General features: G+C 72.2%; 100 protein-coding genes, 2 tRNA genes, 1 pseudogene and 1 riboswitch (1 of these 104 running past the window's edge). Of the genes and pseudogenes, 40 read left to right on the top strand and 63 right to left on the bottom strand.

The features are described 5' to 3' along the window. Positions 1-630, top strand: the 3' portion of a protein-coding gene (nagB, locus tag ACZ619_RS17240; RefSeq protein ID WP_469599407.1) for a glucosamine-6-phosphate deaminase. Its footprint begins 156 nt before the window's first position; only the last 630 of its 786 coding nucleotides appear in the window; its start codon lies off the left edge, out of view; its stop codon occupies positions 628-630. A gap of 9 nt (positions 631-639) precedes the next feature. Here the strand turns inward: nagB and ACZ619_RS17235 are convergent, their stop codons facing one another. The 4 genes from ACZ619_RS17235 to ACZ619_RS17220 form a co-directional block, all read right to left on the bottom strand. Continuing rightward, positions 640-2,133, bottom strand: a complete 1,494-nt coding sequence (locus ACZ619_RS17235; RefSeq protein ID WP_469599405.1) for a glycoside hydrolase family 3 protein — start codon at positions 2,131-2,133, stop codon at positions 640-642. A gap of 9 nt (positions 2,134-2,142) precedes the next feature. Then, positions 2,143-2,982, bottom strand: coding sequence for a carbohydrate ABC transporter permease (locus ACZ619_RS17230; protein WP_469599403.1), 840 nt, complete (start codon positions 2,980-2,982; stop codon positions 2,143-2,145). Then, positions 2,979-3,953: a carbohydrate ABC transporter permease gene (locus tag ACZ619_RS17225; RefSeq protein WP_469599401.1), complete on the bottom strand. Its 975-nt coding sequence runs from the start codon at positions 3,951-3,953 to the stop codon at positions 2,979-2,981. The genes ACZ619_RS17230 and ACZ619_RS17225 overlap by 4 nt, the downstream gene beginning before the upstream one ends. Positions 3,954-4,134: 181 nt before the next feature. Beyond that, a complete protein-coding gene (locus ACZ619_RS17220; protein ID WP_469599399.1) occupies positions 4,135-5,424 on the bottom strand; it encodes an extracellular solute-binding protein in 1,290 nt (429 codons plus the stop codon). A 310-nt stretch (positions 5,425-5,734) separates the two neighbouring features. Between ACZ619_RS17220 and ACZ619_RS17215 the strand changes: the two genes are divergently transcribed. From ACZ619_RS17215 to ACZ619_RS17190, 6 genes and pseudogenes are all read left to right on the top strand, one after another. After that, positions 5,735-6,499 carry a GntR family transcriptional regulator gene (locus tag ACZ619_RS17215; protein ID WP_469599397.1) on the top strand — a complete coding sequence of 255 codons (765 nt, stop codon included), beginning with the start codon at positions 5,735-5,737 and terminating at the stop codon, positions 6,497-6,499. 123 nt (positions 6,500-6,622) lie between these two features. Beyond that, positions 6,623-6,892, top strand: a complete 270-nt coding sequence (locus tag ACZ619_RS17210; RefSeq protein WP_469599395.1) for a DUF3311 domain-containing protein — start codon at positions 6,623-6,625, stop codon at positions 6,890-6,892. Then, positions 6,889-8,511 carry a monocarboxylate uptake permease MctP gene (mctP, locus tag ACZ619_RS17205; protein WP_469599394.1) on the top strand — a complete coding sequence of 541 codons (1,623 nt, stop codon included), beginning with the start codon at positions 6,889-6,891 and terminating at the stop codon, positions 8,509-8,511. Before ACZ619_RS17210 ends, mctP begins: the two co-directional genes overlap by 4 nt. A 92-nt stretch (positions 8,512-8,603) precedes the next feature. After that, a pseudogene (locus ACZ619_RS17200) lies at positions 8,604-8,840 on the top strand (hypothetical protein); the annotation flags it as partial. Between the two features lie 4 nt (positions 8,841-8,844). Further along, positions 8,845-8,969, top strand: a riboswitch (cobalamin riboswitch). A gap of 126 nt (positions 8,970-9,095) precedes the next feature. Next, positions 9,096-11,465, top strand: coding sequence for a ribonucleoside-diphosphate reductase subunit alpha (locus ACZ619_RS17195; protein WP_469599392.1), 2,370 nt, complete (start codon positions 9,096-9,098; stop codon positions 11,463-11,465). Continuing rightward, complete coding sequence (locus ACZ619_RS17190; protein WP_469599390.1) at positions 11,465-12,472, top strand: ribonucleotide-diphosphate reductase subunit beta; 1,008 nt, start codon at positions 11,465-11,467, stop codon at positions 12,470-12,472. Before ACZ619_RS17195 ends, ACZ619_RS17190 begins: the two co-directional genes overlap by 1 nt. Here the strand turns inward: ACZ619_RS17190 and ACZ619_RS17185 are convergent. Beyond that, complete coding sequence (locus tag ACZ619_RS17185) at positions 12,385-12,651, bottom strand: hypothetical protein (RefSeq protein ID WP_469599388.1); 267 nt, start codon at positions 12,649-12,651, stop codon at positions 12,385-12,387. The genes ACZ619_RS17190 and ACZ619_RS17185 overlap by 88 nt on opposite strands. Before the next feature lie 93 nt (positions 12,652-12,744). Between ACZ619_RS17185 and ACZ619_RS17180 the strand changes: the two genes are divergently transcribed. After that, a complete protein-coding gene (locus ACZ619_RS17180; protein ID WP_469599387.1) occupies positions 12,745-13,710 on the top strand; it encodes a helix-turn-helix domain-containing protein in 966 nt (321 codons plus the stop codon). 39 nt (positions 13,711-13,749) lie between these two features. On the opposite strand, the gene ACZ619_RS17175 is transcribed toward ACZ619_RS17180, so the two are convergent. The 10 genes from ACZ619_RS17175 to ACZ619_RS17130 all read right to left on the bottom strand — a co-directional run bounded on the left by ACZ619_RS17175 (position 13,750) and on the right by ACZ619_RS17130 (position 23,789). Next, the gene (locus tag ACZ619_RS17175) at positions 13,750-15,123 is read right to left on the bottom strand and encodes a bifunctional albaflavenone monooxygenase/terpene synthase (protein WP_469599385.1); all 1,374 of its coding nucleotides are present in this window, start codon (positions 15,121-15,123) and stop codon (positions 13,750-13,752) included. Further along, the gene (gene cyc1 / locus ACZ619_RS17170; protein WP_469599692.1) at positions 15,120-16,205 is read right to left on the bottom strand and encodes an epi-isozizaene synthase; all 1,086 of its coding nucleotides are present in this window, start codon (positions 16,203-16,205) and stop codon (positions 15,120-15,122) included. Before cyc1 ends, ACZ619_RS17175 begins: the two co-directional genes overlap by 4 nt. Positions 16,206-16,497: 292 nt before the next feature. Continuing rightward, positions 16,498-17,148: a peptide deformylase gene (gene def, locus ACZ619_RS17165; protein WP_469599383.1), complete on the bottom strand. Its 651-nt coding sequence runs from the start codon at positions 17,146-17,148 to the stop codon at positions 16,498-16,500. A gap of 73 nt (positions 17,149-17,221) precedes the next feature. Further along, on the bottom strand, positions 17,222-18,202 hold the full coding sequence (locus ACZ619_RS17160; protein ID WP_469599690.1) for a hypothetical protein: 981 nt from the start codon (positions 18,200-18,202) through the stop codon (positions 17,222-17,224). A 114-nt stretch (positions 18,203-18,316) separates the two neighbouring features. Continuing rightward, positions 18,317-19,534 carry an HD-GYP domain-containing protein gene (locus ACZ619_RS17155; RefSeq protein WP_469599688.1) on the bottom strand — a complete coding sequence of 406 codons (1,218 nt, stop codon included), beginning with the start codon at positions 19,532-19,534 and terminating at the stop codon, positions 18,317-18,319. Positions 19,535-19,644: 110 nt separating this feature from the next. Beyond that, positions 19,645-20,961: an HD-GYP domain-containing protein gene (locus tag ACZ619_RS17150; protein WP_469599382.1), complete on the bottom strand. Its 1,317-nt coding sequence runs from the start codon at positions 20,959-20,961 to the stop codon at positions 19,645-19,647. A 122-nt stretch (positions 20,962-21,083) separates the two neighbouring features. Then, a complete protein-coding gene (gene rsrA, locus ACZ619_RS17145; RefSeq protein WP_469599380.1) occupies positions 21,084-21,395 on the bottom strand; it encodes a mycothiol system anti-sigma-R factor in 312 nt (103 codons plus the stop codon). Then, positions 21,392-22,075: an RNA polymerase sigma factor SigR gene (gene sigR, locus ACZ619_RS17140; protein WP_469599378.1), complete on the bottom strand. Its 684-nt coding sequence runs from the start codon at positions 22,073-22,075 to the stop codon at positions 21,392-21,394. The genes rsrA and sigR overlap by 4 nt, the downstream gene beginning before the upstream one ends. A gap of 256 nt (positions 22,076-22,331) precedes the next feature. Next, positions 22,332-22,964: an alpha/beta hydrolase family protein gene (locus tag ACZ619_RS17135; RefSeq protein ID WP_469599376.1), complete on the bottom strand. Its 633-nt coding sequence runs from the start codon at positions 22,962-22,964 to the stop codon at positions 22,332-22,334. Positions 22,965-22,973: 9 nt separating this feature from the next. Next, positions 22,974-23,789: an SOS response-associated peptidase gene (locus tag ACZ619_RS17130; RefSeq protein WP_469599374.1), complete on the bottom strand. Its 816-nt coding sequence runs from the start codon at positions 23,787-23,789 to the stop codon at positions 22,974-22,976. Between the two features lie 50 nt (positions 23,790-23,839). On the opposite strand from ACZ619_RS17130, the gene ACZ619_RS17125 reads away from it, so the two are divergent. From ACZ619_RS17125 to ACZ619_RS17110, 4 genes are all read left to right on the top strand, one after another. Next, positions 23,840-24,562: a M50 family metallopeptidase gene (locus ACZ619_RS17125; protein WP_469599372.1), complete on the top strand. Its 723-nt coding sequence runs from the start codon at positions 23,840-23,842 to the stop codon at positions 24,560-24,562. A gap of 111 nt (positions 24,563-24,673) precedes the next feature. Next, positions 24,674-26,026 carry a 3-phosphoshikimate 1-carboxyvinyltransferase gene (aroA, locus tag ACZ619_RS17120; RefSeq protein ID WP_469599370.1) on the top strand — a complete coding sequence of 451 codons (1,353 nt, stop codon included), beginning with the start codon at positions 24,674-24,676 and terminating at the stop codon, positions 26,024-26,026. 12 nt (positions 26,027-26,038) lie between these two features. After that, positions 26,039-27,049: a ribosome small subunit-dependent GTPase A gene (gene rsgA / locus ACZ619_RS17115; protein ID WP_469599368.1), complete on the top strand. Its 1,011-nt coding sequence runs from the start codon at positions 26,039-26,041 to the stop codon at positions 27,047-27,049. 76 nt (positions 27,050-27,125) lie between these two features. Beyond that, positions 27,126-27,449, top strand: a complete 324-nt coding sequence (locus ACZ619_RS17110; protein WP_469599366.1) for a DMT family transporter — start codon at positions 27,126-27,128, stop codon at positions 27,447-27,449. Positions 27,450-27,536: 87 nt separating this feature from the next. On the opposite strand, the gene ACZ619_RS17105 is transcribed toward ACZ619_RS17110, so the two are convergent. After that, complete coding sequence (locus ACZ619_RS17105) at positions 27,537-28,190, bottom strand: TetR/AcrR family transcriptional regulator (RefSeq protein WP_469599364.1); 654 nt, start codon at positions 28,188-28,190, stop codon at positions 27,537-27,539. Positions 28,191-28,409: 219 nt separating this feature from the next. Between ACZ619_RS17105 and hisN the strand changes: the two genes are divergently transcribed. Both hisN and ACZ619_RS17095 read left to right on the top strand, forming a co-directional pair. Further along, a complete protein-coding gene (gene hisN, locus ACZ619_RS17100) occupies positions 28,410-29,210 on the top strand; it encodes a histidinol-phosphatase (RefSeq protein ID WP_469599362.1) in 801 nt (266 codons plus the stop codon). A gap of 183 nt (positions 29,211-29,393) precedes the next feature. After that, on the top strand, positions 29,394-29,786 hold the full coding sequence (locus ACZ619_RS17095) for a CBS domain-containing protein (RefSeq protein WP_469599360.1): 393 nt from the start codon (positions 29,394-29,396) through the stop codon (positions 29,784-29,786). A 32-nt stretch (positions 29,787-29,818) separates the two neighbouring features. Here ACZ619_RS17095 and ACZ619_RS17090 read toward each other — a convergent pair whose 3' ends face one another. Next, the gene (locus tag ACZ619_RS17090; RefSeq protein ID WP_469599358.1) at positions 29,819-31,291 is read right to left on the bottom strand and encodes a catalase; all 1,473 of its coding nucleotides are present in this window, start codon (positions 31,289-31,291) and stop codon (positions 29,819-29,821) included. 125 nt (positions 31,292-31,416) lie between these two features. On the opposite strand from ACZ619_RS17090, the gene ACZ619_RS17085 reads away from it, so the two are divergent. The 4 genes from ACZ619_RS17085 to ACZ619_RS17070 all read left to right on the top strand — a co-directional run bounded on the left by ACZ619_RS17085 (position 31,417) and on the right by ACZ619_RS17070 (position 34,913). Further along, positions 31,417-31,836 carry a Fur family transcriptional regulator gene (locus ACZ619_RS17085; RefSeq protein WP_469599356.1) on the top strand — a complete coding sequence of 140 codons (420 nt, stop codon included), beginning with the start codon at positions 31,417-31,419 and terminating at the stop codon, positions 31,834-31,836. Positions 31,837-32,068: 232 nt separating this feature from the next. Further along, a complete protein-coding gene (locus ACZ619_RS17080; RefSeq protein ID WP_469599686.1) occupies positions 32,069-32,800 on the top strand; it encodes an ABC transporter ATP-binding protein in 732 nt (243 codons plus the stop codon). Further along, positions 32,797-33,660, top strand: a complete 864-nt coding sequence (locus tag ACZ619_RS17075; protein WP_469599354.1) for an ABC transporter permease — start codon at positions 32,797-32,799, stop codon at positions 33,658-33,660. The genes ACZ619_RS17080 and ACZ619_RS17075 overlap by 4 nt, the downstream gene beginning before the upstream one ends. Positions 33,661-33,812: 152 nt before the next feature. Further along, a complete protein-coding gene (locus ACZ619_RS17070) occupies positions 33,813-34,913 on the top strand; it encodes an ABC transporter substrate-binding protein (protein WP_469599684.1) in 1,101 nt (366 codons plus the stop codon). 50 nt (positions 34,914-34,963) lie between these two features. On the opposite strand, the gene ACZ619_RS17065 is transcribed toward ACZ619_RS17070, so the two are convergent. From ACZ619_RS17065 to ACZ619_RS17050, 4 genes are all read right to left on the bottom strand, one after another. After that, positions 34,964-35,037: transfer RNA gene (locus tag ACZ619_RS17065), tRNA-Met, on the bottom strand. A 108-nt stretch (positions 35,038-35,145) separates the two neighbouring features. Then, positions 35,146-37,023 (bottom strand): tetratricopeptide repeat protein, encoded by a 1,878-nt coding sequence (locus ACZ619_RS17060; RefSeq protein ID WP_469599352.1) that lies wholly within the window; start codon positions 37,021-37,023, stop codon positions 35,146-35,148. A 239-nt stretch (positions 37,024-37,262) separates the two neighbouring features. Next, positions 37,263-37,336, bottom strand: a tRNA-Met gene (locus ACZ619_RS17055). 58 nt (positions 37,337-37,394) lie between these two features. Continuing rightward, complete coding sequence (locus ACZ619_RS17050) at positions 37,395-40,355, bottom strand: UPF0182 family membrane protein (protein ID WP_469599682.1); 2,961 nt, start codon at positions 40,353-40,355, stop codon at positions 37,395-37,397. A gap of 175 nt (positions 40,356-40,530) precedes the next feature. Here ACZ619_RS17050 and ACZ619_RS17045 point away from each other — a divergent pair, with 175 nt between their 5' ends. Next, entirely contained in the window at positions 40,531-41,073 is a 543-nt protein-coding gene (locus ACZ619_RS17045; protein ID WP_469599350.1) for a PPA1309 family protein, read from the top strand. Between the two features lie 151 nt (positions 41,074-41,224). Here the strand turns inward: ACZ619_RS17045 and ACZ619_RS17040 are convergent, their stop codons facing one another. The 4 genes from ACZ619_RS17040 to ACZ619_RS17025 form a co-directional block, all read right to left on the bottom strand. Continuing rightward, positions 41,225-42,322 carry a YlbL family protein gene (locus ACZ619_RS17040; protein WP_469599348.1) on the bottom strand — a complete coding sequence of 366 codons (1,098 nt, stop codon included), beginning with the start codon at positions 42,320-42,322 and terminating at the stop codon, positions 41,225-41,227. A gap of 60 nt (positions 42,323-42,382) precedes the next feature. Beyond that, a complete protein-coding gene (locus tag ACZ619_RS17035; protein ID WP_469599715.1) occupies positions 42,383-42,514 on the bottom strand; it encodes a hypothetical protein in 132 nt (43 codons plus the stop codon). Positions 42,515-42,665: 151 nt separating this feature from the next. Next, positions 42,666-43,127, bottom strand: coding sequence for a molybdenum cofactor biosynthesis protein MoaE (locus tag ACZ619_RS17030; RefSeq protein ID WP_469599347.1), 462 nt, complete (start codon positions 43,125-43,127; stop codon positions 42,666-42,668). 151 nt (positions 43,128-43,278) lie between these two features. Further along, positions 43,279-44,391, bottom strand: coding sequence for an SDR family oxidoreductase (locus ACZ619_RS17025; protein ID WP_469599345.1), 1,113 nt, complete (start codon positions 44,389-44,391; stop codon positions 43,279-43,281). A 192-nt stretch (positions 44,392-44,583) separates the two neighbouring features. Here ACZ619_RS17025 and ACZ619_RS17020 point away from each other — a divergent pair, with 192 nt between their 5' ends. Continuing rightward, entirely contained in the window at positions 44,584-46,002 is a 1,419-nt protein-coding gene (locus ACZ619_RS17020; RefSeq protein ID WP_469599344.1) for a zinc-dependent metalloprotease, read from the top strand. Continuing rightward, positions 45,999-46,520: an NUDIX hydrolase gene (locus tag ACZ619_RS17015; RefSeq protein ID WP_469599343.1), complete on the top strand. Its 522-nt coding sequence runs from the start codon at positions 45,999-46,001 to the stop codon at positions 46,518-46,520. The genes ACZ619_RS17020 and ACZ619_RS17015 overlap by 4 nt, the downstream gene beginning before the upstream one ends. A 74-nt stretch (positions 46,521-46,594) precedes the next feature. Here ACZ619_RS17015 and ACZ619_RS17010 read toward each other — a convergent pair whose 3' ends face one another. The 4 genes from ACZ619_RS17010 to ACZ619_RS16995 form a co-directional block, all read right to left on the bottom strand. Then, positions 46,595-47,350: an AIM24 family protein gene (locus ACZ619_RS17010; protein ID WP_469599341.1), complete on the bottom strand. Its 756-nt coding sequence runs from the start codon at positions 47,348-47,350 to the stop codon at positions 46,595-46,597. A 16-nt stretch (positions 47,351-47,366) separates the two neighbouring features. Continuing rightward, positions 47,367-48,047, bottom strand: a complete 681-nt coding sequence (locus ACZ619_RS17005) for an AIM24 family protein (RefSeq protein ID WP_469599339.1) — start codon at positions 48,045-48,047, stop codon at positions 47,367-47,369. 11 nt (positions 48,048-48,058) lie between these two features. Further along, positions 48,059-49,720, bottom strand: coding sequence for a TerD family protein (locus ACZ619_RS17000; protein WP_469599337.1), 1,662 nt, complete (start codon positions 49,718-49,720; stop codon positions 48,059-48,061). A gap of 138 nt (positions 49,721-49,858) precedes the next feature. Then, positions 49,859-50,455, bottom strand: coding sequence for a M48 metallopeptidase family protein (locus ACZ619_RS16995; protein WP_469599335.1), 597 nt, complete (start codon positions 50,453-50,455; stop codon positions 49,859-49,861). A 226-nt stretch (positions 50,456-50,681) separates the two neighbouring features. On the opposite strand from ACZ619_RS16995, the gene ACZ619_RS16990 reads away from it, so the two are divergent. After that, a complete protein-coding gene (locus tag ACZ619_RS16990; RefSeq protein WP_469599333.1) occupies positions 50,682-51,887 on the top strand; it encodes a TOMM precursor leader peptide-binding protein in 1,206 nt (401 codons plus the stop codon). Further along, the gene (locus ACZ619_RS16985) at positions 51,880-53,286 is read left to right on the top strand and encodes an ABC1 kinase family protein (protein WP_469599331.1); all 1,407 of its coding nucleotides are present in this window, start codon (positions 51,880-51,882) and stop codon (positions 53,284-53,286) included. The genes ACZ619_RS16990 and ACZ619_RS16985 overlap by 8 nt, the downstream gene beginning before the upstream one ends. Before the next feature lie 259 nt (positions 53,287-53,545). On the opposite strand, the gene ACZ619_RS16980 is transcribed toward ACZ619_RS16985, so the two are convergent. The 4 genes from ACZ619_RS16980 to ACZ619_RS16965 form a co-directional block, all read right to left on the bottom strand. Continuing rightward, positions 53,546-53,872 (bottom strand): hypothetical protein, encoded by a 327-nt coding sequence (locus tag ACZ619_RS16980; RefSeq protein WP_469599329.1) that lies wholly within the window; start codon positions 53,870-53,872, stop codon positions 53,546-53,548. After that, positions 53,869-54,237, bottom strand: a complete 369-nt coding sequence (locus ACZ619_RS16975; protein WP_153288737.1) for a WhiB family transcriptional regulator — start codon at positions 54,235-54,237, stop codon at positions 53,869-53,871. The genes ACZ619_RS16980 and ACZ619_RS16975 overlap by 4 nt, the downstream gene beginning before the upstream one ends. A 172-nt stretch (positions 54,238-54,409) precedes the next feature. Continuing rightward, positions 54,410-54,727, bottom strand: a complete 318-nt coding sequence (locus tag ACZ619_RS16970) for a hypothetical protein (protein WP_469599328.1) — start codon at positions 54,725-54,727, stop codon at positions 54,410-54,412. A 164-nt stretch (positions 54,728-54,891) separates the two neighbouring features. Continuing rightward, a complete protein-coding gene (locus ACZ619_RS16965; RefSeq protein ID WP_469599326.1) occupies positions 54,892-57,087 on the bottom strand; it encodes an ATP-dependent DNA helicase UvrD2 in 2,196 nt (731 codons plus the stop codon). 167 nt (positions 57,088-57,254) lie between these two features. Between ACZ619_RS16965 and ACZ619_RS16960 the strand changes: the two genes are divergently transcribed. After that, positions 57,255-57,512 (top strand): mycoredoxin, encoded by a 258-nt coding sequence (locus tag ACZ619_RS16960; RefSeq protein ID WP_469599324.1) that lies wholly within the window; start codon positions 57,255-57,257, stop codon positions 57,510-57,512. 511 nt (positions 57,513-58,023) lie between these two features. Here ACZ619_RS16960 and ACZ619_RS16955 read toward each other — a convergent pair. The 8 genes from ACZ619_RS16955 to ACZ619_RS16920 form a co-directional block, all read right to left on the bottom strand. After that, positions 58,024-58,563, bottom strand: coding sequence for a hypothetical protein (locus ACZ619_RS16955; RefSeq protein ID WP_469599322.1), 540 nt, complete (start codon positions 58,561-58,563; stop codon positions 58,024-58,026). Between the two features lie 391 nt (positions 58,564-58,954). After that, positions 58,955-59,605: a recombinase family protein gene (locus tag ACZ619_RS16950; RefSeq protein WP_469599321.1), complete on the bottom strand. Its 651-nt coding sequence runs from the start codon at positions 59,603-59,605 to the stop codon at positions 58,955-58,957. A gap of 110 nt (positions 59,606-59,715) precedes the next feature. Continuing rightward, positions 59,716-60,384 (bottom strand): class I SAM-dependent methyltransferase, encoded by a 669-nt coding sequence (locus tag ACZ619_RS16945; RefSeq protein ID WP_469599319.1) that lies wholly within the window; start codon positions 60,382-60,384, stop codon positions 59,716-59,718. Further along, on the bottom strand, positions 60,345-61,289 hold the full coding sequence (gene nudC, locus ACZ619_RS16940; protein WP_469599317.1) for an NAD(+) diphosphatase: 945 nt from the start codon (positions 61,287-61,289) through the stop codon (positions 60,345-60,347). The genes ACZ619_RS16945 and nudC overlap by 40 nt, the downstream gene beginning before the upstream one ends. 154 nt (positions 61,290-61,443) lie before the next feature. Then, the gene (locus ACZ619_RS16935) at positions 61,444-62,847 is read right to left on the bottom strand and encodes a dipeptidase (protein WP_469599315.1); all 1,404 of its coding nucleotides are present in this window, start codon (positions 62,845-62,847) and stop codon (positions 61,444-61,446) included. Between the two features lie 10 nt (positions 62,848-62,857). Beyond that, on the bottom strand, positions 62,858-66,520 hold the full coding sequence (locus ACZ619_RS16930; RefSeq protein WP_469599313.1) for a UvrD-helicase domain-containing protein: 3,663 nt from the start codon (positions 66,518-66,520) through the stop codon (positions 62,858-62,860). Between the two features lie 93 nt (positions 66,521-66,613). Next, a complete protein-coding gene (locus ACZ619_RS16925; RefSeq protein WP_469599311.1) occupies positions 66,614-69,910 on the bottom strand; it encodes an ATP-dependent helicase in 3,297 nt (1,098 codons plus the stop codon). A gap of 266 nt (positions 69,911-70,176) precedes the next feature. Next, positions 70,177-70,563, bottom strand: a complete 387-nt coding sequence (locus tag ACZ619_RS16920) for an MGMT family protein (protein WP_469599309.1) — start codon at positions 70,561-70,563, stop codon at positions 70,177-70,179. Positions 70,564-70,724: 161 nt separating this feature from the next. On the opposite strand from ACZ619_RS16920, the gene ACZ619_RS16915 reads away from it, so the two are divergent. From ACZ619_RS16915 to ACZ619_RS16905, 3 genes are all read left to right on the top strand, one after another. Beyond that, positions 70,725-73,457: a lysylphosphatidylglycerol synthase domain-containing protein gene (locus ACZ619_RS16915; RefSeq protein WP_469599307.1), complete on the top strand. Its 2,733-nt coding sequence runs from the start codon at positions 70,725-70,727 to the stop codon at positions 73,455-73,457. A 107-nt stretch (positions 73,458-73,564) separates the two neighbouring features. Beyond that, complete coding sequence (locus ACZ619_RS16910; RefSeq protein WP_469599305.1) at positions 73,565-75,106, top strand: alpha/beta hydrolase; 1,542 nt, start codon at positions 73,565-73,567, stop codon at positions 75,104-75,106. A 129-nt stretch (positions 75,107-75,235) separates the two neighbouring features. Further along, positions 75,236-76,792, top strand: coding sequence for an alpha/beta fold hydrolase (locus ACZ619_RS16905; protein WP_469599303.1), 1,557 nt, complete (start codon positions 75,236-75,238; stop codon positions 76,790-76,792). Between the two features lie 63 nt (positions 76,793-76,855). Here the strand turns inward: ACZ619_RS16905 and moeZ are convergent, their stop codons facing one another. From moeZ to ACZ619_RS16845, 12 genes are all read right to left on the bottom strand, one after another. Next, positions 76,856-78,034: an adenylyltransferase/sulfurtransferase MoeZ gene (gene moeZ, locus ACZ619_RS16900; RefSeq protein ID WP_469599301.1), complete on the bottom strand. Its 1,179-nt coding sequence runs from the start codon at positions 78,032-78,034 to the stop codon at positions 76,856-76,858. A gap of 63 nt (positions 78,035-78,097) precedes the next feature. Continuing rightward, complete coding sequence (locus tag ACZ619_RS16895; protein ID WP_469599299.1) at positions 78,098-78,847, bottom strand: spherulation-specific family 4 protein; 750 nt, start codon at positions 78,845-78,847, stop codon at positions 78,098-78,100. Further along, entirely contained in the window at positions 78,835-79,794 is a 960-nt protein-coding gene (locus tag ACZ619_RS16890; RefSeq protein WP_469599298.1) for an NAD-dependent epimerase/dehydratase family protein, read from the bottom strand. The genes ACZ619_RS16895 and ACZ619_RS16890 overlap by 13 nt, the downstream gene beginning before the upstream one ends. A 180-nt stretch (positions 79,795-79,974) precedes the next feature. After that, positions 79,975-81,291, bottom strand: a complete 1,317-nt coding sequence (locus tag ACZ619_RS16885) for a hypothetical protein (RefSeq protein WP_469599296.1) — start codon at positions 81,289-81,291, stop codon at positions 79,975-79,977. Continuing rightward, positions 81,288-83,027 (bottom strand): DUF3492 domain-containing protein, encoded by a 1,740-nt coding sequence (locus ACZ619_RS16880; protein WP_469599294.1) that lies wholly within the window; start codon positions 83,025-83,027, stop codon positions 81,288-81,290. Before ACZ619_RS16880 ends, ACZ619_RS16885 begins: the two co-directional genes overlap by 4 nt. A gap of 227 nt (positions 83,028-83,254) precedes the next feature. Further along, positions 83,255-84,865 carry a dipeptide ABC transporter ATP-binding protein gene (locus ACZ619_RS16875; protein WP_469599292.1) on the bottom strand — a complete coding sequence of 537 codons (1,611 nt, stop codon included), beginning with the start codon at positions 84,863-84,865 and terminating at the stop codon, positions 83,255-83,257. Next, complete coding sequence (locus ACZ619_RS16870; RefSeq protein ID WP_469599290.1) at positions 84,862-85,860, bottom strand: ABC transporter permease; 999 nt, start codon at positions 85,858-85,860, stop codon at positions 84,862-84,864. Before ACZ619_RS16870 ends, ACZ619_RS16875 begins: the two co-directional genes overlap by 4 nt. Continuing rightward, positions 85,857-86,945 carry an ABC transporter permease gene (locus tag ACZ619_RS16865; RefSeq protein WP_469599288.1) on the bottom strand — a complete coding sequence of 363 codons (1,089 nt, stop codon included), beginning with the start codon at positions 86,943-86,945 and terminating at the stop codon, positions 85,857-85,859. The genes ACZ619_RS16870 and ACZ619_RS16865 overlap by 4 nt, the downstream gene beginning before the upstream one ends. A gap of 4 nt (positions 86,946-86,949) precedes the next feature. Then, positions 86,950-88,668: an ABC transporter substrate-binding protein gene (locus ACZ619_RS16860; RefSeq protein WP_469599287.1), complete on the bottom strand. Its 1,719-nt coding sequence runs from the start codon at positions 88,666-88,668 to the stop codon at positions 86,950-86,952. A gap of 177 nt (positions 88,669-88,845) precedes the next feature. Beyond that, the gene (locus ACZ619_RS16855; RefSeq protein WP_469599285.1) at positions 88,846-88,938 is read right to left on the bottom strand and encodes an Ms4533A family Cys-rich leader peptide; all 93 of its coding nucleotides are present in this window, start codon (positions 88,936-88,938) and stop codon (positions 88,846-88,848) included. Positions 88,939-88,994: 56 nt separating this feature from the next. Then, positions 88,995-90,569 (bottom strand): DUF3152 domain-containing protein, encoded by a 1,575-nt coding sequence (locus tag ACZ619_RS16850; RefSeq protein ID WP_469599283.1) that lies wholly within the window; start codon positions 90,567-90,569, stop codon positions 88,995-88,997. A 7-nt stretch (positions 90,570-90,576) separates the two neighbouring features. After that, positions 90,577-91,557, bottom strand: a complete 981-nt coding sequence (locus ACZ619_RS16845; RefSeq protein WP_469599281.1) for an alpha/beta fold hydrolase — start codon at positions 91,555-91,557, stop codon at positions 90,577-90,579. 239 nt (positions 91,558-91,796) lie between these two features. On the opposite strand from ACZ619_RS16845, the gene ACZ619_RS16840 reads away from it, so the two are divergent. The 4 genes from ACZ619_RS16840 to ACZ619_RS16825 all read left to right on the top strand — a co-directional run bounded on the left by ACZ619_RS16840 (position 91,797) and on the right by ACZ619_RS16825 (position 93,678). Beyond that, a complete protein-coding gene (locus ACZ619_RS16840) occupies positions 91,797-92,027 on the top strand; it encodes a hypothetical protein (RefSeq protein ID WP_469599279.1) in 231 nt (76 codons plus the stop codon). Positions 92,028-92,195: 168 nt separating this feature from the next. Then, positions 92,196-92,840, top strand: a complete 645-nt coding sequence (locus tag ACZ619_RS16835; protein WP_469599278.1) for a TetR/AcrR family transcriptional regulator — start codon at positions 92,196-92,198, stop codon at positions 92,838-92,840. A gap of 162 nt (positions 92,841-93,002) precedes the next feature. After that, the gene (locus ACZ619_RS16830) at positions 93,003-93,230 is read left to right on the top strand and encodes a DUF3107 domain-containing protein (RefSeq protein WP_469599276.1); all 228 of its coding nucleotides are present in this window, start codon (positions 93,003-93,005) and stop codon (positions 93,228-93,230) included. Between the two features lie 175 nt (positions 93,231-93,405). Next, entirely contained in the window at positions 93,406-93,678 is a 273-nt protein-coding gene (locus ACZ619_RS16825) for a hypothetical protein (RefSeq protein WP_469599274.1), read from the top strand. A 128-nt stretch (positions 93,679-93,806) separates the two neighbouring features. Here ACZ619_RS16825 and ACZ619_RS16820 read toward each other — a convergent pair whose 3' ends face one another. Continuing rightward, the gene (locus tag ACZ619_RS16820; RefSeq protein WP_469599272.1) at positions 93,807-94,553 is read right to left on the bottom strand and encodes a ferritin-like fold-containing protein; all 747 of its coding nucleotides are present in this window, start codon (positions 94,551-94,553) and stop codon (positions 93,807-93,809) included. A gap of 509 nt (positions 94,554-95,062) precedes the next feature. Between ACZ619_RS16820 and ACZ619_RS16815 the strand changes: the two genes are divergently transcribed. Both ACZ619_RS16815 and ACZ619_RS16810 read left to right on the top strand, forming a co-directional pair. Next, positions 95,063-97,726, top strand: coding sequence for a DEAD/DEAH box helicase (locus ACZ619_RS16815; protein WP_469599270.1), 2,664 nt, complete (start codon positions 95,063-95,065; stop codon positions 97,724-97,726). A gap of 117 nt (positions 97,727-97,843) precedes the next feature. Next, on the top strand, positions 97,844-98,749 hold the full coding sequence (locus tag ACZ619_RS16810) for an alpha/beta fold hydrolase (RefSeq protein ID WP_469599268.1): 906 nt from the start codon (positions 97,844-97,846) through the stop codon (positions 98,747-98,749). 40 nt (positions 98,750-98,789) lie between these two features. Here ACZ619_RS16810 and ACZ619_RS16805 read toward each other — a convergent pair whose 3' ends face one another. Then, positions 98,790-99,683, bottom strand: coding sequence for an NYN domain-containing protein (locus tag ACZ619_RS16805; RefSeq protein WP_469599267.1), 894 nt, complete (start codon positions 99,681-99,683; stop codon positions 98,790-98,792). A 170-nt stretch (positions 99,684-99,853) separates the two neighbouring features. On the opposite strand from ACZ619_RS16805, the gene ACZ619_RS16800 reads away from it, so the two are divergent. Then, positions 99,854-100,006 carry a hypothetical protein gene (locus tag ACZ619_RS16800; protein ID WP_365706238.1) on the top strand — a complete coding sequence of 51 codons (153 nt, stop codon included), beginning with the start codon at positions 99,854-99,856 and terminating at the stop codon, positions 100,004-100,006. Between the two features lie 95 nt (positions 100,007-100,101). Here the strand turns inward: ACZ619_RS16800 and ACZ619_RS16795 are convergent, their stop codons facing one another. From ACZ619_RS16795 to ACZ619_RS16785, 3 genes are all read right to left on the bottom strand, one after another. Continuing rightward, the gene (locus tag ACZ619_RS16795) at positions 100,102-100,707 is read right to left on the bottom strand and encodes a MarC family protein (RefSeq protein ID WP_469599265.1); all 606 of its coding nucleotides are present in this window, start codon (positions 100,705-100,707) and stop codon (positions 100,102-100,104) included. Between the two features lie 56 nt (positions 100,708-100,763). After that, positions 100,764-101,621, bottom strand: coding sequence for a PHP domain-containing protein (locus ACZ619_RS16790; protein WP_469599264.1), 858 nt, complete (start codon positions 101,619-101,621; stop codon positions 100,764-100,766). A gap of 203 nt (positions 101,622-101,824) precedes the next feature. Beyond that, positions 101,825-102,466, bottom strand: coding sequence for a DUF6758 family protein (locus ACZ619_RS16785; protein ID WP_469599263.1), 642 nt, complete (start codon positions 102,464-102,466; stop codon positions 101,825-101,827). A 157-nt stretch (positions 102,467-102,623) separates the two neighbouring features. On the opposite strand from ACZ619_RS16785, the gene ACZ619_RS16780 reads away from it, so the two are divergent. Then, positions 102,624-103,850: an MFS transporter gene (locus tag ACZ619_RS16780; RefSeq protein ID WP_469599262.1), complete on the top strand. Its 1,227-nt coding sequence runs from the start codon at positions 102,624-102,626 to the stop codon at positions 103,848-103,850. Between the two features lie 54 nt (positions 103,851-103,904). Here the strand turns inward: ACZ619_RS16780 and ACZ619_RS16775 are convergent, their stop codons facing one another. Beyond that, positions 103,905-104,501: a suppressor of fused domain protein gene (locus ACZ619_RS16775; RefSeq protein WP_469599260.1), complete on the bottom strand. Its 597-nt coding sequence runs from the start codon at positions 104,499-104,501 to the stop codon at positions 103,905-103,907. Between the two features lie 483 nt (positions 104,502-104,984). Between ACZ619_RS16775 and ACZ619_RS16770 the strand changes: the two genes are divergently transcribed. Together ACZ619_RS16770 and ACZ619_RS16765 are read left to right on the top strand one after the other, a co-directional pair. Continuing rightward, the gene (locus ACZ619_RS16770; RefSeq protein WP_469599258.1) at positions 104,985-106,115 is read left to right on the top strand and encodes a magnesium and cobalt transport protein CorA; all 1,131 of its coding nucleotides are present in this window, start codon (positions 104,985-104,987) and stop codon (positions 106,113-106,115) included. 23 nt (positions 106,116-106,138) lie between these two features. Then, a complete protein-coding gene (locus tag ACZ619_RS16765; RefSeq protein ID WP_469599256.1) occupies positions 106,139-106,651 on the top strand; it encodes a hypothetical protein in 513 nt (170 codons plus the stop codon). Between the two features lie 207 nt (positions 106,652-106,858). On the opposite strand, the gene ACZ619_RS16760 is transcribed toward ACZ619_RS16765, so the two are convergent. Further along, a complete protein-coding gene (locus ACZ619_RS16760) occupies positions 106,859-107,584 on the bottom strand; it encodes a hypothetical protein (protein WP_469599254.1) in 726 nt (241 codons plus the stop codon). Between the two features lie 199 nt (positions 107,585-107,783). On the opposite strand from ACZ619_RS16760, the gene ACZ619_RS16755 reads away from it, so the two are divergent. From ACZ619_RS16755 to ACZ619_RS16745, 3 genes are read left to right on the top strand one after another with little or no spacing between them, the layout of a single operon-like run. After that, complete coding sequence (locus tag ACZ619_RS16755; RefSeq protein ID WP_469599252.1) at positions 107,784-109,085, top strand: magnesium transporter MgtE N-terminal domain-containing protein; 1,302 nt, start codon at positions 107,784-107,786, stop codon at positions 109,083-109,085. Beyond that, positions 109,075-109,662 (top strand): DUF1003 domain-containing protein, encoded by a 588-nt coding sequence (locus tag ACZ619_RS16750; protein ID WP_469599250.1) that lies wholly within the window; start codon positions 109,075-109,077, stop codon positions 109,660-109,662. The genes ACZ619_RS16755 and ACZ619_RS16750 overlap by 11 nt, the downstream gene beginning before the upstream one ends. A 43-nt stretch (positions 109,663-109,705) precedes the next feature. Beyond that, positions 109,706-110,839 (top strand): Mrp/NBP35 family ATP-binding protein, encoded by a 1,134-nt coding sequence (locus ACZ619_RS16745; protein WP_469599248.1) that lies wholly within the window; start codon positions 109,706-109,708, stop codon positions 110,837-110,839. Positions 110,840-110,962: 123 nt separating this feature from the next. On the opposite strand, the gene ACZ619_RS16740 is transcribed toward ACZ619_RS16745, so the two are convergent. The 3 genes from ACZ619_RS16740 to ACZ619_RS16730 all read right to left on the bottom strand — a co-directional run bounded on the left by ACZ619_RS16740 (position 110,963) and on the right by ACZ619_RS16730 (position 113,916). Then, complete coding sequence (locus ACZ619_RS16740) at positions 110,963-111,634, bottom strand: hypothetical protein (RefSeq protein WP_469599246.1); 672 nt, start codon at positions 111,632-111,634, stop codon at positions 110,963-110,965. 254 nt (positions 111,635-111,888) lie between these two features. Next, positions 111,889-112,341, bottom strand: a complete 453-nt coding sequence (locus ACZ619_RS16735) for a sec-independent translocase (RefSeq protein ID WP_469599244.1) — start codon at positions 112,339-112,341, stop codon at positions 111,889-111,891. 201 nt (positions 112,342-112,542) lie between these two features. Continuing rightward, complete coding sequence (locus ACZ619_RS16730) at positions 112,543-113,916, bottom strand: S1C family serine protease (protein WP_469599242.1); 1,374 nt, start codon at positions 113,914-113,916, stop codon at positions 112,543-112,545. Between the last annotated feature and the right edge of the window lie 266 nt (positions 113,917-114,182).

Below are 114,182 nucleotides of genomic sequence, written 5' to 3'. Positions count from 1 at the left end.
GCCGGTGACGTGGACACCTCCCGGGCACGCATAGCCCAGCTCGACGAGTACGTGGGGCTGCCGGCCGAGCATCCGGAGTCGTACCGCTCGGTGCTGCGGCGCGAGGTGCTGGAGCCGCTCGGGATCGGCATGGAGGCGTTCCTCGGACCGGACGGCACGGCCGAGGACGTCCGGGCGGCCTGCGCCGCGTACGACGCGGCGCTGACACGGGCCGGCGGTGTGGACCTGCAACTGCTCGGGATCGGCACCGACGGGCACATCGGGTTCAACGAGCCGTGCTCCTCGCTGGCCTCGCGGACGCGGATCAAGACGCTGACGGAGCAGACGCGGGTCGACAACGCGCGGTTCTTCGACGGCGACATCGCGCAGGTGCCGCACCACGTGATCACCCAGGGGATCGGGACGATCCTGGAGGCGCGGCACCTGGTGCTGCTGGCGACGGGCGAGGGCAAGGCCGACGCGGTCGCGGCGACGGTGGAAGGGCCGGTCGCCGCGGTGTGCCCCGCGTCGGCGCTCCAGCTGCACCCGCACGCGACGGTGGTGGTCGACGAGGGCGCGGCCGCCAAGCTGAAGTACGCGGACTACTTCCGGTACACGTTCGTCAACAAGCCGGAGTGGCAGGGGATCTAGGGGTCCCGCTCAGGCCCACGGCGCCGCGATGGCCTCCGCCGCCGCCGTGCCGCACACCCTGGCCGCACCGTGGGTGGCCAGGTGGAGGGCGCCGCGGGGCGGGGCCTGGGGGACGCCCATCTCCACCACGACGGTGTCGGGGCGGGCCCCGAGGAGGGTGTCCAGGGCCCGGCCCATCCACGCGTGGCGGTGCTCGTCGCGCACCACCGCGACGACACGGCGCTCCCCCGCCGCCGCCAGGGCCTCCTCGCCCGCGCGCTCGCCGGAGAAGCTGCCGGTCTCGGTGCCGGGCAGGACGCGGGCCAGTTCGGCGGCCACCCCCCAGGGCGTCTCCGCCCCCACCGCGATGTTGGCCACCGGGGTGAGCGCGGCGACGAAGGGGGCCTCGGCCGGGGGCGTGTAGGGGTCGACGCGCGTCACACGCAGCGCGCGGCGGGCGGCGGTCAGGCCGATGTCCGCGGCGGCCGGGTCCGGCGCGGCGGCCGCCTCCGCCGTCGTCGTCCAGCGGGCCAGCGCCCGTACCCGTTCCGCCGCCTGGGCCAGGCGTTCCTCCGGCAGTTCACCGGAGCGGACCGCGGCGACCAGGGCGTCGCGCAGCCGGCGCACCGTCTCGTCGTCCGCGAGGCCGCCGCCCACGCAGATCGCGTCCGCTCCGGCGGCGAGGGCGAGCACGCTGCCGTGTTCGATGCCGTAGGTGGCGGAGATGGCCTGCATCTCCATGCCGTCGGTGACGATCAGGCCGTCGTAGCCGAGTTCGGTGCGCAGCAGGTCGGTGAGGATGCGGCGGGACAGCGTCGCCGGGCGGGCCGGGTCCAGGGCGGGGACCAGGATGTGCGCGCTCATCACGGCCCGGGTGCCGGCGGCGATGGCCGCGCGGAAGGGTGCCAGTTCGCGGGCGTGCAGGACCTCGGCCGTGGCGTCGATGCGGGGCAGCGCGAGGTGGGAGTCGACGGCGGTGTCGCCGTGGCCCGGGAAGTGCTTGGTGCAGGCCGCCACCCCGGCCGCCTGGAGGCCGGTGACGTAGGCCGCCGTGTGGCGGGCGACCAGGTCGTGGTCGGCGCCGAAGGAGCGGACGCCGATGACCGGGTTGGCGGGGTCGGAGTTGACGTCCGCGGACGGCGCCCAGTTGAAGTTCACCCCGCAGGCGGCCAGGCGGCGGCCCATCTCCTGGGCGACCTGCCGGGTCAGCTCCACGTCGTCGACGGCGCCGAGGGCGTGGTTGCCGGGGAAGGAGGAGCCGGTGTGCACCTCCAGCCGGGTGACGTCACCGCCCTCCTCGTCGATCGCCACCAGGACGTCGTCCCGCTCGGCCCGCAACTGGGCGGTGAGGGAGGCGAGTTGTTCCGGGGAGGTGATGTTGCGGCCGAACAGGCCCACGGAGGCGAGTCCCTCGCCGAGCCGGCGCAGCAGCCAGTCGGGGGCGGTGGTCCCGGTGAAGCCGGGTTGCAGCACCGTCAGCGCGTCGCGCGTGAGGGTGTCCGTACCGCTCGCGAATGTCGTCATCGGATGGGGTCATCCCTTCACGGCGCCGGCGGTCAGACCCGCGGCCATCTTGCGCTGGACGAGGAGGAACAGGGCGACGATCGGCACGGCCATCATGGTGGCGCCGGCCATCATCGGGGCGTATTCGGTGCCGTGCTTGGTGGTGAAGTTGGCGAGCCAGACGGTGGCGGTCTGGTGGTCCTGGCTGAGCAGCATCAGGGCGTACAGGTACTCGTTCCAGGCCTGGATGAAGGCGTAGACCGAGGTGGCGACCATGCCGGGGGCGAGCAGCGGGAAGACCACGCGGACGAAGGCGCCGGTGCGGGAGCAGCCGTCGACCATGGCGGCCTCCTCCAGCTCCTTGGGGATGTTGACGATGAAGCCGCGCAGGGTCCACACCGTGAACGGCAGGATGAAGGTCAGGTAGGTGATGATCAGGCCGCTGAGCTTGTCGTACTGGTCCAGGTCGTTGAGGAGCAGGAAGACCGGGATGATCATGGCGACCAGCGGGATCATCTGGACGGCGAGGATGCCGACGATCACGACCTTGCGGCCGCGGAAGGCGAACCGGGAGATGGCGAGGGCGGCGAGCAGGCCGATGACCATGCCGACGGCGACCACGGAGAGGGAGACGACCAGGCTGCGGCCGACCGGTCCCCAGAAGTCGGCGATGGCGAGGGCGCGGCGGAAGTTGGACAGGGTCAGGCCGGTCGGCAGCAGGCTCGGGTCCGGGTCGATGGCGTCCTTGGCCGGTTTGAACGCCGTGTTCAGCATCCAGTAGACGGGGAAGCCGACCGTGACGAAGACGAGCAGGCCGAGCAGGTTCCAGCCCCGGCGTGAGCCTTTGCGGGCGGTGGCGGCGGTGCTCATTCGACCTCTCCGATCTTCAGCATCTGGCGCATGTACACGGCGACGACACCGAGCAGGATGAGCACGGTGAGCAGGGCGATCGCGGAGCCCTGTCCGTAGTCGTTGACCACGAAGGCGCGGTCGTAGGAGTAGGTGGTCAGCAGCTGGAACTCGGGCTCGGGGTGGCCGCCGCGCATCACGAAGACCTGTGGGAAGACACCCATGTCCCAGATGACCGAGAGGGTCGTGAGCATCACGACGACCGGCTTGAGGATGGGGAGCGTGACGTACCGGAAGACGCCCCAGGCTCCGGCGCCGTCGAGGCGGGCGGCCTCCTCCAGTTCCTTGGGGACCTGGGTGAGTCCGGCGCCGAGCGTGATGACCACGAAGGGCACGGCGCCCCAGACCACCAGGAGCATGATCACGGCCAGGCCCTGCGGCCCGCTGGCGAACCAGTTGTGGCCGATCATCTCGACCCCGGGCACCTTGCTGAGCAGGGCGTTGAGGATGCCGTAGTCGGAGTCGAACAGCCACTTGAAGAGCGTGGTGGCGACGATGACCGGCATGCCCCAGCTGGCCACCAGCACGATGTTGACCAGGGTCTTCACCCAGCCGGAGACCCGCTGGAGCAGCAGCGCTACGAGCATGCCGACGACCATGGTGAAGACCACGCAGCCGACGGCGAAGACGATCGTGCGCAGGACGACCTGCCAGAACTCGTCGTCCTCCAGCACCTGCGAGAAGTTCCCGAGGCCGACCCAGTCGGCCGGCTTGAACCCCCACAGCTGGGACTGCCCGAACTCCTGGAAGGAGAGGGTCACCAGCCGGTAGAGCGGATAGCCGAGGACGAGCCCGAGTATCCCCAGACAGGGCGCGAGCAGCAGCCAGGGCACGGCGGGCCCGCCCGAACGCCGGTCCGCACGTGGTCGGCGCGGCGGCTCCGGTGGAGGTGCCGGCACCTTGGCAGGTGTGGTCGTGTCTACGGCACTCATCGCGCGCTCCTCAGACAGATCGAGTCGGGCCCGCAGCGGCGCGCCCCCGAAGGGGCGCGGGGAACTGCGCGGCCGGCCTCGACGAACCGGCGGCGGCCCACCGGCCCGTCGAGGCGCTTTCCGGAATCACCCGCGGCCGGGCCCGGCCCCCCGTGGCCCGGGCCCGGCCGCGGGCCGGCCGTCACGGGTTGTTGATGACCTTGTCGATCGCGGCGTCGGCGGCCTTGGCGGCGGCCTGCACCGACTGCTTGCCGGTGCCGATGTTCTGCAGCATGGTCTGCAGCACCTGCGCCTTCTCGACCTGGCCCCAGCCCGGTGCCATCGGCACGAACCAGTTGGACTCGGCCGCCTCGGCCGGGACCGCGGTCGCCGGGTCGCTCTTGAGCGTCGCGAGGTCGGTCTTGTTGTTGGGCAGGTTGCCCTTGGCCATCAGGCCCTTCTGGCCGGACGGGCCGGTGAACGCGTTGATCCACTCGGCGGCGACGCCCTGCGCCTTGGACTTCACCGGGATGGCGAGGTCGGAGCCGCCGAGGAAGACCGGCATGTTCTTGCCGGACGGGCCGGGCATCACGAAGTTGACGAGGTTGTCCTTCAGCTTGCCGCCGGTCTTGTCGTTCTTCGGGTCGGCCGCGGTCGCGCCCTCCCAGGCCGCGCCGAAGATCATCGACGACTTGCCCTGGCCGTAGACGATGTAGCGGTCGGACTCGTCCTTGGTCTTGTCACCGTGCATGTACTTGTCGATGACGGACTTGAACTCGGTGAGCCCCTTGACGGACTCGGGCGAGGAGAGGTTGCCCTTCCACTGGCCGCCGGACTCGACGGCGATGGAGCCGCCGGCGTCGTAGACGAAGGACATGGCCGCGTACCAGTCGCGGGTCGGCTGGTACCAGGCGCTGAACTTGTCCCCCTCCTTCTTCTGGATCTTGTCCAGGTCGGCGGTGAGCTCGCTGTAGGTCTTCGGCGTGGTCTTGACGCCGGCCGAGGCGGCGACGTCCTTGCGCCAGTTGGCGACGCGGCCGCCGGCGTAGTACGGGACGCCGTAGGTCTTGCCGTCGTAGGTCACCGAGGCCTTGAGGCCGTCGAGCCACTGGTCGGAGCCGGTGAACTGGGAGGCGTCGACGGGGGCGAAGGCGCCCTTCACCATGTAGCCGAGCATCTCGGTGTTGCCCATCTCGACCACGTCGGGGGCCTTGTCCGTGGCGAGGACGGCGTCCAGCTTGGTGTTCTTGTCGGGCCAGCCGTAGTACTCGTGCTTGATCTTGATGCCCGGGTGCTTCTTCTGCACGGCCGCGTCGGCGGCCTTGACCAGGTTCGGCCAGTTGTTCTGCGCGTCCACGGTGAGCCAGACGGTCAGCTCCTTGGCGTCCGTGCCCTTGCCGGTGTCCCCGCCGTCCTTCTTGTCACTGCCACACGCCGCGATGGAGACGACCATGCCCGCGATACCGATCGCGGCTATCAGCCTGCGCTTCACGCCACCCTCCTCAGGATGCCCACACACCCCCCGGGCCATGAGGCCGGGAATCTGGACCAATGGTGTAGACCAGTACCGGGAGCTTGGACCAGACCACGAAGCCTGTCAAGAGACCCAGAAACACCCCTGACCAGCTGTTATGCGACCTACATATGCAGGAACCTTTAAGTAAGAAGCCAGCGAAAAGAGCGGTGGCGGAGTACTCTCGTCCGCTAGACCAGTCGGCCTTGTGGACTAGACCAAAAGAGGCGGCGACGGTATACAGAAGGGATCACGACGTGACCCACACCCGGAGCCGGGAAGGCGGAGCATGAGCACCGACGTCAGCAGTGCGGAGAACGAGAGCGGGACAGCCGTCCGTACCGCGCGCGTGCCCAAGTACTACCGCCTGAAGAAGCACCTCCTGGAGATCACGGAGACCCAGGCCCCCGGCACCCCGGTCCCGCCCGAGCGCACCCTGGCCGCCGAGTTCGACACCTCCCGCACCACCGTCCGCCAGGCCCTCCAGGAACTGGTCGTCGAGGGCCGGCTGGAGCGCATCCAGGGCAAGGGCACCTTCGTCGCCAAGCCGAAGGTCTCCCAGGCGCTGCAACTCACCTCCTACACCGAGGACATGCGCGCCCAGGGCCTGGAGCCGACCTCGCAGCTGCTCGACATCGGCTACATCACCGCCGACGACCGGCTGGCCGGCCTGCTCGACATCGGCGCGGGCGGCCGCGTGCTGCGCATCGAGCGGCTGCGGATGGCCAACGGCGAGCCCATGGCCATCGAGACCACGCACCTGAGCGCGAAGCGCTTCCCCGCGCTGCGCCGCTCCCTCGTCAAGTACACGTCCCTCTACACAGCCCTCGCAGAGGTGTACGACGTCCGTCTCGCGGAGGCCGAGGAGACCATCGAGACCTCGCTCGCGACGCCGCGCGAGGCGGGCCTGCTCGGGACCGACGTGGGCCTGCCGATGCTGATGCTCTCCCGGCACTCCCTGGACCTGGAGGGCCGGCCCGTGGAGTGGGTGCGGTCCGTCTACCGCGGGGACCGCTACAAGTTCGTCGCCCGCCTCAAGCGGCCGCAGGACTGACCGCCGGCACCCTTCACGGAATCGGCATACGGAGACGCGAACTGCATCTTCCGCTGCACGGACGCCGTGACCTAGATTGCCTGCGCGTTACACAGGCGAACGGTCAGGGGACGGAGCCGCGGAATGTCGGATTTACCTGAAGTGAGACACCCGGTGGTGACACCGGTGCGCGTGATCATCGCCGTCTGCCTCGCCGCGCCCTTCGTGGCGATGCTGTGGGTGGGCTCGTACGCCAGGACGGATCCCGCGTTCATCGGGATCCCGTTCTTCTACTGGTACCAGATGCTGTGGGTGCTGCTCTCCACCGCGCTCACCGGCACCGCCTACCGGCTGTGGCAGCGCGACCAGCGCACCCGCAGGGCCGCGGGCGCGGACGGGGGTGTGCCGCGGTGAAGGACGGTGTGAACGGCGTCGCGCTCGGCGTCTTCGTCTTCTTCTTCCTGGCCGTCACGGTCATCGGCTTCCTGGCCGCGCGCTGGCGCCGGGCCGAGAACGAGCACTCCCTGGACGAATGGGGCCTGGGCGGGCGGTCGTTCGGGACCTGGATCACCTGGTTCCTGCTCGGCGGCGACCTCTACACGGCGTACACCTTCGTCGCCGTGCCGGCGGCGGTCTACGCGGCGGGCGCGGCCGGCTTCTTCGCGGTGCCGTACACGATCCTCGTCTATCCGCTGATCTTCACGTTCCTGCCGCGGCTGTGGTCGGTCTCCCACAAGCACGGCTACGTGACCACCTCGGACTTCGTGCGCGGCCGCTTCGGCTCCAAGGGCCTCTCGCTCGCCGTCGCCCTGACCGGCATCCTGGCGACGATGCCCTACATCGCGCTGCAACTCGTGGGCATCCAGGCGGTGCTGGACGTGATGGGCGTCGGCGGCGGCGACGGCACCAACTGGTTCGTGAAGGACCTGCCGCTGCTCATCGCCTTCGGTGTGCTGGCGGCCTACACCTACTCCTCCGGCCTCCGCGCACCCGCCCTGATCGCGTTCGTGAAGGACGGCCTGATCTACCTCGTCATCGCGGTGGCGATCATCTACATCCCGATCAAACTGGGCGGCTTCGACGACATCTTCGCCAAGGCGGGCCACGCGTTCGCCCAGACCAACCCGGCGACCGGCAAGCCGCGCGGCGCGCTGACCCCGCCGGAGGCGGGTCAGTGGACGTACGCCACGCTGGCGCTGGGCTCCGCGCTCGCGCTCTTCATGTACCCGCACTCGATCACCGCGACGCTCTCCTCCAGGAGCCGTGACGTGATCCGCCGCAACACCACGATCCTGCCGCTGTACTCGCTGATGCTCGGCCTGCTCGCGCTGCTGGGCTTCATGGCCATCGCGGCCGGGGTCAAGGTCACCAACGGCCAGCTGGCGATCCCGCAGCTGTTCGAGGACATGTTCCCGGACTGGTTCGCGGGCGTGGCCTTCGCGGCGATCGGCATCGGCGCCCTGGTCCCCGCGGCCATCATGTCCATCGCGGCCGCGAACCTCTTCACCCGCAACATCTACCGGGACTTCATCAAGCCCGACGCCACACCGAAGCAGGAGGCCCAGGTCTCCAAGATCGTGTCGCTGCTGGTGAAGGTCGGCGCCCTCGTGTTCGTGCTCACCATGGACAAGACGGTCGCCATCAACTTCCAGCTCCTCGGCGGCATCTGGATCCTCCAGACCTTCCCGGCCCTGGTCGGCGGTCTCTTCACCCGCTGGTTCCACCGCTGGGCCCTGCTGACGGGCTGGGCGGTCGGCATGGTCTACGGCACGGTCGCGGCCTACGGCGTGGCCTCCCCCACCCAGGCGCACTTCGGGGGCAGCTCCAAGGAGATCCCGGGCATCGGCCAGATCGGCTACATCGGCCTCACCGCCTTCGTCCTGAACCTGGCGGTGGCGGCGGTCCTGACCTTCGCCCTGAAGGCCCTCAAGGCCCCCGAGGGCCTCGACGAGACCGACCCGCGGGACTACACGGCCGACGCGGGCGACCCGGACGTGGAGGTGGAACTGCCGCCGGCCGTGGCGCCCCTCTAGCGGCGCGGGGAACCGCGCGAGCAAGCCACCCCGCCCGCAGCGGGCCGCCGGGAACCAAGCGCGACGGCGGCCCGCCGTCGTACACACCCACCCGCAGGGACATCGACCGCGCACGGGCCGTCCCGGGGTGCACGGGCGTCGTGCTGTCGACCCGGCGGACCCTGCGCGGCGCCCACCGGATCTACGAACGCCTGGGCTTCGTCCGCACACCAGACCGGGACCGGAATCCCCTGCCGGAGCTGCCGGAGATCACCCTCCTCACCTACGAGCTGACGCTCCGACACCACCGCGACACAACATCTGGGGGTGACACCGCAGCCCGGCACTAGATGTATGCTCATGCTCGCTGTCGCCGCAGGGGAATCCGGTGTGAATCCGGAACTGTCCCGCAACGGTGTACTTGCGCACATCTGTGCGCAGGAGTCAGTCCGAGGACCTGCCGACAGCACGCCCGGCCGTCCGGCCCGGGTGTTCTGACGTCCGGGCCTCGTGGAGTGGGCCGGGGACGCGACACGCGTGTGCTCGCTCGTGTGCTGCTCCCTGCCCTCCGCCAGGCCCCGTGCCGAGCGAGGGAGAGCCCCCACGTGACCATCGCGCCAGCCGACCCGGCTTCAGCGACCATCTCCGTGGCATCCGTGGAAGAGGACGGTCCCGGTACCGCGCTGCTGCGGACCCTGACCGAGCTGACCGCCGACCTCCCCGACGCCGACCCCGGCCGGGTCGCCGCCGCCGCGTTGCGCGGCCGGTCCGCGCGGGCCGACGAGTCGGAGTTGCGCGAGCTGGCCACCGAGGCCGCCGCCGGGCTCATCTCCGAGGACCCCGTCTACTCCCGGCTCGCCGCCCGGCTGCTGACGGTCTCCGTCCGCGCCGAGGCCGCTTCCCAGGGGGTGACCTCCTTCACCGGGTCCGTCGCCGTGGGCCACCGCGAGGGCCTCGTCGCCGACCGGACCGCCGAGTTCGTACGGCTGCACGCGGACCGCCTCGACGCCCTGGTCGACCCGGCCGCCGACGACCGCTTCGGCTACTTCGGCCTGCGCACCCTGCACAGCCGCTACCTGCTGCGCCACCCGATCACCCGGCACGTGATCGAGACGCCCCAGTACTTCATGCTCCGGGTCGCCGCCGGCCTCGCCGAGGACGACACCGCGCGTTCCGTGGACGAGGTCGCCTCGCTCTACGGCCTGATGAGCCGCCTCGACTACCTCCCCTCCTCCCCCACCCTCTTCAACTCCGGCACCCGGCACCCCCAGATGTCGTCCTGCTACCTCCTCGACTCCCCGCTGGACGAGCTGGACTCCATCTACGACCGCTACCACCAGGTCGCCCGGCTCTCGAAGCACGCCGGCGGCATCGGGCTGTCGTACAGCCGGATCCGCTCCCGCGGGTCGCTCATCCGCGGGACCAACGGGCACTCCAACGGCATCGTGCCGTTCCTGAAGACGCTGGACGCCTCGGTCGCCGCGGTGAACCAGGGCGGCCGGCGCAAGGGCGCGGCCGCGGTCTACCTGGAGACCTGGCACTCCGACCTCGAGGAGTTCCTGGAGCTGCGCGACAACACCGGCGAGGACGCCCGGCGTACGCACAACCTGAACCTCGCGCACTGGGTGCCGGACGAGTTCATGCGCCGGGTCAACGCCGACGAGCCGTGGTCGCTGTTCTCCCCGGCCGACGTGCCGGAGCTGGTGGACCTGTGGGGCGCGGAGTTCGACGCGGCCTACCGCAAGGCCGAGGCCGACGGGCTCGCGCGCAAGACCATCCCGGCCCGCGACCTGTACGGCCGGATGATGCGCACCCTCGCCCAGACCGGCAACGGCTGGATGACCTTCAAGGACGCGGCCAACCGCACGGCCAACCAGACGGCCGTGCCCGGCCATGTCGTCCACTCCTCCAACCTCTGCACGGAGATCCTGGAGGTCACGAACGACGGCGAGACGGCGGTCTGCAACCTGGGCTCGGTCAACCTCGGCGCGTTCGTGGCCGGCGGGGACATCGACTGGGACCGTCTGGACGAGACCGTCCGCACCGCCGTGACCTTCCTCGACCGGGTCGTCGACATCAACTTCTACCCGACCGAGCAGGCGGGCCGCTCCAACGCCAAGTGGCGTCCGGTCGGCCTCGGCGCGATGGGCCTCCAGGACGTCTTCTTCAAGCTCCGGCTGCCCTTCGACTCCCCCGAGGCCAAGGCGCTCTCCACCCGGATCGCCGAGCGGATCATGCTCGCCGCGTACGAGGCGTCCGCCGACCTCGCCGAGCGCGGCGGCCCGCTGCCGGCCTGGGAGAAGACCCGTACCGCGCAGGGCGTGCTGCACCCCGACCACTACGGCGTCGAGTTCACCTGGCCCGAGCGCTGGGCCGCGCTGCGCGCGCGGATCGCGACGACCGGCCTGCGCAACAGCCTGCTCCTCGCCATCGCGCCGACCGCCACCATCGCGTCCATCGCGGGCGTGTACGAGTGCATCGAGCCGCAGGTCTCCAACCTCTTCAAGCGCGAGACGCTCTCCGGGGAGTTCCTCCAGGTCAACTCGTACCTGGTGCAGGACCTCAAGGACCTCGGCGTCTGGGACGCCCGCACCCGTGAGGCGCTGCGCGAGGCGAACGGCTCGGTGCAGGACTTCATGTGGATCCCGGAGGACGTACGGCGGCTGTACCGCACGGCGTGGGAGATCCCGCAGCGCGGTCTGATCGACATGGCCGCGGCCCGCACCCCGTACCTGGACCAGGCCCAGTCCCTGAACCTCTTCCTGGAGACGCCGACCATCGGCAAGCTCTCCTCGATGTACGCGTACGCCTGGAAGTCGGGGCTGAAGACGACGTACTACCTGCGCTCGCGCCCGGCGACCCGCATCGCCCGCGCCGCCCAGGCCCAAGCCACCGTGCCCGTGCAGCAGACGGCTCCCGAGGACGCCGTCGCCTGCTCCCTGGAAAACCCCGAGTCCTGCGAGGCCTGCCAGTGATGTCCAGCAAGAACCTTCTCGACCCCGGCTTCGAGCTCACGCTCCGTCCGATGCGCTACCCGGACTTCTACGAGCGCTACCGGGACGCCATCAAGAACACCTGGACCGTGGAGGAGGTCGACCTCCACTCGGACGTCGCCGACCTCGCGAAGCTCAGCCCCTCGGAGCAGCACCTCATCGGCCGGCTGGTCGCCTTCTTCGCGACCGGTGACTCGATCGTGGCGAACAACCTGGTGCTGACGCTCTACAAGCACATCAACTCCCCGGAGGCGCGTCTGTACCTGTCGCGCCAGCTCTTCGAGGAGGCCGTGCACGTCCAGTTCTACCTGACCCTGCTGGACACCTACCTCCCCGACCCGGAGGACCGCAACGCGGCCTTCGCCGCGGTCGAGAACATCCCCTCCATCCGGGAGAAGGCGGAGTTCTGCTTCCGGTGGATGGACTCGGTGGAGAACCTGGACCGCCTGGAGTCCAAGGCCGACCGCCGCCGCTTCCTGCTCAACCTGATCTGCTTCGCCGCGTGCATCGAGGGCCTGTTCTTCTACGGCGCGTTCGCGTACGTCTACTGGTTCCGCAGCCGGGGTCTGCTGCACGGTCTCGCCACGGGCACCAACTGGGTGTTCCGCGACGAGACGATGCACATGAGCTTCGCGTTCGACGTGGTGGACACGGTCCGCAAGGAGGAGCCGGAGCTCTTCGACGACGAACTCCGCGAGCAGGTCACCGACATGCTGCGGGAGGCCGTCGAGGCGGAGCTGCAGTTCGCCCGGGACCTGTGCGGTGACGGCCTGCCGGGCATGAACACCGACTCGATGCGCCAGTATCTGGAGTGCGTCGCCGACCAGCGGCTCGGCCGCCTCGGCTTCGCCCCGGTGTACGGCTCGGAGAACCCGTTCTCCTTCATGGAGCTGCAGGGCGTTCAGGAGCTGACGAACTTCTTCGAGCGCCGTCCGTCCGCGTACCAGGTGGCGGTGGAGGGCACCGTCGACCTGGACGAGGACTTCTGAGCCTGCCGCTCGCGGGCCTCCCGGTCCTCGCGGGCCTCCCGGTCCTCGTGGGCCTCCCTGATCTGCCGGTCGATGCGCCTGTCGCGCAGCACGCCGAGCACGGACGGGAGGGCCATGAGGACCAGGATGCCGAGGACCAGCACCATTCCGACGAGACCTTCGATCTGGTTTGTGTTCATGGACACCACTGTCCCGCCGGACAGTCCTTACCGTGAGTGGCAGCACTGCCATACAGCCTCGAATTACTGCCATCGGCGAGGCACACTGGGGTCATGCTGAACAACGTGGCGGCGGTGCTCCTGGACGGCGTGCACCCCTTCGAGCTCGGGGTGGTCTGCGAGGTCTTCGGCCTGGACCGCTCCGACGAGGGGCTGCCGGTGTACGACTTCGCCGTGGTCTCGGCCGAGGGCCCGGCCCTCGGCACCCACGTCCCCGGCCTCACCATCAGCACGCCGTACGGTCTGGACCGGCTGGAGGAGGCCGATCTGATCGCGGTCCCGGCCGCCGGCTCCACTGTCGCCCGGGTCTACCCGCCCGAGCTGCTCGACGCGCTGCGCCGGGCGGTGGACCGGGGTGCCCGGGTGCTCAGCGTGTGCTCCGGGGTCTTCGTGCTCGGCGCCGCCGGGCTGCTGGACGGGCGCCGGTGCGCCGTGCACTGGCGCCACGCGGAGCTGCTGGCCCGCCGCTACCCGCGCACCCGGGTCGAACCGGACGTGCTGTACGTCGACGAGGACCCGGTGATCACGTCGGCGGGCACCTCGGCCGGCATCGACGCCTGTCTGCACCTCGTCCGCAAGGAGCAGGGCCCCGAGGTCGCCACGAAGATCGCCCGGCGGATGGTGGTGCCCCCGCACCGGGACGGCGGCCAGGCCCAGTACATCGAACGCCCGCTGCCGGAGCGCCCCTGCGACACGGTCGGCGGGGTGCTGGCCTGGATGACGGAGCATCTCGACGAGGAGGTCACCGTCGAGCAGCTGGCCGCCCGCGCCCTGATGGCGCCGCGCACCTTCGCCCGCCGCTTCCAGCAGGAGACCGGCACCACGCCGTACCGCTGGATCCTGCGCCAGCGGGTGCTGCTGGCGCAGGAGCTGCTGGAGGGCACGGACGAGACGATGGACGCCATCGCGGGCCGCACCGGCTTCGGGACGGCCGCCGCGCTGCGGTACCAGTTCGTGAGGTCGCTGGGCACCACCCCGAACGCCTACCGGCGCGCGTTCCGGGGCCCGGAGGCCGCCTGAGCGCGCGCCGGTGTCAGAGGCCGGCCCGGGACCGGCGGTTCACCAGGGCACGGGCGTCAGCAGCAGGCGCTGCGGACGCAGGGTGATGCCCACCCGGGTGCTGTCGTCCGACCCCGGGGCCTGCTCGAAGCGGTACCTGGCGCACAGGGCCGCCGTGATCAGGCTCAGCTGGGTCATGGAGAAGTGGTCGCTGGGGCACTTGCGGTTGCCGACGCTGAACGGGCTCATGGCGTACTTGGGCACGTCCCCGGCCCGCTCCGGCAGCCAGCGGTCCGGGTCGAAGTCGAGGTGCCCGGTGTAGGAGTGCGGGTCGCGCTGGACGGCGTACGGGCTGTAGACGATGTCGGCCCCGGCCGGAATGCGATAGCCGCCGAGCTCGGTGTCGTTCTTGGCGCGGCGCGTCAATATCCATACGGCGGGGCGCAAACGCAGGGCCTCGACGACGACATTGTTGGTGTGCGCAAGTCGCCGGACGTGCTCGAAACCGACCGGTTGACCGCCCGTCACGGATTCGACCTCGGCCCGTACCTTCTCGGCGTGTTCCGGATGTCCGGCGAGCACCTGGAGCAGCCACATGATCGTGGACGCGACTGTTTCGCTGCCGGGGGTGAGTATCGCGACCACCTGGTCGTGGATCTCCTGTTCCCCGATGGGGTCGCCATTCTCGTCCCTCGCCGCCAGCAATGCGGTCAGCAAATCGTCCGGCTTTTGACCGGATGCCCGCCGCTCGGCGACGATCTCGTCGACGAGGAGATGCAAATCGGCCAGCGCCCGGTTGAATTCGCGGTTGGCCGGCAGGGGCAGTCGGTACAGCGGACCGAGTGGTACGACCATCCGGCGGTACATACCGCGGAAGACGCTCGCGAGATCGACGCTGAGCCGCTCGGCGCGCTCGTCCATGTACTCGCCGCGCAGCAGGCAGCGGGCGGCGATCCGGACGGCGACCCGGAAGGACTCGGAGGTGCAGTCGACGGTGTCGCCGGGCCGCCAGCGCTCGGTCAGCGCGTGCGCCTCCTCCTCCATGACCGGCCCGTAGCCGGGGATGGCGGAGAGGTTGAACGCGGGCTGGACGGTGCGCCGCTGGCGCCGGTGCCGGGGGCCGTTGGCGGTGGCCACGCCCTCCTTGCCGAGCAGTCCCTCCAGGGACTCCCAGAGCGGGCCGGCGATGAGGAAGTCGGGGTTCAGGGCGAGGGCGCCGGTGAGCGCCGGGGTGGTGACGGCGTACACCTCCTTGGGGCCGAGCCGGAGGCGGACCATGTCGCCGTGGGCGCGCAGCCCGGACATGAAGGCCAGCGGGTCGCGGACCAGCTTCAGGCCGTGGCCGAGGAGCGGCAGGCCGCCGCCGGCCAGGGGCGGATCCCGTAGTTCGGCGTGGGCCCCGGGGGTGGCGGGCCGGGCGGAGTCGACGGTCATTTCTCACCTGCCGCTTCGTTGTTGACGTACGGGGGCGTGGACCGGTCCTCCCAGCTGTCGACCATGTAACGGCCGGATTCGTGGTGGAACCAGTAGACGGAACTGAACCAGTTGCGCATATTGCCGACGCAGGCCTGCACGGCGACGGCTGTTTCCTTTCCGCGTACGGTGCCGTCGTCGATCCGTTCGGCGAACCGCAGCGCGTCCCGTTCGGCGACCAGGAATTCACTGATGCATTCCTCGACGCGTCGCCTGACTTCCTCGACCGCCTGTTCCAGGCTCATTCCCTCATGGGTGACGAGACTGATTCCGAGATTGTGCACCTCGGCGCCCGCGATTTCCTTCGGCAGCGAGCAGAGGTCGTTGTACCAGGCGGCGAATTCCTGACTGAGCAGGGCCGCACGCCGGTACGCCGGGTTTTTCCGCACGGTGTCCGGGAGTTCGGTCCCGGCACTCGGCTCCAGCAGGTCCGTCCAGATCCAGTGGGCGAAGGTGAGGCGCCGCAGGGCGAGGTATTCCTCGACCTCGGGCACATATCCCGTGGTGCGGTTGCGGAACTCCCGGTCGTACGCGTCGATCACCTGGTGGAAATGGCGGGCGAACCGCCGGTTCCAGGTCGGCGGCAGGAACGCGTAGAGCCGCGCCACGCTGTCCGCGAACCCCGCGACCAGGGTGTCGGGGTGGTGCAGATGGTGCAGCGGTGCGTCGAGGGCCGTATGCAGCCGGAACCGCAGCCGCCGCCAGTCCCCGGACCGGCCGTGCACGACGTCGCGGTCGTGCCGGTCGTCCCAGACGAAGAACCACGCGCTGTAGTCGCAGATGGCCTGGAGGACGTCCTCGGACGCACCCAGGTAGTACCCCGCCATGAGGTCGGTGTAGCAAAGTCCGTCGGCATATTCCCGCACCTTGTCGGCCGGCATCAGGCGCTTTTCCAGCAGCCAGAGGCGGGTCTTCTCCTGAAGTCGTGGCCAATACGGGTGCAGTTGCCGTGGAAACCCGTCCTCGATCACCGGGAGGGCGAGTTGTGGTGGAACCGCGACCGCCGTCGGCGCCGATGTGGTGCTGTGTGAGAAAGCATGCACGAACAAACCCCTCTCAGCCGCCAGGAGCGCACGCCCCTCCCGCTGTGCCGGGCGTGCGCCGTTGCGTATCCCCGCACTTCCATTCAGCACCACAACTGACCGGTCTGGGAACGGATTTGCTTCACTCACTACCCCGCAGTGCCGAGAATCTCCCCTTGTGTGACTGATTAAGGATCGCTAGGGGCGCACAAAGGATCGAATGTGCGACAGACAAGCGATCGAGTGTGACCGAACACGACGAACGCCTGGTCGAGGCGTTCTCGACCAGGCGTCACAACGGCGCTTGTCCGTCTCAGTCGTTGGCGACCACCGGGTAGCGTGGCTCGTTCTCGGCCATCTGCCGCAGCGCGTCCTTGCGCTCGCGCTTGGAGAGCCGGTCGATGTACAGGTAGCCGTACAGGTGGTCGGTCTCGTGCTGCAAACACCGAGCGAAGTAGCCGGTGCCGCGCACCTTGACCGGGTTGCCCTTCTCGTCCTGCCCGGTGACCTCGGCGTAGTCGGGGCGTGCGAGCGGGGCGTACGCGGTGGGCACCGACAGGCAGCCCTCGTTGCTGTCGTCCAGCCGCCGCTTCTCCGCGGGCAGGTCGACCAGCTTCGGGTTGCACACCACGCCCACGTGCCGGGCGCCCTCGTCGTCCTGGCAGTCGTAGACGAAGACCTTCAGGTCGACACCGATCTGGTTGGCGGCGAGCCCGACGCCCTCCGCCGTCCGCTGGCTCGCGAACATGTCGGCGACCAGCTGGTCCAGCTCCGCCCCGAACTCGGTGACGTCCTTGCACTCCTTGTGCAGCACCGGGTTCCCGACGACGGTGATGGGCCGCGAGGTCCCCCGCTCACGCCAGGCGTTCTCGCGCTCCTCGGTCCCCTCGGTGTCGACGACGAACCCCTCGTCGTCCACGGGGAGCACGCCCACGTGCTGCTGATCGGTGTCCTGCTGCGCCATGACCGACGTAAGCCTTCCTACAAGCCTGGAACGTTCTGGAGGTACAGCCTAAAGGCGGCCGGTCACCGGCTGCTCAGCAAACCTCTTCCAAATCCCGCCAGTCCCGGGAATCGGGGCTGTCCGCGACCCACCCGTCCAGCAGCCCCCTGACCAGCGAGGCCGGCGCGGCCACCCCGCACTCGCGCTCCGGCACCCACAGCTGCCCGTCCGTCCGGTGCCCGAGCGGCCCCGGGTGCCCCGGCTCGCTGTGGTCGTGGGGATCGAGGTGCACCCCGTCCCCCTCGTCCGACGGCATCCGCGACTCGGAGCACATCCGGCACAGCAGCCGCACGGAGGACGACCAGTCCTCCGCCGCGAACCCGGCGTCCCCGGCCAGCTGCTCCAGCGCGTCCCGGTCGGCCTCGGTCGCCGCCTCCAGGAGCACCACCCACGTCGGCACCGGCGACGGCGCCCACAGCTCGATCTCGTCGAAGACGGGGTACGCGTGCCCGGTCGCCGTGGTCCGCTCGCCGTGCGGCACCCCGTCGTGCAGCACGACCTCACCCCAGCGCCGCCCGGACGACGGCAGCGGGATCGACTGCACCTCGATGCGCGCGGGGTCGAGCCGCCGCCCCCACACCACCTCGGCCTCGCCCTCCGGGGACAGCCGTACGGCGGCGCTGCCGAGGTCCATCCCGGTCGGCTCGCCGGACGCGGTCGCCCCGCCGGGGACCCGCAGCCCGTACGCCTGCCAGGCCCTGCGGGCCAGCGGCCAGTCCTGGAGCGCGGTGGCCGCGATGCCCACGTTCCACCAGTCCGGCGCCCCGGTCTCCCGGTCCAGCAGGGCCACGGCCCGCAGTCCGGCCGCCCGCGCCTGCTCCCAGTCGTGCCGGAACTTGTGCAGCAGGGCGAGGTTGAACCAGGACTCCGACAGCCAGGGTTCCAGGTCGGCGGCGCGCGTCAGCAGCTCGCCCGCGTCCTCGTACCGGCCGTCGCCGATCAGCGTGAACGCGCGGTCGGTGGCCTGCCGCCAGGAGGCGGAGGGCCGGTGCCGTCCCTTGCCGAAGATCCTCACGATTCCCGCCTGCCAGTTCCAGTTCCGCACAGTGGGCTGGCTTGTGCCCCCGGACATCACCCTCTCCCTCGCATCCAACCACGTACGGCGGGAGGGCCGCTCATTACCCATGGGTTACCCAGCCGCGCGCAAGGTCAGACAGTCTCTGGAGAGCACGCGGGCCAGGGACTCCACGACCTCGGGAGCGTAGTCCCCCGCGGTCCCCAGGCGCAGTTCCTCCAGCGCGGTCAGCGGCCCGCCGGGCCCGGAATCCCGGGCCTTCTCCTCGTACGCGTTGACGGCCCGCACGATCCGCGCGGCCACCGGCTGCTCCCGGTAGGGGTCGGCCTGCCGCTCCACGACCACGGCGACCGCCGAGTCCACGCCGGTCTGCCGTACGACGGCTCCGCCGAGCAGGGCTATCCGCCGCTGCTCGTCCGCCGGCAGCCCGGCGGTGGCGCCGGCCGGGACCGGGTCGACGAAGCTGAGCTGGCCGATGTCGTGCATCAGCGCCGCGTACTCCAGCACGGTGAGCTCCGCTCCGGTCAGTCCCAGGTCCCGTCCGACGGCCTGGCTCAGGGTGGCGACCCGGCGGGCGTGCCCGGCCGGGGTGCAGCCCGCTATCTCGGTGGCGCGGGCCAGGGAGGCGATGGTCTGCCGGTAGGTGGCCCGGACGGCCGCGTACCGGCGCAGGGAGAGCTGGGTGAGCAGCAGGGGTACGCAGAACACCGGCAGCGCCCAGAAGCCGGCGACGGCGACGGCCAGCGCCATCACCGCGCCGGTGGCGCACACGGCGGACCCGATGCCGAGCAGGCCCCGCAGCTCCTCCCGGAGCAGCGGCCCGAACGGCCAGCCGGTCCGGGAGTGGGCCTGCGCGGCGGCCAGCACGGCGTCGCACAGCGCGGTGAGCACGAGCAGCGCGACGAGCAGCAGCGCGTACGCGGGTCCGCCCCACCTCTCCGCCACGCCCCGGCTGTAGAGGGGGTGGAAGCAGACGGCGGCGAAGCCGACGGTGAGCACGCGGCGGGCGAGGTGGTCGCGGGTGGAGCGGCCGCCGGCGATGTGCGGGACGTTCCCGAGCAGCGAGGCCGAGCCGACGACGGCGACGACCTGGCACGCCCCGTCGTGGGTGGCCACCCCCGCGTCGGCCCCCAGCAGCGCGTACGCCATCCCGCCGGCGGCGCCGAGCGGCGCGGCCTCCCGTACGTCGGCCCCGGTCCACCGGGCCCACTCCCCGACGGCGACGAGCGCCCCGAAGGCGAGGGCGATCCGGCGGTCGTCCAGGCCTTGCCAGAGCGTGCCGGCGAGGCAGCCGAGGGCGAGCAGCGACGCGGCCGCCCGGACCAGCCGCAGGGCGGCGCCGGGCCGGAACCGGAGGGCGGGGGCCGGACCGGCGGCGCCGGGCCCGGACGGCGAACCGGCGGGGGCGGGCCCCGTGTCCACGAGGGCCGGTCCTTCGGCGCTCACGGGGCACCCCGGCCGACGCTCTCGCGGTCACCGCCGGGCCGGCCGGGCAGGGCCGGGCCGGAGGGGCCGTCCGCGGTGACCGCCGGGTGCCAGCCCTCCCTGGCCAGCGCCCGGACCAGCGCTTCCACGGCCCGCTCGTCGAACTGGCGGCCGGCGCAGCGCCGCAGCTCCGCCAGTGCCGCGGCCACCGGGCGGGCCCGGCTGTAGGAGCGGGTGGAGGTCATCGCGTCGAAGGCGTCGGCGACGGCCACCACCCGCGCGGACTCCGGGATCTGACCGCCCGCCAGGCCGTAGGGGTAGCCGCTGCCGTCGATGCGTTCGTGGTGGTGGAGGATGGCCGCCCGGGCCTCCCCGAGGAAGGAGATCCCGCGCACCATCTCGTGGCCGTACTCGGGGTGCAGTTCGATGATCCGGCGTTCCTCGGGGGTCAGCGGCCCGTCCTTGCGGAGCAGACGGGTGGGGACGCCCAGCTTGCCGACGTCGTGCAGGATGCCGGCGAAGCGGAGGACCTCCACCCGTTCGTCGTCCATGCCCAGCTCGCGGGCGATCATCACGGAGGCCCGGCCGACCCGCTCGCTGTGTCCCCGGGTGTAGCCGTCCTTGATGTCGACGGCCTGGACGAGCGCGCGGATGGTCGCCTGGTGGGCGGCCCGTTCCCGGTGGTACTGGGCGAACACCCACCAGGACACGCACATCGGGAGCAGCACGAGGAGGGCCGCGACCGGGCCGTAGGGGCTGCGCCAGAGCACCGCCATCATCAGCCCGGCGAGCCCGTGCACCCCGACCGGGGCGAGCGAGCGCGACAGCGAGCCGTGCCAGGCCCGCCGTACCGGAACGTACTCGCCCACCGCCAGGATGCCGCCGTCGAGGACGGCGAGGACGAGGCAGAACGCGAGGACGGCCGCGGCGCACGGCACCAGCGCGTACGGGAAGTCGCAGGCCGCCACCGCGTCCCGGCCGCCCAGCGCCCGGTGCACGGAACCGGCGCCCGCGACGGCGAGCGACGCCTCGGCGGCCCGCCAGATCCGGCGCAGCGCCCGCGGGCGCTGCCCGACCGGCGAGAGCAGCGCGCCCGGCACCGGTACCAGCGCGGCGGCGGGGGGCGACAGCAGGAAGGCGGCGGCGAGCAGGACGGGGTGGGAGGTGCCGCCGAGGCGTCTGCGGACGACACGCTCGCAGGCCGCGTACAGCGTGGCGAGGAGTGCCACCGCCCACCACGGGGTGTCGGTGCCGGGCGGGTGCGGGAGGCAGAGCAGGGCGCCCAGGGCGGCACAGGCCACGTACACCCGCAGCCGCGCCGGAACCGCCTCCATCACGCCCCTCCCCCGACCGTGCCTGTCTTGGCTCCGGAGCCTAGGGCGGGAGCCGGAGGGTCCGGGGGCTTATGACCGGAGGATTAGCACATTCGGGTGAAGGCGGAACGGAACGGAGGCGTTCAGCTCTCCTGCGAGGTGACCGGAGTGGCGGTCACGTCGTGCTCGGGCACGGCCTGCCCCGAGCGGATCAGGTCGAGCCGCCCGAGCACCTTGGACCGCAGGTCGCTCGGTACGTCGTCATGGCCGCAGCATCGCTTGACCAGCTTCTTCACGGCCTGCTCCAGCCCGTACTTCTCCAGGCAGGGGGAGCACTCGTCGAAGTGCTCCTTGAACTTGACGCGATCGACGTCCGGCATCTCACTGTCGAGGAACTCGTAGAGATGATCGAGTACCTCACTGCAGTCCGTCTCGTGCGGCTCTCCGCAGCTCATGAGCCCGAGCCTTTCGCTTCGTTCGACTCTCCGGCGCCGGCCGGGACGAGCCCGCGCTCACGCGCGTAGTCCTCCAGCATGCCGCGCAGTTGACGGCGGCCCCGGTGCAGCCGGGACATGACCGTACCGATGGGTGTCCCCATGATGTCGGCGATCTCCTTGTACGCAAAGCCCTCTACGTCGGCGAGGTAGACGGCGATGCGGAACTCCTCGGGGATCGCCTGCAGCGCTTCCTTGACGTCCGAGTCGGGCAGGTGGTCGAGCGCCTGCGACTCCGCGGAGCGCAGACCCGTCGACATGTGCGACTCGGCGCGGGCGAGCTGCCAGTCCTCGATCTCCTCGGCCGCGGAGCGCTGGGGTTCGCGCTGCTTCTTGCGGTACGAGTTGATGAAGGTGTTCGTGAGAATGCGGTAGAGCCACGCCTTGAGGTTGGTCCCCTCACGGAACTGGTGGAAGGACGCGTACGCCTTGGCGTAGGTCTCCTGCACCAGGTCCTCGGCGTCGGCCGGGTTGCGCGTCATGCGCAGCGCGGCCGAGTACATCTGGTCGAGGAATTCCAGCGCGTCCCGCTCGAAGCGCGCGCTGCGCTCCGAGGTCGACTCCGCGCTCGCGCCCTGGCCCTCGGGCAGCTCCGCCTGGCCGTTGTCGGTCCCTGCGTCGGTACCGGTGACCGGACCCACCTCCTCAAGATCCCGGGCAGGACCGAAACCGATCCCACTCGACTCGGAGGATAGAACACGACCCGTGCCTGCCGCCGCTCGAATAGGAGCGGTCTTGGCCGCGTGCAGCACCGTCCAGTCCAGGTCAGAGCTGCTGCTGCGGCTCGGGCAGATGGTCGAACCCATGCGGCGGACTTCCTCTCCTACGACGTCGATGCCGGTGCACCAGCACTTCTGTCCGGCTCAACAGCGGTCCGCCGTTCGGCATTCCCAGCCGTTACACGAGTGACGTGGCCCACTCCACGACCGCGTCCGTGATGATCGCCACTGCCCGCTCCTGGCCGATCTCCGCCCGTTTGGGTACCGCGAAGCCGTGATCGGCGTACGGCACCTCGACGAGTGCGTAGGCGCCCTCGGGGAACTCGGCCGGCTTCCCGAACGGGTCGTTGCCGCCCTGTACGACGAGCGTGGGCACCCCGGCCGCCAGCAGTTCGCCGGCCCGCGACCGCTCCGGCCTGCCGGGCGGGTGCAGCGGGAAGCCGAGGGCGAGGACGGCGGCGGCGCCCAGCTCGGCGGCGGTGCGGCAGGCGACCCTGGCTCCCGCGCTGCGCCCGCCGGACACCACCGGCAGGCCGGGCGCGGCGAGCTCGGGCCACACGCCCCGCCAGCCGGTGTCCAGCGTCCGGGGAGCGGGCGCGAGCTTCTTCCCGGCGACCCGCCAGGGCTGCTCCACCAGGGCGACCGTCACCCCGTGCGCCGGCAGCACGGCGGCGATCGCCCGCAGGTCCCGCGCCTCGACGCCCCCGCCCGCGCCATGGCCCAGGGCGAGCACCAGCCGCGCCCCGCGCGCCTCGTGCCAGGTGACACGGGCGTTGCCCGCCTCGGTAGCGACGATCTTCGACGTAGTCACGGGAGAAGGCTAGAAGAGCGTGCCCTCCTCCGGCCCCTCCAGCTCCTTCAGCAGCTCCGGGGCGTTGTTGCGGACGTTGCTGACGGCCACGGAGACCGGGTAGGCGCGCATCAGGCCCTCCGGCGGCGGGGCGAGCAGCGGGCGCAGCTCCTCGACGTCCGTCCGGGCCGGGTCGAGCCAGGCGTCCCAGCGGTCGGGGGTCAGCATCAGCGGCATCCGGGGGTGGATGTCGGCGAGCGTGCGCGGCCCCTCGGCGGGCGCCACCGCCAGCGGGGCGGTCTCCGCCTCCGTGGTGATCACCGAGCACGTCGCCCACCAGGCCAGCGGGTGCTCGTCGGGCAGCGTGCGGTCCCGCCAGAACTCGTAGAGCCCGGCCATGGCGAACACCGACCCGTCGGCGGGGAGCACGAAGTACGGCTGCTTGCGCGGCCGCTTCTTCCGGCCCTCGACCTCCAGCTCCCGCTCCTCCCGGGCGGTGACCCACTCGTAGTACCCGTCGGCGGGCAGGATGCAGCGGCGGGTGGCGAAGGCGCGGCGGTACGACGGCTTCTCGTGCACCGTCTCGGCCCGCGCGTTGATCATCCGGGCGGCGCCCTCGGGCGTCTTGGCCCAGGACGGCACGAGCCCCCACTTCAGCCTGCGCAGCTGCCGAACCGGACGGCGGTCGTCGGCGTCTTTCAACGGACGGTCGAGGACGGCGTAGACCTCCTTGGTCGGCGCCACGTTGTAGTCGGGCTCCAGGGTCTCCTCGGGCTCCCACTTCTCGATCTCAAAGACTCCTGCGAGATCCTCGGGCCCACGACTGGCTGCATACCGTCCGCACATACGTGCAACACTGCCAGACCGCATACGACCAGAGGGAGCAACCGCCGCACATGGAGAGCATCGCCGCCGTCGCGCTGCCCGACCTCTGGGACCGGCTGACGGGCAGCCAGCCCGACCCCGACCTGTGGGTGGTGCTGGCCACACTGGGCGCCGCCGCCGCGGTGGTCGTCCCGCACAACCTGTGGCGGATATCCCGCAACGCCATCACGATCGCCCACGAGGGCGGCCACGGCCTGATCGCGCTGGTCACGGGCCGGCAGCTGACCGGTATCCGGCTGCACTCCGACACCAGCGGCCTCACCGTCAGCCGGGGCAAGCCACACGGCATCGGCATGATCCTCACGGCGGCGGCCGGTTACACCGCGCCCCCGCTGCTGGGCCTGGGCGGCGCGTCCCTCCTGGGCGCCGGCCGCATCACCCTGCTGCTGTGGGCGGCCACCGCCCTCCTCCTCGTGATGCTGGTGATGATCCGCAACGCCTACGGCGTCCTCACCGTGTTCCTGACGGGCGGCGCGTTCCTGCTGGTGTCCTGGCTGGCCGGCCCCCAGGTGCAGGCCGCGTTCGCGTACGCGGTGGTGTGGTTCCTGCTGCTGGGCGGCGTGCGCCCGGCCTTCGAGCTCCAGGCGAAGCGGTCCCGGGGCGGGGCCGGGGACTCCGACGCGGACCAGCTGGCCCGGCTCACCCATCTCCCGGCGGCCGTATGGCTGTTCCTCTTCCACACCGTGTCCCTGTGCTCGCTGATCGGCGGGGGCCGCTGGCTGCTCGGTCTGTGACGCCCGCCGCGCAGGGCGGCGTCACAGGGGCGCGGGGAACCGCGCCACCAGCCCCGACGGCGCCGCACCCGCCCACCGGCCGATACCTCCCCTTGCCACTAAAGTGACCCCATGGCCGCAAACCCCACCGCACCAACCGCCCTCTGGCCCGCCCCCCACGCGCGCGGAGCCGTCGACGCGACGGTCCACGTGCCGGGGTCCAAGTCGGTCACCAACCGCGCCCTCGTGCTGGCCGCCCTCGCCTCCGAACCGGGCTGGCTACGCCGCCCGCTGCGCTCCCGCGACACCCTGCTGATGGCGGGCGCCCTGCGCGCGATGGGCGTCGGCATCGAGGAGACGGTGTCCTCCAGCTCCTCCGTCGCGGGCGGCCCCGACGGCACCGGCGAGGCCTGGCGTGTGATCCCCGCGGGGCTCCGCGGCCCCGTCACCGTCGACGTCGGCAACGCCGGCACGGTGATGCGCTTCCTGCCGCCCGTCGCCACCCTCGCCGCCGGCGACATCCGCTTCGACGGCGACCCCCGTTCCTACGAGCGCCCCCTGCACGGGGTGATCGACGCCCTGCGCGCGCTCGGCGCCCGCATCGACGACGACGGCCGGGGCGCGCTCCCGCTGACCGTGCACGGCGGCGGCGCGCTGGACGGCGGCCCGGTGTCGGTCGACGCCTCCTCGTCCTCCCAGTTCGTGTCGGCGCTGCTGCTCTCCGGCCCGCGCTTCAACCAGGGCGTGGAGGTCCGCCACACCGGCACGAGCCTGCCCTCGCTCCCCCACATCCGGATGACCGTCGACATGCTGCGCGCGGTCGGCGCCCAGGTGGACACCCCGGAGTCGGGCGGCGAGCCGAACGTCTGGCGGGTCACCCCGGGCGCGCTGCTCGGCCGCGACCTGACCGTCGAGCCGGACCTCTCCAACGCCCAGCCGTTCCTGGCCGCGGCCCTGGTGACGGGCGGCAGGGTGCTGATCCCGGACTGGCCGTCCCGGACGACCCAGCCGGGTGACCGGCTGCGCGAGATCTTCACCGAGATGGGTGGTTCCTGCGAACTCACCGAGTACGGCCTGGAGTTCGCCGGCTCCGGCCGCATCCACGGCATCGACGTCGACCTCGGCGACGTGGGCGAGCTGACCCCCGGCATCGCCGCGGTCGCCGCCCTCGCCGACTCCCCCTCCACCCTGCGGGGCGTCGCCCACCTGCGGCTGCACGAGACGGACCGGCTGGCCGCGCTCACCAAGGAGATCAACGAGCTGGGCGGCGACGTCACCGAGACCGCCGACGGCCTGCACATCCGCCCGCGCGCGCTGCACGGCGGTGTCTTCCACACCTACGAGGACCACCGCATGGCCACTGCCGGCGCGATCATCGGCCTGGCCGTGGACGGCGTGCGGATCGAGAACGTGGCGACGACCGCGAAGACCCTGCCGGACTTCCCCGACCTGTGGACCGGGATGCTCGGGAGCGGCGGGGCGTAGGGGCGTACGACCATGCGCCGCTACGGCAAGCACACCGACGAGGACGACATCCGCACCCGTCCCAACCGCAAGGGCAACCGGCCGCGGACGAACATCCGCCCGAAGCACGAGGACGCGGCCGAGGGCATGGTCCTCACCGTCGACCGGGGCCGGCTGACCATCCTGGTCGAGGACCGGACGGTCCTCGCGATGAAGGCCCGCGAGCTGGGCCGCAAGGCGGCGGTGGTCGGCGACCGGGTCGCCCTGGTCGGTGACCTGTCCGGCACGAAGGACACCCTCGCCCGCATCGTCCGCATCGAGGACCGCAGCTCGCTGCTCCGCCGCACCGCCGATGACGACGACCCCTTCGAGCGGGTGGTCGTCGCCAACGCCGACCAGCTGGCGATCGTCACCGCCCTGGCCGACCCCGAGCCCCGGCCCCGGCTGATCGACCGCTGCCTGGTCGCGGCCTACGACGGCGGTCTCACCCCCCTCCTCGTCCTGACCAAGTCGGACCTGGCCCCGCCGGACAAGCTCCTGGAGCTGTACGGCGACCTGGAGATCCCCTACGTGGTGACGAGCCGCGGGGAGCTGGAGACGGGGGACGCGGCCCAGCGGGTCAGGGAGCATCTCGACGGCCGGATCACGGCGTTCGTCGGCCACTCCGGCGTGGGCAAGACGACCCTGGTGAACGCGCTGGTCCCGGAGGACCGGCGGCGTACGACGGGTCGTGTGAACGCGGTCACCGGCCGGGGCCGGCACACCACCACCTCCGCGCTGGCCCTTCCGCTCTCCGACGACGGGGGCTGGGTCATCGACACCCCGGGCGTCCGCTCGTTCGGCCTGGCGCACATCGACCCGTCCCGGGTGATCCACGCCTTCCCCGACCTGGAGTCCGGCACCGTGGACTGCCCGCGCGCGTGCAGCCACGACGAGCCGGACTGCGCGCTGGACGCGTGGGTCGCCGAGGGCCACGCGGACCCGGCCCGGCTCTACTCGCTGCGCCGGCTGCTGTCGACGCGCGAGCGCACGGAAGGCGACTGACCACCGCGTTGTTTGTCCTGACCGAAGTTCGGTAAGTGCATAATCGCACCGAGCTGGACATACGGGAGGACAGCACATGGCGTGGCTGCTGGTGATCGTCGCCGGGATCCTGGAAACGGGCTTCGCCGTCTGCCTCAAGCTCTCCCACGGCTTCACCCGGCTGTGGCCGACGATCGCCTTCGCGTCCTTCGCCCTGGGCAGCTTCGGCCTGCTCACCCTCTCCCTGAAGAAGCTGGACGTGGGCCCGGCCTACGCGGTCTGGACGGGCATCGGCGCGGCCGGCACGGCGATCTACGGCATGGTCTTCCTCGGCGACCTGGTCTCCACCCTGAAGATCGTCTCGATCAGCCTGGTGATCGCGGGAGTGATCGGCCTCCAGCTCTCCGGCTCCGGCCACTGAGCGGCCGGCTCCAGGGCCCGCATCTGAGCGGCCGACATCAGGGACCGCGCCTGAGCGACCGGCGCCAGGGCCCGCGCCGCGTCTTCCTCACACCGGCTGCCGGTGGAGCGCCCCGCGCACCAGCTCCGCCACCCCGCCCTCCCCCGGCGGCGCCGCGACGCAGGACAGCGCCAGCCGCACGACCAGCTCGCACGACCGGGCCAGCTCGCCGTTCCCGCTCCCGAGCACGCTCCCGATCCCGTTCGCGGCCCCGATCCCGTTCGCGGCCCCGATCCCGGCCCCCGGCCCGGAGAGGACCGCCACCGCCCGGTCCCTGACGATCCGCACGAAGTCCCCGGGCGAGGGCAACGGGCCGTCCGCCCGCCGCTGCGCCGGGACCGCCGAGGAGGACGGCACCGCCGCCGTCGGCACGGGCAGCCGTTCGCTCCAGCACCCGGTGAGCATCGCCCGCACCAGCACGTTGTCCCGGGCCGCCGCGGCCGTCCACTCGGCCGTCGCGGTGAGCCGCTCCCGTGTCCCGGCATGGCTGCCCAGCGCCCGTTCCACACCTGCGAGGTACCCGTCGGCCTCTCTGCGCACCAGCGCCCTCGCCAGGCCCTCCTTGCTGCCGAACTCGTTGTAAAGCGTCTGCCGGGACACTCCGGCCGCGGCGGCCACGTCGACCATCCGCACGGCGGCCCACGGCCGGCGCGCGAGCGCCGCGTACGCGGCGTCCAGCAGGGATTCCCGGGCTGCAGGCATCATCGCCTCCTGGGGCGAGCGACTCTGCGCCCAGGTTTGACGGGCACGGATCCACTGTCAAGGGTTCGCGAAGGCATCGGGGGGCGCCCTTCGGCCAACACGCGCGGACGCACCGGCACCACCGGACGGTCACCGGCCGGTCACTCCCCGGTACCCGCACGGCATCCCCCCGCGTTCCCGTGTAGCCCCGCCCCCGCCCCGGCGGATACGGTTCGTCACATGCCGGACTACCTCGATGACCTGCGCCTCGCCCATGTGCTCGCGGACGCGGCCGACGCCGCGACCATGGACCGCTTCAAGGCCCTCGACCTCAAGGTCGAGACCAAGCCGGACATGACCCCGGTGAGCGAGGCGGACAAGGCCGCCGAGGAACTGATCCGCGGGCAGTTGCAGCGGGCCCGGCCGCGGGACGCGGTCCTCGGCGAGGAGTACGGCATCGAGGGCACCGGTCCGCGCCGCTGGGTGATCGACCCGATCGACGGCACCAAGAACTACGTCCGCGGCGTCCCGGTCTGGGCGACGCTGATCTCCCTGACGGAGGCGGCCGAAGGCGGCTACCAGCCGGTCGTCGGCCTGGTCTCCGCGCCCGCGCTGGGCCGCCGCTGGTGGGCCGCGAAGGGCCACGGCGCCTTCACCGGCCGCAGCCTGTCCTCGGCCTCCCGCCTGCACGTCTCGAAGGTCTCGAAGCTGGCCGACGCCTCCTTCGCGTACTCCTCGCTGGGCGGCTGGGAGGAGCGGGGGCAGCTGAACGGCTTCCTGGACCTGACCCGCGACGTGTGGCGCACGCGCGCGTACGGCGACTTCTGGCCGTACATGATGGTCGCCGAGGGCTCCCTGGACATCTGCGCCGAGCCGGAGCTGTCCCTGTGGGACATGGCGGCCAACGCGATCGTGGTGACGGAGGCCGGCGGCACCTTCACCGGCCTGGACGGGCGCCCGGGCCCGCACAGCGGCAACGCGGCCGCGTCCAACGGCCTGCTCCACGACGAGCTGCTGTCGTACCTGGGCAAGCGTTACTGAGACGGCCTCCCCGGGGCGCACCCGGGCGATTCCGTCGGGCACATATGAGCGCGTGCGCCCTCAGTTGGATGCGCACACCCCCTTGTTGACCCGTGCTTTACCTGCCACTCTGTGAGAACCCCCACTTTGTGCGTTTGTGAATCGCCGCACAACTCCGCGATTCCCCAGGAGGTGGCACCTTTCATGCTCGTCCGTGACGCCATGAGCACGGTGGTTCTCACCGTCGGCCCCACCCACACCCTCCGCCAGGCCGCCGCCCTGATGTCCGCGCGTCGCGTGGGCGCGGCGATCGTCCACGACCCGGACGCCGACGGCATAGGCATTCTGACCGAGCGCGACATCCTCGTCTCCGTCGGCCTGGGCCAGAACCCGGACACGGAGCCCATCCACGCCCACACCACCAACGACGTCGTGTTCGCCACCCCGACCTGGACCCTGGAGGAGGCGGCCCGCGCGATGGCCCACGGCGGCTTCCGCCATCTGATCGTCCTCGACGGCGGCGAGCCGGCCGGGATCGTCTCGGTCCGCGACGTCATCCGCTGCTGGGTCCCGGCCCGTGCGCCGGAACCCGTGTAGAGCCGCGCGGGGCCGCATCCGGCACCGAAGGGTCAGCCGCGCAGGGCCGCCACCGCGGCCTCCAGCCGCTTGCCGAACTCCTCGTCCGCGCGGCGGAAGTTGCCGATCGCCCGTTCGGCGATGTCGTCGCGCGAGACCTTGGCGATGAAGCCGGCCAGGTTCCCGACGAGGCGTTCCCGCTCGTCCTCGGACATCAGCCGGTAGAGGTCGCCCGCCTGCACGAAGTCGTCGTCCTCGGCGTGCACGGGCGCGGGATGGTTGCCCGTGCCGCCGGCCGGGACGTCGTACGGCTGCCACAGCGGGCGGCCGGTCCCGGCCGGGCCGCCGAAGCTGTTCGGCTCGTAGTTGCGGGCGCCGCCGTGCCGGCCGTCGTACAGGAGGCCGTCACGGGAGTTGGTGCGTGCCTCGGTGGCGTGCGGGCGGTTGACCGGCAGGTGGTCGGCGTTGACGCCGACGCGGTAGCGGTGCGCGTCGCCGTAGGCGAACAGGCGGCCCTGGAGCATCTTGTCCGGCGAGGGGCCGATGCCCGGCACGAAGTGCGCGGGACTGAAGATCGACTGCTCGACCTCGGCGAAGACGTTGCGCGGGTTGCGGTTCAGCTCCAGCCTGCCGATCTCGATCGGCGGGTAGTCCGCGTGCGGCCACACCTTGGTGAGGTCGAACGGGTTGAAGCGGTAGGTCGCCGCGTCCGCCGCCGGCATGATCTGCACCTGGACGGTCCAGGTCGGGAAGTCCCCGCGCTCGATGGACTCGCGCAGGTCGCGCTGGTGCGAGTCCGGGTCCCGACCGGCGAGCCGGTCGGCCTCCGCCTGGGTGAGGTTCCTGATCCCCTGGTCGGTCTTGAAGTGGTACTTGACCCAGAAGACCTCGCCGGCCTCGTTGTTCCACTGGTAGGTGTGCGAGCCGTAGCCGTTCATGTGGCGGTACGACGCCGGGATGCCCCGGTCGCCGAACAGCCAGGTCACCTGGTGGGTGGACTCGGGGCTGAGCCCCCAGAAGTCCCAGACGTTGTCCGCCTCCTGGCTGCCGGTGTACGGGTCGCGCTTCTGGGTGTGGATGAAGTCGGGGAACTTGATGGCGTCCCTGACGAAGAACACCGGGGTGTTGTTGCCGACGAGGTCGTAGTTGCCCTCCTCGGTGTAGAACTTCAGCGCCCAGCCGCGCGGGTCGCGCACGGCGTCGGCGGCACCCAGGCTGCCGGCCACGGTCGAGAAGCGCAGGAAGGTCTCGGTCCGCTTGCCCACCCCGGAGAGGAAGGCGGCACGCGTGTACGGCGTGACGTCCGCGGTCACCGTGAAGGAGCCGTAGGCGCCCGCACCGCGCGCGTGCACCACGCGCTCCGGGATGCGCTCGCGGTTGAAGTGGGCGAGCTTCTCCAGCAGGAGCTGGTCCTGGAGCAGGACCGGGCCGCCGACGCCCGCGGTCTCGCTGTTCTGGTTGTCGGCCACCGGCGCACCGGCCTCGGTGGTCAGCGGACCCTGCGCCGCACCCGCCTTCTGTGTCATTTCACACCATTCCTGTTACTTTGTTGAACCGAATTCGATCCTATATTGGACTTAGTCCAAGTCAAGCTTGGCTCCAAAGTCACACCTATTCGGAAAGTGGTCCGAGTGCTGTTAGGCTGGATGCCATGAGTGACCTTCTGGAACGGCTGCGTGGACGCGGATGGCGGATGACCGCGCAGCGACGCGTCGTGGCCGAGGTCCTCGACGGCGAACACGTCCACCTGACGGCCGACGAGGTGCACGCCAGGGCCGTCGTCAGGCTGCCCGAGATCTCCCGCGCGACCGTCTACAACACGCTGGGCGAGCTGGTCTCGCTCGGCGAGGTCCTGGAGGTCGCGACGGACAAGCGCGCCAAGCGCTACGACCCGAACGCGCACCGCCCGCACCACCACCTGGTCTGCGCCCACTGCGGCGCGATCCGCGACGTACACCCGACCGGCAACCCGCTGGCCGACCTCCCCTCCTCGGAGCGGTACGGCTTCACGGTCTCCGACGTCGAGGTGACGTACCGCGGCCTGTGCCCGAACTGCGCGGCGGCCGTCTGACGGACGCTCCCGGAAGGCCCCCGGCGCCCCTGTGGCGCCGGGGGCCTTCGCGTCGTGGCCGCACACGGGGTTCCCGAATCTGACGGTCCGTCATATCGTCGTCGGGTCCGCACTCTTGCGAGGAGCCCCCGTGGGAGAGCCGTATCCGCCGCCGCCTTCACCCTCGTCCTCACCGCCGCCTTCACCGCCGTCTTCGCCCCAGCCGCCGTTCCCCAAGCTCCGCGCCCGTGCCCTGACCCGCGTCTTCGGCCGGGGCCCGCACACGGTCGACGCCCTCGGCCCGCTCGACCTCGCCGTCGCGCCGGGCGAGTTCGTCTGCCTCGTCGGCCCCTCGGGCTGCGGCAAGTCCACCCTGCTGCGCATCGCGGCGGGCCTGCTGCGCCCCAGCGCCGGCCGCCTGGAGATCCGCACCGACAGCCCCCGCCCGGCCGCGATGATCTTCCAGGACTACGGCATCTACGACTGGAAGACGGTCCTCGCCAACGTCCGCTTCGGCCTCGACGTCCAGCGTGTCCCGCGCCGCCGGGCGAACGCCCGGGCCGCCGACTGGCTGGCCCGGCTGGGCCTCGCGGAGTTCGCCGACGCCTACCCGGCGACCCTGTCCGGGGGCATGCGGCAGCGCGTCGCCATCGCCCGCGCCCTCGCCGTGGAGCCCGAACTCCTCCTCATGGACGAACCGTTCGCCGCCCTGGACGCACAGCTGCGGGTGATCCTCCAGGACGAGCTGCTGGAGCTGACCCAGGCGCTGCGCACCACCACCCTCTTCATCACGCACAGCCTGGAGGAGGCGCTGGTCCTCGGCGACCGCGTACTGGTGATGTCCGCCCGGCCGGGCCGGATCATCGCCGAGCACCGTCCGCCGTTCCCGCGCCCGCGCACCGGCGGCATCCGTGACACCCCCGAGTTCACGGCGCTCAAGAGCGAACTGTGGGAGCTGCTGCGCAAGGAGGCCGCACCGGCATGACGACCCTCACCCCCGGCCACCGGCCCGACGTCCTGGTCCGCGCCCCGGGCCCCGCCGAACTCCACCCGGCCCGCACCCACCGGCGCCGCCGTGCCCTGGAGGTGGCCCTGGCGACGGCGGTCCCCGTCCTCCTGGTCCTGCTGTGGCAGCTGGCCGCCGACCGGGCCTGGATCGACGACCGCGTCTACCCGGCCCCGTCCACGATCCTCTCCGACGGCTGGCACCGGGCGACGGCCGGCGCCCTGTGGCCCGACGTCCGGGCGACGACCCGGCGGGTGCTCGCGGGCTACGCGGTCGGGACGGCGGCCGGGTACGCGCTGGGGTTGCTGATGGGGTCGCTCCCGCTGGTCAGGGCGGCCCTGGAACCCCTGCTGGACGCCCTGTACGTCGTGCCGAAGCTGGCCCTGCTCCCCGTCTTCCTGAACATGTTCGGGCTGGGCGAGGGGCCCCAGGTGGCCCTGGTGGCGGTGACCGTCTTCTTCTTCGTCTGGATCTCCACGATGTCGGCGGTGATCGCGGTCCCGTCCGGCCACCGCGACGCGGGCCGGGTCTTCGGCGCCTCGCCGTGGCAGATGTTCCGCCATGTCCTGCTCCCGGCCTCGCTGCCGTCGGTCCTGGTCGGGGCGCGGATAGCCGCGGGAGTGGCCGTCCTCGTGATCGTCGCCTCGGAGCAGATCGCGGCCACGGACGGCCTCGGCCACCTGATCTTCGACTCGCGCGCGCTGTTCCAGAACGACGTGATGTTCGTGGGGATCGTCTGCGTCGCCGTACTGGGCGTGGTGTTCTCCGAGTTGATACGGCTCGCCGGCCGCCTGCTCACCCCGTGGGCACCGCGCGACCGGGGACGGGGGCGGTCATGAGGTCCTTGCACGGCAAGTCGTTGCGCGGCACGTCGTTGCGCGGCACGTCGTTGCGCGGCACGTCCCGGCGCGGGACGGCCCCTTACGGGAAGGCCCGGCGCGGGAAACCGCCGGGCGGGCGGTTCGCCGTCGCGCTGGCCGGGCTGGCCTCGATGGCCCTGCTGGCGACGGCCTGCTCGGCGCGGCACCCCGGGGACGGGGACGGGGGAACGGCCACGGCACCGCGCACGGTCCGCCCGGTGGCGGGCTGCGGCAAGGCGTCCTGGACCGATCCCGCGGACCTCTCCGCGGCCCGCTCGCCCGCCCGCTGCTCACCGGGGAGTCCGGCGGCCGTTCCGCTCGCCGCGCACCGCAAGATCACCATCGCGACCGGCACGCTGAGCGCGGAGTACGTGGCCCCGCTGGAAGTCGCCCTCGAAAAGGGCGAGTTCGCGGCGGAGGGCCTGGACGTCACACTCAAGGTGCTGCCCACCCCGGACGCGCTGCCGCTGCTCGCCAAGGGGGACATCGACGCGATGTGGGCGGCTCCCGAGGCGGCCGTGATGAACGGCGTCCGCGGCGGCTTCGACATCAAGTGGGTCGCGGGCAACTTCTCGCCCGGCCCCGGGTCGCAGAGCGGCCTGTGGGTGCGGCTGAAGAACGGCGAGAGCGCGTCCGGGGTGCGGATGGCGGGGCGGACGCTGGGCACGATGATCGGCAAGGGGTCGGTGATCGCGTACCCCATGCAGAAGGCGCTGGCGAGCCACGGCGGCGGCCTGGACCGGATCCGCTACCAGCAGCTGGGCTCGGCCGACGTGCTCACGGCACTGCGCAACGGCGGGGTCGACTCGGCCTGGCTGCTCGACCCGGTGTGGCGGCAGGTCGCGGGCGAGCGGGGCTACGCCTTCCTCGGCGGCCAGCCGCAGGGCGAGCCGCTGGGCGGCATGCTCTACGGTCCCGCTCTGCTGGACGACGACGTGGACGCGGGGGTGGCGCTGCTCAGGGCGTACATCCGCACGGTCGACACGTACTTCACCGCCGACTACAAGTCCGACGCGAGCTTCGTCACGTACCTCGCGAAGCTCCTGAAGACCGACGCCTCGATCCTGCGCTCGACCCCGGCCCTGCGCATGGACTGGGAGATCCGCGCCGGCACGACGAACCGCCTCCAGGCCGCGTACCGGGCCCAGGGCGTTGAGACGGGCAAGGCCCTGCCGGAGTCCCGGACGGTGGACCGCGCCCTGTACGAGGAAGCGGTGGGCCACACGCCGTAGAAACACCGAGGGCCGGAATCCGTTTCCGGATTCCGGCCCTCGGCCTTCAGTAGCGGGGACAGGATTTGAACCTGCGACCTCTGGGTTATGAGCCCAGCGAGCTACCGAGCTGCTCCACCCCGCGTCGTTGAACTGAACATTACGCGAGGGACGCGAGCAGAAGCAAATCCATTCCGTCCACAGCTCCTGACCTGCGGAAATTCCACTCGGGCGGACAGCTCGGGCGGACGGCTCACGCCGACAGCTCCTCGCGCAGCGCGTCCCGCAGGCGGCCCGCGCGCTCGGACACCTCCGCCGGTCCGAGCACCACCGCCCGGTCGGCCCACTGCTGCCCCACCGCCAGCTCACCCCGACGCGCGTAGACCAGGGCGAGCCGCAACGCCGCCCGTCCGTGCCCCGCGTCGGCGGCCCGTTCCCACCACACGGCGGCCTCCGGCTCGCTGCCCTCGCGGGCCAGCAGCAGCCCCAGGTTGAACGCCCCGTTGCGCGATCCCGCCTCGGCCGCGGCCCGGTACCATTGCGCCGCCTCGACGACGTCCCCGCGTGCCGCGGCCAGCATCCCGACCCGCACCTGGGCGCGCCGGTGGCCCTGCGAGGCGGCCCGCTCGTACCACTCCTCGCACTCGGTCTTGGCGTGCAGCGAGGACTCCCCCAGTTCGTGCTCGGAGACGGTCGGCCGGCGCGCGTCGAGGACGGCGGCGAGCCGGTACGCGGCCTCCGCGCTGCCCCCGCCCGCCGCGCACCGCAGATGCCGCTCGGCGGCGGCCTCGTCGCCCTCCCGCAGCCGGGCCATGCCGACCTGGAGCGCGGCCTCGGTGTGCCCGGCCGCGGCCGCCCGCTCGTAGCAGCGCAGCGCGAGCGCGTCGTCGCCCCGGCCCGCGTACAGGATCCCGAGGTTGAACGCGGCGTCCACGCTGCCGGCCTCGGCGGCCTTGGAGAACCAGGGCTCGGCGCCGCTGGTGTCGCCGACCTGGAGCAGCAGGATGGCCAGCGCGTTCGCGGCCTCGCGGTGCCCGGCGTAGGCCGCGCGCCGGTACCACTGCTCGGCCTGCGCGGTGCGGCCCTGCTCGGCGCAGAGCAGCCCGAGGTTGTACGCCCCGTTGTCGTCGCCCGCGGTCATCGCCGCCCGGTACCAGCGCTCGGCGGTCTGCGTCTCGCCGCGCTCGGCGTGCAGCGCGCCGAGCGCGTTCGCCGCGTTGCCGTCGCCGTCCTGGGCGGCCCGCAGCCACCAGATGGCGGCGTTCTCGGTGTCGCCGGCGTCGCGCAGCAGGAAGCCGAGCGCGCAGGCGGCCCGGGCCTCGCCGTCCTTGGCGGAGGTCAGGTACCAGCGGCCGGCCTCCTTGAGCGCGCCGCGCTTCTCCAGGATGGCGCCGAGGTGCAGCGCGGCCCGCCGGTGGCCGCGGGCGGCGGCCTGCCGGTACCACTGCTCGGCCTCCTCCAGAGCGGCGGCGGTCCGGCCGGTCGGGTCGGCCGCCACGAGCACGTCCGCCCGGGCGCCGGGACCGCCGTCGGGGCCGGCGGTGTCGTCCTCGTCCTCGGTGCCGGTGATCCGGCGGTCGATGGCGCGCGCCAGCCGGTAGGCGGCCTCGCGGTGCCCGCGTTCGGCGGCGGCCCGCATCCAGTGGCCGGCCTTCGCGTCGCCCCGGTGTTCCAGCAGGTCGGCCAGGGCGTAGGCGCCGAGCGCGTGGCCCTGTTCGGCGGACTGGCGCAGCCAGTACTCGGCGGCGGGCTCGTCCCCGCGCTCCCGGTGGTAGCGGCCGAGCGCGTGGGCGGCGGCCGCGGAGCCGGCGACGGCGGCGATCCGCCACCATCCGGCGGCCTCCTCGGGGTAGCCGCGCTGATGCAGCAGGACGCCCAGGTTGTTGGCGGCGGCACGGTCACCGGCCGCGGTGGCGGCACGCAGCTGGGGTTCGGCTCCGTCGAGGTCGCCACGGCGCAGCAGCATGGCGCCGAGGACGCTCATCGCCTCGACCTCACCGGCAGCGGCCTGGAGCCGACAGCGCGCCTCGTCGGCGGCCTCGGCGGCCTCGTCGCGGGTCGGCTCCTCGCCCGAAGGCTGCACAAAACGCCCTGTCTCGAACAGAGTTGCCTTGTCCCCCATAACGTTCATCGTCGCACCACCTGCAACCTGGATACACCCGGTATACCGCAACCCGAGAGGTCACTTCAGCGTTTTGTCGACATGCCCACAGAACGACAAGTCAAACACATCTCCCTCAACTCCCCACACCGGCGCGGCACTCCGCGCACCGGTACATGCGTTCGCCGCTCGTCCGTACATCACGAACGGGCGGCGGCGCACACCACGAAGGCCCGGATCCCAATGAGGATCCGGGCCTTCGACTTCAGTAGCGGGGACAGGATTTGAACCTGCGACCTCTGGGTTATGAGCCCAGCGAGCTACCGAGCTGCTCCACCCCGCGCCGTTGTTGCAACGAAACCGTATCACGGCGCGGGGGGTGCTTGATCAACCCGTCCCGGTCACCCGCTCGGTCCGGAACTCGCGCTCGGACCGGGACTGGCGCTCGCGGCGGCGCTCGGACTCGCGCTGCTGCCCGGAGTCGGGGAACCGCTCGTCCGGTCGGCCTTGGACTGCGCCGCCTCGGCCCGCTTCAGCGCGTCCTGCAACTCGTCCTGGGCCTTGCCGTACGCGGTCCAGTCGCCCTTCTTCAGTGCCTCCTGTCCGGCGTCGAAGGCCTTCTGGGCGTCGTCCAGCGCCGCCTGGACCGTGGGGTCGCCGGACGTGGGCGGTGTGGTCGTCCCGGTGCCGGTGTCCGACGACCCGGTGTCCGAACCCTCGGTCCCGAACACCTTGTCCAGCGCCTCGTCGAGGGTGTCCTCGAAGGCGGTCCTGCCCTCGTAGGTGACCAGCACCTTGCGCAGAAGCGGGTACTTGACGCCGGCACCGCGGACGTAGACCGGTTCCGCGTAGAGCAGACCCCCGTCCAGCGGCACGGTCAGCAGATTGCCGTACTCGACCTCCGAGTCGCCGCCCTTGAGGAGCTTGATGGCGGCCGCGATGTCCTGTTCGGAGTTGAACTGGCTCTGGACCTGTTTGGGTCCGTCGACGGTCGTGCTGGTCGGCAGTTTCAGGATTCTGATCTTGCCGTAGTCCTTCGAACCGGCCTCGGAGTCGACCGACATGAACGCGCTGAGGTTGTCTCTGCCGTTGGGCGTGAACGTCGTCGACAGCGAGAACGTCTGCTGGCTCTGGTCGGGCATCTTCATGCTCAGGTAGTACGGCGGCACCGCGTCGCCCGACTTGTTGGTCGGGTCGTCGGGCACCTGCCACACCTCGCTGCCGGTGAGGAACGTCTGGGCGTCCGTCACGTGGTAGCGGGTGAGCAGCTCCCGCTGGACCTTGAACAGGTCCTGCGGGTAACGGAGATGGGCCATCAGGGACTTCGAGATGGCGCTGCGCGGCTCCACCGTGCCGGGGAAGGCCTTCATCCAGGTCTTCAGGACGGGGTCCTGGGTGTCCCACTGGTAGAGCTTGACGGCGCCGGTGTACGCGTCGACGGTCGCCTTCACCGAGTTGCGGATGTAGTTGACCTGGTTCTGCTGGGCGACCACCGCACGGGAGTTGTTGGTCGCGGTCAGCGAGTCGGCCGTGGTGTCGCCGAGGGTCGTGCGGGAGGCGTAGGGATAGCCGTTCGTCGTCGTGTAGGCGTCGACGATCCACTGGATACGGCCGTCCACCACCGCCGGGTAGGCGTCGCCGTCGATGGTCAGCCAGGGGGCGACCGCCTCGACACGCTCCTTGGGCGTGCGGTTGTACAGGATCCGCGAGCCCTCGCCGATCGCACCGGAGTAGAGGATCTGCGGCTCGTTGAACGCCACCGCGTACGCGGCCCGGTTGACCGGGCTGGAGAGGCTGACCCCGCTCTTGCCCTCGTAGCTGGTGGTCTTCTCACCGTTGTCGTCGGAGTAGTCGATCTCCTTCTGGGGACCGCCGACGATCGAGTACGTGGTCGTCTTCTCGCCGTAGTAGATCCGCTGCTGGTACGCGCCCAGGTCGCCCGTGGACGGCAGGTCGGACTCGGTGAAGACCGGCTGCCCCTGGGAGTCGGCCTCGGTGCCCTTGGCGGCGACCACGCCGTAGCCGTGGGTGTAGCGGAAGTGGTCGTTGATCCAGTTGTTCTTCGGGATGCCGGCGAGGTTCAGCTCGCGCAGGCCGATGACGGTGTCCTGGACCTTGCCGTCCTTGGTGTAGCGGTCCACGTCCAGGTTGGTCGGGAACGCGTAGTAGTTCCGCATCTGCTGGAGCTGCTGGAACGTCGGCGAGACGATGTTCGGGTCCATGATCCGGATGCTCGCCGTGTCCTCGACGTCGTTCCGGAGCTTGGTCTTGTCCGTGGTCGTGCTCTTGCCCGTGTACTCGCTGACCTTGGTGTCGTCGATGCCGTACGCCTCGCGGGTCGCCTTGAGGTTCTTCTGGACGTACGGGGCTTCCTTGGCCTGCTCGTTCGGCTGGACCTGGAACTTCTGCACGATCGCCGGGTAGAGGCCGCCGATCAGGATCGCCGAGAGGACCATCAGGCCGAAGCCGATGACGGGCAGCTGCCAGGTACGCCGCCACAGGGTGGCGAAGAACAGCAGCGCGCAGATGACGGCGATGCAGAACAGGATCGTCTTGGCCGGCAGGTACGCGTTCGCGTCGACGTACCTCAGGCCCGTCCAGTTCCCGGTGGCCTTGAAGTCGCTCGACTTGACCGCCAGTCCGTAGCGGTCGAGCCAGTAGGCGACCGCCTTGAGGGCGACGAAGAGGCCGAGCAGCACCGAGAGGTGGCCGGTCGCGGCGCCGGTGGCGCGGGCGCCGGGGCTGGTGACGCGCAGCCCGCCGTACAGGTAGTGGGTGAGCGCGGCCGCGATCAGGGAGAGGATCGCGGTGGCGAAGCCGAAGCCCAGCAGGAACCGGTACCAGGGCAGGTCGAAGGCGTAGAAGGAGACGTCCAGGTGGAACTGCGGTTCCTTCTGGTCGAAGGGCACGCCGTTGACCCACATCAGCCAGGTGCGCCACTGGCCGGCCGCGGACGCGCCGGCGATCAGCCCGACCAGCGCGGTGACCGCGAGCAGCAGCCACCGCTTGTAGGGCGCGATGCCCATCCGGTAGCGGTCGAGGCTCTGCTGCTCCATGGACATGGCGCTCAGCGGGGGCCGCAGCCGGTGGGCGAGCCAGACGTTGAAACCGACGGCGACCGCCATCAGCAGACCGAAGACGGAGAACAGTCCGATCTTGGTCCACAGGGTGGTGGTGAACACCGAGGAGTAGTGCACCGACCGGTACCAGAGCCAGTTCGTCCAGAAACCCGCGAACATGCTGAACGCCATGCCGAGCACGGCGAAGACGCCCAGTGTCATGAGCAGGGTCCGGACGCGCCGGGACGGACGTCCCGCCGCTCTCATCCGTGGCCCCGTCGGGCCTCCGCCGCGGTCCGGCATCTGGAAAGCCAAGGTGCGCACCTCGAAGTCGCTGTTGAATCCGCTTCTGTACCGTCAGGCCCCCGCGTTCGGGGGCCCTCCGTGGCCCCCCGTGATCGTGGGGCCACACCTATGCAACTTACTCACGGCTTACTCGGTTCCCGATTCCGGCCATGAACGAGGCAGGATTGTGACCATGTCCAACACTCCCATGGCAGCGAATCCGCTCACCCGGGCCGTACTCGAGATCGACGAGTACGCCTCCGGCCTCGGCTGGGACCAGCCCGCTCGCCTCTTCGCCCTCGTCGACACCGTACGGCTGCGCACCCAGGAACCGGCTCTCGCCGCCCAGCTCGGTCTGGAGGACGAGTCCGCGACCACCGGTCTCACCCCGATCGAGCAGGACGAAGTGCCAACGGACAAGGCGCTGGACGAGTTCCTGGGCACCATCGCCTGGCCGGACGCGGTGGTCGGCTGCGCGCTCACGGTGGAGCGCCTGATGCTGCCGCCGTCCGCCGAGTCCCAGGTCCCGGAGGGGCTGAGCGGGGCCAAGCTGACCAAGTGGGTCGCGAGCCACCCCGACCGCCAGGAGGTCCGGATGACCGTCGCCGTGCTGCGCGACGGCACCCGCGACTCCGCGGTGCGCCTGCGCGAGAAGGACTCCCCCACGGAGGTCCTCACCGGCCCCGACCTGGTGCCCGGCCTGGCCGAGGCGCTGAAGTCGACGTTCGAGGACTGAGCTCCGCCGTCACCGCCCACGGCCACGCCGGCCCCGTCCGGGAACGGCACCGGGGGCGCCCCTCGTCAGGAGGGGCGCCCCCGGTCTTTGCGTCTCCGGCTGCGTCTCGGCCGTGCCTGCCGCCGTACCTGCCGCCGTTTCTTTCGTGGTCTCAGCCCTTGGTGGTGCACTTCGGCAGGGCGCCGGTGTCGCCGCTGCGGATGTCCTTGAGGGCGTCGAGGGCGTCGCCGATGTTCTTGACCTTGACCAGGGTGAGCCCGCTCGGGGTGTCCTTGGCGGCCTCGGCGCAGTTGTCGGCCGGGGTCAGGAAGTACTGGGCGCCCTTGCTGCGCGCGCCGATGGTCTTCAGCGAGATGCCGCCGATCGGCCCGACCGTGCCGCTGTCGTCGATGGTGCCGGTGCCCGCGACGAACTTGCCGCCGGTGAGGTCACCCGGGGTGAGCTTGTCGTAGATCCCGAGCGAGAACATCAGCCCGGCGCTCGGCCCGCCGACGTCGGCGAGCTTGATGTCGATGGAGAACGGGAACGTGTGATCGGTCCCGGCGGAGATCCCGACGATGGCCCGCTTCTCGCCGGTGTCGTCCGAGGTGGCCGTGGTGACGGTGACCTTCTCGGTCTTGGTGGCCGTCTTGTTCGCCTTCTCGGCGGCGGCCTGCTCCTTGGCCGGCACGACGGTGAAGACGACGTCCTCGCCGGGCTTGTGCTTGGTGACCAGGGTGGCGACGTCGGCCGGCTGCTTGACCGCCGTACCGTCGACGGCCTTGATCACGTCACCGGCGTGCAGCTTGCCCTCGGAGGGCGAGCCCTTGACGACGGTGGAGACGATCACCCAGGACTTCACCGGGATGCCCAGCTCCTTCAGGGCGGCGACCTTGGCGCTCTCCTGGGACTGGCTGAACTCCTCGGCGTTCTCCTGGGTGGACTGCTGCTCGGTCTTGCCGTCCGGGTAGAGCGTGTCGTGCGGCACGACCTTGTTGTCGTGCGAGAGCCATCCGTAGACGGCCTCGACGAGGTTCATCCGGTAGTCGGCGCTGGTGACCCGGACGGTCGTCATGTTCAGGTGCCCGGAGGTCGCGTACGTCTTGTGGCCGTCGATCTGCAGCACCGGCTCGCCGTCGTGGTCCCCGAGCGTGTTCACGGTCGGGCCGGGGGACATCTCCGAGTACGGCACGTTGATGAGCACTCCGGCGCACAGGAGCGCGATCAGCATCAGGGTGGAGGCGAGCATCGTCGCGGTGCGGCGTGGCATGACATGACAGTACGGGACGCGCCTGTCAGCGCACCGTCAGGGCCACCCGTCACACGCGTCTCAGCTGCCGGAGTGGGACCGTTCCATGGCCTCGCAGAACCGCGCGTACCCGTCCAGCTCGGGGCCGTCGCTGCGTGCTCTCCTGGTCCGGTTGGCCCAGCTGCCCCACACACCGGCGCCGACCGCAGCCACAAGCGGAATCAGCAACCAGACGAGCGCCGCCATGCCGACCTCCCAACCCCATGAGCGTCCCGCGACTGACTGATCAGCAGATTAGCCATCCGCACTGACAACGCTCACGCGAGGGGTACGGTTACGCAACCGGAGGCCGAACGTGGCTTCTTCAGCAGGCCCCGACCCATTCCTCGGTGCCGTCCGAGAACTTCTGGTGCTTCCAGATGGGCACCTCGTGCTTGAGGTCGTCGATCAGCTTCCGGCAGGCCTCGAAGGCGTCGGCCCGGTGCGGACACGACACGCCGACGACGACGGCGATGTCCCCCACCCGCAGGTCACCCACCCGGTGCACGGCGGCCAGCGCCCGCACGGGGTGGTCGGCGACGACCTTCTCGGCGATCCGCCGCATCTCGCTCTCGGCGCTGGGATGGCACGAGTACCCGAGCGCGTCCACGTCGGCGCCCCCGTCGTGGTTGCGCACCGTCCCCACGAACAGCGCGACCCCTCCGGCCGCGTCGTCCCCGACGGCCGCGAAGACCTCGTCCACGGAGAGCGCGGTCTCCCGGATCCCGATCAGCCTGATCGGATCGTCAGCGCCCCGCTCACCGGGATGATCGTACGTAGCAGCCATACCCCCATCGTGCCGCAAGCCCGGGACCTCGCGGAATACCGCTGTCACCAGGCACGCGCGCGTACGTCTTCGGAGACTCCTGCGAGTGCCCGGGCCGCGCCGGCGGAGGCGGGGGCCTGGCGGCGGGTGCGAGGGCGGGTGCGGGTGCGGCTCAGATCCGGCGCCGTGCCTTCCGGGCCCGCCGCACCACGGCCGCCGCGCCCAGCAGCGCGACCGTCGCGCCCGCGGCGCCCGCGGCCGTCGCGTCCTTGCGCCCCAGCCGCCGCCCGGCCACCGTGTGCCGTCCGGCCACCTCCTCCAGCAGCTCGGCCAGCACCTCCTCGTTCGTCCACCCCGGCCGCCACCCGGCGTCGTGCAGCCGGCTCCCGCTCACCACCCACGGATACATCGTGTAGGCGAGGTCCCCGGCCGGCGACGGTGTGAGCCCGATCCGGTGCAGGCGGGCCGCCGCGCCCAGCGCGACCGCCGACGGCAGCTCCATCCGCCGGATCCCGCTCAGCTCCTCGACCTCCTCCTGCTCCAGCCACCCGTCGCAGCCGACCGCGAGCTCCCCCTCGACCCTCTCCAGGACGGCGTACTCGAGCGCGCCGCACAGGTCCTCGACGTGGCAGAACTGCCAGGCGGGCCGCGACCCGGCGACGACCAGCAGCCGGGGCGACTCGAAATACCGGGTCAGCGCGGTGTCCGTGCCTCCGACGAGCACCGCGGGGCGCACGACGGTGACGTTGAGCCCGGGGTGCGCGCGGGGCGCCCGGCGCGCGAGGCGCTCGATCTCCAGCAGGTCCCCCACGCCCGTGGCCTCGGCGGTCGCGCGCAGCTCCGCGTCCTCCGACAGCGGCAGCTCGTTGTCCGGCAGCGCGCCGTAGACCATGGCGGAGGTGCACAGCACCACGCGGTGCACACCGGCGGCGGCCGCCGCGGTCAGCACGGTCTGCGTCCCGCGCACGTTGTAGGCCGTACGCGCCGCGGCGTCCGTCTCCAGATCCAGGTCGAGCGCCAGATGCACCACCACGTCGGCCCCGCGGAGCTTGTCGGCGATGGCCGGATCCCGTACGTCGAGGATGTGCCACCGGGCGTCCGCACACTCCCCGCGCCGCTCGTCGATCGCGATGACCTGCTTGATCTCCTCGGAAGCGGCCAGCCGCTCGGTGAGCAGCGCGCCGACCCCGGTCGCGGCGCCGGTCACGGCGACGACGGGCCCGCGCACTGCGGGAGGGGTTGAGTGGTTTCGCGCTGCGCGAACCTGCGGATCTGGGGAACTCACCGGGCGTCTCCAGCGGTTGTCTTCAGTACGAGCGTGAGTGACGCGTACGTACCAGGTGGCATCCATCCTGCCGCAGGCCGACTGTCGGCGAAGCACCGAGGCCCGATCGGGTCGGGGTGTCTACGCTGGGTGGTGTTGTCGGGCAGCCGCGCCGCCGGAGAGAACCGGTGGCCTTACCAGCCGAGGATTCCCGTGAGTGACACCCCATTCGGTTTCGGCCTTCCGCCGGAGGAGCCGGAAGACGGCGACGAGGGCAAGAAGAAGGACCAGCAGAGCGGTGGTGGGCAGGGACCGGCCAACCCGTTCGGCTTCGGCACCCCCGGGGCCGGCGGCTTCGGCGGCGACAATCCGTTCGCTGCCATGTTCGGGTCGCTGAACCCCACCGACCTGGGCGCCGCCTTCCAGCAGCTGGGCCAGATGCTCTCGTACGAGGGCGGCCCGGTGAACTGGGACATGGCCAAGCAGATCGCCCGCCAGACGGTCGCGCAGGGCACGTCGGACGGCGTCAAGGACGCGAGCGTCGGCCCCGCCGAGCACACGGCGGTCGAGGAGGCCGTGCGGCTGGCGGACCTGTGGCTGGACGACGCGACGTCGCTGCCGTCCGGTTCCGGTTCGGCCGTGGCCTGGTCTCGCGCGGAGTGGGTCGAGGCGACGCTGCCGGCGTGGCAGGAGCTGGTCGACCCGGTCGCCGAGCGGGTCGGCGCCGCGATGGGCGATGTCCTGCCGGAGGAGATGCAGGCCATGGCGGGCCCGCTGATCGGCATGATGCGCTCGATGGGCGGCGCCATGTTCGGCACGCAGATCGGGCAGGCCGTCGGGGTGCTCGCGGGCGAGGTCGTCGGCTCGACCGACATCGGCCTGCCGCTGAGCCCGGCCGGGAAGGCCGCGCTGCTGCCGGTGAACATCGAGTCCTTCGGCAAGGACCTCGGTGTGCCGAAGGAGGAGGTGCGGCTGTACCTGGCGCTGCGCGAGGCGGCCCACCAGCGTCTGTTCGCACACGTGCCGTGGCTGCGTTCCCACCTGTTCGGCGCAGTCGACGGGTACGCGCGCGGGATCAAGGTCGACACGGCCAAGCTGGAGGACGTGGTCGGCCAGTTCGACCCGCAGAACCCCGAGCAGCTCCAGGACGCCCTCCAGCAGGGCATGTTCCAGCCGGAGGACACCCCGGAGCAGAAGGCCGCCCTGGCACGTCTGGAGACGGCTCTGGCGCTCGTGGAGGGCTGGGTGGACGCGGTGGTCCACGCGGCCGCGAAGCCGCGGCTGTCGTCGGCCGACGCGCTGCGCGAGACCCTGCGCCGCCGCCGTGCCACGGGCGGCCCCGCGGAGCAGACCTTCGCCACGCTGATCGGCCTGGAGCTGCGTCCGCGCCGGCTGCGCGACGCCTCCCGCCTGTGGGCCTCGCTGACGGACGCGCGCGGTGTCGACGGCCGGGACGCGCTGTGGGCGCACCCGGACATGCTGCCGACGGCGTCCGACCTGGACGACCCGGACGGCTTCGTCCACCGTGAGCAGCTGGACTTCTCCGAGCTGGACAAGCTGCTCGGCGAGGCGGCCGAGAAGCCCGACCTGCACAAGAAGGACGACCAGGCGGAGGGCGACGACTCCGAGTGAGCCTGTACGACGACGCGGTCCTCGTCCTCAAGGGGCACGAGGGCCAGGACGAGCTGCGCCAGGCCTATCTGGACCATCTCGCGGCCCACTCCGACGGCATCTGGAAGGCCTGTCACGCGGGCCATGTCACGGCGAGCGCCCTGGTCGTCGACCCCGAGCGGGGCCGGGTGCTGCTGACCCTGCACCGGAAGCTGCGGATGTGGCTCCAGATGGGCGGCCACTGCGAGCCGGGCGACGCCACGCTCGCGGCCGCGGCCCTGCGGGAGGCGACCGAGGAGTCCGGGATCGCCGGGCTGACGCTGCTGCCGGGCGGCCCGGTCCGCCTGGACCGGCACCCGATCCCGGCGCCGTGCCACTGGCACTTCGACGTCCAGTACGCGGCCCTGGCCCCGCGCGGCGCCGCCCACGCGATCAGCGACGAGTCCCTGGACCTGCGCTGGTTCGGCTACGACGAGGTCGCGGAGGTCGCCGACGACTCGGTCGTCCGGCTGCTCGAAGGAACCCGCGCCCGGCTCTGACCGGCCGGTCCGGCGGTCCCGGCGCATGGGTAAGGGGCGCCCACCCCGGCGGGCGCCCCTTACCCCGTGGTCCCTCAGCTCCAGACGTTGCCCTGGTTCATCCCGCGCGCGCCCTGCTGGCCCATTCCGAACTGGGCGGCGACTCCCTGCCCGATCTGGGCGTTCTGCGGAGGCAGCAGTTCACTCGGCTGGACCAACGCGAAGCCACTTCCCATGAAGCTCAGCTCCCAGCCCTCACCGGTGCTGCCCCGGCGCCGCCAGACGCCCGAGGAATGCGTCTGGGCCTGCATCTGGACGCGCAGCCCGGTGGACCAGGCGACGATCGCGTCGGCGTCGCAGTTGACGTACTTGTCGGGCGTGACCTGCATCAGCAGCGGCGCGCCGGAGGTCATCAGGGCGACCTTGCCGTGTCCGGTGATGTTGAGCTGGTACTTCCCGGAGCCGGAGATGCCGTAGAGGCTGTCGACGGCGACGACCTCGTGGTGCAGCGTGGAGTCCATCGCGAGGACGTAGCTGCTGTCCACGGTCAGACCGTCGTGGTCGACGTCCAGGACGTGGATGTACTGGGCGAGGTTGGCGAAGTACACCGTGCCCTGCCCGTGGCAGCGCATCAGGTCCAGGCCCTCGCCGGTGTACGCACGCGCGCGTGCCTGGTTGTGGCCCTGGTACTCGGCGTCGAACTCGACGAGCCCCTGGTAGGCGACCATCGTGCCCTTACGGGCGAGCACGTCGTCGTGGCCCTCCAGGACGACCCGCAGCATCTGCTTGTTCTGGAGGCTGTAGCGGTCCCTGGCCTGGGAGTCGTTGAAGGCGAAAAGCGGGCTCTGCATGTTTCCTGACTCCCCCTCAGCCCCGGAACCGGAGGCGGTCGGTGCTGTCCTCGCTGGGCTGGACGACGACGATGCCCTGGCCGGAGAAGGCCATCTGGTAGGCCTCGCCGCTGCCCCGGCCGATCAGCGACTGCGCCTTGAAGCTGCGCTTGCCCTTCACCTTGAGGTTCGGGGACCAGGCGACCAGCGCGTCCGGGTCGACGTACGTCTCGTCCTCGCCGCCGCCGCAGTCGACGACGATCGGCTTGCCCCGGGAGGTCAGCGCGACCCATCCCTGCCCGGAGATCCTGGTGTTCCACAGGCCCTGTCCGGCGAACTTCGCGAGCCCCTTCACCCGCTCCACGCCCCAGGTCAGATGGGCGTCGAAGGCGAGCAGGTTGGTGGCGTTGACGGAGATGCCGTCGCCGTTGAGGTTGATGACGACGACGTTGGCGCCGTAGTCGGCGAGGTAGAGCAGGCCGTCGCCGGAGCACTTCATCAGCGGCGCGCCCTCGCCGGTCATCCAGTCGCGGGCGATCTGGCGCACGGCCGGCGGGTTGGGCTCGTACTGGACGAAGCCCTCGTAGGCGACCATCGACCCCACGCGCGCGAGGAGGTCGTTGCCGGTCTGCATGGCGACCTTGAGCATGTGGTCGCCGTGGTTGTCCATGCGGGCGGTGACGGGTGCGGGGGCGTAGCCCGCGAGCGGCTGGTTCATGACGGGCTCCCTCAGACCTCGTACGGCTGGACGACGATGAAGTTGCCGGGAGCGCCCCGGAACTGCAGGTTGACGCTCTCGCCGGTGTCGCCCGGGTAGGCGTTGCGGCGCATCCGCACCTGGCTGGAGACGATCACCTGGGAGGCGGCCGACCAGGCGACGATCGCGTTGCAGTCGGCGAAGGTCGTCGGCGTCACCGGCAGCACCACGGGCGTGCCGTGCGTCTTGACGACGATCGTGCCGGTGCCCTGGAACTGCATCGTGAACAGCGCGCCGCCGGGGATGCCGTGGCCCTCGATCCGGCGGACCTCGTGCTGGAGGCTCTCGTCGAAGGCGAGGACGCTCTCGGCCGAGACGCAGATCGCGTCGCCCTGGAGCTCGATGGGGTGCAGATGGGCGGAGTTCTCGGCGAAGAACACCTGGCCGTTGCCGGTGCAGCGCATCAGCTGCATCTCCTGGCCGGTGGCGTTGCCCACGATCCGGCCCGCGAATCCGGCGCCCTTGTAGCTGAAGTCGACCTTGCCCTGGTAGAGCACCATGCTGCCCTGCCGGGCCAGCACCGGCTGGCCGCCCATGCCGAGGTCGGCGCGGATGAGCTTGCTGTTCTGCGGCGTCCAGCGCTGCCCGGTGGGCGTCTCCTTGAACTTCTGGAGCGCGGCGCCGACCCCGGCACCGCCCTGCGGGGCGCCCTGGGGCACCGCGTAGGCCTGCTGGCCGGGGACCTGTCCGAACGACGGCTGCTGGCCGTAGCCCGGGGGCGGCGTCGGAGCCTGCGGGTATCCGGGCGGCGGGCCCGGGGCCTGCGGAGGCGCCGGGGGCTGGCCGTAGCCGGGCGGCATCGGCGCGTTCGGGGCGGGCGGCTGGCCGTAGGGCGCGGGGGCCGGTGCCGGGGGCGGCACGGTGCCCGGGACGAGCGGGGCGATGAGGGTGGGCGCGGCGTGCACGTTCGGGGCCGACCCGGGCGACGGTGCCGGGGGCGGGGTGAAGCCCTGGGGAACCGGTGCAGGAGCCGGGGCCGGTGCGGGTGCCGGCGTGGGGGTCGGTGCCGGCGCGGGGGCGGACGGGGCCGAGAACGCGGGCGGCGCGAATCCGGGCGCGGCACCGGTCTGCGGCTGCTGCGGCTCCGGCGCGGCCGGCGCCTCCTCCTCCATCACCTCGCCGCCGAAGTTCTTCAGCAGCGCCTCCAGACCGCCGTCGAAGCCCTGGCCGACGGCCGCGAAGCGCCACACGTCCTTCAGGTAGAAGTCGCCCAGCATCACGGCGCGCTCGGTGGAGAACTCCGCGCCGCCGAAGGAGTACCGGGCCACCTCCTCGCCGCCCGCGACGATGCGCAGGTAGCCGGGAGCGACCTGCGACATCTGCCCGTCGCCGTCGATGGTCGCCGTGAACGACAGCTTCTGGATCCGCGGCGGGATCCGGTCCAGCGTGACCCGGAAGGACTCCGTGTCGCCCGCCTGCGCGCCCAGCAGCTGGATGGACTCCTCGGGGGACTTCGGCTGGTTGAAGAAGACGAAGTAGCGGTCGTCCGACAGGCGTTCGTCGGCGTCCAGGCCGAAGCAGCTGATGTCGAAGCTCAGCCCGGGGCCGGAGATCTGCACGCCTACGTACAGATCCGTGCCCGCCGTCAGGTCACTGATCCTGGCCTTGTGGCCGCGTTGGAATTCCCTGGCCATGCGTTACGACCGTCCCCCATCCCGAATGTGAGTGCGTCGCGCCAGGCTAACGGCTAACCCGGACATCGGAAGAAGTCGGTACAGACCCGGTACACAACCCGCGCCCGGCGACGACGCGGGGAACGCGCCCGGGGCGCGTCACTCTCCGCGCGCGCCGGGCGGGTGGGGCAGCCGTTCGGCGGCGACCACGCCTTCGAGGTAGCCCCGGGCCCGTTCGGTGCGCGGATAGGCCTCCAGCAGCCGCCAGAACCGGGGTCCGTGTCCCGGCACCAGCAGATGTGCCAGCTCGTGGCAGAGCACGTAGTCGACGACGTACTCGGGCATGCCCTGGAGCCGGTGCGAGAGCCGGATGCTGCCCTCGGCCGGGGTGCAGGAGCCCCAGCGGGTGTTCTGGTTGGTGACCCAGCGCACCGAGGCGGGGCGGGCCCGGCCGCCGAAGTACTGGTCCGACAGCCGCTGGGCGCGCTCGGCCAGTTCGGCGTCGCCCAGCACCCGTTTGCTCTCCTGGGCGGCGAGTTTGTTGAGCATGACGGTCACCCAGCGTTGCTCCTCCGCCTCGGACATCCGGGCGGGGATCAGCACGACGGTGCGATCGCCCTCGCGGTACGCGGAGACCGTCCGGCGGCGCCGGGCGCTTCTGCGAACCTCGATCGCGCTCGCCCCCGAGCCGCTCGGCGGCTGGCTCGTCGTACTGCGCTGTGGCTTTCCGGCGCGGTGCAGTGGGTCGGCGGGCACGCCCCGACGTTACCCGCTGCACACGGGGGAAGTCCCGGGTCCGGAGCGGTTCGATGCCGATCCCCCACCATGCGTCTGATTCGTACGACGAATACCCACCGCCTGTGGACAACTTTCGGCACCGGCCGGGCGGGCCGGGCATGCTGGCACTCGTCGGCGGGGCATGACCGGCTCCATCGGCGCACGGGGACGATTCATGACCTTTCGACAGCTACGGGGGCCTGTCATGCATCCACTGGTGAAGCCCGCGCTCCGGCGCGGCTGGCGCGATCTCAACACCGTGCAGTTCGGGATGACTCCCGCACACGCGATGACACTCGGACCGATGGACACGGCGACGGGAAGCTTCCTGGACCTGCTCAACGGCACCCGCGGTCTCGGTCTGCTGCGCGAGGAGGGGCGCCGGACGGACCTGCCGGACGGGCATGTCGACGCGCTGGTGGCGGGGCTGTCGCGGGCCGGGCTCCTGGACGACGCGCGCGGCGGCGGGCCCGCGGCGCAGACGCTGCGTGAGAGGAAGGACGTCCTGGAGCGGCTGCGGCCCGATCTGGAGTCCCTGTCCCTGATCACCGCGGAACCGGGCGGTGCGATCGGCCGGCTGGCGGCCCGTCGTGCGCTGCGGGTGCAGGTGCGGGGCGCCGGCCGGGTCGGTGTCACGCTGGCCGCGCTGCTCGCGGGCGCGGGCGTCGGCGAGGTCGACGTGCGGGACGTGGGCCGGGTGCAGCCGTGGGACGTGGCGCCGGGCGGGCTGCCCGCCGAGGCGATCGGCGAGCGCAGGGACGAGGCGGCGCACAGGGTCGTCCGCCGCTCGGCGCCGGACCGCCCGCCGCGCCGGCCGGGTCCGTCGGCGGAGGAGCCCGGCCACGCGCTGGTGATCGTCGCCCCGCGGGACGACGTCCTGGTGCACGCCCCGGACGCGCGCGCCGCCGAACCCCTCATGGCCTCGGGGACCCCTCATCTCTACGCGGGTGTGGTGGAGGGCACCGGTGTCGTCGGCCCCCTCGTACTACCCGGCGGGACGGGCTGCGCCCGCTGCCTCCACGAGCACCGCACGGACCGTGATCCGGCCTGGCCGCGGCTGGTCGCCCAGTGGCGTTCCGGGCAGGCCCGCCGGGTGGCCGCCTGTGATCTGACGCTGGCGACCGCCGTGGCCGGGCTGGCCGCCGCACACGCCCTGGCCTTCCTGGACGGGGAGTCGCCGTCCGGGACGGGAGTGCGCTGGGAGGCCTCCGTGCCGGCTCTGCACTGGCATGCGCGACCGGTCTGGCCGCACCTCGCATGCCCGTGCGGAGCGGCGGAGAAAGCTAAGGGGGAGCACTCCTCAACCGACGGGGATCCGCACGCGACAATGGTGGGGCAACGGCCGTCGGCGGAGCGACGAGAGCACGCGGACGCGGCTCGGCCGACTGGGACTTGGAGGGCGCATGTCTGATCTTCCCCGGAAGGCGGTCACCCGGACCGCCAAGCTCGCAGCGCTCCCGCTCGGCTTCGCCGGCCGGGCGACGTGGGGCCTGGGCAAGCGCATCGTGGGCGAGTCCGCGGAGATCGTCGGCCGGGAGCTGCAGCAGCGCACGGCGGAGCAACTCTTCAAGGTTCTCGGGGAGTTGAAGGGCGGGGCGATGAAGTTCGGGCAGGCCCTGTCCGTCTTCGAGTCCGCCCTCCCCGAGGAGATCGCCGGCCCCTACCGGGCGGCTCTCACCCGACTCCAGGACGCCGCGCCGCCGATGCCGACCCGCACCGTGCACGCCGTGCTGGCCGAGCGGCTCGGGGAGGACTGGCGGGAGCTGTTCACGGAGTTCGAGGAGAAGCCCGCGGCGGCGGCCTCCATCGGCCAGGTGCACCGCGCGGTGTGGCACGACGGCCGTGAGGTCGCGGTCAAGGTGCAGTACCCGGGAGCCGGTGAGGCCCTGCTGTCCGACCTGGGGCAGCTGAGCCGCTTCTCTCGTCTGCTGGGGCCGCTGATCCCCGGTATGGACATCAAGCCGCTGATCGCGGAGTTGCGCGACCGGGTCTCCGAGGAGCTGGACTACGCCCTGGAGGCGCAGGCCCAGGCGGCGCACGCGGAGGAGTTCGCGGACGACCCCGATGTGGTGGTCCCGGCGGTGGTGCACCAGTGCGACCAGGTCCTGGTCACGGAGTGGATCGACGGGATCCCGCTTTCCGAGGTCATCTCGGAGGGGACGCAGGAACAGCGCGACCGGGCCGGCCAGCTCCTCGCCCGCTTCCTGTTCTCGGGTCCGGCCCGCACCGGCCTGCTGCACGCCGACCCGCACCCGGGCAACTTCCGCCTGCTGCCCGCCGAGGAAAAGGACGAGGAGGAGTGGCGCCTGGGCGTGCTGGACTTCGGCACGGTCGACCGGCTCTCCGGCGGGCTGCCCACCCCGATCGGCGACTCCCTGCGGATGACGCTGGACGGGGAGGCCGAGGCGGTCTACGAGCTGCTGCGCGCCGAGGGGTTCGTCAAGGACTCCATAGAGCTGGACCCCGACGCCGTCCTAGACTACCTGCTGCCGATCATCGAACCGGCCCAGGCCGACGAGTTCACCTTCACCCGCAGCTGGATGCGCAGCCAGGCGGCCCGGATCGCGGACCCCCGCAACCCCGCCCACCAGCTGGGCAAGCAGCTCAACCTGCCCCCGGCCTACCTCCTGATACACCGGGTGACCCTGAGCACCATCGGCGTGCTGTGCCAGCTGGGCGCGACGGTACGGCTGCGCGACGAACTGGAGGACTGGCTCCCCGGCTTCGTACCCGAGGGGTTCGAGGAGTTCGAGGAGTTCGAGAAGCTTGAGGAACCCGGGGAAGCCGAGGAAGCCGAGGGGGCCCGGTAGTCGAGGGGCGGCGGTCACCACCAGGGCGAGTCGAGGCGGCCCTCGATCGCTCCGAGGTTCTCCCTGGAGCAGGCGTCGCAGAAGTACCGGCGGACGCCGTCCTCCACGGAGCAGGTCCAGGTGGTCGGCCGGGGTCCCTCGGCCGGGGTACCGCAGCGGGCGCAACGCACCGCGGGGGCCGGTCCGTTCGGACGGACCGGCCCCCGCGTGCAGCTGACGCCTCCCGGGGTCGGGAGGCCACCGCTTCAGGTGTGCTGGGCTACTGCATGACGGCCATGGCGAGCGCACGGCGGGCGCGCATCGAGGCGCGCTCGGCCCGGCGCTGCATCCGGCGAGCGGTCGCCAGGCGCATCGCCCGGCGTTCCCTCTCGGCCTCGTGCAGGCGCTCGTGCATATGCGCACGGGCCAGGGCTTCTGGGATGAGTTGCATCTCTCGGGTCCTGTTCTGACGCGAGCCGGTGGCGGTACCGGCGGTGGTGAAGTCTGTGGTCGCGGAGCCTGCGGGCTCGCTGGTGGACGGCTTCATCGGGGCCTGCTTCTTGGGGTCGTGCGTGACGGGGCGGTCGATCGTTCCTTGGATGTTCATGCCGTGACCGGGTTCTTGCGCGGACGGCCACGCGGCCGCTTGCGGGCCACGACCACACCCTGGACGAACAGCTCGCCACCCCAGACGCCCCAGGGCTCACGCCGCTCCTTGGCCCCGGCGAGACAGGCCTCGATCAGCGGGCAGGTGCGGCAGAGGGACTTGGCGTACTCGACGTCGGCCGGCGACTCGGCGAAGAAGACCTCCGGGTCGTAGGAGCGGCAGGGGACGGGTACGCCGAGGTTCTCGATGGCGTCGTCGAGCGCGGTGAGCGCGGTGAGCGGGATCAAGGTGGAGTCCTCCGTGAGGCCGGGCGGGGAGATCGTTTCGGAAGGCGGTACGGACGGGGCGTGCGCTTCGAGTTGCACGGTGGTTCTTCCTCGTCTGGTCGTGCCGGTCGGGTTGGACCGGTTGGCGGCTGGTACCGGGTTCTGCTCTTGCCCCGAGGCCCCTTCGGTCCGCTCTCCCCGTTCGGGGAAAACAGAAGGGCCGCGGATCCCGGATGGGGTTCCGCGGCCCTGAAGGCGCCGGCCTGATCAATCAGGCTGGATCACTCCAGGGTTCTGGCCCACGGAAGGCCCACATCAAGTGGTGCTGCGTCGTCTGCTTCCGGCTTCCGGCACCGGCTGCCGTAAAGGCATAGGCCTTCGCCTGTGCCACTACTGCTTCCAGTGCCTCGGTCGGTCGCTCATCGCGCTCACGGATGGGAAGACCCGCGAGAGCAACGGAGGACGCCGGACGCACGGCGGGAATGCCGGACAGACCGGTGCCCAGGTTCGAGACGCCGAGCATGCACACGGAGACGGCCGAGAGATCGGTCATTTTGGCCGCGCTGATGTTGGTCTTGATGCTGATCACTGGACTCGCCTCCTCTCGGCGTCTATAGGGACTGGGGTTGAGCCAGTCCTTCGGATATGCAAGTACATCACGGAACCGGGCCTTCGAGAAGGCCGCCGCTTCCGTGCCTAGAACCTATGGGGATTGCTGGGGCATGCGCAAACTATTTTTTCGACGAGTTCGCCTCAGTCGTCCGCCGGGTCTCCCCCGGGTTCCTGACCTGCGCAGATGGCCAGGACATCGGCGCCGTAACGGTTGAGCTTGCGCATGCCGACGCCGGGGATACGGGCCAGTTCGCGATCGTCTTCGGGAACGCTCTCGGCGATGGCCACCAGTGTTCTGTCGGTGAAGACGCAGAAGGCCGGCTGACCGCTGAGCCGGGCCTGGTCGGCACGCCACTCGCGCAGCCGCTCGTACACTCCCTCGTCCATGTCGGAGGGGCAGCCGTCGCAGCGCATCAGCTTCATCTCGCCGGCGTCGGTGAGAGTGCGCCCGCAGACCCGGCAGCGGGCGGGCGCTCGCTGGGTGCGCCGGGGCGCCGCCTCGGGGCCGCCGGTGAAGCCGCGCTCCACGCCTCCGCCGCCGACGCCGCCGCCCCGGCCGACGGTCGCGGTGGAACCAGGGCGCAGACCGTCCAGGAAGCGGCTGGGCCGACGGCTCGCCCGGCCGCCGGGGGTACGGGAGAGCGCCCAGGAGACATGGAGCCGCTCTCGCGCGCGGGTCACCCCGACATAGAGGAGACGGCGCTCCTCCTCGATCTGGTCGTCGGTCTTCGCGTAGGTGATCGGCATCATGCCCTCGGCGACGCCGACCAGGAAGACGGCGTCCCACTCCAGGCCCTTGGCCGAGTGCAGGGAGGCGAGGGTGACGCCCTGGACGGTGGGGGCGTGCTGGGCGCCCGCGCGTTCGTCGAGTTCGGCGACGAAGTCGGCGAGGGTGGCGGCGGGCCGGGCGGCGACGACGTCGTGGGCGAGGTTGACCAGGGCGGCCAGCGACTCCCAGCGCTCCCTGACCGCGCCGGAGCCGGCCGGGGGCGTGGTGGTCCAGCCCTCCCCGGAGAGCACCGCGCGCACCTGGGAGGGCAGGTCCACGGTGTCGTCGAGCAGGGAGTCGTTGCCGCCGAAGCGGGCCGCGGCGCGCAGGGCGACGCCCGCCTTGCGGATCTCGGGCCGGTCGAAGAACCGTTCGGCGCCGCGCAGTTGGTAGGCCACCCCGGCGTCGGCCAGGGCCTGCTCGTAGGTCTCGGACTGGGAGTTGGTGCGGAACAGGACGGCGATCTCGGCGGCCGGGACCCCGGCGTCGATGAGCGCGCGGATGCGGCGGGCGGCGCCCTCGGCCTCGGCGGGCTCGTCGGCGTACTCGGCGTAGACGGGTTCGGGTCCGGCCCGGCGCTGGGAGATCAGCTCCAGGCGGTGGTCGGCGGCTCTGCCGCTGGCCTGGGCCAGCAGGCCGTTGGCGAGGCGGACGACCTGGGGCGTGGAGCGGTAGTCGCGGACCAGCTTGACGACCGTGGCCCCGGGGTGGCGGACACGGAAGTCGAGCAGATGGTCGGGGGTTGCTCCTGTGAACGAGTAGATGGTCTGGCTGGCGTCGCCCACGACGCACAGGCTGTCGCGGTCGCCGAGCCACAGCTCCAGCAGGCGCTGCTGGAGGGGGCTGACGTCCTGGTACTCGTCGACGACGAAGTGCTGGTACTGGGCGCGTACCTGGTCGGCGATGTCGTGCCGGTCCTGGAGGACGGCGACCGTCAGCAGCAGGACGTCCTCGAAGTCGATGACCGAGCGGTCGCGCTTGAGGTCCTCGTAGACCGAGTAGAGCTGGGCGATCTCGGCCGGGTCGCGGGGGGCGTCGCGGCCGGCCTTCACGACTGCGAGGGGGTAGTCGGCGGGGACGGTCTGGGTGACCTTGGACCACTCGATCTCGGCGGTGACGTCCCGCAGCTCGCCCCGGTCGAGGCGGATGCGGCAGGCGGCGGCCGCGTCGGCGACGAGCTGGATCTTGCGGTCGACGAGCCGGGGCAGGGAGCCGCCGATCGCCTTCGGCCAGAAGAACTGGAGCTGGCGCAGCGCGGCCGAGTGGAAGGTGCGGGCCTGGACGCCCTGGGCGCCGAGCTGCCGCAGCCGGCCGCGCATCTCGCCGGCGGCGCGGTTGGTGAAGGTGACGGCGAGCACGCTGGACGGCTGGAGGATGCCGGCCCGCACCCCGTAGGCGATCCGGTGGGTGATCGCGCGGGTCTTGCCGGTACCGGCTCCGGCCAGCACGCACACCGGACCGTGCAGGGCGGTGGCCACCGCGCGCTGCTCGGGGTCGAGCCCTTCGAGCACCGCGTCGGCCGAGTCCGGTGCCTGCGGGAAGAGGGAGGAGTGCGTTGCTGCTGTCACACAGCCATGCTGCCAGGTCGCCGGAGACTGCCGCGCCGGTTGTCCACAGGCGGCCCCTCGCGGTCGTACTGATGCGGCAGGCGTCACCGCCGTGGGAATGGCGGGCGGGTCGCGTACGTTCCTTCCCTGGAGGACCATCCCCGACCTGCCGAAGGAGCGCGAGCGAGATGCAGGGCACTGTGACGATGTACAGCACCACGTGGTGCGGCTACTGCCGCCGGCTGAAGAGCCAGATGGACCGCGAGGGCATCGCGTACACCGAGATCAACATCGAGCAGGACCCCGACTCGGCCGCGTTCGTGGAGAAGGCGAACGGCGGCAACCAGACGGTCCCCACGGTTCAGGTGCTTCCCTCCAGTGGTGGCGCCGAGGTCGTCATGACGAACCCGAGCCTTGCCCAGGTGAAGCAGGCGCTGGGCGTCTGATCTCGCCTCTCGCAAAGCGGCCCTCGCCTCTGCCTTGAGAGCGGGGGCCGCTTCGTTCACCGGGTCTTCTACCGCCGCTTCCAGAAGCTCGTCAGTTCGCCCCTTCGGTGCCGCTCTGTCGTAGAGGCTCCGCACTGTGGCGGCCGTCCGGCCGCCCATGCTGTCCACCGCTTCGCCGATGCCTGCCTCTTTGGGCGCTGCCGCGCCACTACTCCGCTCGCCGTAGGCGGCCGGTTTCCCCGGGTCGAAGGGCGCGTGCCCTTGTCGGCCCAGCCCAGCCCAGTGCAGCGAAGTGCGCCCGGTAGGCGAGGGGGTGCCATGGTTCCTGCGCCATGCGCCGGTACTCGTACGGGGAGACACCGCCCCACGGGCGGCCATGACCGAAGCTGATGGCCACTGGTGGGTGGCTCCTTCCTGTGGGGCGCACACGGGTGCGCCGGTGACCCCCGCCGGACGGCGGGACATGTGTGTCCCTTCGTTGCGGGGGTGGCCATACGGAAGGCACGGCGCTTCACAGGTGGACGTCCAAGGCTTTGGGCCTGGACTCGGTCTCGTGCAGTCGGGAGCGACGGCGGCGACCTGGCCCGGAAGCGTACAACATACTGAAACGGGAAAGGCCCCCATGATCGGGGGCCTTCCTTGCTTGCCGCCTGCGTCGGGCGAGAGTCGCGAGCTTCTCGGCCGCGCCCGCTCCGTTGGATCCCTCTGCGGCCGTTGCTTGCAACGCCGCGCGTTCGGCTTCGAAGTCCTTCCAGCGGCTGACGATCTCCCACTCGGCGCCCGTAGGCGTCGCGGGCTTCTCGTACGCCTTTCCAGGCAGCGATACCGGCGTGACCGGTGCGAGCACCCGAGAAGCCCTGACGGGTGTGTCCCACCACGAGACGCCCTGCTGCTTGATGTTCTCGATGAGGTCACCCGGATCGACGGCGAGGGCGTCGGGCCGGAAGTACGCCTTCACCTTGTGCTTCGTCAGGAACTCCCGACGTTCGTCGGCGCTCGACCGCTGCCACCACTGCGTGTAGCTCTCCCCCGTTCCTGTCCACACAGTCACGGGCTTCGCGCTTGCCCTTGGCCGGGTCGCCCTTCACGAAGCAGAGGGCGCTTCCGCACAACAGGCAGAACGTCACGCCCACAGTCGGCGACGTAGAGCCCTTCTGCTTCTTGTACTTGACCGAGGCGACCGCGTCGTCCGACAGCTTCGCCCACTCCTCCTCGTTCAGCACCGGCTCAGAGCGCATGACGGGTGTGCCGTCGTCGTTGCGGGCTGCAGCGCCACTGGCACGTACGTACTCCCCGAGCAGGGAGCGGCTGACCAGTAGCTTGCACTGTGGTCGGCGTCCACCTGGCCCCCCGAGGCTTCGGGTCCGCCAGCCGGGTCGTGCTCTCGCCTGCCGCCGCGCGGATACGAGCGATGTCCTGAGCCGTGGGCGCGCCTTGCTCGTTCAGCCAGCGGCCGAGAAACTCGGCTTCTCGATGAAGCGCCGAATCATCTCGATCAGCGTCGGACCGTACTCGGGGTCGAGTTCAAGGGTGAAGCCTGCGTCACCCTTCACCGCTCGGCGCCCGAACGGGACAAGGCCACCCGGCCGCCGGCCGGTCTTCCGCATGGTCTCCCGGGAAGCCTTGTTGCGGGCCTTGATGGCGTCCAACTCGGCCTCTGCCACCACGGCCAGGATCTTGGCAATGGTCTTGCCCCACGGCTTCGAGAGGTCGAATTTCTCCTCGCAGGAGATGAGGCCCTTACCGTTCGCCTCACACCACTCGATGGTGTCCGAGAGGTGGCGGACCGACCGCGCGATGCGGTCGATCTTCAAGATGATGATGTGGTCGAACTGATCCTTCTTGTTGTTGAGCCAGTGCCCCGGGGACGGTCGCACCCACGGCGAGATGGACGCCGACACGTCGATGTCGACCGCAAAGTCGACCAGCTCCATGTCCTCCGCGTCGGCCCGCTTGCTGATGCGGGTCCGCTGCGTTTCCTCGCCGGTCTGGTTCTGGTTGCCTACAGACAGACGGACCACGCCAAGCGCCTTGGGCTTCTCGCTCGCCCTTGCCCCTCCCTGTTTGTACGGGCGGCCTCCCCTGGCCACCACGACGGGACCCTGACGAACCCCTCGCTGGCGCAGGTCAAGCAGAAGATCAGCGCGTAGGTCGCGCTGCGCGAGGCGGCCCCCGGCTCGTGTCGGGGGCCGCTTTCGCGTGTTCAGCGCGGCTTGTCCCACACCAGCGTGTAGCGCCACAGCAGCCGGCGCCGGAACCGTCGGCCGGGGAGCAGGTGGGCGGTGGACCGGCGGACCTCTCCCCAGGTCGCGATCGGGTCCTCGACCGGCATGCCGGCGGGATCGTGCTTGCCGCCGCGGCGGCGCGCGGCCAGCAGGCTCGTGGGAACTCCGCAGCAGCTGATCACCCGGTCCAGGAGAGTGCGGTCGCGCGCCAGGCCGACGACGACCAGCCGGCCGCCGGGCGCGAGCAGCCCGGCCAGCCGGTCGATCGCGTCGTCGAAGGACGCGTGGTGCACGACGGCGACCGCGCTCACGAAGTCGTAGCTCCCCTCGTCGAGCCGGGCACCGCCGCGGGGAGCGCCGTCGAGGTAGTCGCCTTCCAGGAAGGTGACGTTCCCTGCGTCCCGTTTCCGCGCGAGCCTGATCATCTCCGCGGACCGGTCCACGCCGGTCACCGACTCCGCCCTGGTCGCGAGCCGCGTGGCGAGCAGTCCGTCGCCGCAGCCGACGTCCAGGGCGGTACGGCAGCCGTCCGGTACGGCGTCCAGCACCACGGGGTGGTAGTGGACGTTGTGGTTCCAGTACGGGCCGTCGGTCGTCTCGGGCCGTCTCAGACGAAGCTCCTCGTCGGCAGCGGCTTGCCGTACCACATCTCGATCAGGCGGGCCGCGATGGAGATGCCGTACGGCGGCAGGACGTCGCCGGAGTCGAAGGCCGCGCCGAGTTCGTCGCGGGAGAACCAGCGGGCCTCGTGGATCTCGTCGCCGTCCACGTTGATCTCGGTCGTGGTCGCGCGGGCCATGAAGCCGAGCATGAGGCTGGACGGGAACGGCCAGGGCTGGCTGGCGACGTACTCGACGGGGCCGACGGTGACCCCGGCCTCCTCGAAGACCTCGCGGCGCACCGCCTGCTCGATGGACTCGCCGGGCTCCACGAAGCCGGCGAGCGTGGAGAAGCGGCCCTCGGGCCAGTGCACCTGGCGGCCGAGCAGGATGCGGTCGTCCTCGTCGGTGACCGCCATGATCACGGCGGGGTCGGTGCGCGGGTAGTGCTCGGCTCCGCAGGCGGGGCAGCGCCGGATGTGGCCGGCGGCGGCGATGACCGTGCGCTCGCCGCAGCGGGAGCAGAAGCGGTGGGTGCGCTGCCAGTTCTCCAGGCCGACGGCGTGCACCATCAGTCCGGCGTCGCGCGGCGACAGCAGCAGTCCGGCCTCGCGCAGGCCGGCCGGGCGGGCGGACTGGTCGATGCGGCCGGGCAGGGCGTCCTTCTGGAGCGCGAAGTAGCTGACGCCCTCCTCGTCGGTGCCCAGGAAGTAGCGGTGTGCCTCGGTGAGCGGGGCTTCGAAGGAGGGGGTCATCACGAGTTCGGTGCGCCCGTCGGGCGTCTCGTCGATGAGGACCTGGCCGCCGGAGACCACGAAGCAGCGGGTGTCGGGGTGGCTCCACGCCGCCGCGAGCCAGGCCTCGTCGAGCCGGTGGTGGGCGGCGCGGTCGATGCCGCTCGGGGCGGTGAGCGAAATGGGGCGGTCGGCGGTGTGGTCGGTCCAGGTGGTCACGGGTGCTTCCAACTCCCCCAGTGCAACGGATGTTTCAGCGGGCGGTTCAGCGGGACGAAGGGCGGGAGGAGACCGGGTCGGGCCGGTGTGGGACGGGCGGGGCAGCCCCTCCAGTGTGCCCCGCGCGCGGTGCCGTCCGGACGGCACCGGTGGCTCAGGGGACATGGCGCCAGTTCTCGGCGAGGTCGCCCCAGAGGTAGGCGCTGGTCTCGACGCCCTTGAGGAGAAGGTCCAGCTCGACCTTCTCGTTAGGGGCGTGCCAGCCGTCGGAGGGGACGGAGATCCCCAGGAACAGAACGGCCACGCCGAGGACGTCCTGGAGGTCCGCGGCCGGTCCTGAGCCACCCGAACGGGTGAAGCGGATCGGGCCTTCGAAGGCGCGGCCCATGGCGCGGGCCAGGGACTGGAGGCCCGGGTGGTCGAGCGGGGTGAGGCACGGGCGCGTGGCCGGCAGGAACGTGATCTCGGCGCGGATGCCGGCGGGCACCCGCTCGGCGGCCCAGGCGCGGACGATCTTCTCGATGTGGTCCGGGTCCTGTCCGGCGACCAGCCGGAACGACAGCTTCAGCATGGCCGAGGACGGGATGATCGTCTTGCTGCCGGGGCCCTGGTAGCCGCCGCCGATGCCGTTGACCTCGGCGGTGGGGCGGGCCCAGACACGCTCCAGGGTGGTGTGTCCGGCCTCGCCCTCGGTGGCGTACGAGTGCGCGGTGCGCAGCCAGTCCCGCTCGTCGAAGGGCAGCTCGGCCCACAGCTGCCGCTCGCGGTCGCCCGGCTCGACGATGTCGTCGTAGAAGCCGGGGATCGTCACGCGCGCGTGCTCGTCGTGCAGGGCGGCGGCCAGGCGGGCGGCGGCGGTGGCCGGGTTGGGGACGGCGCCGCCGAACTCGCCGGAGTGGATGTCGTGGTCGGGGCCGTGCAGCACGATCTGGCACTCGGCGAGGCCGCGCATGCCGGTGCACACCGTCGGGGTGTCCTCGGACCACATGCCGGTGTCGGAGACGATCACGGCGTCGGCGGCGAGCCACTGCGCGCGTTCCTCGACGAGGCTGCGGAAGTTCGGTGAGCCCGACTCCTCCTCGCCCTCGACGAGCAGCTTGAGGGTGACCGCGGGGGCGGTGCGGCCGGTGGCGGCGAGGTGGGCGCGGACGCCGAGTGTGTGGAAAAACACCTGGCCCTTGTCGTCGGCCGCCCCGCGCGCGTACAGCCGGCCGTCCCTGAGGACGGGTTCGAAGGGCTCGGTGTCCCAGCCGTCCTCGCGGGCGGCGGGCTGCACGTCGTGGTGGCCGTAGACCAGGATCGTGGGCGCCTCGGGGTCCTCGGCGGGCCACTCGGCGAAGACGGCGGGGGCACCGGCCGTCTCCCAGACCTCGGCGGTCGGGAAGCCGGTCTCCCTGAGCCTGGCGGCGAGCCAGTCGGCGCTGCGGCGTACATCGGCGGCGTGGTCGGGCTGGGCCGACACGGAGGGGATGCGCAGCCATTCGGCGAGGTCGTCGAGGAAGGCGGTGCGGTGCTGCTCGATGTACGTACGGACAGCGCTGTCCGGGGTCAGGCTCATGGTCACGAGCCTATCGGCCCGGACGGGCATCCTCGGCGGGCTGTTCGTCACACTCAGCTTGTCCGACGATCAGCTTTTCCAGGGCCGCCCGGTCCGGCAGCCCCTCCGGCCGCTCGATCTCGCCGGTGCGGACATGCACGAACGCGACCGTGACGGACTCCGGCGGCACCCCCTGCTGCTCGGCCCAGCCGATCCGGTAGATCGCCAGCTGGAGCGGGTCGGCGAGACGCGTGCGGCTGGTCTTCCAGTCGACGATCTCGTACGTCGCCCCGGCGCCGTCCCCGGTCCGGTAGACCGCGTCGATACGGCCCCGCACCACCCGGCCGGCGAGCGCGAGCTGGAAGGGCGCCTCGACGCGGTACGGCGTGCGGTGGGCGTACTCGGTGCGTTCGAAGGCCTCCTTGAGGGCTTCGAGGTCACGCTCGTCGGCGATCTCGGCGTCGCTCCCGGGCAGCTCGTCGGGCTCCAGCATGGGCAGCATGAGCTCCTCGAAGCGTGCTTCGACCCAGGCGTGGAACCGGGTGCCCCGGCGCGCGGCCGGTTGCGGAGGGCGTGGCATGGGGCGCGCGAGTTCCCGTGCGAGCCCGTCGGGGTCCTCGGCCAGCCGCATCAGCTGGGTGGCGGAGAGCGCGGCGGGCAGCGGGACGTCGGTGACGCTCTGCCGGGCGCGCAGCAGCTCGCCGGCGAGGGCGTCGAGGTCACGGTCCCAGGACGCCACGGCGCGGGCCTCCTCGGGGGTGAGGGGGGCGTGCCCGGCGGAGGCGGACGGGGCGCGCTCGGGAGCCGGCACGCGCGCGTGCTCGGGGGCGGACACCTGCGCGTGCTCCGGCCCAGGCTCCGGCTCCGGCTCCGGCTCCGGCTCCGGCTCCGGCTCCGGCTCCGGCCCAGGCTCCCCGACGTGTTCGTCCTCCGGCGCGGGCGCGTGCGCGGGCGTGCGCTCGGCGGGCGCGGCCTGGTGCGGGACCATGGGGCGCTCCGAGCTCCAGGAGTCCCAGTCCGCGGAGTCCTCGTCCGGGAGGCCGCCCTCGTAGCCGCCCGGGAGGCCGTCCTCGTAGGGGGCGGGTTCCTCGTCGTAGGGACCGGTCTCCTCGTCCTCGGGCGGCGGGGGCCAGTCCGGGTCCTCGTGGCCGCTCGGATCGTGGCCGACGGGCGAGTGACCGTCCGCCCCGGCCGTGAGCGCGTCCAGGTGGGCGAGGACGGTCGCGGCGGCCGTGCGGCGGCGGGCCAGCGCGGCCTCGTCCAGGGGCAGCGGCCACACCTGGTCGGCGCTCGCCGTGTGCAGCGCCGGGTTCTCCTCGCCCTCCTCCGGTTCGTCGGCCCACGCCTCGATCTCGCCGTACCCGGCGGCGCAGTGGTCGTACAGGTCCCGGAGGAAGTCGGAGGGGCCGCGCGGCTTCTTCTGGCTGGGGCCCCACCAGTGGCCGGAGCCGAGGAGGAGGGAGCGGGGGCGGGTGAAGGTGACGTAGCCGAGGCGGAGTTCCTCGGTGTGCTGGTGGTCCTTCATCGCCTCGTGGAAGGCCTTCATGCCGCGCGAGTCCCAGGCCTCGACGTCGGGCAGGGTGTCGCCGTCGCCGCGCAGGGCGTGCGGGAGCACCTTCGCCTGGGCGGTCCACTTCTCCCGGCCCTGGGCGCTGGGAAACGTGCCCCTGACCAGTCCGGGAACGGCGACGACGTCCCACTCCAGGCCCTTGGACTTGTGCGCGGTGAGCACCTTGACGGTGTTCTCGCCGCCGGGCAGGGCGTTGTCGAGGCCCTTCTCGTACTGGGCGGCGGTGCGCAGGAAGCCGAGGAACGCGAGCAGGGTCGCCTCCTGGTCGCCGGCCGCGAAGGAGGCGGCGACGTCCAGGAAGTTGGACAGCGTCTCGCGGCGGCGGGCGGCCAGGGCGTGCGGGGACGCGGACAGTTCCACCTCCAGGCCGGTGACGGCGAGGACGCGGTACAGGACGTCCATCAGCGGGTCGGCCAGGGCGCGGCGCAGCTCGCGCAGTTCGGTGGCCAGGCGGGCGAAGCGCACGCGCGCGTCGGGCGAGAACGGCAGCCCGTCGTCCTCCTGTCCGCCGTCCAGCGGTGTCTCCAGGAAGGTGTCCAGCGCGTCCGCGAGCGATATCACCTCGGCGGGGTCGACCCCCTCGACGGCCGCGGCGAGCCGGCGGTCCGGGTCGTCGGCGTCGCCCACGCGCGCGTGGGCGACCAGCAGCCGGGCTCGGCGGCCCAGGAGGGCGAGGTCCCGCGGGCCGATGCGCCAGCGCGGGCCGGTCAGCAGCCGGACCAGGGAGGCGTTGGCCCCGGGGTCCTGGAGCACCTCGCAGACGGCGACGAGATCGGCCACCTCGGGCAGGTGCAGCAGCCCGGAGAGGCCGACCACCTCGACGGGGACGTCGCGGGCGACGAGGGCGCCCTGGATCTGGGCGAAGTCGGTCGCCGTGCGGCACAGGACCGCGATCTCGCCGGGTGCGGTGCCGGTGCGCACCAGGTGGGCGACCGAGTCGGCGATCCAGTCCATCTCCTCGGCGTGGGTGCGCAGCAGGGCGCAGCGGACCGTGCCGTCCAGTTCGGCGCCGGGGGCCGGGCGCAGGGCCGCCACGCCCGCGTGCATGGCGCGCAGCGGCTCGGCGAGGCCGTTGGCGAGGTCGAGGAGGCGGCCGCCGCTGCGGCGGTTCTCGCTGAGCGCCTGGCGGGCGGCGGGGCCGCCGTCGGCGCGCGCGAAGTGCTCCGGGAAGTCGTCCAGGTTGGCGACGGAGGCGCCGCGCCAGCCGTAGATGGCCTGGCATGGGTCGCCGACGGCGGTCACGGGGTGGCCGGTGCCGCCGCCGAACAGGCCCGCGAGGAGGACGCGTTGGGCGACCGAGGTGTCCTGGTACTCGTCGAGGAGGACGACCCGGAACTCCTCGCGCAGCGACCGGCCCACCTCCGGGATGCCGGCCAGCTCCGCGGACAGCGCGATCTGGTCGCCGAAGTCGAGCAGGTCCCGCTCGCGCTTGGCGGCCCGGTAGCGCTGGACGAGTTCGGCCAGTTCACGCCGCCCGGCCGCCGCCTCGGGGACCTTGCGCAGGTCGGCGTTGCCGAGCCGGACGCCGGCCAGGGTGTGCAGCAGGCCGGCGTCCCAGGTGCGCAGGTCCTCGGGGCGGACCAGGTGTTCGGCGAGTTCGGAGTCGAGGGTGAGCAGGTCGCTGACGAGGTCGGCGAAGGAGCGGGTGAGGGCCGGGTAGGGGCCGGGGGCCTCGCGCAGCACGCGTGCGGCGAGCTGGTAGCGGGTGGCGTCGGCGAGCAGCCGGGAGGTCGGCTCCAGGCCGATGCGCAGGCCGTGGTCGGTCAGCAGACGGCCCGCGAAGGCGTGGTACGTCGAGATGACCGGCTCGCCCGGCGGGTTGTCGGGGTCGATGACGTCCGGGTCGGTGACGCCGGCCCGGACGAGGGCCTTGCGGACGCGCTCGGCGAGTTCGCCGGCGGCCTTGTTGGTGAAGGTCAGGCCGAGGACCTGTTCGGGGGCGACCTGCCCGGTGCCGACGAGCCAGACCACGCGGGCCGCCATCACCGTCGTCTTGCCCGATCCGGCTCCGGCCACGATCACCTGCGGGGCGGGCGGCGCGATGATGCAGGCCGTCTGCTCCGGGGTGAACGGGATGCCGAGGAGCTCCTTGAGCTGCTCGGGGTCGGTGATACGGGCGGGCATGTCGGAAAAGGTTAGTGGCGCGGACTGACAGCGCTCGCCAGTCCGGGCCGCCGTACGGGAGGATCCGCAGGTCAGCGCGGGTGGTGCCGTACGTCACTCCACCACGTGCCGGCCCTCCGGCCGGGCGCTGCACGACGCCTGGAAGGCGCAGTGCGTGCAGTGCTGGCCGGTGGTCGGGGTGAACCGTTCGTCGAGGACCTTCCCGGCGGCGGTGGCCAGCAGATCGCCGACCCACTCCCCCTCCAGCGGCTCCTGTGCCTGCACCTTGGGCAGGGTCTCGCCGCCGTCGCGCTGTGCGGCGCCCTGGCGCAGGTGGACCAGTTCGGCCCCGCCCGGCTCGGGCCGGGTGCCGTCGAACACCTCGTCGACGGCGCCCTCGCGGACCGCGAGCTGGTAGACGGCGAGCTGGGGGTGGCGGGCCACCTCGGCCGAACTGGGCGCCTGCTTGCCGGTCTTGAAGTCGACGACGTACGCGCGGCCCTCGCCGTCCGTCTCCACGCGGTCCATCTGGCCGCGGATGCGCACCTCGTAGTCGCCCGCGCCGAGGGTGACGTCGAAGTCCTGCTCGCTGGCCACCGGGGTGCGGGCGGCGCGGTCCAGGACGTGCCACTTCAGGAAGCGTTCGAGCGCCACGCGCGCGTTGTCCTTCTCCTGCGCCGACTTCCAGGGGGCGTCGAAGGCGAGCGCGTTCCACACCGACTCCAGGCGCTCCATGAGGACGGCGAGGTCGGCGGGGGTACGGCCGGAGGCGACCTCGTCGGCGAGGACGTGCACGACGTTGCCGAAGCCCTGGGCGGCGGTGGCGGGCGCGTCGGCCTTCACCTCGCGGCCCAGGAACCACTGGAGGCTGCAGGTGTTGGCGAGCTGGTCGAGGGCGCTGCCGGAGAGCACCACGGGCTGGTCGCGGTCGCGCAGCGGGACCTTGCTCTCGGTCGGCTCGAACATGCCCCACCAGCGGTAGGGGTGGGCGGACGGCACCAGGGGGCGGCCGTCCTCGTCGGCGAGCGCGGCCAGCCGGGCCAGGCGGCGGGCGGCGGCCTCCCGCAGGGCCTCGGACGCGCGCGGGTCGACCGTGGTGGCGCGCAGCTCGGCGACCAGGGCGGCCACGGAGAGCGGGCGGCGGGGCCGTCCGGTGACATCCTGGGGTTCGACGCCCAGCTCGGCGAGGAACCGGGAGGGCTGGTCGCCGTCGTCCGCGGGTGCCTTCACGGCGGTGACGACGAGCCGGTCACGCGCGCGCGTGGCGGCGACGTAGAAAAGGCGGCGTTCCTCGGCGAGGAGCGCGCCCGGGGTGAGCGGCTCGGCGAGTCCGTCGCGGCCGATGCGGTCCGCCTCCAGCAGCGAGCCGCGGCGGCGCAGGTCGGGCCAGAGCCCCTCCTGGACGCCGGCCACGACGACCAGGCGCCACTCCAGGCCCTTGGCGCGGTGCGCGGTCATCAGGCGGACGGCGTCGGGGCGTACCGCGCGGCCGGCGAGGGTGTCGGCGGCGATGTCCTCGGCCTCGGTCTCGGCCAGGAAGTTGAGCGCGCCCCGGCCGCCGCTGCGCTCCTCCGCGCGGGCGGCGGCGGCGAACAGGGCGCACACGGCGTCCAGGTCGCGGTCGGCGTTGCGGCCGGCCGCGCCGCCGCGCCGGGCGGCGCGCTCAAGGCGCGAGGGCCAGGGGGTGCCGTTCCACAGGTCCCACAGCGCCTCCTCGGCGGTGCCGCCGTCCGCCAGGCGCGCACGGGCCTTGCCGAGCAGCGCGCCGAGCCGCTGCGCCCCGCGCGCGTACCCGGGGTCGTGGGCGACCAGGCGCTCGGGTTCGGCGAGCGCCCGCGCGAGCAGGTCGTCCGAGGGCGGCGGGAGCGCGTTGCCGCCGGCCCGCTCCTCGTCGCGCAGCGCACGCCCCAGGCGGCGCAGGTCGGCTGCGTCCATGCCGGCGAGGGGGGAGGTGAGCAGGGTGAGCGCGGTCTCGGTGGCGAGCCAGCAGGGGGCATCGGCCGCCGGCGGGCCCGCGGCCTCCGCCTCGGCCACCGCTCGCAGCGCCGTCAGCAGCGGCGCGACCGCCGGTTCGTGGCGCAGCGGGACGTCGTCGCCGTCGATGTCCAGCGGTACGCCGGCCGCGGTGAGGGCGCGGCGGACCGACGGGATGGTGCCGGTTCCGGCGCGCACCAGGACGGCCATGTCGCTCCAGCGGACGCCGTCCTCCAGGTGCGCGCGGCGCAGGATGTCGGCGATGTTGTCCAGTTGGGTGCCGGGTGTCGGGTAGGTGTAGACCTCGACGCGGCCGCCGTCCCGCGCGGCGGCCGGTTCGCGGTGCGCGCGCGCCCTGTCGGCGGGCAGCCGGGTCAGCGGCATCCGGCGGGTGACCAGGCGGGTGGCGGCCAGCAGGCCGGCGCCGGAGCGGCGGGAGGTGCGCAGCACCTCGACCGGGGCGGGACGGCCGTCCACGCGCGCGAAGGCGGACGGGAAGTCCAGGATGCCGTTCACGTCGGCGCCCCGGAAGGTGTAGATCGACTGGTCCGGGTCGCCGAACGCGACCAGGGTGCGGCCGTCGCCGGCCAGGGCGTGCAGCAGGCGTACCTGGGCCGGGTCGGTGTCCTGGTACTCGTCGACGTACACGGCGTCGTAGCGGCCGGCGAGGTCCAGGGCGATCTCGGGGCGGTGGGCGAGGAGCACCGCGCGGTGGACGAGTTCGGCGTAGTCGAGGACGCCCTGGAGGTCCATGACGTCGAGGTACTCGGCGAGGAAGGCGGCCGCGGCCCGCCAGTCGGGGCGGCCGATGCGGCGGGCGAAGGCGTCCAGGGCGGCCGGGTCCAGGCCCAGTTCGCGGCTGCGGGCGAGGACCGCGCGGACCTCGTCGGCGAAGCCGCGGGTGGTGAGGCAGGCGCGCAGCTCGTCCGGCCAGCGCACGGGGTCCAGGCCGAGCCGTTCCAGCTCGGCCTCCCCGGCGAGCAGTTCGCGGACGGCGACGTCCTGCTCGGGGCCGGAGAGCAGCCGCAGCGGGTCCACGAACAGGCCGCTGTCCTGGTGGGCGCGGACCAGGGCGTAGCAGTACGAGTGGAAGGTGGTCGCGCGGGGGGCGCGGGCCGCGCCCACCCGCAGGGCCATGCGGTCGCGCAGTTCGACGGCGGCCTTGCGGCTGAAGGTCAGCACCAGGATCCGCTCGGGGTCCGCGCCGTCCGCGATCCGCGCTGCCACGGACTCGACCAGGGTGGTGGTCTTCCCGGTGCCGGGACCCGCGAGGACGAGCAGCGGGCCGGAGCCGTGGTCAACCACGGCGCGCTGTGCGGCGTCCAGACGAGGGGGATCCATGTGCGCCGGCGCGGTACGGACCAGTCGGTAAGCGCCACGGTTCCCCTGGCGCACCGGAGGGTGCGGCAGGTGCCTGGTGGAGGAAGAGGAGCTCACGTGGTTCGCCGGTCCTGGTGGGTGTGCTGGTCGGTTCGCGGTCGCGCGTGCGCCGTGGTGGCCGTGGGGTGAGCGGGACACGCGCAGCCGACGCTACGCCGCCGAACCCGGCGGAAGCAGGGCTTCCGATTCTTCCCGTCCGCCCCGGGCGGCACGCGCGGCACACGCACCCCGCATCCCACGAACGTACGTCATGCCACCGACGTCCCCGGTGTCCCTCGTACGGGCCACAGGTTCCCCCCGAGGGCCCCTCATGGCGGAAGCTGTCAGGTGTGAGCCCCCGCGTCCGCGCCGCCGTCCCACCGCGCCCGCCTCATGTCGAGCCGCGGCAGATGGCCCTGACCGGCCCGGCTCGCCTGCTTCAGCGGGGTGCCCTCGGCGCGGTAGTGGTCCAGCGCGCTCAGCTCGTGCCCCGGCAGCAGCACCCCGTCGGAGCGCACCACCCGCCACCACGGGACCGCACCGCCGTAGAGCGACATCACACGCCCGACCTGGCGCGGTCCGCCCTCCTCCAGCCACTCCGCGACGTCGCCGTAGGTCATCACGCGCCCGGGCGGGATCCGCTCGGCGACCTCCAGGACCCGCTCGGCGTACTCGGGCAGCGCGTCCGCGTACCCCTCTCGGGTGTCCTCGGGAAGACTCCGCTCGCTCATTCGCCCCATCCTGCCGCACCGCACCGACAGCCCGCGCGGTCCGCGGCACGCTTCCGCCTCGCCCTCGCGCGGCGCTTCGGGCAGACTGTGCGCCCCCGCATCTGCACCCTGATGCCCTCGTGTGTCGGTGGGGCATGCCACCATCGTGCGGGCGGTGACTGGTGATACGAGATCAAGAAGAGACGACGGAGCAGCAGGGCGTGCACCCCGACGGCGGGGCCGGCACCTCTGACGCCGCCGCGCGCCCGCACGCCCCGGAGACCGGCGCCGCACGCCCGGACGACGAGCCCGACGCCCCCGAGGCGGAACACGTGCCCGACGAGACGCCCGCCGACGAGGTGGAGGGCGACGAACCGCTGCTCCCCGCGCGCGTGCACCGCCCCTCCGACCTCATGCGGCTCATGGTCGGCGTGCTCGCCATCGCCGTGCTGCTCGGTATCGCCGCGTTCGCGCACGGCACCACCTCCGGGCTCGAACAGGACATCAACAAGGGCACCGGCCAGGCCCCCGACCTGCTGATCAGGTTCGCCGGCCTCGCCTCCAGCATCGCGATCCTGCTGGTGCCGGTCGCCTTCGCGATCGAGCGGCTGATCAAACGGGACGGACTGCGCATCGCCGACGGCGTGCTCGCGGCCGTCCTCGCGCACGGAGTGACGCTCGCCACCGACCTGTGGGTCGCCCGGGCCGCCCCGGACTCGATCCAGGAGGCGCTCACCCAGCCCTCCCCCGGTGACATCCACGCCCTCACCGACCCGGTGCACGGCTATCTCGCGCCCGTGATCGCCTACATGACGGCCGTTGGCATGTCACGGCGGCCGAGATGGCGCTCGGTCCTGTGGATCGTGCTGCTGCTGGACGCGTTCTCGATGCTGGTCACCGGCTACACGACCCCCTTCTCGATCATCCTCACCGTGCTGATCGGCTGGACCGTCGCCTACGGCACGCTGTACGCGGTCGGCTCCCCCAACGTCCGCCCCACCGGCCGCACCCTGCTGGCGGGTCTGCGGCACGTCGGCTTCCACCCGGTCGGCGCGGCCCGCGAGGAGACCCTGGACACCGAGAACGGCGACCGGGGCCGGCGCTACTTCGTCACCCTGGAGGACGGCCCGCCGCTGGACGTCACGGTCGTCGACCGCGAACAGCAGGCTCAGGGCTTCTTCTACCGGGCGTGGCGCAACCTGACCCTGCGCGGCTTCGCCACCCGCTCCAGCCTCCAGTCCCTGCGCCAGGCCCTGGAGCAGGAGGCGCTGCTGGCGTACGCGGCGATCGCGGCCGGCGCCAACGCGCCCAAGCTGATCGCCACCTCCGAACTCGGCCCCGACGCCGTGATGCTCGTCTACGAGCACACCGGCGGCCGCACGCTCGACTCGCTGGCCGACGAGGAGATCACCGACGGACTGCTGCGCAACACCTGGCACCAGGTGCAGGCCCTGCAGTCGCGGCGGATCGCGCACCGCAGGCTCGCGGGTGACGCGATCCTGGTGGATCGTTCCGGCAAGGTGATCCTCACCGACCTGCGCGGCGGCGAGATCGCCGCGGGCGAACTGCTGCTGCGCATGGACGTCGCCCAGCTGGTCACCACGCTCGGCCTGCGGGTGGGCGCCGAACGCGCGGTGGCCTCGGCGGTCGGCGTCCTAGGCCCCGACGCCGTCGCCGACTGCCTGCCGATGCTCCAGCCGATCGCGCTGACGCGCTCCACGCGCGCGACGCTGCGCAGACTGGCCAGGGAGCGCGCCCAGCGCGAGCGCGACGCGGTCCTGGAGGCGTCCCGGCAGGCCAGGCAGTCCCGCGCGGAGGAGGCCGAGAAGCCCGACAAGAAGACCGTGCGCGCCGAGCAGCGGGCCGAGAAGCGCGCCCTGGACGAGGCGCTGGACGAGGCCCGCGAGGAGGACCTGCTCACCCAGATCCGGCACCAGGTGCTGCGCATCAGACCGCAGGCCCCCGTCGAGCCGGCCCGCCTGGAGCGGGTGCGTCCGCGCACCCTGATCAGCTTCATCGCCGGCGCGATCGGCGCGTACTACCTGCTCACCCAGCTCACCCACATCGAGTTCGGCACGCTGTTCGCGCAGGCCCAGTGGGGCTGGGTGCTCGCCGCGGTGGCGTTCTCGGCGGTCAGCTACGTCGCCGCCGCGATGGCCCTGCTCGGGTTCGTGCCGGAGCGGGTGCCGTTCGTGCGGACCGTGGCCGCGCAGGTCGCCGGTTCCTTCGTGAAGATCGTGGCGCCCGCCGCCGTCGGCGGTGTCGCCCTCAACACGCGCTTCCTTCAGCGCGCCGGGGTGCGCCCCGGGCTCGCGGTGGCGAGCGTCGGCGCCTCGCAGCTGTTCGGACTCGGCTGCCACATCCTGATGCTGCTGTCCTTCGGCTATCTGACCGGCACCGAGAAGACCCCCTCGCTGTCGCCGTCCCGCACGGTCATCGCGGGCCTGCTGACCGTCGCCGTGCTGATCCTCGTCATGACGTCGGTGCCGTTCCTGCGGAAGTTCGTCGCCACGCGCGTGCGGTCGCTGTTCGCCGGTGTCGTGCCGCGCATGCTGGACGTGCTCCAGCGGCCGCAGAAGCTCGTCACCGGCATCGGCGGCATGCTGCTGCTGACCGCCTGCTTCGTGATGTGCCTGGACGCCTCCATCCGCGCGTTCGGCGACGGCTCCACCTCGCTGAGCATCGCCAGCGTCGCCGTCGTCTTCCTCGCCGGCAACGCGCTCGGCTCGGCCGCCCCGACCCCAGGCGGTGTCGGCGCGGTCGAGGCGACCCTGACCGTCGGCCTGATCGCCGTCGGCCTGCCCAAGGAGGTCGCGGCCCCCGCCGTGCTGCTGTACCGGCTGCTGACCCTGTGGCTGCCGGTCCTGCCGGGCTGGCTGGCCTTCAACCACCTGTCCCGCAAGGACGCGCTCTAGACGCGCGCGGGGCACCTCGGCCGTACCGGCGGCGCGCCGTACAGGGGGCGTACCTCGTACGGCTCGCGCCCCGCGCGCGCGGTGGTGCGCGACCTCAGGATGGGATCATGCCGAACCCCTTCCGGATCCGCGTCGCCGCCCTGACCACCGCCTTCGCGCTCTCCACCCTGCTGACCGGGTGCAGCGGCGGATCCGAGGACGAGGACCTGACGGCACAGAAGCTGGACTGGAAGGACTGCCCGGCACCCGACGCGGCCGAGGGCGGCGGCGACTCGCCGTCACCGCTGCCCGGGGGCGCCAACTGGCAGTGCGCCACCATGAAGGCGCCCCTGGACTGGTCGAAGCCGAAGGGCGCCACCATCGGCCTCGCGCTGATCCGGGCCAGGGCCAGTGGCGCCGCCGACCGGCGGATCGGCTCCCTGATCTTCAACTTCGGCGGACCCGGCGGCAGCGGCGTCACCACGCTGCCCGCGTTCGGCGAGGACTACGCGGCCCTGCGTACCCGTTACGACCTGGTCAGCTTCGACCCGCGCGGGGTCGGCCGCAGCGATCCCGTCGAGTGCGAGAACGACGCCCAGCTCGACGACTACTTCCAGCAGGACGCGACGCCCGACGACAGCGCCGAGCGCAGCCAGCTGATCAACCGCACCAAGCAGTTCAACGCGGCCTGCGAGAAGAACTCCCGGACGATCCTGCCGCACGTGCGCACCACCGACGCCGCCCGCGACATGGACCTGATGCGCCAGGTCCTCGGCGACCGGCAGCTGCACTACTTCGGCATCTCCTACGGCACCGAACTCGGCGGTGTGTACGCCCACCTGTTCCCGAAGAACGTGGGCCGGGCCGTCTTCGACGCGGTCGTCGACCCGACCCAGAACCCCGAACAGAGTTCGCTCGGGCAGGCCAAGGGCTTCCAGCTGGCGCTCGACAACTTCGCCCAGGACTGCACCTCGAAGACGACGGAGTGCCCGATCGGCGACACCCCGCAGGACGTGAAGGACCGCATCGCGAAGCTCCTCGCGGAACTCGACAGGAAGCCGATCCCCGGCATCCTCCCCCGCATGCTGACCCAGACCGCCGCCACCAACGGCATCGCCCAGTCCCTCTACTCCAAGGACTTCTGGGAGTACCTCACCGAGGGCCTGGAGGAGGCGTACGACGGCGACGGCAAGATCCTGATGCTGCTGTCCGACTCGATGAACGGCCGGAGCCAGAACGGCGAGTACAGCAACATCATGGCGGCCAACGTCGCCATCAACTGCGCCGACGAGAAACCGCGGTACACCGCCGACTACGTCGAGCAGCGGCTGCCCGAGTTCCGCGCCGCCTCCCCGCTGTTCGGCGACTACCTGGCCTGGTCCATGGTCAGCTGCACCGGCTGGGCGGTGCCGGGGGCCGCCGACCACCCCGACGTCAGCGCGCCCGGGGCGGCGCCGATCCTCGTCGTGGGCAACACCGGGGACCCGGCGACCCCGTACGAGGGCGCGAAGAAGATGGTGGACGCGCTCGGGACGGGCGTCGGGGTCGAGCTGACGTACAAGGGGCAGGGGCACGGGGCGTACGACAGCAAGAACAAGTGCGTGCAGTCGGCCGTGAACGGCTACCTGCTGGAGGGGACCGTACCGGGAGCCGGCACGGTCTGCACCTGACACGGCGACAAAAACCGCAGGTCAAGAGGTTATCCACAGGCCGCGACGGGCTTCACTCGATCCGCCTACTATGACCAGACCGCTTTCCGCGGCGAATGTGCGGAGAGCCTGTGTGGGGGGTGTGCGCGGATGTTGCGATGTCTACGGTGGGCGGCCGTTGTCGCCGCGGGGCTGCTCGTGGCCGGGTGCGGTGGCGGGTCGTCGGACGGGGGCGCGGAGGAGGGGAAGGCCTCGTCCGGACAGCCGTCGGCCGCGACGTCCGGCACCACGGGCTCGGCCGCCCTGCCCGCTTCCCTCACCTCCCAGAAGCTCGGCTGGGGCCGCTGTAAGGCCACTGCCGACTCCGCCGCGCCCGGTGGCCAGTGGCAGTGCGCGACGCTCAAGGTGCCGCTGGACTGGGCGAAGCCGGACGGAAAGACGATCGGGCTGGCGCTGATCCGGGCGAAGGCCGACGGGAAGCCGGGCGAGCGGATCGGCTCGCTGCTGTTCAACTTCGGCGGACCGGGCGGCTCGGGCGTCTCGATGATGCCGTACTACGCCTCCACCGTCTCCGCGCTGCGCGGGCGCTACGACCTGGTGAGCTGGGATCCGCGCGGGGTGGGGGCCAGTGAGGGCATCCGCTGCCGCAGCGACAAGGACATCCGCGGCGCCGAGTCGATCGACGCCACCCCGGACACCCCGGCGGAGGAGGCGGCCTACTTCCAGGACGCCGCCGACTTCGGCAAGGGCTGCGAGAAGGCCGTCGGCCCGCTGATCGCGCATGTCTCCACGACCGACACCGCCCGCGACATGGACCTGATGCGCCAGGTGCTCGGGGACGCGAGGATGCACTACTTCGGCATCTCCTACGGCACCGAACTGGGCGGTGTGTACGCCCACCTGTTCCCGAAGAAGGTGGGGCGGCTGATCCTGGACGCGGTGGTCGACCCGAGCGCGGACTCGGTCGGGCACGCGAAGAACCAGACGCGGGGCTTCCAGCGGGCCCTGGACGACTACCTGAAGTCCACCGGCCAGGACCCGGAGCAGGGGACGCGGAAGATCGCGGACCTGCTGGACCGGCTCGACGCGAAGCCGCTGCCGACGTCCTCCGGGCGGAAACTCACCCAGACGCTCGCGGTCACCGGCATCGTCCTGCCGCTCTACAGCCAGGACAGCTGGCCCACTTTGACCAGCGCGCTCCAGGCGGCCGAGGAGGGCGACGGCACCGAGCTGCTGTCGCTGGCGGACCAGTACAACGAGCGGGACTCCTCGGGGCACTACGGCACGACCACCCACTCGCAGCGGGTCATATCGTGCCTGGACGACAAGCAGCGGCCGACGCTCGCGGAGACGAAGAAGCTGCTGCCGGAGTTCGAGAGGATCTCGCCCGTCTTCGGGGACTTCCTGGGCTGGGACACGGCCGGCTGGTGCCACGACTGGCCGGTGGCCGGGCAGTACGAGACACCGGAGGTGAGTGCCGCCGGCGCGGCCCCGGTCCTGCTGGTCGGCAACACCGGCGACCCGGCGACCCCGTACGAGGGCGCCCGGCGGATGGCCGACGAACTGGGCAAGGGGGTCGGGGTCGAGCTGACCTGGAAGGGCGAGGGCCACGGCGCGTACGGCAGCGGCAGCGACTGCGTGGACTCGACGGTCAACGCCTACCTGCTGGACGGCACGGTCCCGAAGGACGGCAAGGTCTGCTCATGACGAGGGGCGGGGGCTCCGGGCACCTGTCGTGCCCGGAGCCCCCGCCCTCGGCGGAACCTGTGCTCAGTAGACCGGCTTCTCGGGCTCGATCTGGTTGACCCAGCCGATCACGCCGCCGCCGACGTGCACGGCGTCCGCGAAGCCCGCGGACTTCAGGACCGCGAGGACCTCCGCGCTGCGGACACCGGTCTTGCAGTGCAGGACGATCTTCCGGTCCTGGGGCAGGCCCTCCAGGGCGGTGCCGAGCAGGAACTCGTTCTTCGGGATCAGCTTGGCGCCCGGGATGGAGACGATCTCGTACTCGTTCGGCTCGCGGACGTCGATGATCTCGATGTTCTCGCCCTCGTCGATCCACTCCTTGAGCTGCTTGGGAGTGATCGTCGAGCCGGCGGCCGCCTGCTGGGCCTCCTCGGAGACGACGCCGCAGAAGGCCTCGTAGTCGATGAGCTCGGTGACGGTCGGGTTCTCGCCGCAGACCGCGCAGTCGGGGTCCTTGCGGACCTTGACCTGGCGGTACTGCATCTCCAGGGCGTCGTAGATCATCAGGCGGCCGACGAGGGACTCACCGGTGCCGGTGAGGACCTTGATGGCCTCCGTGACCTGGATGGAACCGATGGACGCGCACAGCACGCCCAGCACGCCGCCCTCGGCGCAGGAGGGGACCATGCCCGGCGGCGGGGGCTCCGGGTAGAGGCAGCGGTAGCAGGGACCGTACTCGGACCAGAAGACCGAGGCCTGGCCGTCGAAGCGGTAGATCGAGCCCCACACGTACGGCTTGTTCAGCAGCACGCAGGCGTCGTTGACCAGGTAGCGGGTGGCGAAGTTGTCCGTGCCGTCGACGATCAGGTCGTACTGGCTGAAGATGTCCATCACGTTCTCGGCCTCGAGCCGCTCTTCGTGAAGGATCACGTTGACGTACGGATTGATACCGAGGACGGAGTCCCGGGCGGACTCGGCCTTGGAGCGGCCGATGTCGGCCTGGCTGTGGATGATCTGGCGCTGCAGGTTCGACTCGTCGACCTCGTCGAACTCCACGATGCCGAGGGTGCCGACGCCCGCGGCCGCCAGGTACATCAGCGCCGGCGAGCCCAGGCCGCCGGCGCCCACACAGAGCACCTTGGCGTTCTTCAGCCGCTTCTGCCCGTCCATCCCGACGTCGGGGATGATCAGGTGGCGGGAGTACCTGCGGACCTCGTCTACGGTGAGCTCAGAAGCCGGCTCGACCAGGGGTGGCAGCGACACGGGGACTCCGTTGATCGGTCAATCACTACGGTTGTTCTCCCTGTAACACTGCCACGGGCTTCTTCATTCCGAGACACCTGTTCCGATCCGCGAGACGATCTCGTCCCAGTAACCGGGCATGGTCTCCCAGGGGTCGACGCACCCGCCCCGGTCCGTGCGGTCGGTGAAGTAGATGGTGGCGGCGCCCTGCCAGCGGGCGATGCGCAGCGCCTCGTCGAGGTGGCCGCGGGGCACGCCGTGCACGAAGTGGCAGAAGCGGTCGGGCGGGTAGTCGGCGGTCCACTCGGCCACCTGGGACCAGCGGTAGTCGCTCCAGGGCCCGGCGAAGGTGACCAGCTGGTCGGCGTTCTCGGCGTAGCCCGGGTGAGGGTGGGTGCCGTGGCCGAGGACGATGTGCGGCTCGTCACCGACGGAGCGGAGCGCGGCGACGGCGCGGCGGGTCTCGGGGAGCGCGGTGCGCCCGCTGGGGCAGCGGTCCAGCAGGAAGCCGTCGACGCGGTACCAGTCGTGGTACCGGTGGGCGTCGCCGGCCAGGTCGGCCCGGGGGCGGGCGCCGTAGCCGGCGTCCAGGTGACCGAGGACGCGGACGCCCGCGTTGCGGAGCCGGCCGGCCGCTTGCAGGCAGTGCGGGTCGGGGCGGCTGCCGGGGCCGTTCGCCACGTTGAGGACGACCCAGTGCAGGGGCGTGCCGGGGCGGGTGAGCTCGGCCCACTGGGCGGGGGCGAGCAGCGGGTGGGCGTAGCCCGGGACGCCGAAGGAGGTGCGGACGCCGGTGGTCGCGGCGCCCGCCCTGGTGCCGGTCAGATGCGGCACGCCGCCTCCATCCAGATGTCGGCGAGGGACTCCTCCAGGTTGATGCGGGGCCGCCAGCCGAGCCGGTCGCGGGCGCAGCGCACGTCGGCCTGCTGCCAGCTGCCGCAGCCGTCCGGGTACGGGTACGCGACGGGCGGTGCGTGCTCGGGGTCCGGGCGGGGGTGGCCGATGGGGCTGCGCAGCGGGCCGGGCGGGCCGTCGAGTTCGTGCAGGGCGCCGCCGTATCCGGCGACCCGGGCGAGGACGGCGGCGGCGTCGCGGAGCCGGACGGCACGGCCGGAACCGATGTTGATGACGCCCTGGGCGGCGGAGAGCGAGGCCGCGTGGACGGCGCGGGCCACGTCGCGGACGTCGACGAAGTCGCGCTGGACGCCGAGGCCACCGAGTTTGAGTTCGCCGTCGCCGGACTGCATGGCGCGGCGCATGGCCTCGGCGAGCCGGCCGAGCGGGGAGCCGGCCGGGGTGCCCGGTCCGGCGGGCGAGAAGACGCGCAGGACGACCGCGTCCAGGCCGGAGCCGAGGACCAGTTCGGTGGCGGCGAGCTTGCTGACGCCGTACGGGCCGCCCGGGCGGGGTACGGCGTCCTCGGCCGTGGAGGAGCCGGGCTGGCTCGGGCCGTACTCGGAGCTGCAGCCGACCTGCACCAGCCGGGCGCCGCAGCCGCTGCGGCGCAGGGCCTCGCAGACGGTGGCGACGGCGACGGTGTTGTGCCGGGTGAGTTCGCGGGCCCCGCCGCGGGTGGCGCCCGCGCAGTTCACGATGACGCCCGGGTGGACCGCGTCGAGGAAGCGGGTGAGCGCGCCGGGGCTGCCGGTGGCGAGGTCGAAGCGGACGTCGGCGTCGTCGCCGCGGCCGAGCGCGGTGAGCTGGACGGCCGGGTCGGCGAGCAGCCGGTCGGCGACGAAACGGCCGAGGTATCCGTTGGCTCCGATCAGCAGAACCCTCATCGCTCGGCTCCCGGGGTGTGCGCTCCGGCGACTCCGGCGGTTCCGGACGCTCCGGGTCCGGGTCGGGAGGTGGTCATCTGGCGGTCTCCTTCAAGGGGTGGTGCGGTTGCTCCGGCGAGATGCCGGGGGCCGGCCGCCGGGACGGCACGGCGGGGCTTGCGGGGAAGTCGGCGGTTGTACTCACTGCGGGTCCCCCGTCGGTCCGTGGGCGGAGGCCCGGGTGAGGGTGCGGACCGCGCGGAAGAGCAGTGCCAGGGCGGCGGCGCCGCAGGCGAGGGCGGGGACGCTACCGGTGCCCCAGGCGTCGATCAGGGCGTAGACCGGGGCCGCCAGGAAGCCGCAGCCAGGCAGCCGGCCGGTCAGCACGAGGGCCACGGACGCGGCTTCGGCGGCCGCCGCGGCGGCGAGGGCCGAGGCGGCCGGCCGCGGGACGCTGTGGACGGTGAGGAGGCGGGCAAGGAGAAGGAGGGCACCGAGGGCGAGCGCCTGCGGGTGGCCGGCGGGTTCGCCCAGGACGGCGCCGCACAGGGCGAGCAGTGCGGCGAGGGCGCCCAGGTGAAGGGCGAACACGCCGAGCAGCAGCGGCCGTACGGCCGCGGTGAACTCCTCCAGGCCCCTGCTGCCCGCGAGCCTGCGGCGGGCGCCGGCGGTGAACAGGTGGGTGCTCCAGGCGGCCGGGACACAGGCGAGGGCGAGGGCGAGCGCGGGGGCCGTGGTCGTCGGCCAGGGGCCCTGCGCGGCGCCGGTCGGGAGGCTGTCGGGGCCGCCATCGGCCACGGCGCGCAGGAGGCCGTCGCCGAGCAGGGCGTAGCCGAGGAGCCACCAGGTCCAGGCGCGAGTGCCGGTGGCGTGCCGCCGGGCGGATGTGCGGGCCGGTGCGGCGAGAGGGCCGCGGCGCAGGGCCAGGCGGACGCCCAGGGCGACGGCGAGGACTCCGGCGGCCGCGATCAGGAGGCGTGGGCGGCCCTCGGTGAGCCGTACGCCGGTGACGGCCGCCGCGCCGAAGGCGCCCGGGAGGAGCGCGAGCAGCATCCAGCCGGCGTGCGCGCGGGGCGCGGGCGCCGGTGCGGGGCGCCGATCCGGGGCGCCGTCGCGGGGCACGCGCGCGTAGAGCTCCTCGGCGAGCGAGAAGACGTCACGGTGCCGGAAGCGGGCGGCGGTCCGGTCGGTGACGCCGTGCGCTTCCAGGCCGGCCGCGATCTCCAGTGGGTCCACGGCCCGCTCGCACAGGGCGCGGTGCCGGTGCATCAGCGCCCTGACGGGGTCGGCGACACCGCGGCGGGCGGCGGACCCGGGGAGACCGGCGGCGGTCCGGGCAGGGGCCCGGCCGCCGGTGGGGGCATCGCCGGACGTCCGGTCCGGCGTCTCGTCCTCTTCCGCGCCCAGGAGCCATTCCTCCGAGCGCGCGTCCCAGGCGTCCGCCCCGCCGGGCCGGGCGGGCCGGTCCAGCTCCCCCAGCCCGCCGCCGTGCGTCCTGCCGCCCTCGTCGCCGTTCACCGCGCCCCCTCCGTGACGGCGACGGGTGTGGCCCGTGCCGGGGCCGGGGCGCCCAGGGCCCAGCCGGGGCCGCCGCGGGCGGCGCGTGGCGTGGGGCCGGTCCAGCGGCCGGGGACGTGGGCCTCGGCCGGGACGGCGAACGGCAGGGGTTCGCCGGTCTCGTCGAGGACGACCCGGCGCACCGGGCAGTGCGAGACGACCTCCAGGTAAATGCCGTGAAATGCCGCGATGTTCTGCTCGACGGTGAACAGTTCGAGCGCCCGGGCGCGCGCGGCGGCTCCGAGGCGCTCACGGCGCGCGGGGTCGCGCAGCAGCGCCACGCACGCCTCCCCGAGCGCCCGCGGATTGCGCGGGGGTACGACGAGCCCGGTGCCGCCGATGACCTCCACCACGGCGCCTACGTCCGTGGAGACGGTCGCGCGCCCGCAGAACATCGCCTCGACGAGGCCGACGGGGAACCCCTCGACGACGCTGGAGAGGACGACGACCGCGCCGGACGCGTAGGCGTCGGCGACGGTCGGCGCCTCCGGGCCGCCGATCTCCTCGAAGGAGACCGGGTTGTCGCCGACGGCGTGCGCCCCGTCGGCCTCGTCGGGGAAGAGCTGCGCGGCGAGCGCCCGGCAGTGGCCGAGGTAGGCCTCGCCCTCCGGCCCGGCCGGACCGCCCAGGATCCGCAGCCGCGCCCTGGGCTCGTCCCTGCGGACCTCCGCGAAGGCGTGCAGCAGCGACACCAGGTCCTTGGACGGCTCGATCCGGCCGACCCACACGAGCGTGTCCGGGTCCGCGCGGTCCGGGGCCTCGCCGACCTCGGTGAAGCGGGACGCCTCCATGCCGGGGTGGACGGTGCGGATACGGGCGCGGTCGGCGCCGCAGTGCTCCTGCCAGCGGCGGGCGTGCGCGTTCCCGGGCGTGATGATCGCGGCGCGGCCGTAGACCTCGGCGGCGAGCCGGCCGTGGTAGGCGGCGAGCAGGGCGCGGACGGCCGGTCCCGCCGCGTCCGGTCCGGAGGCGAGGTAGTGCGAGCGCAGCTGCACGCCGTACTCGGTGACCAGCAGCGGCACGCCGGAGAAGTGACGGGCGAGCAGGCCCGTCAGGGCGGCCGGGCCGCCGGCGGCGGCGTGGCAGAGATCGGCCGCGCCGAGCGCGTCGTCGCCGTACCAGTCCAGGGAGAGGGGGCGCAGGGCGCGTTCGAGGTGCGCGGCGACGGCGAGGAGATCCGGCACACGGGCCTCGCGCGCCGCACCGAGCGCACCGGGCGCGCGACAGGCGCGCTCCAGCGTGCGCACGGCGGTATCGGAACGGAGCGCGCCGACCAGGCCGCCCTCTTCGCGGGCGAGTTCGGCGAGCCCGTGGAGCGCGGTGCCGAAACGGTCCGCCATAAGGCCGGAGGCCGTTCCCGAGCCTTCGCTCCCGCCCTGACCGCCCTGACCGCCCTGACCGTCCGGACCGGCGCAGAGCACCTCCGCGAGCTCCCCGTAGCTCTCGGCGAAGCGCCGGCGCGCGCGCCGTCCGTACGCGACCCCGTCCTCCTCGGCGGTCCACAGGGGGGCCGTCCGCACCCGGCCGACGTGCCGCGGCAACGGCAGCCGGCCCTCGTCCTCCTGGCGCCGGGTACGGCTGAGCGCGTAGATGTCGAACTCGTGCTGCTCGAGCCCGCGCACGAGCCGGTCGCACCAGAGCCTGGCATCACCGTTCACATACGGATAGCCACCCTCCGTAAGCAGTCCGATGCGCACGTGTGCACCCCCGTTCGATCTCCCGCATGGGGAGCCACCGTGGCTCGGCGGCTCGCAGCGGGACGAACGTATGCGGACAAGGTGGTGGCGCGACGGACGGTTGTCCGTCGCGCCACCAAAAGGGGTGAACGGTCGTAACTTTCCCGTACGGATCGCGTTCGGTCGCGCTAAGAGATCGAACGGCGGCGGAACGTCACATCAGAACGCCCGCGCGAGCTGCCGAAACGTCACGCCGACGCCAGCTCCCGCCGTGCCGCCCGCCGCCGGGCGGCCGCCTCGGGGTCGAGGGCGGGTACGGCGGCCAGGAGTTGCCGGGTGTACGGGTCCCGCGGGTTGTCGTACACCTCGTCGGCAGGCCCGGTCTCGACGATCCGGCCCTGGCGCATCACCGCGACCCGGTCGCTCACCTGGCGTACGACGGCGAGGTCGTGGGCGACGAAGACGAGCGCGAGCCCGAGTTCGCGCTGGAGCTCACCGAGCAGGGCGACGACCTGCGCCTGGGTGGTGACGTCCAGCGCGGAGACCGGCTCGTCGCAGACGATGACGCGCGGGTCGGCCGCGAGCGCCCGCGCGATGCCCACGCGCTGGCGCTGGCCGCCGCTGAACTCGTGCGGGTAGCGCTCGTAGTGCGCCCCCTCCAGCCCCACGCGCTCCAGCAGTTCGCTCACGCGCCCCCTGATGCGCTGCTCGTCGCGCTCGCCACGCGCGCGCAGCGGGTCGGCTATCGCCTCGCCGACGCTGCGCCGCGGGTTGAGCGAGGAGACCGGGTCCTGGAACACCATCTGGACGCCGGGCCGTACCCCGGCGCGCGCGTGCCCGTCGTGACGGACCTCCCCCGCCGTCGGCTCCAGCAGCCCGACCAGCATCCGGCCGAGGGTCGTCTTGCCGCTGCCGCTCTCGCCGACGATGCCGAGGGTCTCGCCGCGGCGGACGGTCAGCGACACGTCGTCCACGGCCGCGAACGCCCGCTTGCCGCGCCCGAACTCGCGCCGCAGCCCGACCGCCTCCAGGACGACCTCGGCGGCGCCGGACTCCGCCGAGGGCGCGCGCGTGGCGGCGCGCGCCGCGTCCACGCGCGGGACGGCGGAGAGCAGTTCGCGCGTGTACGGCCGCGCGGGCGCCCCGAGCACCTCGGTGACCGGACCCTGCTCGACCACGCGCCCGTGCCGCATGACGAGGACCCGGTCGACGCTCTCGGCGGCGACGCCCACGTCGTGCGTGACCAGCAGCAGGCCCATGCCGGTCTCCTCGCGCAGGGTGTGCAGCAGGTCGAGGATCTGGGCCTGGACGGTCACGTCGAGGGCGGTGGTGGGCTCGTCGGCGATCAGCAGGTCGGGTTCGCAGGCGAGGGCCATGGCGATCAGCGCGCGCTGGCGCATGCCGCCGCTGAACTCGTGCGGGCGGGACCGGGACCGGCGCGCGGCGTCCGGGATGCCCACCCGCTCCAGCACCTCCACCGCACGCGCGCGTGCCGCTCGTCGCGACGCGCGCGTGTGCACGCGGTGCACCTCGGCGATCTGGTCGCCGATCGCGTAGTACGGGTCGAGGGAGGACAGCGGGTCCTGGAAGACCATCGCCGCCCCGGCACCGCGCAGCCGCCGCAGTTCGTCGTCGGAGGCGGCCTGTACGTCGACGCCGGCGACGTCGACCGAGCCGGTGACCCGTGCGCCCGTGCCGTGGTGCAGGCCCAGCAGGGCGGAGGCGACCGTGGACTTGCCGGAGCCGGACTCCCCGACCAGGGCGAGGGCGGCGCCGCGCTCCAGGGTGAACGAGAGCCCGTCCACGGCCCGCAGACGGCCGAACTCGACCGTCAGATCAGTGACTCGGACGAGACTCACGTCAGTACCACCCGTCGGTCGGCCACCGCGTACAGCACGTCCGCGACGGCGTTGGCGAGGACCACGAAGAAGCCGATGACCAGGACCATGCCGACGACGACGGGCAGGTCGACCACGCTGACGGCGTGGACGAGTTCCTGGCCGAGGCCGGGCAGTCCGAACAGGGTCTCGGTGAGCACCGCGCCGCCGACGGCCGAGCCGAAGTTGTTGGCGTTCAGCGCGATGACCGGTGCGAACGCCCCGCGCAGGGCGTGCCGTCCGACGATCGACCGTTCGCTGACGCCGTACGCGCGGAAGGTGCGGATGTGGTCCTCGGCGAGGGTCTCCAGCATCGACGACCGGGTCAGCCGCGCGAACGAGGCGGACTCGATGAGGGCGAGCGAGAACCAGGGCAGCAGCAGGTTCCACGCCCACTGCTCGGGGTCGTCGGTGAAGCTCACGTACTGCGGGAAGGGCAGCAGTTGCAGTTCGCCGCAGACGACGATCATCAGGACCAGGCCGATGACGAAGACCGGGGTGGCCCAGCCGGCCAGGGTGAGGGCGGTCAGCGCGCGTTCGGTGAACCGGCCGCGCCGCCAGGCGGAGAGCACGCCGGTGCCGACGCCCAGGACCAGCCACAGCACCATCGCGCCGAGCACCAGCGAGAGGCTGACCGGGAGCTTGGTGAGGATGATGCCCAGGACCTGCTGGTCGGTCTGGTAGGAGAGCCCGAGGCAGGGCGCGGAGCAGTGCTCCACGGAGGTGCCGGTCGAGTAGTCCTGGCCGGCGACCAGGCCCTCCAGGAAGTGCCAGTAGCGCACGTACAGCGGGTCGTCGAGCCGCAGTTGCTGGGCCACCTGGTGCACCTGCTCCGGGGAGCAGCGCGGGCCGCAGGTGATCTGGGCGACGTTGCCGGGGGTGGCGTAGAAGACGACGTAGACGATCACCGAGATCGCCAGCAGGGTCACCACGGTGCCGGTGCCACGCCGGACCAGGAAGCCTCCGAAGCCGCTCATGCGGACACCTCCCCGGCCGCCCCGGAACCCTCGGCGGACCCGGCACCCGCCGGCTCGGCGGCCTTGAGCGGCCCCACCGTCTCCGCGGCCTCCGCGGACCCGTCCCCGGTCTCCCGGCCGCGTCCCGTGCCCACGCTCAGCCGGGAGGCGGCGCGCGGGTCGAGGGCGGTGCGGACGCCGTCGCCGAGGACGGTCATCGCGAGGACGGTGACGAACAGCGCGCCGGCCGGGAGCAGCAGGTACTGCGGGGCCGCCTGGTACCAGACGTCGGCGGCGGTGAGCATCTGCCCCCAGGACGGCGTCGGCGGCTTCACCCCGACGCCGAGGAACGACAGGGCCGCCTCGGCGCTGATGTTGACCGGGACGAGGATCGAGGCGTACGTGATGACCGGCGCGGCGAGCCCGGGCAGCAGTTCGCGCCGCGCGATGCGCCAGGCGCCCCAGCCGCTGAGCCGGGCGGCGGCGACGTAGTCGAGCCCCTTCAGGGTGAGCGTCTGGGCGCGCACGATCTTCGCGATGTTGCCCCAGGCGATGAGCCCGATGACGAGGGTGACCAGGACGGGCCGCGGAAAGCTCTGCGGCACGATCGCCAGCAGCGCCAGCGACATGACCATCAGGGGCAGCGCGACGACGACGTCGGTGAACCGGCTCACCACCTGGTCCACCCACCCCTCGCCGAGCGCCGCCACGATGCCGACGAGCAGCCCGAGGAGGACCTGGATCACGGTCGCGGCCAGCGCGACCCCGAGGGAGACCCGGGCGCCGTACACCAGGCGGGCGAAGAGGTCGCGCCCGGTCTGCGGTTCCACGCCCAGCCAGTGGCTGCCGGAGACGCCGCCGAAGGAGCCGATGGGCACGCCCCCGCGCGCGGAGTCGATGAGCGACGGGTGGAAGGTGGTCGGGTCCTGTCCCTCGATCGCCGTGAGCAGGGGCGCGCCGACGGCGACCAGGACGAGCAGCGCGACGACGGCCGCCGCGACGAGGGCGGCGCGCCGCGTGCGCAGCCGCCGCCAGAACTGACGGGCCCCCGAAGCCCCCGAGGCGGGCGCCTCGGGGGCCTGGGGGGCGACGAGTGCCTCGCTCACGGCGCTACTTCACCGCGACCTGGGAGATGTCCAGGACGCCGGTCCAGTCGCTGATCACGACGTTCCTGATGTCCTTGCCGACGAGCCGCTTGTAGACCGGGTGGAACAGGGGGACGGTCAGGGCCTGCGCGCCGATCTTCTTGTCCAGGGCGCCCCAGCGCGTGGCGGCCGCGTCCAGATCGGTCAGCTTGTTGATCGCGTCGATCTCGGAGTTGACCGAAGCGTCGTCGAGCAGACCCGTGTTGAAGTTCGCGCCGTCCTTGACGATCTGCCGGCCGTCGAAGATCGGCGCGAGGAACGGGCCGCCGGAGGGCCAGTCGGCGCCCCAGCCGGTGAGGAAGAAGCCCGGCTCGGTCTTCACGCTGTGGATCGTGTCGGAGTAGTCGTTGTCCTCCAGGCCCTGGAGCTTGACCGTGATGCCGGCCTTCTTGAGCGCGTCCTGGACGGCGGTCGCGATGTCGGGACCGGTCTTGTAGTTCTGGGCGTTGTCGTGGGTCAGGGTGACCGTGAGCCCGTTCGGGTAACCGGCTTCCTTCAGCAGTTCCCTGGCCTTGGCCGCGTTGCCGGTGTCACCGGCCGGGAAGTGGTCGTACGACGTGTAGCCGAAGGACTTCTGGTCCGGCAGGAAGGTGGTCGCGGCCTCGGCGAGCGCGCTGCCGCCGGCCGCGTTGATCACGGACGACCGGTCGACGGCGTAGGAGATCGCCTCGCGCACCTTGGCGTTGTCGAACGGCTTGACCTTCGGGTTGAACGCTATGTAGTTCGTGTAGCCGAAGTGGCCGGTGCCGACCCGCGCGGCCAGCTCCTTGTCGCCGGTCACCTTGGCGAGTTCGGCCGGGCCGAGGTTGGTGTCCGTGGTGACGGCGGCGGCGTCCGTGCCCTGGGACGACGACAGCCGCTGGTTGATCACGGACGAGTCGAGGCCGGAGCGGACGTCGATGGTGTCGGGGTAGGCCTTGCGCTGGTCGTCGACGGCCGACGACCAGTACTTGTTGCGTTCGAGCACCAGGTGCTCACCGTCGTTCTCGTTCTTCACGACCTTGTAGGGGCCGGACGAGACGGGGTGCGACTCGTACTTGGTGCCGGTGTCCTCGGCCTTGGGGACGGGCGCGAACTGCGTCTGCGTGGCCAGGTACGGGAACTCGCCCTCGGGCTTGTTCAGGTGGAAGACGATCGTGCGGCTGTCCGGCGTCTCGATCGCCGAGAGACCCTTCGTGTCCTTGTACGGCCCCTGGTAGTCGGCCGCGCCGACCAGCCAGTCCCGCAGGTAGGGCGCGCCGCCGGAGAGTTCGGGGGCGAAGGAGCGCTCGATGCCGTACTTGATGTCGGCGGACGTGATCGCGGTGCCGTCCTCGTACTTGAGGCCCTTCTTCAGGGTGTACGTCCACACGGTCGCGTTCTCGCTGGGGCGCCCGGTGTCGGTGGCGAGGTCGGGGACGACCTTGGCACCGGCCGCGCCGTTCGCGCGGTTGCGGGTGGTGAGCGTGCGGAAGACCAGGGAGGGGACGTTGCCGCCGCCCGAGGTGTAGAGACGGGCCGGGTCGAAGTCCGTCTGGGGGCTGGAGTTCAGGACCGTGAGCGTGCCGCCCTTGTGGGGCGTGGAGTCACCGCCGGAGCCGTTGGCATCGTTGTCCTTCGGCCCGCAGGCGGCGGCGCCCGCTGCCACGACCAGGGCAAGCGAAACGTACGCCGTGCGGGCGCTGTTCACGGACGGTTGACGCATCGGGGTAACGACCTCTCGGAAGGCATGTCTCGGGTTTTGAGACGAATTGACGAGGAGTGAGACGAAAGCAGACAGACGTCCGCCCCGGCGCCAGGTCGTCGAAAGAGCCGTGACAACGGCCGTGAGCAGGTCACGGCGACAGCGGGAGATCGCGACGCGAACGCCAGGGGGCGAGCGTCAGCTACAGAGAATGTCGGCCACGCAGAGCGCGGTCACGCCGATGAGCGCCAGCTCGATGGCGGCGCGTGCGGAGGCGTGGGGGGACGACATGCCCAGAAATATGAACGAACTTTCTGCTCATGTCAATGTGACATATGAGCCACCCGTCAACTGTTGGGATACGGCCAGGGGTTGGGCAGACAGTGGATTCCGTCGTGGTCCAGGAACTTGGTCTGCTGCTGCATGACCGGCGCCAGTTCGCCGTCCTTGTCGCAGGTCACATGGCCGTAGCCGAGCCGGTGGCCGACCTCGTGGTTGATCAGCATCTGGCGGTAGGCGTGGATCTCGTCGCCGTACGTCTTGCTGCCCTGCGCCCACCGGTACGCGTTGATCATCACGCGTTCGGTGGCGGCGGAGTCGCAGGACACGTTGTCCACGGTCGTGTCGAGGCCGGACTTGGCGCACCACTTGGCGGTGGTCCCGGGGCTGGCGAGCGTGATGACGAAGTCGGCCTTGCCGGAGGAGACGCGCTCGAAGGTACGGGCGCCGTCGTGGGCCCAGCTGCGGTCGTCGTTGAGCGTCTTCTGCACGGCCTCGGCGAACAGTTTCCCGTCCAGCCCGAGCCCCTGCTCCACGTCGACGCGGTAGGTGTACTTGCGCCCCTTGCCGGGCGCCTTGGCGGCCCCGGGCACGGCGTCGAACTTCCCGGATCCGGCCAGCGTCGCGCTGAGCGCGTACTTCCTGCCCATCGCCTGCCCGTACGAGAGCGTCGCCACCTTCGGCGAGGCCGAGGCGGACGGCGTCGTACGGCCGTCCCCGCGCGAGGCCGTGCTCTCGGTGGCCCGGGTGTCGCCGGCGGCCGACTGCGACCGCAGGGCACTGTCACCGCCGTCGGCGACCTGGCCGGCGACGATCACCGCGAGCACGGTGGTGACGGCGGCGGCCGCGACCCCGGTGAAGGTCCGGCCCTTGCCGCCCTTGGGCTGCGCCGCGTCACCGGTGAGCGGCGTGCCGTCGTCGTCCGCGCCGTCGCCCGCGTCCGACCGGAGCCGCGACGTCTGCGGGTCGGAGCCGGGCGGATACGTTTCCCCGCGCTGGGGGCCGATGCCGGGGCGGGGCGCGAAGACGTCGACGTCCTCCTCGAAGGCGTCGACGTAGTCCTGCCGAGGCCCGCCGGGTCCGCCCTGCCGCTGCCGCGGGATCGACACGCCGGCCTCGGCGGCATCCGCCCGCGCCCCCGGCTCACCCCAGCCACCGCCGCCCTCACGCTGCTGCGGATGTCCGCCCCGAACCCGGGGAACCCCGTGCGCGGGAGTCCCGCCGGGGAAACCGGGCACACCGTGCGCCGGGGTCCCGTCCGGGAACCGGGGAACGCCGTGCGCGGGAGTGCCGTCCGCGAGGCGCGGCACGCCGTGGGCGGGTGTTCCGTCGGGGAACCGGGGAACGCCGTGCGCGGGAGTGCCGTCCGGGAACCGGGGAACGCCGTGTGCCGGGGTCCCGTCCGCGAAGCGCGGCACACCGCGAGCGGGAGTACCGGCGGCGGGCCGGCCGTCCGGCACGCGTGGGACTCCCCTGGCGGGCGTTCCATCGGCCTGTCGCGGTATCGCGGGCCCCGCAGGACCACGCTCCCCGCGCCTCGGGAGCTCCTCGCCCCCGCGGCCGTCCGTCCCGCCGGCACCTATGCCTGATATGTCCGCGGCATCACCCTTGGGTGCCTTGCCGCGGCGGCTGTGGCGTCCCACTCGCCCCTCAGCTCCCCGCGCCCGGCTCGGCCGGACCGGCGGCGTCCGCAAGGAGTTCACGGAACGCGCCGGCCACCGTCTCCGGGTACTCCATCATCGCCACGTGCCCGGCGTCCGGCAGGGACAGCAGCCGGGACCAGCGGAAGCTGCGCGCGGCCTTCTGGGCCATGCGGTAGCCGACCAGTTGGTCACGGCCGCCGTAGATGAGCAGGGTCGGGGCGAGGACGCGCTCGGCCTGGCGCCAGAGCCCGTGCTGGCCGCCCAGCGTGTACGCGTTGACGATCCCGCGCGCGGACCGCGCCATCGCGTCCCAGAAGTACGGCAGCCGCAGCCGCCGTTCCAGTTCCTCCACCGCGTGCCCGAAGGCCTCGGGCGTCACCCGGCCGGGGTCGCCGTAGCAGAGCGCGAGCACGCCCCGTACGCGCTGCTCGGCGGTCCACTTCCCGGTCGTGCGGGTGAGGAGGCCGGCGACGCCGGGCAGGCCGAGGACGACCGTCGGCACGGCCGTGCGCTGGACGCGCAGCTCGGGCAGGGCCGGCGAGATGAGCGTGAGGCTGCGCACGAGGTCGGGGCGGACCGCCGCGACCCGGGTGGAGACCGCGCCGCCGAGCGAGTTGCCGAAGAGGTGGACCGGACCGCGCCCGGCCGAATCGAGGTAGCGGATGACCGCGCGCGCGTGCCCGGTGACGGAGTAGTCGCCGTCGTCCGGCGGCGGCGAGTCGCCGAAGCCGGGCAGGTCGACCGCCTCGCAGTCCACGTCGCCTTCGAGCCGCTCCATCAGCTGCGACCAGTTCTGCGAGGAGCCGCCGAGCCCGTGCACGAACAGCGCGGGCGGCAGTCCCTGCCGCGCGGGAGGGCGCGAACGGACCGACAACGTGACGCCCGGCAGCCCCACCGACCTGAGCCGCTCGCCCTCCGCGACCCTGACGGCCACCGCCTTCGGGAGCACGCTGGTGGGCGGCACGGCGGGCAGCTCGGTCGAAGACATGGGCCAATGTTACGAGACGATCACACAGTGATTCATGTGTTCGCCGTCACAGACTTGCCCGGGCGAGCCGCGGGACGGCACGCGCGCGTGCCGCGCGGAAGCGGAACGGCCGCGAAACGGCCGCGGACGACAGGACGACGGCATAGCGCCCGCTTCCGGTGTCTCCTACGCTCGTAGGCAGGGCACCCGATTGTGACCCCCTGCGGCCGTCAGGGACATACGAAGGAAGGGAGCCCGCCATGGCCCACGACCCCACCGACCCGGACGTGCTCGACGACCTGGAGCTGGAGGCGGAGGACGCCCCGGAGATCGGTGTCGAGGACCCGGAGGGCGACGCAGCCGAGCAGCACACCGACATCGCGCCGTCCCGCGACGCCCCGCTCACCGACGCGGACCGGGACCGCGCGAACGAGGCCGATCTGATCGAACAGGCACGCGTCGTCTCCCTCGACGAGGACGACTACCGCTGACCAGGACCGGCCTCCGGCGGGCGCACCTGGCCCGTCCGCATTTCCCGGTGCGGCTTTCGCCGCCGTCCGGTACGTGAAATTCTGCGCTCGCACCGCGCACAGCACGGTTACCGAAAAGTACGATGGCCGCGCGGCGCGATCCGCATGTGGACGACATAGGGAGGCGGCGTGACAGCCATCGAGCAGACAGAGGCGGCACGCCCGCGGGGCACTCGCCTGCCGCGCCGTGCCCGACGGAACCAGTTGCTGGGCGCGGCCCAGGAGGTTTTCGTCGCACAGGGGTACCACGCGGCCGCGATGGACGACATCGCGGAACGGGCCGGGGTCAGCAAGCCGGTGCTCTACCAGCACTTCCCCGGCAAGCTCGACCTCTACCTGGCCCTGCTGGACCAGCACTGCGACGCCCTGATCCAGGCCGTGCGCGGCGCGCTCGCCTCGACGACCGACAACAAGCAGCGCGTCCGGGCGACCATGGACGCCTACTTCGCGTACGTGGAGGACGACGGTGGCGCGTTCCGCCTGGTCTTCGAGTCCGACCTGACCAACGAGCCCGCGGTCCGCGAGCGCGTAGACAAGGTCACCACCGAGTGCGCCGAGGCGATCTGCGAGGTCATCGCCGAGGACACGGGCCTGTCGCGTGCCGAGTCGATGCTGCTGGCCTCCGGCCTCGGCGGCCTCGCCCAGGTCGTGGCGCGCTCCTGGCTGCACAGCGACCGCAGCGTCCCGCGCGACCAGGCGGTACAGCTGCTGGCCTCGCTGGCCTGGCGGGGCATCGCGGGCTTCCCGCTGCACGGGATCGACGGTCACCACTGACGTCCGCGCACGGCGCCGCCGTGCGCGTTCCCGTCGCATTCCCGTCCGGTGTTCGCTCCTGGCGTGCACGCCCGCAGCGTGTACGTCCCCTCACCGGGCTAATGTGTGCAGCGTACGGCGCGGAAGGTCGCGCACTTCACTGACCGTCGGAGGGACATAGCCGTGGAGGTCAAGATCGGCGTGCAGCACGCGCCCCGCGAGATCGTTCTGGAGAGCGGTCTGAACGCCGAGGAGGTCGAGCGCCTCGTCGCCGACGCGCTGTCGGGCAAGTCGCAGGTGCTGTCCCTGGAGGACGAGCGCGGGCGCAAGGTCCTCGTCCCGACGGACCGCCTGGCGTACATCGAGCTCGGTGAGCCGACGGTGCGCAAGGTCGGCTTCAGCGCGGTCTGACCACAGCTGAGCGAGGGGGCCCGGCGGACGGACGTCCGCCGGGCCCCCTCGCGTGTCCGTCCTCCACATCGGGCGCACAAGTCGCCCACAGGGGAGGATTGTGTTCCGCAGGTCACGGGTATGACGCGCTACGACGGTGAAAGCACCGGCCGGCCGTGGGAGGGACCACCTCGTGATGCTCCTGGAAGTCCTTGGATCCGCCCTGCTCGGCCTGGCCCTGTCGTGGGCCGCGGCCAGCCGTCTGTCCCACCGTCTGCCGGCCCGCACCCTGGTGTTCTGCACGGGGATCGCGGGAGCCCTCTTCGGCGACTTCGTCACCCACAGCGCGCTGGGCCCCGGCCCGGCCTTCGTGAGCCTCGTGGGCGCGGCGGTCGTCTCGGTGGCGTCCCTGTCCCTGCTCCTCCGCCCGACCGGCCGCCGCCTGCGCCGACGATCGATCCCGGCGTAGCTCTCACGGCGCCTCGAAGCCGGGCGTCCTGGAAATCCGGGCGGGCCGAACCCTGGCGCCCCGGAATCCGGGCGGGCCGAACCCGAGCGCCCCGGAAGGGGGCGCGGGGAGCCGCGCCCCGTGGAGCGCTACGCCGCGAGCCCGAGCGCGGCCATCCGCTTGGTGTGGGCCTCGGTGATCCGCGAGAACATCCGCCCCACCTCGGCGAGGTCGAACCCGTCGGCCACACCGCCCACCAGCATCGTCGACAGCGCGTCCCGGTCGGCGACCACCCGCTGCGACTGCGACAGCGCCTCCCCCATCAACCGCCGTGCCCACAGGGCCAGTCGGCCGCCCACCCGCGGGTCCGCGTCGATGGCCGCGCGCACCTTCTCCACCGCGAACTCGGCGTGCCCCGTGTCGTCGAGCACCGCCAGCACCAGCTCGCGCGTGTCGGAGTCGAGCCGCGCCGCGACCTCCCGGTAGAAGTCACTGGCGATCGAGTCGCCGACGTACGCCTTGACCAGGCCCTCCAGCCAGTCCGACGGCGCCGTCTGCCGGTGGAAGCCGTCGAGGGCCGCGACGAACGGCTCCATCGCCTGCGTCGCGTCCTCGGCGATCCCCGCCAGCCGGTCCCGCAGCCGCTCGAAGTGGTGGAACTCGGCCGACGCCATCTTCGCCAGCTCGGCCTTGTCCGCCAGCGACGGCGCCAGCTTGGCGTCCTCCGCGAGGCGCTCGAAGGCCGCGAGCTCGCCGTACGCGAGCGCGCCGAGCAGGTCCACGACCGCGGCACGGTACTGCGGGTCGACGGACGCCTGCGCCCAGTCCTGGGCGGCGACACCAGTCGGTTCGGCGGAGGCGGTCTCAGGCTTGTCAGAGCTCGTCATGAAGCGCACAATAGCCCGCTCGTCGCCGGTGGGAAGTCCCGGGGAAGCCCCAGGTCATCCACTGTGATTACCACGACGTGGCCAAATCGGCCATCACATGTGCACGATTCCGGGGTATGGTGGTAATGCGCCTGCTGGTACGCCGACGTATTTCGTCGTGCCTCGACAGGCCGCACGTATGAGGATGCCCGGTCGGTGGCCCGATCGGCTCCGACCCGACAGCCCTCCCGGTCCGTACGGCACTGTGCGTACGACGACCGGAGGGACACACCCTCAGCGGTATGAGCGCTAGAGCGTCGGCAGAGGTCCCGTGCACTACGGCGTGCCCCCCACGGCCCGCCCGTAAGGCAGCCGACGTCCCCGGCACGGTCTGTCCAAGACCCCCGCGCTCGCCTCGTGCCGCGCCACACAGAAGAGGCAGCACCCTGACTACGACGTTTCGTGAACTCGGAATCCTCCCCGAGACCGCCGAGGCCCTGGAGGCCGTCGGCATCATCAACCCCTTCCCCATCCAGGAGATGACGCTCCCGGTCGCCCTGTCCGGCACCGACGTCATCGGCCAGGCCAAGACCGGCACCGGCAAGACCCTCGGCTTCGGTCTGCCCCTCCTGGAGCGCGTGACCGTCCCCGCCGACGTGGAGGCCGGCCGCGCCGCCCCCGAGGCCCTCACCGAAGCACCGCAGGCGCTCGTCGTCGTCCCCACGCGCGAGCTCTGCACCCAGGTCACCAACGACCTGCTGACGGCCGGCAAGGTCCGTAACGTACGCGTTCTCGCCATCTACGGCGGCCGCGCCTACGAGCCGCAGGTCGAGGCCCTGAAGAGGGGCGTCGACGTGGTCGTCGGCACCCCGGGCCGCCTGCTCGACCTCGCGGGCCAGAAGAAGCTCAACCTCAAGCACATCAAGTCGCTCGTCCTGGACGAGGCCGACGAGATGCTCGACCTGGGCTTCCTGCCCGACGTCGAGAAGATCATCGGCATGCTTCCGGCCAAGCGCCAGACCATGCTGTTCTCGGCGACCATGCCGGGCGCGGTCATCGGCCTCGCGCGCCGGTACATGAGCCAGCCCACCCACATCCGCGCCACCGCGCCGGACGACGAGGGCGCGACCGTCGCGAACATCGCGCAGTTCGTCTACCGCGCGCACTCCATGGACAAGCCGGAGATGATCGCGCGCATACTGCAGGCCGAGGGCCGCGGGCTCGCGATGATCTTCTGCCGCACCAAGCGCACCGCCGCCGACATCGCCGAGCAGCTCGAACGCCGCGGCTTCGCCTCCGGCGCCGTCCACGGCGACCTGGGCCAGGGCGCCCGCGAGCAGGCGCTGCGCGCGTTCCGCAACGGCAAGGTGGACGTCCTCGTCTGCACCGACGTCGCCGCGCGCGGCATCGACGTCGAGGGCGTCACCCACGTCATCAACTACCAGTCCCCCGAGGACGAGAAGACGTACCTGCACCGGGTCGGCCGCACCGGCCGCGCGGGCGCCTCGGGTACGGCGATCACGTTCGTCGACTGGGACGACATCCCGCGCTGGCAGCTGATCAACAAGGCGCTGGACCTGAAGTTCCCGGACCCGGTGGAGACGTACTCGACCTCCCCGCACTTCTTCGAGGACCTCAAGATCCCCGCGGGCACCAAGGGTGTCCTGCCGCGCTCGGAGCGCACCCGCGCCGGGCTCGAAGCGGAGGAGCTGGAGGACCTGGGCGAGACCGGTGGCCGCGGTGCCCGTGGCCGTGGCGGCCGGGGCGGCCGTGACGAGTCCCGTTCCCAGGAGCGCGAGCGTCCGGCCCGCACCCCGCGCCGCCGCCGTCGCACGCGCGGCGGTTCGGCCCTGGAGCAGACGTCCGGTACGGCGTCCCCGGCGCCGGCCGCCGAGGCTGCCGAGGCCGTCTCGGCTTCGGAGCCCGCGGGCACCCGGACCCCGCGCCGCCGTCGCCGTACCCGCGCCGGTGGGGCGCAGGAGCAGGTGGCGGCGGCCGCCCCGGTGACCGTGACGCCGGAGGCCGTCGTCGAGACGGTCGAGGCCGTGGTGGAGCCGGTCGAGACGGAGAGGCCCCGTCGCCGCCGCACCCGCAGGTCCGCGGAGACCACGCCGGTGGCGGAGGCCGCGCCGGTGACCGAGGCGCCCGAGGTCCAGGAGACCCCGGCCCCCGCCCGCCGCCGCACCCGCAAGGCCGCCGAGGCCGTCGTCGAGACGGTCGAGGCCGTGGTGGAGGCGGTCGAGGCCGTCGTCGCCGAGCCGAAGCCGCGCCGGACCCGCAAGACCGCGGCCGACACCGCCGAGGCGGTCGAGGCGACGCCGCGTCGCCGGACCCGCAAGGCCGCCGAGCCTGTGGCCGAGGTCGTCGAGGCGCCCGCGGAGGCCGTCGAGGCCCCGGTGACGCCGACCCGCCGTCGCACCCGCAAGGCCGTGGAAGCTGCCGAGCCGGTGGCGGCCACGCCGGAGCCGGCGACGGCCGAGGCCCCGGAGGCCAAGCCTCGCCGGACCCGCAAGACGGCAGCCGCCGCCGAGGCGGCGGTCGACACCGCCGAAGCCGTCGAGGCCAAGCCGCGCCGCACCCGGAAGACCGCGGCTGCCGCCCCGGAGACCGCCGAGGCCGTGGCCGAGGCCCCGGAGGCGAAGCCGCGCCGGACCCGCAAGACGGCAGCCGCCGCCGAGGCCGCGGCCGACACCGCCGAAGCCGTCGAGGCCAAGCCGCGCCGCACCCGGAAGACCGCGGCTGCCGCCCCGGAGACCGCCGAGGCCGTGGCCGAGGCCCCGGAGGCGAAGCCGCGCCGGACCCGCAAGACCGCGGCTGCCGCCGAGGCAGCCGTGGACACCGCCGAAGCCGTCGAAGCCAAGCCGCGCCGCACCCGGAAGACCGCGGCTGCCGCCCCGGAGACCGCCGAGAGCGTCGAGGCCGAAGCCACGCCCAAGCCGCGCCGCACCCGCAAGACCGCGGTCGCCGCCGAGGCCGCCGTGGACGCGGTGGAAGGCACCGAGGCCAAGCCGCGCCGGACCCGGAAGACGGCAGCCGCCGCCACCGCGGAGATCCCGGCACAGGCCACCGAGGAGCCCGAGGTCAAGCCGAGGCGTCGTGCCACCCGCAAGACGGCCGAGTCCGTCGAGACGGCGGCGGACGCGGAGGCGAAGCCCAAGGCCCGCCGGACCCGGAAGACGGCAGCCGCCACCCCCGAGTCCTGAGCACGTCCCGACGGCCCGGCCCACCTCGTGTGGGCCGGGCCGTCGGCGTTCGTGCCGCGGCACCCTCCCCCACCCCGCCCCGGCCTTCGGTGCGGGCCCGCCGGATAACCTCTCCCCATGAGCAGGCCTCGTACCTTCGTTCCGCCCGTCGGTGCCCGCGCGTACGCGCTCGCGACCGCGCGCGGTGAGTTCGCCGTCGTCGACGTGCCCGTGGCCGCCGGGGCGGCGTCCAGGGGGGTCGCGCTGCTGCTGCCCGGGTTCACCGGCAGCAAGGAGGACTTCAACCCGCTGCAGGCGGCGCTGGGCGCGCGCGGATACCGGACGGTCGCGGTGGACGGGCGCGGCCAGTTCGAGTCGGACGGGCCGGTGCACGACGAATCGGCTTATGCGCAGGAGGAGTTGGCGCGGGATGTGCTCGCGCAGGCGGCGGCGGTCGGTGACGGCGGGCCCGTGCACCTGCTGGGGCACTCCCTGGGCGGTCAGATCTCGCGCGCGGCCGTGCTCCTCGACCCGGCGCCGTTCCGCTCGTTGACCCTGATGTCCTCGGGTCCGGCGCAGATCTCGTCCTCCCAGCAGCAGCGCGTGAAGCTGCTGCGGGACGCGCTCGCCGTGATGTCGATGGCGGAGGTCTGGGACGCCATGCAGGCCATGGAGGCGCTCGATGAACTGGTGGAGCCGGGGCTCGCGGCCGGGGAGCCGGAGGACGGCGAGGATCTGCGGCGCCGCTGGCTGGGCAACAAGCCCGCCCAACTCATAGCGACCGGGCGCCAGTTGTGCGTCGAGCCGGACCGCGTCGCCGAACTGTCCGCCGTGGCGCTGCCGTTCCATGTGCTGTCGGGCGCGCGGGACGACACCTGGCCGGTGCCGCTGCTGGACGACATGGCGCTGCGGCTCGGGGCGCGCCGGACCGTCGTCGAGGGGGCGGACCACTCGCCCAACACGGACCGCCCGGCCCCGACCGCCGCGGCGATCGCGGACTTCTGGGACGGCACCACGGACGCGGACCGGCACGACGCGAGCTAGTACGACACGGACCGGCACGACGCGAGCCGTACGGCGCCGGCTAGTACTGCGTCTGGAGGTGCTCCCAGAAGCCGTCGCGCAGGGCACGGCGCAGGTCGGCCTGGCCGCGCAGGGAGTACTGGAGCATGCCCTCGGCCTCGACGAGGAGGTCCTGGTCGACCGGGCCGGGCAGGTAGGGATGGCCGGGCAGCAGCTCGACGAGCGCCTCGCGGCCCCGCGCGGACAGCCATTTCGCGGCGATCTGCGCACCCACGAAGCGGACGTCCTCGCGGGTCGGACGGGTGGTGCCGGCGTCGTAGCCGGGGGCGGCGCGCCGGGAGACGTACGGCTTGAAGAAGTCGAGGTCGAGGGTGCGCTGGCTGTCGACCTCCCAGAGCAGCGGCTCGGCCTGGTTGCGGCCCTCGGGGGCCTCGATGCCCCAGAGGTGGACTCGGGCGCCGTAGCCCTGGGCGGCCTCGACCGCGGAGACCAGGTCCTCGTCGCCGCCGAGCAGGGCCGCGTCGCTGATGGCGCGGTGCCGGGCGAGTGACTCCAGGTCGGTGCGGATCAGGGAGTCGACGCCCTTCTGCTGGTTGTTGGCGTTGAGGTTGCCGAGGCGGACCTTGACGTCGGGCAGTTCGGCGATGGCCTGCTGCTCGGCGGTGTGGATGCGGCGGCGGGCGCCGTCGTACCAGTAGACGCGCAGCAGCCTGCTGTCCGCGAAGATCTGGCGGGCCTTGTCGATGAGCGCCTCGATCAGCCCCTCGGCGTCGAGGTCGAAGGCGCGGCGGTCCTCCGTCCCGGCGGCGAGCCGGCCCGTGGCCGCGTAGAGGTAGCCCGCGTCGACGAAGATCGCATGTGTCGAGGGTGTCTTGGCCACTTCGGCGAGCATGCGGGTGAGCAGCTCGTTCGTGCGGTCGATTCGGGCCTGGAGGCCGGCGTGGTCGTCGTTCATCGCCTCCATTGTCCCGGCGGTCACGCTGCGAACACAACCGGTCCCGGTCAGTCTCCCTGACGTACTGTACCGGTCGGTAATTAGACGTTCGAAAAATTTCTTTAGCGTAGGGAATGTTTGTAACACGCAAGTCGTTGACTAGAACGGAACACGAGACGAAGGGAGAGGCCATGCGCTTCGAAATCATGCGACTCGACGAGGTCGACGGCACGACCGTGGACAGCACCGTCGTGGACGCCGCCTCCGTCAACAGGATCGTGCAGCAGGCCGCCGCCGTGGGGCAGCGCCTGTGGATCCGACCGGCCGAGACCCAGGCCTCGTAACGAGACGAGCCTGACCGACGCGGAACACCGCTGAGTCTTCGGAGCCCCCGTACGGCATCGATGCCGTACGGGGGCTCCGCGTTTGCCCGGCGCGGCTACGCGCCCCTGACCACCTGGGTGACGCCGTTGATGATCTGCTGCACCGCGATCGCGGAGAGCATCATGCCGGCGAGCCGGGTCACCAGGACCACGCCGCCGTCCTTGATGACCCGGATGATCAGCAGCGAGTACCGCATCACCAGCCACAGCACGACGTGGATGGCGAGGATCGCGGCCCACACGGACACCTGCGAGGCGACACCGCCCGCCTTCTGCACGGCGAGGATGACCGAGACGATCGCACCGGGCCCGGCCAGCAGCGGCATGCCCAGCGGCACCAGCGCCACGTTGACGTCCTTGGTCTGCTTCGGCTCGTCGGTCTTGCCGGTGAGCAGGTCGAGGGCGATCAGCAGGAGCAGCAGCCCGCCCGCGATCATCAGCGCGGGCACGGAGACGTGCAGGTAGTCGAGGATCTGGTGGCCGAGCAGTCCGAAGACGGTGATGACACCGCCCGCCACGCACACGGCCTGGAAGGCCATCCGCTTCTGCACCTTGCCGGGGCGTCCGGCGGTGAGGGCGAGGAAGATCGGGGTGATCCCGGGGGGATCCATGATGACGAAGAGGGTCAGGAAGAGGGAGCCGAACACGGCGAGGTCGAACATGACGGGACTACGGGCCTTGCGGGAGGAAGGACGGACGGGAAGGGCGAGGGCGGACCTCAGGCCCCGCCGGTCCCCGGGACGGGGAAGGCGCCCGTCGCGCGGCGCGTGATCTCGCCGTACACCTCGGGGTCGGTCGTGTACTCGCCGAGCGTCACCGTCTTGCGGCTGCCGTGGTAGTCCGAGGAGCCGGTGACCAGCAGCCCCAGGTCCGCGGCGAGCCCGCGCAGGCGTACCCGGGTGTCCTCGTCGTGGTCCATGTGGTCGACCTCGATGCCGTCGAGACCGGCCGCGGCCATCTTCGCGATCGCCGGCTCGGGCACCGTACGTCCGCGCTTGGCGGCTCCCGGGTGCGCGAACACGCACACCCCGCCGGCGCCCTTGACCAGCCGGATCGCCTCGAAGGGGTCGGTCTCGTGCTTCTCCACGAAGGCCCGGCCGCCGTCGGCCAGCCACTCCTCGGTGAAGGCGTCGCTCACGGTCGGCACGACACCGAGCTCGACGAGCGCGGAGGCGACGTGCGGCCGCCCCACGGAACCGTCGCCGGCGATCCGCGCGACCTGCTCCCAGGTGACCGGCACGCCCAGCCCGTTCAGCTTGGCGACCATGCCGCGGGCGCGCGGCACCCGGTCGTCCCGGACCAGCTCGCGCTCGGCGAGCAGATCGGGCTCCTCGGGGTCGAAGAGGTAGGCCAGCATGTGCATGGAGACGCCGTCGATCCGGCAGGACAGCTCGGCCCCGGTGACCAGGGTGAGCCCCTCGGGGAGCGCGGCGACGGCCTCGGCGTACCCGCGGGTGGTGTCGTGGTCGGTCAGCGCGACCACGTCCAGCCCGGCCGCGGCGGCGTTGCGCACCAGCTCGGCCGGCGTGTCCGTACCGTCGGAGGCCGTGGAGTGGCAGTGCAGGTCGATGCGCACGGTGCGGGCTCCAGGCGGGACGGGACGGAAGGGGACGCGTCAAGGATAACGGCCGCCGCAGGATGCCCTGTCACACCCGGGAGCGGGGTGCGCCCCGTACAGCCGACGCACAGCACCCGCCGGCCGACGCACAGCACCCGCCGGCCGACGCACAGCACCCGCCGGCCGACGCGCAGCGCCCGCGCCCGGCCGGACGCCCGGCCCTAGGGTTCGAGCAGGCGCGGCGACAGCGCCCCGCAGGGCACCAGGTCCAGCTCGGCCCCCGCGTCCCGCAGGTCCGTCAGCACCAGCTCGTCGTACATCAGCAGTCCGGTCTGCTCGGGCCACACCACCGCCCACAGCCACAGCCCGCGCGCCTCGCCCGCGAAGACGGCCCGGTCGTCCGGCGCCCCGGACACATGCCACAGCGGGGTCGGCCGGCCGGCGGCCAGCACCTTGGCCTGCGGCGGCTTCTCCACGTCCATCCCGGGTCCCGGGTCCGGTCCGTCGATGCCCGCGTACCGCGCGCCGAGTCCGACGCCCAGCTCCTCGGCGACCAGGATCATCTCCCCTATGCCGCCGAGCGGCGCGGGCCCCGAGCACGCGACGGCGGTCGCGCGGCCGCCGCTGCGGTCGTCGCCCGCCGCGGCCACGCCCGTGAACAGCCAGCCCACCGGCAGCGGCCAGGGCATCCACACCGGCACCTGGGTGCGGTGCACCACGACACCGAGGGCCTCGACGCTGGGCGGGATCACGGGCTGTACCGGATGCACGGTCCCGTGCACATCGCACTGCCAGGTATCGGCGAAGAGTCCGGGAGCCCTGACCCGGCCACCGCACTTCGGGCAACTGGGTTCGCCCCTCATAGGGACCCACGGTCCTACCCGCGATCCCCCACGTCAAGGACGATCACCCGTCCGGAGGGACCCGTTCACCAGGAGGAACTAGATGTAGCTTGCATTAATTAGCTGAGCTAACTTACTATGTGTATACGCCAACTAAATCTGTTCGAGGAGGAAGCGCATGGACGACCCATTCGACGCCGGAGCGGGCGGCATCCTGCGACAGCCGAAGGCAGTGTGGGCGACGGCCGGCGCGTCCGTCGTCGCCTTCATGGGCATCGGCCTCGTCGACCCGATCCTGCCCTCCATAGCCAAGGGCCTGGACGCCACCACCGGCCAGGTCTCCCTGCTCTTCACCTCGTACTTCCTGATCACCGCCGTGGCGATGCTGCTCACCGGCTTCGTCTCCAGCCGGATCGGCGGCCGCAGGACGCTGCTGCTGGGCCTCGCCTTCGTGGTGGTCTTCGCGGGACTCGCCGGCACCTCCGGCACCGTCGGCCAGCTGGTCGGCTTCCGGGCCGGCTGGGGCCTCGGCAACGCGCTGTTCGTCTCGACCGCCCTCGCGGTCATCGTCGGCGCCTCGGCCGGCGGCAGCGCCGCCGCGATCCTGCTCTACGAGTCCGCGCTCGGCCTCGGCATGGCCTGCGGCCCGCTGCTCGGCGCCGTGCTCGGCAACATGAGCTGGCGCTACCCGTTCTTCGGCACCGCGACCCTGATGGCGGTCGGCTTCCTGTGCATCACCGCGTTCCTGAAGGAACAGCCGAAGCCCGCCCGCAGGACCTCGGTCCTCGACCCGCTCAGGGCCCTGGGCCACGGCGGCCTCGCCTCGGTGGCCGCGTCGGCCTTCTTCTACAACTACACGTTCTTCACCGTGCTGGCCTTCACCCCGTTCGTGCTGGACATGACCCCGTACCGCTCGGGCGCGGTCTTCTTCGCCTGGGGTGTGCTGCTCGCGGTCTTCTCGGTGCTCGTGGCCCCGCGCATGCAGCGGCGGTTCGGCTCCCTGAAGGTGCTCGGCGGCTCGCTCGTGCTGCTCGCCGCCGACGTCCTCGTCCTCGGCTACGGCGGCCACACCGCCGCGGTCGTCTGCACGATCCTGTCCGGCGCGTTCATCGGCGTGAACAACACCGTCTACACCGAGCTGGCGCTCGGCGTGTCGGACGCGCCGCGCCCGGTGGCGAGCGCGGGCTACAACTTCGTCCGCTGGTTCGCCGCGGCGGCCGCCCCCTACTTCGCGCCGAAGATCGAGGAGTGGACCGACATCCACGTCCCGTTCGCGGTCGCGGCGGTCACCGCCCTGCTGGGTGCGGCGGTGGTCCTCGTCCGGCGCAAGGCCCTCACCCACGACGCGGAGGAGCTGGAGCCGGTGCACGCCACCGAGGACGGCGTCACGGTCTTCGCCAACTGACATCGCCCGAGCGGCCTTTGGTGAGCTTGCTCACCCTCGTGGCCGGCGGACGGGTCAGTCCAGCGGGACGGACCTCCGGAGCGGATCCCGGAGGTCCGTCCCGTTCGCGAGCCACCGCTCCTGGAGCGCCTGGGCGCCGTGCACACGCTTCCAGGCGGCCTCGTTCGGCGTCATCGGCAGCAGCGGCAGGAACCGTACGGGGTCGAGCGGGGCGTCCAGCTCCAGATCCTCCACGAGACCGCCGGGCTCGCCGACCAGGACCGAGGTGAAGGGGGCGCCGGGCCACAGCGGCTCACCGGTGTCCAGGGACGCGCCGGGCGCCACGACCAACCCCTCGACCTGCGGAGACGCGGCGAGGACGGCGAGCGCGCGGAGCACCTTGTCGGTCTCGGCGAGACCGGCCCGGACCGACAGCACCAACTCCGCGCGCGGACCCGCGACGGGGTCCGCGACCATCGCCGTCGGGTCGGTCATGGGGTGCGCGGACATGCCGAGCGTGGCGTAGCGGGCGACCTTCTCGCCCCGCAGGTCCTCCTGGAAACGGAGCACCTCGACGCGGTCCGTACCGAGGAAGGTGACCGCCGCGCGCGCGTCCGGTTCGCCCAGCGCGGTGGTCAACCGGGCCTCGACCAGAGGAAGAACATCAGCCATGTCGTGAGCATAGAACTCGTCAGTACAGGGCAAAGCGGCGCCTTGACACCAAGGGCTGCTGCTACTCTGGCCGCGGCGGTTCGGGGCAGCGCGCAGTGCGTCGCGGAAGTCCCCGACGCCGTAGGCACTCCCTTACGAGGGACCGGCTGGAGGAGGTGGGGCTGTCATGGATCGAAGTCACCCGTGCAGTACCACTCGCTCTTCCGGCCTCTGATTTCTTCTCTGGCTGGCTGCCGCCTTTTCGTGCGCGTTGTCGTTCGGAAGAGCACTTCGTTTCCGCTTGCCTGATCCCTCTGGCCGATCTCCTCCGATCGGCCTGGATCCGTTCGTCTGATCCGAATCAGCAGCGAAGACGCCACCGCAATGGTGCGGTGCTCCCCGCTTTGTGGACGTGCCAAACATCCGCAGTCAGGACGTCCTCATTCCGGGTAGTTCCACCCGTTCCCGGCGATCTTTCGTTGCCTGTCGCGAAGGAGCCTGCCCATGTCGATGATCCGCGACCTCCGTGCCGTGGTCCGCCCGACCCGACCGTCCCTGCGCAAGAGCCTGCGTCCGGACACCGGCGCGTACGACACCACCCGCGACCCCGGCACGCCCTCGGCCGTCGTCGACTGCGCGGTCTACCGCGACGGCGCCCGCGTGGAGACGGCGAAGCCGCTGACCCCGCACGAGGCGATGCGGCTGGTGCGCCGTGACGGCGGGTTCGTCTGGATCGGCCTGCACGAGCCGACCGAGGCCGAATTCGCCGGTATCGCGAGCGAGTTCGGGCTGCACCCGCTGGCCGTGGAGGACGCGGTCCAGGCCCACCAGCGGCCGAAGCTGGAGCGCTACGACGACTCGCTGTTCACCGTCTTCAAGACCATCCACTACGTCGAGCACGACCGGCTCACCGCCAACAGCGAGGTCGTGGAGACCGGCGAGGTCATGTGCTTCACCGGCCGGGACTTCTTCATCACCGTCCGGCACGGCGGCCAGGGCTCGCTGCGGGCGCTGCGGCACCGGCTCCAGGACGACCCCGAGCTGCTCGCCAAGGGCCCCTCGGCCGTGCTGCACGCCATCGCCGACCACGTCGTCGACGGCTACATCGCGGTCGCCGACGCGGTGCAGGACGACATCGACGAGGTGGAGACCGAGGTCTTCTCGCCCGGACGCAAGGGCGGGGTGTCCCGTGGTGTCGACTCCGCGCGCATCTACCAGCTCAAGCGCGAGGTGCTGGAGTTCAAGCGCGCGGTCTCGCCCCTGCTGCGTCCGATGCAGCTGCTGAGCGAGCGGCCGATGCGGCTGGTCGACCCCGACATCCAGAAGTACTTCCGGGACGTCGCCGACCACCTCGCCCGCGTCCAGGAGCAGGTCGTCGGCTTCGACGAGCTCCTCAACTCCATCCTCCAGGCCAACCTCGCGCAGGCGTCCGTGGCGCAGAACGAGGACATGCGGAAGATCACGTCCTGGGCCGCGATCATCGCCGTGCCGACGATGGTGTGCGGTGTGTACGGCATGAACTTCAAGTACATGCCCGAGACGCACTGGCGGTACGGCTACCCGGTGATCATGGGCGTCACGATGGTGATCTGCCTCGGGATCCACCGGACGCTGAAGCGCAACGGCTGGCTGTGAGCGGCGCGGTTAGGGTGGGCGCCATGACAAGCGAGCTGCTCGGCCAGGCCCTCGTCGAGGAGGCCACGAAGAAGTCCGGTCTCATCTGGGTCCGGGGCGCGGGGGCGCCGGCCGCGCGGGCGGTGTGGCACGCGTGGGCCGACGGGGGCGTGTGCCTGGTCGGCGACGGGGCCGAGCAGCCGTTGGGCGGGCTGGCCGACGGGGGGTCCGCGGAGGTGACCGTCCGCAGCAAGGACAAGGGCGGCCGGCTGGTCACCTGGGCGGCGACGGTCACCGAGCTGGCCGCCGGCACCCCGGAATGGGACGCGGCGGTGGCCGAGCTCAAGGGCAAACGCCTCAACGCCCCCGACGGCGAGTCGATGACCGCCCGCTGGGCCCGCGAGTGCAGGGTGCTGCGCCTGACACCGACGGGGGCGACCTCGCCGCTGCCCGCGGAGAACCTGGCGGCGGCCCCGCTCCCCTCCCCGGCGACGACCCGGCGCCCGGCCCCGGCCGCCCTGCCCCGCCTGCTCACCAGGCGCAGAAAGAACAAGTGACCACGGCCCGACGAGGGTCGGCCACCGCCGCGGCGGGCTCCGGAGCATCGGCACCGACCGGGTGAGGCACCGCCGGACGGCAGCCTCGCGGCCGGGCGCCGTCGCGGCGGGGCCGGGGGTGTTGCGCGCCGGGACCGGGCCGCCGGGCTGCGGCCCCGCGGGTGCCCGGGCCCGAGAGGACGCCGCCGGGCCCCGTTCCCGCCGTGCCTACGACGTGGGGAGCTGCTTGCCGTAGTCCACCGTCTCACCCTTCTCCGGCTCGGCGACGCTGAAGTCCTTACCCCAGTCGGAGAAGGTGAGGGTGCCCGCGCCGCCGCCGCGTTCGAGGCGGAGGGGGTACGGCTTGCCTTCGAGGGAGACGTCGAGCGTGCCGCCGCTGCCGTCGTCGCCGGTGATGCGGATCGTGCGGGTGCCCGACTGCTCGTGGTGGCCGTCCGTCGAGAGGGAACCGTGCAGGGTCAGCAGGCCCGAGAGGAGGACGTCCTTGTCCGTGAAGCCGCTGAACTTCTTGTACGCGGGGTCCGTCCTGGGCACCTTGACGTACTTGCCGTCGAGCGTGGTCGCGGCCGTCGTGTCGCTGCCGTCGGCGTGGTTCCAGAAGCCCGCGTCGGCCTGGAGGTACAGCGTGGCGCCGACCCGCAGCAGCTGGAAGGTCGACCCCTTGGACGTGACCGACCCGGTGCCGCCGTCGTCGTTGAGGCGCATGTCCAGCTCGTACGTGCGCCCGCTGGTGACCACCGTCCCCTCCATCCGCACCGCCGCCACCGACGAGGCCGCCGCCCGTGTCTTCGACTGGATCACGTCGGCCGACAGCTTGCCCACCCCGTTCGTGCCCGCGTCCGGATCCTCGCTGCACGCCGTGAGGAAGGCGAGTGCGCACATCGCGGTCACCAGCGCGGCGCGGGAAGTACGGCCCGGAGCGATCGCGGTCACAGACAGGGCCACCTTTCTGACGGGTCCGGTACGACGGACCGCAGCGTACCGGTGCCCCGGCCGCCCGGCGGAGCCAGTCCGTCCGGACCGCCCACCAGGGCGTATCCGATCGGTACGGGCTAGCCTGAAGCCCACCGAGCGGGCACAAGCGGCAGGAAACCCATCAAGTGGCACGTTCGCAGGCAAAGGAAGCGGAACCATGGCAGGCGGCGCTCCCCGGATCTTCGTCTCGCACCTCGCCGGTGTCGCCGTCTTCGATCCCAACGGCGACCAGGTGGGCCGCGTCAGGGACCTCGTCGTCATGCTGCGCGTCGGCCGCCGCCCCCCGCGGCTGCTCGGCCTGGTCGTCGAACTGTCCACCCGGCGCCGTATCTTCCTGCCCATGACCCGGGTGACGAGCATCGAGTCCGGCCAGGTCATCACCACCGGCGTGCTCAACGTCCGCCGCTTCGAGCAACGCCCCACCGAACGCCTGGTCTTCGGCGAACTCCTGGACCGCCGGGTCAAGCTGGTCGAGTCCGGCGAGGAGGTCACCGTCCTCGACCTGGCCGTACAGCAGCTGCCGGCCCGCCGGGACTGGGAGGTCGACCGGGTCTTCGTCCGCAAGGGCCGCACCGGCACCTTCCGGCGGGCCAGGGGCGAGACGCTCACCGTGGAGTGGTCGCAGGTCACCGGCTTCTCGCTGGAGGAGCACGGCCAGGGCGCCGAGAGCCTGCTCGCCACCTTCGAGCAGCTGCGCCCCGCCGACCTCGCCAACGTGCTGCACCACCTCTCCCCCAAGCGCCGCGCGGAGGTGGCCGCGGCCCTGGACGACGACCGCCTCGCCGACGTCCTGGAGGAGCTGCCCGAGGACGACCAGATCGAGATCCTCGGCAAGCTCAAGGAGGAGCGGGCGGCGGACGTCCTGGAGGCCATGGACCCGGACGACGCGGCCGACCTGCTGGGCGAGCTCCCCGAGGAGGACAAGGAACGGCTGCTGAGCCTGATGCAGCCGGCCGACGCGGCGGAGATGCGGCGCCTGATGTCGTACGAGGAGCACACGGCGGGCGGGCTGATGACCACCGAGCCGATCGTGCTGCGTCCCGACGCCACCGTCGCCGACGCCCTCGCCCGGGTCCGCAACCCCGACCTGTCCCCGGCCCTCGCCGCCCAGGTCTACGTCTGCCGTCCGCCCGACGAGACGCCCACCGGCAAGTACCTGGGCACCGTCCACTTCCAGCGGCTGCTGCGCGACCCGCCGTACACCCTGGTGAGCTCGCTCGTCGACGACGACCTGCAACCGCTCGCCCCGGACGCCACGCTCCCGGTCATCGCCGGGTTCTTCGCCACGTACGACATGGTCGCGGCGCCCGTGGTGGACGAGGCGGGGTCGCTGCTCGGCGCGGTGACCGTGGACGACGTACTGGACCACATGCTGCCGGAGGACTGGCGGGAGACCGAGTTCCACCTGGACGAGGAGGAGCCCACGGCGCAGAAGGAGGCGGGGAGCCATGGCGGCTGAACGCGAGGGCGGCCGGGAGCGGACGCCGTCGGGCGCGACCGCGGCCACCCGCGCCCGGAGCACCCGGCTGGACCAGCCGCGCCCGCCGCGGCGCCGGATCGTGCCCGAGTGGGACCCGGAGGCCTTCGGACGGCTGTCCGAGCGCATCGCGCGGTTCCTGGGCACCGGACGGTTCATCGTCTGGATGACCTTCGTGATCATCCTCTGGGTGCTGTGGAACATCGCGGTGCCCGGCAGATTCCGCTTCGACGAGTACCCGTTCATCTTCCTGACCCTGGCGCTGTCCCTCCAGGCCTCCTACGCGGCCCCGCTGATCCTGCTCGCGCAGAACAGGCAGGACGACCGGGACCGGGTCAACCTCGAACAGGACCGCAAGCAGAACGAGCGCTCCATCGCGGACACCGAGTACCTCACCCGGGAGATCGCCGCCCTGCGCATGGGCCTGGGCGAGGTGGCGACCCGGGACTGGATCCGCAACGAGCTGCAGGACCTGCTGAAGGAGATGGAGGAGCAGCGGAACGGACAGGTCGTATTCCCGGCAGAACGGTCGGCGGGGCGTGACGTAGACGACCGTTGAGGGGCGTTATAGGGGCCACGTGCCTCGCCGTACCATCGTCTGTATGGCTAGCGAAGACGCGGTGCGCGAGGCACTGGCGACGGTGAACGACCCCGAGATCAACCGGCCCATCACCGAACTGGGGATGGTCAAATCGGTGGCGGTCGGGGAGGACGGCGCGGTCGCGGTCACCGTGTACCTGACGGTCTCCGGCTGCCCGATGCGCGAGACGATCACCCAGCGGGTCACCGAGGCGGTCTCCCGCGTCGAGGGCGTCACCGGTGTCGCCGTCACGCTGGACGTGATGAGCGACGAGCAGCGCAAGGAGCTGGCCACCGCGCTGCGCGGCGGCCAGACCGAGCGCGAGGTGCCCTTCGCCAAGCCCGGCAACCTCACCCGGGTCTACGCGGTCGCCTCCGGCAAGGGCGGTGTCGGCAAGTCGTCCGTGACGGTGAACCTCGCCGCCGCGATGGCCGCCGACGGCCTGAAGGTGGGCGTCGTCGACGCCGACATCTACGGCCACTCCGTGCCGCGCATGCTGGGTGCGGACGGCCGTCCCACCCAGGTCGAGAACATGATCATGCCGCCGTCGGCGAACGGCGTGAAGGTCATCTCCATCGGCATGTTCACCCCGGGCAACGCCCCGGTCGTCTGGCGCGGCCCGATGCTGCACCGCGCCCTCCAGCAGTTCCTCGCGGACGTGTACTGGGGCGACCTGGACGTCCTGCTCCTGGACCTCCCGCCCGGCACCGGTGACATCGCCATCTCGGTCGCCCAGCTGGTCCCCAACGCGGAGATCCTGGTCGTCACGACCCCGCAGCAGGCGGCGGCCGAGGTCGCCGAGCGGGCCGGCTCCATCGCCGTGCAGACCCACCAGAAGATCGTCGGCGTGGTCGAGAACATGTCCGGCCTGCCCTGCCCGCACTGCGGCGAGATGGTCGACGTGTTCGGCACGGGCGGCGGCCAGCTGGTCGCCGACGGCCTCACCCGCACGACCGGCGCGACCGTCCCCGTCCTCGGCAACATCCCGATCGACGTCCGCCTCCGCGAGGGCGGCGACGAGGGCAGGCCGGTCGTCCTGTCCGACCCCGACAGCCCGGCGGGCGCGGCCCTGCGGGGCATCGCCGGCAAGCTGGGCGGCCGCCAGCGCGGCCTCTCCGGCCTGTCCCTGGGCATCACCCCGCGGAACAAGTTCTGACGGCTGTTTCCGCGCCCCGCCAGGGGCGCGGGGACGGCGCGACAAGCCACGGCGCGCTGGCGACCACGGACGGCCGCCAGCCCTGCGGCACAGGGGCGCCACCGGCGCCCCTGTGCCGCCGCGTCACGCGTACTCGGCGATGTCCTTGATCACCGCGAACCCGAGCCCGTACGCCGACATCCCCCGGCCGTACGCCCCCAGGTGCACGCCCGCCTGCGTCGACCCGGCGAGCACCCACCCGAACTCCGACTCCCGGTAGTGGAACGGCGTGGCCACCCCGTCCACCGGCAGGGAGAGCGTGGACCACTCGGACCCGTCGAGGTCGTCGGCCAGCGCCCAGGCCGTCTCGGTCTGCTGCTCCAGCCAGTCGTCGCGCAGGCTGTGGTCCATCTGGCCCGGCCAGGTGAAGGACAGCAGCCCGACACCGGCCAGCCACGCCGCCGAGGACACCGAGGTGGCCTCCAGCAGCCCCGTCCCGTCCGCGCTGCGCCGGGACGGATTCGCCGCCACGGTCACGACCACCGCGAACTTCTCCCGGGACTCGGCCGCGGCGGCGGCCAGGTGCTCGTTGCGCACCGACGGCTCGTCCCCGTGCCCGATCGACCCGTGCTCGACGGCCCCGTCGGCCGCCGTACCCACCTGCATCAGCCAGCGCGGCCCCGTGAACGCCTCGTCGAGGCCGTACCAGGGAAAGGGCGCCAGCAGGTAGCCGTCGGCCGTGCGGCGGGCGGAGAGGACCGGCTGTCCGCCCTCCGCGACCGACACCTGTCCACCCACCTGACTTGTCGTCTCCATCTGCCGGCGCCTCCTCGCTCTCGTCGGTCCGGGGCGGCCCGCCCCCCTTCGGGCGCACTCGTCCGGTCCGCACAACAACTCGGCAGCATATCGACACCGCTGGGACCAGCAGCGAAACCACCCGGCGCGCGGCACGTGCGGACGGCCGGTTCACGCCGTGAGCGGCGTACCCGACGCTATGAAACGCGTCACGTACGCCGCTCGGGCCGGGCCTGTGCCCGGTGTGTACCGGGGTGCGCGGTGTGCGGTGGGACTCAGGTGGCGTCCGCGTCGAACGGCGGACGGTCGTCCTTGCCCGGGTCCTCGGGCTTCTTGGTCATGTCGATCCGGCCGCCGGAGGAACCGCCCGGGGAACCGCCCGCGGAAGAGGCGGACGAGTCGGCCTCGCGGCTGTTCACCGCGTCGGTGACCTCGGCCATCTCCTTCTTCAGGTCGAAGCCGTTGCGGATCTCCTTCAGCCCCAGCTCGTCGCCGTCCAGGTGCTTGCGGATGAACGTCTTGGGATTGAGGTCCTCGAACTCGAAGTCCTTGAACTCCGGGCCGAGCTCCTCGCGGATGTCCGCCTTGGCGCTCTCGGAGAACTCCCGGATCTTGCGGATGGTCCGCATGACGTCCTGGATGACCTTCGGGAGCTTGTCCGGACCGAAGACGAGCACGGCGAGCACGATGATCGTCACCAGCTCGAGTGGTCCTATGTCATTGAACACCTGAAGCTCCTTGCGATGTCCTCGGTCCTCGGCCCTCCGGTCGCTGTTGCGGGTGTTCCGTGGTCCGGGCCGGGTCCACGGTACCCGGCCCACCTGTCCGACCGGTACCGTCCCGTGGCGTCCGACCGCGCGTGTACGACCGGTTTTCCGGGTTGTTTGCCTAGTCGAGGCACGGACGCGGCCCCACCTGTGAGGTTTCTGTCAGTTCCTGTCGGCGGACCCCAGGACCAGCGTGAGCCGCTCGCGGGTACCGGCGCGCTCGACGGTGAGGCCCAGCCGGTCGCCGGGGCGGTGCGCGCGGGTGCGGACGATCAGCTCCTCGGCGGAGTGCACGGGCTGTCCGCCGAGCGCGGTGACGACGTCCCCGGCGCGCAGGCCGGCCCGCGCGCCGGGGCCGCCCGCGGTGACCGCGGGGCCGCCGTCGGCGGCCCGGGCGTCGATCCGGGCGCCGTCGCCGGTGTAGTCCATGTCGAGGGTGATCCCGATCACCGGGTGTGTCGCCCTGCCGGTCCTGATCAGTTCCCCGGCGACCCGCCTGGCCTGGTTGATCGGGACGGCGAACCCGAGCCCGGCCGCCCCCTCCCGCCCGTCGCCCGGCCCGGTGCCGCCGCCGGCCGGCCGGATCGCGGAGTTGACCCCGACGGCCCGGGCGTGGGCGTCGAGCAGGGGGCCGCCGGAGTTGCCCGGGTTGATCGGGGCGTCCGTCTGCAGCGCGTCGACGTACGACGCGTCGCTGCCGTCCCCGCTCCCGTCGCCGGAGACGACGGGCCGTTCCCTGGCGCTGATGATCCCGGAGGTGACGGTGCCGGGGAGGCCGAGGGGGGCGCCGACGGCGACGACCGGGTCGCCGACGCGGACCCCGTCGGAGTCGCCGAGCGGCAGGGGGGTGAGGCCGTGCACGCCGTGCACCTGGACGACGGCGAGGTCGTAGCGGCTGTCCCGGCCGACGACGGTCGCCCTGGCGTCGGTCCCGCCGCTGAAGGTCACGGATATCCGGCCGCCGTCCGCCGCGGGCGCGACGAGGTGGCCGCCGGTGAGGATGTGCCCGCTGGTGTCGAGCACGAAGCCGGTGCCGGTGGCCTGTTCGCCGACACCGGTGCCGGTGCCGGTGCCCTTGCCGGTCACGCCGCCGGTGACGTGGAGGGTGACGACGCTGGGGAGGGCCCGCGCGGCGATCCGGGCGACGCTGCCCGGCTGCCGGTCCGGCGGCGGGGGGCCGGGCGGCGGCAGGCGTACCTCCTGCACGCCCGTGGTGCGCTGGAGGTAGGCGGCGACGAGGCCGCCGGCCGCCCCGCAGACCAGCGCGAGCGCCAGCGCACCCCCGAGGAACGACCGCACACTCCGCGCCCGCCGCGGCCCGGCCGCCGCGCGGGGCCGCTCGGTTCCGGTTCCGGTTCCGGGTGTGCTGTGGGCGGCTTCGGCCGGGACCGGGGTCGGCCGCGCGGGTTCGAAGCCGTCGTCGGTGTGTCCGGCCCGGCCGTGCGGCACCGCCGGTGTCACCTCCCGGGCCCGCTCCCCCGCCGCGGGCACCGCGTCTCCGGACAGGTCCGGTGACGTCGGTATCCCCTCGTCCATGTGCTCCCCACGGGCCGCGGTCGAATCCGTGCCCGGGGGCATACCGCGGGCATGGCTGGCTCACAGGATTCAACCAGGTGCGCGGGTCGGCGCGCAGGGCCCGTTCGACAGGTGGGCGGTGACCGGCCGGGGGCCGGTCAGTGGGCCGCGCGGGAGGAGCGGGAGGAGCGGGGGGGGTGCCTCTATGTCTTCCGTCAAGGCACCCCTGTCGGGTTTGGTGTGGTTCGGTGTTGCTGGGGTTATGCGGCGAGCTCGATGTCCGTCGG

Source organism: Streptomyces sp. NPDC104367, assembly GCF_055583825.1.
Note: the sequence above shows the minus strand (reverse complement) of the source record. Positions and strands in the feature narration are given on the sequence as shown.

Bases quoted from the DNA above. Each gene is read 5' to 3' on its own strand.
- ACZ619_RS17045 (WP_469599350.1), top strand. From the start codon at position 40,531: ATGTCCAACACTCCCATGGCAGCGAATCCGCTCACCCGGGCCGTACTC.
- ACZ619_RS17210 (WP_469599395.1), top strand. From the start codon at position 6,623: ATGTCGGATTTACCTGAAGTGAGACACCCGGTGGTGACACCGGTGCGC.
- ACZ619_RS17040 (WP_469599348.1), bottom strand. From the start codon at position 42,322: ATGCCACGCCGCACCGCGACGATGCTCGCCTCCACCCTGATGCTGATC.
- ACZ619_RS16745 (WP_469599248.1), top strand. From the start codon at position 109,706: ATGGCTAGCGAAGACGCGGTGCGCGAGGCACTGGCGACGGTGAACGAC.
- ACZ619_RS17130 (WP_469599374.1), bottom strand. From the start codon at position 23,789: ATGTGCGGACGGTATGCAGCCAGTCGTGGGCCCGAGGATCTCGCAGGA.
- hisN (WP_469599362.1), top strand. From the start codon at position 28,410: ATGCCGGACTACCTCGATGACCTGCGCCTCGCCCATGTGCTCGCGGAC.
- ACZ619_RS16980 (WP_469599329.1), bottom strand. From the start codon at position 53,872: ATGAACATCCAAGGAACGATCGACCGCCCCGTCACGCACGACCCCAAG.
- ACZ619_RS17105 (WP_469599364.1), bottom strand. From the start codon at position 28,190: ATGCCTGCAGCCCGGGAATCCCTGCTGGACGCCGCGTACGCGGCGCTC.
- ACZ619_RS16810 (WP_469599268.1), top strand. From the start codon at position 97,844: ATGAGCAGGCCTCGTACCTTCGTTCCGCCCGTCGGTGCCCGCGCGTAC.
- ACZ619_RS16935 (WP_469599315.1), bottom strand. From the start codon at position 62,847: ATGAGCCTGACCCCGGACAGCGCTGTCCGTACGTACATCGAGCAGCAC.
- ACZ619_RS16815 (WP_469599270.1), top strand. From the start codon at position 95,063: ATGACGCTCCCGGTCGCCCTGTCCGGCACCGACGTCATCGGCCAGGCC.
- ACZ619_RS16775 (WP_469599260.1), bottom strand. From the start codon at position 104,501: ATGGCTGATGTTCTTCCTCTGGTCGAGGCCCGGTTGACCACCGCGCTG.
- ACZ619_RS16990 (WP_469599333.1), top strand. From the start codon at position 50,682: ATGCATCCACTGGTGAAGCCCGCGCTCCGGCGCGGCTGGCGCGATCTC.
- ACZ619_RS17175 (WP_469599385.1), bottom strand. From the start codon at position 15,123: ATGACCGTCGACTCCGCCCGGCCCGCCACCCCCGGGGCCCACGCCGAA.
- ACZ619_RS17235 (WP_469599405.1), bottom strand. From the start codon at position 2,133: ATGACGACATTCGCGAGCGGTACGGACACCCTCACGCGCGACGCGCTG.
- ACZ619_RS17000 (WP_469599337.1), bottom strand. From the start codon at position 49,720: ATGGCCAGGGAATTCCAACGCGGCCACAAGGCCAGGATCAGTGACCTG.
- ACZ619_RS16890 (WP_469599298.1), bottom strand. From the start codon at position 79,794: ATGAGGGTTCTGCTGATCGGAGCCAACGGATACCTCGGCCGTTTCGTC.
- ACZ619_RS17095 (WP_469599360.1), top strand. From the start codon at position 29,394: ATGCTCGTCCGTGACGCCATGAGCACGGTGGTTCTCACCGTCGGCCCC.
- ACZ619_RS17230 (WP_469599403.1), bottom strand. From the start codon at position 2,982: ATGAGCACCGCCGCCACCGCCCGCAAAGGCTCACGCCGGGGCTGGAAC.
- ACZ619_RS16730 (WP_469599242.1), bottom strand. From the start codon at position 113,916: ATGGACGAGGGGATACCGACGTCACCGGACCTGTCCGGAGACGCGGTG.
- ACZ619_RS17005 (WP_469599339.1), bottom strand. From the start codon at position 48,047: ATGAACCAGCCGCTCGCGGGCTACGCCCCCGCACCCGTCACCGCCCGC.
- ACZ619_RS16845 (WP_469599281.1), bottom strand. From the start codon at position 91,557: ATGTCTTCGACCGAGCTGCCCGCCGTGCCGCCCACCAGCGTGCTCCCG.
- ACZ619_RS17150 (WP_469599382.1), bottom strand. From the start codon at position 20,961: ATGGAGGCGGTTCCGGCGCGGCTGCGGGTGTACGTGGCCTGTGCCGCC.
- ACZ619_RS16785 (WP_469599263.1), bottom strand. From the start codon at position 102,466: ATGAGGGGCGAACCCAGTTGCCCGAAGTGCGGTGGCCGGGTCAGGGCT.
- ACZ619_RS17225 (WP_469599401.1), bottom strand. From the start codon at position 3,953: ATGAGTGCCGTAGACACGACCACACCTGCCAAGGTGCCGGCACCTCCA.
- ACZ619_RS16870 (WP_469599290.1), bottom strand. From the start codon at position 85,860: ATGAGCGGCTTCGGAGGCTTCCTGGTCCGGCGTGGCACCGGCACCGTG.
- rsgA (WP_469599368.1), top strand. From the start codon at position 26,039: ATGCGCCGCTACGGCAAGCACACCGACGAGGACGACATCCGCACCCGT.
- ACZ619_RS17125 (WP_469599372.1), top strand. From the start codon at position 23,840: ATGGAGAGCATCGCCGCCGTCGCGCTGCCCGACCTCTGGGACCGGCTG.
- ACZ619_RS17215 (WP_469599397.1), top strand. From the start codon at position 5,735: ATGAGCACCGACGTCAGCAGTGCGGAGAACGAGAGCGGGACAGCCGTC.
- aroA (WP_469599370.1), top strand. From the start codon at position 24,674: ATGGCCGCAAACCCCACCGCACCAACCGCCCTCTGGCCCGCCCCCCAC.
- ACZ619_RS17050 (WP_469599682.1), bottom strand. From the start codon at position 40,355: ATGCCGGACCGCGGCGGAGGCCCGACGGGGCCACGGATGAGAGCGGCG.
- ACZ619_RS17190 (WP_469599390.1), top strand. From the start codon at position 11,465: ATGTCCAGCAAGAACCTTCTCGACCCCGGCTTCGAGCTCACGCTCCGT.
- ACZ619_RS17075 (WP_469599354.1), top strand. From the start codon at position 32,797: ATGACGACCCTCACCCCCGGCCACCGGCCCGACGTCCTGGTCCGCGCC.
- ACZ619_RS17090 (WP_469599358.1), bottom strand. From the start codon at position 31,291: ATGACACAGAAGGCGGGTGCGGCGCAGGGTCCGCTGACCACCGAGGCC.
- def (WP_469599383.1), bottom strand. From the start codon at position 17,148: ATGGCGCAGCAGGACACCGATCAGCAGCACGTGGGCGTGCTCCCCGTG.
- ACZ619_RS17085 (WP_469599356.1), top strand. From the start codon at position 31,417: ATGAGTGACCTTCTGGAACGGCTGCGTGGACGCGGATGGCGGATGACC.
- ACZ619_RS16825 (WP_469599274.1), top strand. From the start codon at position 93,406: ATGCTCCTGGAAGTCCTTGGATCCGCCCTGCTCGGCCTGGCCCTGTCG.
- ACZ619_RS16910 (WP_469599305.1), top strand. From the start codon at position 73,565: ATGCCGAACCCCTTCCGGATCCGCGTCGCCGCCCTGACCACCGCCTTC.
- ACZ619_RS16930 (WP_469599313.1), bottom strand. From the start codon at position 66,520: ATGCCCGCCCGTATCACCGACCCCGAGCAGCTCAAGGAGCTCCTCGGC.
- ACZ619_RS16985 (WP_469599331.1), top strand. From the start codon at position 51,880: ATGTCTGATCTTCCCCGGAAGGCGGTCACCCGGACCGCCAAGCTCGCA.
- ACZ619_RS16765 (WP_469599256.1), top strand. From the start codon at position 106,139: ATGACAAGCGAGCTGCTCGGCCAGGCCCTCGTCGAGGAGGCCACGAAG.
- ACZ619_RS16740 (WP_469599246.1), bottom strand. From the start codon at position 111,634: ATGGAGACGACAAGTCAGGTGGGTGGACAGGTGTCGGTCGCGGAGGGC.
- ACZ619_RS16805 (WP_469599267.1), bottom strand. From the start codon at position 99,683: ATGAACGACGACCACGCCGGCCTCCAGGCCCGAATCGACCGCACGAAC.
- ACZ619_RS16780 (WP_469599262.1), top strand. From the start codon at position 102,624: ATGGACGACCCATTCGACGCCGGAGCGGGCGGCATCCTGCGACAGCCG.
- ACZ619_RS16860 (WP_469599287.1), bottom strand. From the start codon at position 88,668: ATGCGTCAACCGTCCGTGAACAGCGCCCGCACGGCGTACGTTTCGCTT.
- ACZ619_RS17070 (WP_469599684.1), top strand. From the start codon at position 33,813: ATGGCCCTGCTGGCGACGGCCTGCTCGGCGCGGCACCCCGGGGACGGG.
- rsrA (WP_469599380.1), bottom strand. From the start codon at position 21,395: ATGAGCTGCGGAGAGCCGCACGAGACGGACTGCAGTGAGGTACTCGAT.
- ACZ619_RS16920 (WP_469599309.1), bottom strand. From the start codon at position 70,563: ATGAGCGAGCGGAGTCTTCCCGAGGACACCCGAGAGGGGTACGCGGAC.
- ACZ619_RS17010 (WP_469599341.1), bottom strand. From the start codon at position 47,350: ATGCAGAGCCCGCTTTTCGCCTTCAACGACTCCCAGGCCAGGGACCGC.
- ACZ619_RS16750 (WP_469599250.1), top strand. From the start codon at position 109,075: ATGGCGGCTGAACGCGAGGGCGGCCGGGAGCGGACGCCGTCGGGCGCG.
- ACZ619_RS16855 (WP_469599285.1), bottom strand. From the start codon at position 88,938: ATGTCGTCCCCCCACGCCTCCGCACGCGCCGCCATCGAGCTGGCGCTC.
- ACZ619_RS17185 (WP_469599388.1), bottom strand. From the start codon at position 12,651: ATGAACACAAACCAGATCGAAGGTCTCGTCGGAATGGTGCTGGTCCTC.
- ACZ619_RS16960 (WP_469599324.1), top strand. From the start codon at position 57,255: ATGCAGGGCACTGTGACGATGTACAGCACCACGTGGTGCGGCTACTGC.
- ACZ619_RS16905 (WP_469599303.1), top strand. From the start codon at position 75,236: ATGTTGCGATGTCTACGGTGGGCGGCCGTTGTCGCCGCGGGGCTGCTC.
- ACZ619_RS16800 (WP_365706238.1), top strand. From the start codon at position 99,854: ATGCGCTTCGAAATCATGCGACTCGACGAGGTCGACGGCACGACCGTG.
- ACZ619_RS16795 (WP_469599265.1), bottom strand. From the start codon at position 100,707: ATGTTCGACCTCGCCGTGTTCGGCTCCCTCTTCCTGACCCTCTTCGTC.
- ACZ619_RS17060 (WP_469599352.1), bottom strand. From the start codon at position 37,023: ATGAACGTTATGGGGGACAAGGCAACTCTGTTCGAGACAGGGCGTTTT.
- ACZ619_RS17030 (WP_469599347.1), bottom strand. From the start codon at position 43,127: ATGGCTGCTACGTACGATCATCCCGGTGAGCGGGGCGCTGACGATCCG.
- ACZ619_RS17110 (WP_469599366.1), top strand. From the start codon at position 27,126: ATGGCGTGGCTGCTGGTGATCGTCGCCGGGATCCTGGAAACGGGCTTC.
- ACZ619_RS16770 (WP_469599258.1), top strand. From the start codon at position 104,985: ATGTCGATGATCCGCGACCTCCGTGCCGTGGTCCGCCCGACCCGACCG.
- ACZ619_RS16840 (WP_469599279.1), top strand. From the start codon at position 91,797: ATGGCCCACGACCCCACCGACCCGGACGTGCTCGACGACCTGGAGCTG.
- ACZ619_RS16755 (WP_469599252.1), top strand. From the start codon at position 107,784: ATGGCAGGCGGCGCTCCCCGGATCTTCGTCTCGCACCTCGCCGGTGTC.
- ACZ619_RS17180 (WP_469599387.1), top strand. From the start codon at position 12,745: ATGCTGAACAACGTGGCGGCGGTGCTCCTGGACGGCGTGCACCCCTTC.